At 72.3% G+C, this 104425-nt stretch carries 85 protein-coding genes, 1 pseudogene and 1 riboswitch (1 of these 87 running past the window's edge); of the genes and pseudogenes, 22 read left to right on the forward strand and 64 right to left on the reverse strand.

The window, feature by feature from the left end; all coding sequences use genetic code 11:
* Positions 1–474: the 3' portion of an aminoglycoside phosphotransferase family protein gene (locus ACGF3H_RS25110; RefSeq protein ID WP_362500142.1), read on the forward strand. Its footprint begins 426 nt before the window's first position; only the last 474 of its 900 coding nucleotides appear in the window; the start codon falls outside the window, past its left edge; the stop codon is at positions 472–474.
* 737 nt (positions 475–1211) lie between these two features.
* On the opposite strand, the gene ACGF3H_RS25115 is transcribed toward ACGF3H_RS25110, so the two are convergent.
* From ACGF3H_RS25115 to ACGF3H_RS25145, 7 genes are all read right to left on the reverse strand, one after another.
* Positions 1212–2915: a proline--tRNA ligase gene (locus ACGF3H_RS25115; RefSeq protein ID WP_362500576.1), complete on the reverse strand. Its 1704-nt coding sequence runs from the start codon at positions 2913–2915 to the stop codon at positions 1212–1214.
* A 72-nt stretch (positions 2916–2987) separates the two neighbouring features.
* A complete protein-coding gene (locus tag ACGF3H_RS25120) occupies positions 2988–3521 on the reverse strand; it encodes a GNAT family N-acetyltransferase (RefSeq protein ID WP_362500575.1) in 534 nt (177 codons plus the stop codon).
* 54 nt (positions 3522–3575) lie between these two features.
* Entirely contained in the window at positions 3576–4424 is an 849-nt protein-coding gene (locus tag ACGF3H_RS25125; protein ID WP_362500574.1) for a GNAT family N-acetyltransferase, read from the reverse strand.
* 203 nt (positions 4425–4627) lie between these two features.
* A complete protein-coding gene (gene ispG / locus ACGF3H_RS25130; protein ID WP_351016700.1) occupies positions 4628–5785 on the reverse strand; it encodes a flavodoxin-dependent (E)-4-hydroxy-3-methylbut-2-enyl-diphosphate synthase in 1158 nt (385 codons plus the stop codon).
* Between the two features lie 207 nt (positions 5786–5992).
* Positions 5993–7285 carry a site-2 protease family protein gene (locus ACGF3H_RS25135; RefSeq protein WP_362500577.1) on the reverse strand — a complete coding sequence of 431 codons (1293 nt, stop codon included), beginning with the start codon at positions 7283–7285 and terminating at the stop codon, positions 5993–5995.
* Between the two features lie 8 nt (positions 7286–7293).
* Positions 7294–8550, reverse strand: a complete 1257-nt coding sequence (gene dxr, locus ACGF3H_RS25140; RefSeq protein WP_362500573.1) for a 1-deoxy-D-xylulose-5-phosphate reductoisomerase — start codon at positions 8548–8550, stop codon at positions 7294–7296.
* Positions 8551–8699: 149 nt separating this feature from the next.
* Positions 8700–10646, reverse strand: coding sequence for an acyl-CoA dehydrogenase family protein (locus ACGF3H_RS25145; RefSeq protein WP_362500572.1), 1947 nt, complete (start codon positions 10644–10646; stop codon positions 8700–8702).
* Positions 10647–10980: 334 nt separating this feature from the next.
* Between ACGF3H_RS25145 and ACGF3H_RS25150 the strand changes: the two genes are divergently transcribed.
* Entirely contained in the window at positions 10981–11994 is a 1014-nt protein-coding gene (locus ACGF3H_RS25150) for a LacI family DNA-binding transcriptional regulator (protein WP_393816535.1), read from the forward strand.
* Between the two features lie 334 nt (positions 11995–12328).
* Here ACGF3H_RS25150 and ACGF3H_RS25155 read toward each other — a convergent pair whose 3' ends face one another.
* The 7 genes from ACGF3H_RS25155 to ACGF3H_RS25185 form a co-directional block, all read right to left on the reverse strand.
* Entirely contained in the window at positions 12329–13036 is a 708-nt protein-coding gene (locus tag ACGF3H_RS25155) for a hypothetical protein (RefSeq protein WP_362489292.1), read from the reverse strand.
* Positions 13037–13074: 38 nt separating this feature from the next.
* Positions 13075–15324: a glycoside hydrolase N-terminal domain-containing protein gene (locus ACGF3H_RS25160; RefSeq protein WP_362489290.1), complete on the reverse strand. Its 2250-nt coding sequence runs from the start codon at positions 15322–15324 to the stop codon at positions 13075–13077.
* The gene (locus ACGF3H_RS25165; RefSeq protein ID WP_362489288.1) at positions 15321–17300 is read right to left on the reverse strand and encodes a beta-galactosidase; all 1980 of its coding nucleotides are present in this window, start codon (positions 17298–17300) and stop codon (positions 15321–15323) included. The genes ACGF3H_RS25160 and ACGF3H_RS25165 overlap by 4 nt, the downstream gene beginning before the upstream one ends.
* Positions 17297–19492, reverse strand: coding sequence for a 1,4-beta-glucanase (locus ACGF3H_RS25170; RefSeq protein ID WP_362489286.1), 2196 nt, complete (start codon positions 19490–19492; stop codon positions 17297–17299). Before ACGF3H_RS25170 ends, ACGF3H_RS25165 begins: the two co-directional genes overlap by 4 nt.
* Positions 19493–19615: 123 nt before the next feature.
* Positions 19616–20551, reverse strand: a complete 936-nt coding sequence (locus tag ACGF3H_RS25175; protein WP_362489307.1) for a carbohydrate ABC transporter permease — start codon at positions 20549–20551, stop codon at positions 19616–19618.
* Between the two features lie 14 nt (positions 20552–20565).
* Positions 20566–21603 carry an ABC transporter permease subunit gene (locus ACGF3H_RS25180; protein WP_362489284.1) on the reverse strand — a complete coding sequence of 346 codons (1038 nt, stop codon included), beginning with the start codon at positions 21601–21603 and terminating at the stop codon, positions 20566–20568.
* Positions 21604–21629: 26 nt separating this feature from the next.
* Positions 21630–23315, reverse strand: coding sequence for an extracellular solute-binding protein (locus ACGF3H_RS25185; RefSeq protein ID WP_362489282.1), 1686 nt, complete (start codon positions 23313–23315; stop codon positions 21630–21632).
* Between the two features lie 391 nt (positions 23316–23706).
* Here ACGF3H_RS25185 and ACGF3H_RS25190 point away from each other — a divergent pair, with 391 nt between their 5' ends.
* Positions 23707–26550 carry a glycoside hydrolase family 3 C-terminal domain-containing protein gene (locus ACGF3H_RS25190; RefSeq protein WP_362489280.1) on the forward strand — a complete coding sequence of 948 codons (2844 nt, stop codon included), beginning with the start codon at positions 23707–23709 and terminating at the stop codon, positions 26548–26550.
* 78 nt (positions 26551–26628) lie between these two features.
* Here the strand turns inward: ACGF3H_RS25190 and ACGF3H_RS25195 are convergent, their stop codons facing one another.
* The 3 genes from ACGF3H_RS25195 to ACGF3H_RS25205 all read right to left on the reverse strand — a co-directional run bounded on the left by ACGF3H_RS25195 (position 26629) and on the right by ACGF3H_RS25205 (position 32364).
* Positions 26629–28074: an aldehyde dehydrogenase family protein gene (locus ACGF3H_RS25195; protein ID WP_362489278.1), complete on the reverse strand. Its 1446-nt coding sequence runs from the start codon at positions 28072–28074 to the stop codon at positions 26629–26631.
* A gap of 150 nt (positions 28075–28224) precedes the next feature.
* The gene (locus ACGF3H_RS25200) at positions 28225–29904 is read right to left on the reverse strand and encodes a PucR family transcriptional regulator (protein WP_362489276.1); all 1680 of its coding nucleotides are present in this window, start codon (positions 29902–29904) and stop codon (positions 28225–28227) included.
* Between the two features lie 318 nt (positions 29905–30222).
* Positions 30223–32364: an ATP-binding protein gene (locus tag ACGF3H_RS25205; protein ID WP_362489274.1), complete on the reverse strand. Its 2142-nt coding sequence runs from the start codon at positions 32362–32364 to the stop codon at positions 30223–30225.
* Between the two features lie 250 nt (positions 32365–32614).
* On the opposite strand from ACGF3H_RS25205, the gene gabT reads away from it, so the two are divergent.
* Positions 32615–33949 carry a 4-aminobutyrate--2-oxoglutarate transaminase gene (gene gabT / locus ACGF3H_RS25210; RefSeq protein ID WP_351016664.1) on the forward strand — a complete coding sequence of 445 codons (1335 nt, stop codon included), beginning with the start codon at positions 32615–32617 and terminating at the stop codon, positions 33947–33949.
* Positions 33950–34399: 450 nt separating this feature from the next.
* Positions 34400–35038, forward strand: coding sequence for a phosphatase PAP2 family protein (locus tag ACGF3H_RS25215; RefSeq protein WP_362489271.1), 639 nt, complete (start codon positions 34400–34402; stop codon positions 35036–35038).
* On the opposite strand, the gene ACGF3H_RS25220 is transcribed toward ACGF3H_RS25215, so the two are convergent.
* The 8 genes from ACGF3H_RS25220 to ACGF3H_RS25255 form a co-directional block, all read right to left on the reverse strand.
* A complete protein-coding gene (locus ACGF3H_RS25220) occupies positions 34977–36788 on the reverse strand; it encodes a glycoside hydrolase family 18 protein (RefSeq protein WP_362489269.1) in 1812 nt (603 codons plus the stop codon). The genes ACGF3H_RS25215 and ACGF3H_RS25220 overlap by 62 nt on opposite strands.
* Positions 36789–36875: 87 nt before the next feature.
* A complete protein-coding gene (locus ACGF3H_RS25225; RefSeq protein ID WP_362489267.1) occupies positions 36876–37334 on the reverse strand; it encodes a hypothetical protein in 459 nt (152 codons plus the stop codon).
* Positions 37335–37463: 129 nt separating this feature from the next.
* Positions 37464–38888, reverse strand: a complete 1425-nt coding sequence (locus ACGF3H_RS25230) for an FAD-dependent oxidoreductase (RefSeq protein WP_362489265.1) — start codon at positions 38886–38888, stop codon at positions 37464–37466.
* A 35-nt stretch (positions 38889–38923) separates the two neighbouring features.
* On the reverse strand, positions 38924–39724 hold the full coding sequence (locus tag ACGF3H_RS25235; RefSeq protein ID WP_362489263.1) for an ABC transporter permease: 801 nt from the start codon (positions 39722–39724) through the stop codon (positions 38924–38926).
* Entirely contained in the window at positions 39725–40657 is a 933-nt protein-coding gene (locus ACGF3H_RS25240) for an ABC transporter permease (RefSeq protein ID WP_362489261.1), read from the reverse strand. It lies immediately after the preceding gene.
* Complete coding sequence (locus tag ACGF3H_RS25245) at positions 40657–41817, reverse strand: ABC transporter ATP-binding protein (RefSeq protein WP_362489259.1); 1161 nt, start codon at positions 41815–41817, stop codon at positions 40657–40659. Before ACGF3H_RS25245 ends, ACGF3H_RS25240 begins: the two co-directional genes overlap by 1 nt.
* Positions 41818–41822: 5 nt before the next feature.
* On the reverse strand, positions 41823–43070 hold the full coding sequence (locus tag ACGF3H_RS25250) for a spermidine/putrescine ABC transporter substrate-binding protein (RefSeq protein ID WP_362489257.1): 1248 nt from the start codon (positions 43068–43070) through the stop codon (positions 41823–41825).
* A gap of 55 nt (positions 43071–43125) precedes the next feature.
* Positions 43126–44661, reverse strand: a complete 1536-nt coding sequence (locus tag ACGF3H_RS25255) for a gamma-aminobutyraldehyde dehydrogenase (protein WP_362489255.1) — start codon at positions 44659–44661, stop codon at positions 43126–43128.
* Positions 44662–44905: 244 nt separating this feature from the next.
* Between ACGF3H_RS25255 and ACGF3H_RS25260 the strand changes: the two genes are divergently transcribed.
* Positions 44906–45484: an NADAR family protein gene (locus ACGF3H_RS25260; protein ID WP_362489253.1), complete on the forward strand. Its 579-nt coding sequence runs from the start codon at positions 44906–44908 to the stop codon at positions 45482–45484.
* Positions 45485–46222: 738 nt separating this feature from the next.
* On the opposite strand, the gene ACGF3H_RS25265 is transcribed toward ACGF3H_RS25260, so the two are convergent.
* Positions 46223–47323, reverse strand: coding sequence for a hypothetical protein (locus tag ACGF3H_RS25265; RefSeq protein ID WP_362489251.1), 1101 nt, complete (start codon positions 47321–47323; stop codon positions 46223–46225).
* Positions 47324–47488: 165 nt separating this feature from the next.
* On the opposite strand from ACGF3H_RS25265, the gene ACGF3H_RS25270 reads away from it, so the two are divergent.
* Together ACGF3H_RS25270 and ACGF3H_RS25275 are read left to right on the forward strand one after the other, a co-directional pair.
* Positions 47489–48550, forward strand: a complete 1062-nt coding sequence (locus ACGF3H_RS25270) for an adenosine deaminase (protein WP_362489249.1) — start codon at positions 47489–47491, stop codon at positions 48548–48550.
* A 14-nt stretch (positions 48551–48564) separates the two neighbouring features.
* Positions 48565–49266 carry a glycerophosphodiester phosphodiesterase gene (locus ACGF3H_RS25275; protein ID WP_362489247.1) on the forward strand — a complete coding sequence of 234 codons (702 nt, stop codon included), beginning with the start codon at positions 48565–48567 and terminating at the stop codon, positions 49264–49266.
* Positions 49267–49409: 143 nt separating this feature from the next.
* On the opposite strand, the gene ACGF3H_RS25280 is transcribed toward ACGF3H_RS25275, so the two are convergent.
* The 3 genes from ACGF3H_RS25280 to ACGF3H_RS25290 form a co-directional block, all read right to left on the reverse strand.
* Entirely contained in the window at positions 49410–49949 is a 540-nt protein-coding gene (locus tag ACGF3H_RS25280) for an HXXEE domain-containing protein (protein WP_362489245.1), read from the reverse strand.
* 13 nt (positions 49950–49962) lie between these two features.
* A complete protein-coding gene (locus tag ACGF3H_RS25285; protein WP_362489243.1) occupies positions 49963–51153 on the reverse strand; it encodes a spermidine/putrescine ABC transporter substrate-binding protein in 1191 nt (396 codons plus the stop codon).
* 159 nt (positions 51154–51312) lie between these two features.
* Complete coding sequence (locus tag ACGF3H_RS25290) at positions 51313–52761, reverse strand: gamma-aminobutyraldehyde dehydrogenase (RefSeq protein ID WP_362489241.1); 1449 nt, start codon at positions 52759–52761, stop codon at positions 51313–51315.
* 200 nt (positions 52762–52961) lie between these two features.
* Between ACGF3H_RS25290 and ACGF3H_RS25295 the strand changes: the two genes are divergently transcribed.
* From ACGF3H_RS25295 to ACGF3H_RS25325, 7 genes are all read left to right on the forward strand, one after another.
* Complete coding sequence (locus ACGF3H_RS25295; protein ID WP_362489239.1) at positions 52962–53477, forward strand: Lrp/AsnC family transcriptional regulator; 516 nt, start codon at positions 52962–52964, stop codon at positions 53475–53477.
* Between the two features lie 2 nt (positions 53478–53479).
* On the forward strand, positions 53480–54853 hold the full coding sequence (locus tag ACGF3H_RS25300) for an aspartate aminotransferase family protein (RefSeq protein WP_362489237.1): 1374 nt from the start codon (positions 53480–53482) through the stop codon (positions 54851–54853).
* Between the two features lie 206 nt (positions 54854–55059).
* Positions 55060–55827: an ATP-binding cassette domain-containing protein gene (locus ACGF3H_RS25305; RefSeq protein ID WP_362489235.1), complete on the forward strand. Its 768-nt coding sequence runs from the start codon at positions 55060–55062 to the stop codon at positions 55825–55827.
* The gene (locus ACGF3H_RS25310; protein ID WP_362489233.1) at positions 55809–57296 is read left to right on the forward strand and encodes a hypothetical protein; all 1488 of its coding nucleotides are present in this window, start codon (positions 55809–55811) and stop codon (positions 57294–57296) included. The genes ACGF3H_RS25305 and ACGF3H_RS25310 overlap by 19 nt, the downstream gene beginning before the upstream one ends.
* Before the next feature lie 108 nt (positions 57297–57404).
* Entirely contained in the window at positions 57405–57812 is a 408-nt protein-coding gene (locus ACGF3H_RS25315) for a VOC family protein (protein WP_362489231.1), read from the forward strand.
* 80 nt (positions 57813–57892) lie between these two features.
* On the forward strand, positions 57893–59005 hold the full coding sequence (locus ACGF3H_RS25320; protein WP_362489305.1) for an LOG family protein: 1113 nt from the start codon (positions 57893–57895) through the stop codon (positions 59003–59005).
* 146 nt (positions 59006–59151) lie between these two features.
* Positions 59152–59862, forward strand: coding sequence for an LAETG motif-containing sortase-dependent surface protein (locus ACGF3H_RS25325; RefSeq protein WP_362489229.1), 711 nt, complete (start codon positions 59152–59154; stop codon positions 59860–59862).
* 59 nt (positions 59863–59921) lie between these two features.
* Here the strand turns inward: ACGF3H_RS25325 and ACGF3H_RS25330 are convergent, their stop codons facing one another.
* From ACGF3H_RS25330 to rlmN, 5 genes are all read right to left on the reverse strand, one after another.
* On the reverse strand, positions 59922–60719 hold the full coding sequence (locus tag ACGF3H_RS25330) for a maleylpyruvate isomerase family mycothiol-dependent enzyme (protein ID WP_362489227.1): 798 nt from the start codon (positions 60717–60719) through the stop codon (positions 59922–59924).
* 25 nt (positions 60720–60744) lie between these two features.
* Positions 60745–61764: an ABC transporter ATP-binding protein gene (locus ACGF3H_RS25335; protein WP_362489225.1), complete on the reverse strand. Its 1020-nt coding sequence runs from the start codon at positions 61762–61764 to the stop codon at positions 60745–60747.
* 2 nt (positions 61765–61766) lie between these two features.
* Positions 61767–63368, reverse strand: coding sequence for an iron ABC transporter permease (locus ACGF3H_RS25340; protein ID WP_362489304.1), 1602 nt, complete (start codon positions 63366–63368; stop codon positions 61767–61769).
* A gap of 68 nt (positions 63369–63436) precedes the next feature.
* Positions 63437–64525, reverse strand: a complete 1089-nt coding sequence (locus ACGF3H_RS25345; protein WP_362489223.1) for a thiamine ABC transporter substrate-binding protein — start codon at positions 64523–64525, stop codon at positions 63437–63439.
* A gap of 79 nt (positions 64526–64604) precedes the next feature.
* A riboswitch (TPP riboswitch) is annotated at positions 64605–64710 on the reverse strand.
* Positions 64711–64746: 36 nt separating this feature from the next.
* A complete protein-coding gene (gene rlmN / locus ACGF3H_RS25350; RefSeq protein WP_362489221.1) occupies positions 64747–65853 on the reverse strand; it encodes a 23S rRNA (adenine(2503)-C(2))-methyltransferase RlmN in 1107 nt (368 codons plus the stop codon).
* Positions 65854–65920: 67 nt separating this feature from the next.
* Between rlmN and ACGF3H_RS25355 the strand changes: the two genes are divergently transcribed.
* The 3 genes from ACGF3H_RS25355 to ACGF3H_RS25365 all read left to right on the forward strand — a co-directional run bounded on the left by ACGF3H_RS25355 (position 65921) and on the right by ACGF3H_RS25365 (position 67854).
* On the forward strand, positions 65921–66067 hold the full coding sequence (locus tag ACGF3H_RS25355) for a hypothetical protein (protein ID WP_362489219.1): 147 nt from the start codon (positions 65921–65923) through the stop codon (positions 66065–66067).
* Between the two features lie 46 nt (positions 66068–66113).
* A complete protein-coding gene (locus tag ACGF3H_RS25360) occupies positions 66114–66560 on the forward strand; it encodes an SRPBCC family protein (protein WP_362489217.1) in 447 nt (148 codons plus the stop codon).
* A 91-nt stretch (positions 66561–66651) separates the two neighbouring features.
* A complete protein-coding gene (locus ACGF3H_RS25365; protein WP_362489215.1) occupies positions 66652–67854 on the forward strand; it encodes a cytochrome P450 in 1203 nt (400 codons plus the stop codon).
* Between the two features lie 38 nt (positions 67855–67892).
* On the opposite strand, the gene ACGF3H_RS25370 is transcribed toward ACGF3H_RS25365, so the two are convergent.
* From ACGF3H_RS25370 to rpsB, 6 genes are all read right to left on the reverse strand, one after another.
* On the reverse strand, positions 67893–69119 hold the full coding sequence (locus tag ACGF3H_RS25370; protein ID WP_362489213.1) for an MFS transporter: 1227 nt from the start codon (positions 69117–69119) through the stop codon (positions 67893–67895).
* 298 nt (positions 69120–69417) lie between these two features.
* Positions 69418–70581 (reverse strand): phosphatidate cytidylyltransferase, encoded by a 1164-nt coding sequence (locus tag ACGF3H_RS25375; RefSeq protein WP_362489211.1) that lies wholly within the window; start codon positions 70579–70581, stop codon positions 69418–69420.
* Positions 70581–71138 carry a ribosome recycling factor gene (gene frr, locus ACGF3H_RS25380; RefSeq protein ID WP_362489209.1) on the reverse strand — a complete coding sequence of 186 codons (558 nt, stop codon included), beginning with the start codon at positions 71136–71138 and terminating at the stop codon, positions 70581–70583. Before frr ends, ACGF3H_RS25375 begins: the two co-directional genes overlap by 1 nt.
* 181 nt (positions 71139–71319) lie before the next feature.
* Complete coding sequence (pyrH, locus tag ACGF3H_RS25385) at positions 71320–72078, reverse strand: UMP kinase (protein ID WP_362489207.1); 759 nt, start codon at positions 72076–72078, stop codon at positions 71320–71322.
* Positions 72079–72284: 206 nt separating this feature from the next.
* Complete coding sequence (gene tsf / locus ACGF3H_RS25390) at positions 72285–73121, reverse strand: translation elongation factor Ts (RefSeq protein WP_362489205.1); 837 nt, start codon at positions 73119–73121, stop codon at positions 72285–72287.
* Positions 73122–73216: 95 nt separating this feature from the next.
* The gene (gene rpsB / locus ACGF3H_RS25395; RefSeq protein WP_362489201.1) at positions 73217–74158 is read right to left on the reverse strand and encodes a 30S ribosomal protein S2; all 942 of its coding nucleotides are present in this window, start codon (positions 74156–74158) and stop codon (positions 73217–73219) included.
* Between the two features lie 272 nt (positions 74159–74430).
* On the opposite strand from rpsB, the gene ACGF3H_RS25400 reads away from it, so the two are divergent.
* Positions 74431–75054, forward strand: coding sequence for a peptidoglycan DD-metalloendopeptidase family protein (locus ACGF3H_RS25400; protein WP_362489199.1), 624 nt, complete (start codon positions 74431–74433; stop codon positions 75052–75054).
* Between the two features lie 450 nt (positions 75055–75504).
* On the opposite strand, the gene ACGF3H_RS25405 is transcribed toward ACGF3H_RS25400, so the two are convergent.
* The 17 genes and pseudogenes from ACGF3H_RS25405 to ACGF3H_RS25485 form a co-directional block, all read right to left on the reverse strand.
* Entirely contained in the window at positions 75505–76062 is a 558-nt protein-coding gene (locus tag ACGF3H_RS25405) for a helix-turn-helix domain-containing protein (protein WP_362489301.1), read from the reverse strand.
* Positions 76063–76191: 129 nt separating this feature from the next.
* On the reverse strand, positions 76192–77034 hold the full coding sequence (gene whiG, locus ACGF3H_RS25410; protein WP_362489197.1) for an RNA polymerase sigma factor WhiG: 843 nt from the start codon (positions 77032–77034) through the stop codon (positions 76192–76194).
* A 285-nt stretch (positions 77035–77319) separates the two neighbouring features.
* On the reverse strand, positions 77320–78567 hold the full coding sequence (gene dprA, locus ACGF3H_RS25415; RefSeq protein ID WP_393816536.1) for a DNA-processing protein DprA: 1248 nt from the start codon (positions 78565–78567) through the stop codon (positions 77320–77322).
* A gap of 8 nt (positions 78568–78575) precedes the next feature.
* On the reverse strand, positions 78576–80201 hold the full coding sequence (locus ACGF3H_RS25420) for a YifB family Mg chelatase-like AAA ATPase (protein ID WP_362489165.1): 1626 nt from the start codon (positions 80199–80201) through the stop codon (positions 78576–78578).
* The gene (locus ACGF3H_RS25425) at positions 80201–80563 is read right to left on the reverse strand and encodes a YraN family protein (RefSeq protein WP_362489163.1); all 363 of its coding nucleotides are present in this window, start codon (positions 80561–80563) and stop codon (positions 80201–80203) included. The genes ACGF3H_RS25420 and ACGF3H_RS25425 overlap by 1 nt, the downstream gene beginning before the upstream one ends.
* A gap of 88 nt (positions 80564–80651) precedes the next feature.
* Positions 80652–80960, reverse strand: coding sequence for a DUF2469 domain-containing protein (locus tag ACGF3H_RS25430; RefSeq protein ID WP_003965949.1), 309 nt, complete (start codon positions 80958–80960; stop codon positions 80652–80654).
* Between the two features lie 56 nt (positions 80961–81016).
* Positions 81017–81538 carry an NUDIX hydrolase gene (locus ACGF3H_RS25435; RefSeq protein ID WP_362489161.1) on the reverse strand — a complete coding sequence of 174 codons (522 nt, stop codon included), beginning with the start codon at positions 81536–81538 and terminating at the stop codon, positions 81017–81019.
* Entirely contained in the window at positions 81528–82304 is a 777-nt protein-coding gene (lepB, locus tag ACGF3H_RS25440) for a signal peptidase I (protein ID WP_362489159.1), read from the reverse strand. Before lepB (ACGF3H_RS25440) ends, ACGF3H_RS25435 begins: the two co-directional genes overlap by 11 nt.
* A 91-nt stretch (positions 82305–82395) precedes the next feature.
* Positions 82396–83388, reverse strand: coding sequence for a signal peptidase I (lepB, locus tag ACGF3H_RS25445; RefSeq protein ID WP_362489157.1), 993 nt, complete (start codon positions 83386–83388; stop codon positions 82396–82398).
* Positions 83279–84361 (reverse strand): annotated as a pseudogene (gene lepB / locus ACGF3H_RS25450) (signal peptidase I); the annotation flags it as partial. The pseudogene lepB (ACGF3H_RS25450) and the gene lepB (ACGF3H_RS25445), both read right to left, overlap by 110 nt.
* Positions 84354–85076, reverse strand: coding sequence for a signal peptidase I (lepB, locus tag ACGF3H_RS25455; protein ID WP_362489155.1), 723 nt, complete (start codon positions 85074–85076; stop codon positions 84354–84356). The pseudogene lepB (ACGF3H_RS25450) and the gene lepB (ACGF3H_RS25455), both read right to left, overlap by 8 nt.
* A 45-nt stretch (positions 85077–85121) precedes the next feature.
* Positions 85122–85472: a 50S ribosomal protein L19 gene (rplS, locus tag ACGF3H_RS25460; protein ID WP_016432403.1), complete on the reverse strand. Its 351-nt coding sequence runs from the start codon at positions 85470–85472 to the stop codon at positions 85122–85124.
* Between the two features lie 136 nt (positions 85473–85608).
* Positions 85609–86442, reverse strand: a complete 834-nt coding sequence (trmD, locus tag ACGF3H_RS25465; RefSeq protein WP_362489153.1) for a tRNA (guanosine(37)-N1)-methyltransferase TrmD — start codon at positions 86440–86442, stop codon at positions 85609–85611.
* Entirely contained in the window at positions 86442–86996 is a 555-nt protein-coding gene (rimM, locus tag ACGF3H_RS25470) for a ribosome maturation factor RimM (RefSeq protein WP_362489152.1), read from the reverse strand. The genes trmD and rimM overlap by 1 nt, the downstream gene beginning before the upstream one ends.
* An 86-nt stretch (positions 86997–87082) precedes the next feature.
* On the reverse strand, positions 87083–87322 hold the full coding sequence (locus ACGF3H_RS25475; protein ID WP_115744409.1) for an RNA-binding protein: 240 nt from the start codon (positions 87320–87322) through the stop codon (positions 87083–87085).
* A 2-nt stretch (positions 87323–87324) separates the two neighbouring features.
* A complete protein-coding gene (gene rpsP / locus ACGF3H_RS25480; RefSeq protein WP_362489150.1) occupies positions 87325–87753 on the reverse strand; it encodes a 30S ribosomal protein S16 in 429 nt (142 codons plus the stop codon).
* 210 nt (positions 87754–87963) lie between these two features.
* On the reverse strand, positions 87964–88560 hold the full coding sequence (locus tag ACGF3H_RS25485) for a hypothetical protein (RefSeq protein WP_239763295.1): 597 nt from the start codon (positions 88558–88560) through the stop codon (positions 87964–87966).
* A gap of 671 nt (positions 88561–89231) precedes the next feature.
* On the opposite strand from ACGF3H_RS25485, the gene ACGF3H_RS25490 reads away from it, so the two are divergent.
* Positions 89232–90098 (forward strand): class I SAM-dependent methyltransferase, encoded by an 867-nt coding sequence (locus ACGF3H_RS25490; RefSeq protein WP_362489148.1) that lies wholly within the window; start codon positions 89232–89234, stop codon positions 90096–90098.
* Positions 90099–90154: 56 nt separating this feature from the next.
* On the opposite strand, the gene ftsH is transcribed toward ACGF3H_RS25490, so the two are convergent.
* From ftsH to ACGF3H_RS25520, 6 genes are all read right to left on the reverse strand, one after another.
* Positions 90155–92098 (reverse strand): ATP-dependent zinc metalloprotease FtsH, encoded by a 1944-nt coding sequence (gene ftsH, locus ACGF3H_RS25495; RefSeq protein ID WP_362489146.1) that lies wholly within the window; start codon positions 92096–92098, stop codon positions 90155–90157.
* Between the two features lie 124 nt (positions 92099–92222).
* A complete protein-coding gene (gene ffh, locus ACGF3H_RS25500; protein ID WP_362489144.1) occupies positions 92223–93773 on the reverse strand; it encodes a signal recognition particle protein in 1551 nt (516 codons plus the stop codon).
* A gap of 121 nt (positions 93774–93894) precedes the next feature.
* Positions 93895–96327: a [protein-PII] uridylyltransferase gene (locus ACGF3H_RS25505; protein WP_362489142.1), complete on the reverse strand. Its 2433-nt coding sequence runs from the start codon at positions 96325–96327 to the stop codon at positions 93895–93897.
* A 27-nt stretch (positions 96328–96354) separates the two neighbouring features.
* On the reverse strand, positions 96355–96693 hold the full coding sequence (locus ACGF3H_RS25510; protein ID WP_362489140.1) for a P-II family nitrogen regulator: 339 nt from the start codon (positions 96691–96693) through the stop codon (positions 96355–96357).
* Positions 96690–98033: an ammonium transporter gene (locus ACGF3H_RS25515; RefSeq protein ID WP_362489138.1), complete on the reverse strand. Its 1344-nt coding sequence runs from the start codon at positions 98031–98033 to the stop codon at positions 96690–96692. Before ACGF3H_RS25515 ends, ACGF3H_RS25510 begins: the two co-directional genes overlap by 4 nt.
* Before the next feature lie 389 nt (positions 98034–98422).
* Positions 98423–99916, reverse strand: coding sequence for a hypothetical protein (locus ACGF3H_RS25520; protein ID WP_362489136.1), 1494 nt, complete (start codon positions 99914–99916; stop codon positions 98423–98425).
* Positions 99917–100361: 445 nt separating this feature from the next.
* On the opposite strand from ACGF3H_RS25520, the gene ACGF3H_RS25525 reads away from it, so the two are divergent.
* Positions 100362–101033: a bifunctional DNA primase/polymerase gene (locus tag ACGF3H_RS25525; RefSeq protein ID WP_362489134.1), complete on the forward strand. Its 672-nt coding sequence runs from the start codon at positions 100362–100364 to the stop codon at positions 101031–101033.
* A 117-nt stretch (positions 101034–101150) separates the two neighbouring features.
* On the opposite strand, the gene ftsY is transcribed toward ACGF3H_RS25525, so the two are convergent.
* Entirely contained in the window at positions 101151–102365 is a 1215-nt protein-coding gene (gene ftsY / locus ACGF3H_RS25530) for a signal recognition particle-docking protein FtsY (protein WP_362489132.1), read from the reverse strand.
* Between the two features lie 174 nt (positions 102366–102539).
* On the opposite strand from ftsY, the gene ACGF3H_RS25535 reads away from it, so the two are divergent.
* The gene (locus ACGF3H_RS25535; RefSeq protein ID WP_362489130.1) at positions 102540–103991 is read left to right on the forward strand and encodes a cytosine permease; all 1452 of its coding nucleotides are present in this window, start codon (positions 102540–102542) and stop codon (positions 103989–103991) included.
* Positions 103992–104425 lie beyond the last annotated feature (434 nt).

Consider the following 104425-nt stretch of genomic DNA (forward strand, 5'->3'; position numbering starts at 1 on the left):
CACACCTTCGAGACGGTGGCCGAGCGGACGGGGCGGCAGGCGGAGGCGATGCGGGCCGCCGCCGTGGCCCGTCCGGTGGTGGCCGCGCTGGTGGACGCGGCGCTGGGGGCTCGCGAGGAGCTGCTGGCCGCGCCGCCCGAGCAGCGGCTGCTGCACGGCACGTTCCGGCAGAGCAAGGTGCTCGCCGGGGACCGGATGCCGTGGCTGGCCGTGGGGCCGGACCCGGTGGTCGGTGAGAGCGCCTTCGACCTGGCGCGGCTGGTGCGGGACCGGGTGGAAGACCTGATCGCACAGCCGTCGGGCGCCTCGACGACCCGGCGGCGGGTGAAGCGGCTGGCCGAGTCGCTGGAGGTCGACCAGGAGCGGCTGCGCGGCTGGACGCTGTTCCGTGCGGTCGAGTCGGGCGTACGGGCCCATCGGGTGGGCCGCGAGCGGGACGCGGAACTGCTGCTGGAGTTCGCCACCTGGTTGTGAACGGGTGCCTGCCCGGCGGGTGGTGCGGGGTGCCGGTGCCTCCGGCGGTGGTGCCGCGTGCGGGGTGCCGGGTGCCTCCGGCGGTGGTGCCGCGCGCGGGGTGCCTGCGGCGGTGGTGCCGCGCGCGGGGTGCCTGCGGCGGCCTGTGCGGGTTCGATGGGGGTGCGCGTAGCGCCTTCGGTGGTGTGTGGGTCGGGGCCGCGCCGGGGGGTGTCCGTCCTCGGAACGGCGCGGAATCGGGGACTGACCAACAGGCGGGGCGTCGACGCGCCAACCGCTGCGGGCGAACACCCCCCGACACGTCCCCTTCCCGCCGTACGCGGCTGACCGCCGTCACCCCCATCCGGCTGCGGTCCGGTCCGCCGTCCCGCCCCAGCTGCGGCCTGCCGCCCGTCCCGCCCTAGCTGCGGGCAGTCGTGCCGCTGGGGCGGCACGGGTGGGCGCAGCGGCACCCCGACAGCGCCGGGTACCGCGACCCACCCCCGGCCCGCACCCGCGCCGGGCACCCCGGCATCGCGGCCACGCGACCCACCCCCGGTCCGCATCCGCGCCGGGCACCCCGGCAGCGCCGGGCCACGCGACCCACCCCCGGCCCGCACCCGCGCCGGGCACCCGGCAGCACCGGGCGGCGCGAGTTGCCTCGCGCCGCTTCAGCGCAGTCGCACCCCGGCAGCGCCGGGCCGCGTCACCCACCCTCGGCCCGACAGCCGCGCCGGGGGCTCGGCCCGCGGTGGTGGTCAGCTGGTGAGGCGGGCGATGGCCTCGTCGACCGTCACTTCCTCGCGCTCACCGGTGCGGCGGTCCTTCAGCTCGACCACACCTTCGGCGGCGCGGCGGCCGGCGACCAGGATCTGCGGGACGCCGATCAGCTCGGCGTCCGTGAACTTGACGCCCGGGGAGACGCCGGCCCGTTCGTCCACCAGGACGCGGACGCCGGCGGCGGCCAGCTTGTCGGAGACCTCGAGGGCCAGCTCCGTCTGCAGGGCCTTGCCGGCGGCGACGACGTGGACGTCGGCCGGGGCGACCTCCTTGGACCAGATGAGGCCCTTGTCGTCGGCGTGCTGCTCGGCGAGCGCGGCGACGGCGCGGGAGACGCCGATGCCGTAGGAGCCCATGGTCACGCGGGCCGGCTTGCCGTTCTGGCCGAGGACGTCGAGCTTGAGGGCGTCGGCGTACTTCCGGCCCAGCTGGAAGATGTGGCCGATCTCGATGGCGCGGTCCAGCTTCAGGCCGGTGCCGCAGTTCGGGCAGGGGTCGCCCTCCCGGACGACCACGACGTCCACGTACGCGTCGACCTCGAAGTCACGGCCCGCCACGACGTTCTTGGCGTGCGTGTGCTCCTTGTTGGCGCCTGTGATCCAGGCGGTGCCGGGCGCCACGCGCGGGTCGGCGATGTACGTCACCTTCTCGCCCAGGCCCTGCGGGCCGACGTAGCCGCGGACCAGGTCGGGGCGGCCGACGAAGTCCTCGGCGGTGACCAGCTCGACGGCGGCCGGGGCGAAGTGCGCCTCGACCTTGTCCATGTCGACCTCGCGGTCACCGGGGACGCCCACGGCGACGATCTCGCCGTCCACCTTGACCAGCAGGTTCTTCAGCGTGGCGGAGGCCGGGACGCCGAGGGAGGCGGCGAGGGTCTCGATGGTGGGGGTGTCCGGGGTCGGGATGTCCTCGGCGGCGGGCACGCCGGCCGCGTCCACCGGCTGGAGCGTGTAGGTGATCGCCTCGGTGTTGGCGGCGAAGTCGCAGTTCGGGCAGTCCGCGAAGGTGTCCTCGCCGGCCTCGGCGGGCGCGAGGAACTCCTCGGACTTCGAGCCGCCCATCGCTCCGGCGGTGGCCGCGCAGATGCGGTAGTCGAGGCCGAGGCGCTCGAAGATGCGCTGGTAGGCGGCGCGGTGCAGGGCGTAGGACTCGGCGAGGCCCTCGTCGGCGACGTCGAAGGAGTAGGAGTCCTTCATGAGGAACTCGCGGCCGCGCAGGATGCCGGCCCGGGGGCGGGCCTCGTCGCGGTACTTGTTCTGGATCTGGTAGAGGATGACCGGCAGGTCCTTGTAGGACGACGCCTGGTCCTTGACCAGGAGGGTGAAGATCTCCTCGTGGGTCGGGCCGAGGAGGTAGTCGCCGCCCTTGCGGTCCTGGAGGCGGAAGAGTTCGGGGCCGTACTCGTCCCAGCGGCCCGTGGCCTCGTACGGCTCGCGGGGCAGCAGGGCGGGGAGCTGGACCTCCTGGGCGCCGATGGCGTCCATCTCCTCGCGGACGATGCGCTCGATGTTGCCGAGGACCTTCTTGCCGAGCGGCAGCCAGCTCCACAGGCCGGCGGCGGTGCGGCGCACGTAACCGGCGCGGACCAGCAGCTTGTGGCTGAGGACCTCGGCGTCCGCCGGGTCGTCGCGCAGCGTCTTCGCCATCAACTTCGACATGCGCTGGACCGGTGCGTTGGCCATGGTTCGAGACTCCTGCTGCGTAAGGGTGATGGCTAGGAGGTTAGCCGGGTGGTCCATCCCGGCGGAAATCGGTTAAGGCCTGCGCAGGGGAAGGTGGGCCCCCATCACGGCGTACGGCCGGGGTGCGCTGGGGAACAGGACCTGGCGGGCGAGGTCGACGTAACCCAGGGTGCGGTAGAGGCCGCGGGCGGGGCTCTCGATGTCGATCGCGGAGAGGATCGAGCGGGGTTCGACGGCGGTGTCGGTGATCGTGGTGATCAGCGAGCGGCCCGCGCCGCGGTTCTGGTGGGCCGGGTGGACGTGCAGTTCGGTGATGACGAAGGAGTCGTCGAGCCAGGCTTCGTTGTGCTGGGCGCGGAGGTAGGGCTCGACGACGGTGGACCACCAGTGGGTGCGGTCGTTGGGCATGCCGTAGACGAAGCCGGCGAGGTCGCCTTCGGGGGTGGTGGCGCCGAGGGCGCGGGCGCCGGGGTAGGTCATGTGGCGCAGGACGATCTGGCGGCGGACGGCCACCTCGTCGGGGCCGAGACCGAAGGCGGCGGCTTGGACGGCAAGGGCCTCGTCCACGTGGGCCGACAGATCCAAGGGGCCGATGACGAGGTCCATGGCGGGGAGCCTACAGGGGCGGGGCGGCTGTGTGCCGGGGGTGATCGGCCAGGGTCAGAACAGCACGCTCATGAAGGAACCGACTTCCTGGAAGCCCACCCGCCGGTACGTCCGCCGGGCCGCCGTGTTGAAGTCGTTCACGTACAGGCTCACCACCGGGGCCACGTCGGCCAGGGCGTAGCGCAGGACGGCCGCCATGCCCGGGGCGGCGAGTCCCCGTCCCCGGTACTCGGGGGCCACCCACACGCCCTGGATCTGGCAGGCGCGGTCGGTGGCCGCGCCGATCTCGGCCTTGAAGACGACCCGTCCGTCGCTGTCGAAGCGGGCGAAGGAGCGGCCGGAGCCGACGAGTTCGGCGACCCGGGCCTGGTAGAGCAGGCCGCCGTCGCCGGCCAGCGGGGAGATGCCCACCTCCTCGGTGAACATCGCCACGCAGGCCGGCATGATCCGCTCCATCTCGTCCTTGCGGACGCGGCGGACGCGGGGGTCCGGGGCGACGTCGGTGCTCATGCGGTCGGTGACCATGAGGGGTTGTCGGCCGCGGACCTCGCGGGCCGGGCCCCAGCCGGGTTCGAGGAGCCGCCAGAGCTGGGCGGTGGACTCGGCGGGGCCGACGATCGAGGAGCAGCGGCGGCCGGCCCGCCGGGCCCGGTCGGCGAAGGCGCGGACGGCGCGCGGAGTGGCGCAGATGGGGACGAGGTTGGCGCCCGCGTAGCACAGGGAGGTCAGCATGCCGTCCTCGTACCAGCCCCACATCTCGCCGCCGAGGCGCCACGGGTCGAGGCCGGCGATCTGCACCCGGGCGGTCACGAAGGCGTTGGTGACCGGCTCGCGGTCGAGGACGGCCAGCGCGGCGTCCAGGTCGCTCGGTTCGAGCACGCGGGAGGTGGTCTGCGTCAACACGTGCGGGGCCTCACCCTGAGATCTGCTGATCTGCGCACTGTACCCGCGGATGCTGAGCGGCGTCGCCCCGCCGGCTGTTGCCGTGTGCTCACCGGTCCTGGCCGGGTGGGCGGACGTCCGGGGGCTGCTGCCCCCGGGTCCCGCCCCGGCCCTGACGGGCCTCGTCCTCGAAACGCCGGACGGGCGGTGTCGGTCGCGAAGGCTCAGCCCGCGACGGACACCGACGGCTCGCCGGAGGTCACGCCGTCCTTCTCCATCTGCTCGGCGAGCTTCATGGCCTCTTCGATGAGGGTCTCCACGATCTTGGACTCGGGCACGGTCTTGATGACCTCGCCCTTGACGAAGATCTGGCCCTTGCCGTTGCCGGAGGCCACACCGAGGTCGGCCTCGCGGGCCTCGCCGGGGCCGTTGACGACGCAGCCCATGACGGCGACGCGCAGCGGGACGTCCATGCCGGTCAGGCCGGCGGTGACCTCCTCGGCCAGCTTGTAGACGTCGACCTGGGCACGGCCGCAGGACGGGCAGGAGACGATCTCCAGGCCCCGCTGGCGCAGGTTCAGCGACTCCAGGATCTGGATGCCGACCTTGATCTCCTCGACGGGCGGCGCCGACAGGGAGACACGGATGGTGTCGCCGATGCCCTGGGAGAGCAGGGCGCCGAAGGCGACGGCCGACTTGATGGTGCCCTGGAAGGCCGGGCCGGCCTCGGTGACGCCGAGGTGCAGCGGATAGTCGCACTGGGCGGCGAGCTGGCGATAGGCCTCGACCATGACGACCGGGTCGTTGTGCTTCACCGAGATCTTGATGTCCCGGAAGCCGTGCTCCTCGAAGAGCGACGCCTCCCACAGGGCGGACTCGGCGAGGGCCTCCGGGGTGGCCCTGCCGTACTTCTGGAGCAGGCGCCGGTCCAGGGAGCCCGCGTTCACGCCGATGCGGATCGGCGTGCCGTGGTCCTTCGCCGCCTGGGCGATCTCCTTGACCTTGTCGTCGAACTGCTTGATGTTGCCCGGGTTCACCCGGACCGCGGCGCAGCCGGCCTCGATGGCGGCGAAGACGTACTTCGGCTGGAAGTGGATGTCCGCGATCACCGGGATCTGCGACTTCTTCGCGATCACCGGAAGGGCGTCGGCATCGTCCTGCGTGGGACACGCCACCCGCACGATCTGGCAGCCGGACGCCGTCAGCTCGGCGATCTGCTGGAGCGTCGCGCCGATGTCCGACGTACGGGTCGTGGTCATGGACTGCACCGACACGGGGGCGTCACCGCCGACCGCCACGGGCCCGACCTGGATCTGCCGGCTCTTGCGGCGCACGGCGAGCGTGGTCGGAACGGACGGCATGCCGAGAGAAATCGCAGTCATCTGCTGTGCAACCCCAAGTCTTGGACAAGATCCGGCCCCGGTCAGCGGCGGGCTCCGGCCCCTCGAGATTACGGCACGGACCTGAGCCCCCGGCACACAGCGTACGGCGAATGCACCCGATGGCATCCATCTGCCCCACGACATGCGTGAAGCCCGGTCCGGAGGGACATGCTCCCCGGATCGGGCCTCACGCCCGGCGTCGGGACGTCAGCTGATCCGTACCGGATTGACGACGTCGGCCACCAGGACGAGCAGGGTGAAGCAGACGAACACGCCCGCCACCACGTAGGCCACCGGCATCAGCTTCGCCACGTCGAAGGGGCCCGGGTCGGGCCGGCGCAGCACCTTGGCGAAGCTGCGGCGCAGCGACTCCCACAGCGCGCCCGCGATGTGGCCGCCGTCGAGCGGCAGCAGCGGGAGCATGTTGAAGAGGAACAGGGAGAGGTTGAAGCCGGCGACCAGCATGACGAACATGGCCAGCTGCTGGGTGGGCGGTATGTCGAGCGTGGCGATCTCGCCGCCGACCCGGGCGGCGCCGACGACGCCCATCGGGGAGTCGGCCTCGCGGGGCCCGTCGCCGAAGGCGGCGTCCCACAGCGCGGGGATCTTGCCGGGCAGGGCGGCGAGGGAGTCGACGGCGTCGCCGATGCGGTCGCCCATCCAGGTGACGGACTGGCCGAAGTCCTGCTTCACCACGCCGGTGGCCGCGCTGAAGCCGAGGAAGCCGGCGGTGACGTACTCGCCCTGGACGATCTGTCCGTGGGAGTCCTTCTTGGCGACCTGGTTGGTGGCGATGTGGGCGTGGAGCGTGACCTCATGGCCGTCGCGCTCGACGACGATCGGCACCTGCTCGCCGGGGGTGGCGCGGATCAGGTCGGACAGCCGGTCCCAGTCGTCGGTGCGGACGCCGTCGAAGGAGACGATCTTGTCGCCCGCCTTCAGGCCGGCCGCGGCGGCCGGGGAGGCCGGGTCGGACGCGGCGCAGTCGTCGCGGTTCTCGCTCTGTGAGATGACGCACTGGGAGACGGAGCTGACGGTGGTGGTCTGCTGCGAGATGCCGAAGCCCATCAGGACCGTGAGGAAGAGCACCACCGCGAGGATCAGGTTCATGAACGGCCCGGCGAACATGACGATGACGCGCTTCCACGGCTTGCGCGTGTAGAAGAGGCGCTTGTCGTCGCCGGGCTGGAGCTCCTCGAAGGCCGCCGAGCGGGCGTCCTCGATCATGCCGCGCCAGGGCGAGGTGGAGCGGGCCTCCATCCGGCCGTCGGGGCCGGGCGGGAACATGCCGATCATGCGGATGTAGCCGCCGAACGGGATGGCCTTGACCCCGTACTCGGTGTCGCCCTTCTTCTTCGAGAAGATCGTCGGTCCGAAGCCGACCATGTACTGCGGCACGCGGATGCCGAACATCTTGGCCGTGGAGAGGTGGCCCAGCTCGTGCCAGGCGATGGAGAACAGCAGGCCGACCGCGAAGAGGACTATGCCGAGGATGAACATCAGGGTCGTCATGCACGGGCCTCCGCCGTCTCAGCCGCCAGTTCCCGGGCCCGGGCGCGGGCCCAGGTCTCCGCTTCGAGGACGTCCGCGACGGTCAGTGAAGTTCCCGTACGGGGTGTGCCGTGTTCCTCGACCACCCGGGTGACGGTCTCCATGATCCCGAGATACGGCAGCGCGCCGGAGCGGAACGCCTCGACGCACTCCTCGTTGGCGGCATTGAACACCGCCGGGGCCGTGCCCGCGAGTTCCCCGACGTGCCGGGCCAGGTTCACGGAGGGGAAGGCCTCGTTGTCGAGGGGGAAGAACTCCCAGGTGGAGGCCTTGCTCCAGTCGAAGGCGGGGGCCGCGTCGGGGACGCGTTCGGGCCAGCCGAGGCCGATGGCGATGGGTCCGCGCATGTCGGGGGGCGTCGCCTGGGCCAGGGTCGATCCGTCCGTGAACTCGACCATCGAGTGGACGTACGACTGGGGGTGCACGACGACCTCGATGCGGTCGAAGGGGATGTCGTAGAGCAGGTGGGCCTCGATCACCTCCAGACCCTTGTTGACGAGGGTCGCGGAGTTGATCGTGATGACCGGGCCCATGGCCCAGGTGGGGTGGGCGAGGGCGTCCTCGACGGTGACGCTCGCGAGCTGCTCCTTGGTCCGGCCGCGGAAGGGGCCGCCGGAGGCGGTGACGACCAGTCTGCGCACGTCGGCGCGGGTGCCGGCGGCGAGGGCCTGGAAGAGGGCGGCGTGCTCGGAGTCGACCGGGATGATCTGCCCGGGCTTGGCGAGGGCCTTGACCAGCGGGCCGCCGACGATGAGCGACTCCTTGTTGGCGAGCGCGAGGGTGCGGCCCGCCTCCAGGGCGGCCAGGGTCGGGGCGAGCCCGATGGAGCCGGTGATGCCGTTGAGGACGGTGTGGCATGCGGAGGCGGCGAGCTGCGTGGCCGCGTCCGGTCCGGTGAAGATCTCGGGGAGCGGCTCCCCGGCGCCGTACTGCGCGCCGAGCGCCTCGCGCAGGGCCGGTACGACGTCCTCGCGGGCCACGGCGACGGTCCGTGCCTTCAGCCGGTACGCCTGCTCGGCGAGGAGGGCGACCCGGCCGCCGTTGGCGGACAGGCCGGTGACCCGGAAGCGGTCCGGGTTGCGCAGCACGAGGTCGATGGCCTGGGTCCCGATCGACCCGGTGGACCCGAGGATCACCACGTCCTTCGGGCCGTCGCCCGGCACCGGGTCGTAGACGAGGTGCGGGTCGGCGAGTGGGGCTGGACTGTCGCTCATTCCCCCATTGTGGCCGCAACGGCCCCCCGGGAGGACAGCGCGTCCCTCGGGCGGGTGTCGCGCCGGGCGGCGCGGGGCGGCCGCGGCCGGGCCCTGTCGTTCCCGTGCGGGCGGCGGGTGACGACAGGGCCCGGGTTCAGGCGGGCGGGTCAGGGGATGGGGCGGTGCACGTTCTGCCTGGTGCTCGGCCCGGGTGTCGCGTCCGCGATCCAGGGGCCGTGTCCGGACGGGTCGACGACGCCCTGCTCCAGCCACTCGTAGGCGCCGCCCAGGACGCCCTTGACGACCTTGCGGTCGAGGTCGTCGGTGTTGGTCCACAGCCTGCCGAAGAGTTCCTCGACGCGGATGCGGGCCTGGCGGCAGAAGGCGTCGGCGAGCTGGTAGGCCTCGCGCCCGTGGTCGCCCCGCGTGCGCAGGTGCTCGGCGCGGACGCAGGCGGCGCTCATGGCGAACAGCTCGGCGCCGATGTCGACGACGCGGCCCAGGAAGCCCTGCTTGGTCTCCATCCGGCCCTGCCAGCGGGACATGGCGTAGAAGGTGGAGCGCGCGAGCTTGCGGGCGGTGCGTTCGACGTACCGCAGGTGTGCGGAGAGGTCGACGTGGCCCCTGGGGTGGAAGTCGGTGTAGGAGAGCGGGAGGTGACCCGGTCCCGCGACCAGTTTCGGCAGCCACTTGGCGTAGAAGACGCCCGCCTGGGCGCCCGCCCTCGCCTTGTCGGACAGGGACTTGTCCGGGTCGATCAGGTCGCCGGCGACCGAGAGGTGGGCGTCCACGGCCTCGCGGGCGATCAGCAGGTGCATGATCTCCGTGGAGCCCTCGAAGATGCGGTTGATCCGCAGGTCGCGCAGGAGCTGCTCGGCGGGTACCGCGCGCTCGCCGCGGGCTTCCAGGGAGGCCGCCGTCTCGAAGCCCCGGCCGCCGCGGATCTGGACCAGCTCGTCGGCGATCAGGCACGCCATCTCGGAGCCGTAGAGCTTGGCGAGGGCGGCCTCGATGCGGATGTCGTTGCGGTCCTCGTCGGCCATCTGGGAGGCGAGGTCCACGACGGCCTCGAGGGCGAAGGTGGTCGCCGCGATGAAGGAGATCTTGGAACCGACCGCCTCGTGCAGGGCGACCGGCTTGCCCCACTGTTCGCGCGCCGCCGACCACTCGCGGGCGATCTTCAGGCACCACTTGCCGGCGCCGACGCACATGGCGGGCAGCGACAGGCGCCCGGTGTTGAGGGTGGTCAGGGCGATCTTGAGGCCGGCGCCCTCGGGGCCGATGCGGTTGGCGGCGGGGACGCGGACCCGGTGGAAGCGGGTGACGCCGTTCTCCAGGCCGCGCAGGCCCATGAAGGCGTTGCGGTTCTCGACGGTGATGCCCTCGGAGGCGGCCTCCACGACGAAGGCGGTGATGCCGCCCTTGTGGCCGTCGGACTTCGGGACGCGTGCCATGACGACGAGCAAGTCGGCGACGACGCCGTTGGTCGTCCACAGCTTCACGCCGTCGAGGACGTACTCGTCGCCCTCCGGTACCGCCGTGGTCGCGAGGCGGGCCGGGTCGGAGCCCACGTCCGGTTCGGTGAGCAGGAACGCCGAGATGTCGGTGCGGGCGCAGCGCGGCAGGAACGTGTCCTTCTGCTCCTGGGTGCCGAACATCTTCAGCGGCTGCGGCACGCCGATCGACTGGTGGGCGGAGAGCAGCGCGCCGATCGCCGGATTCGCGGATCCGACCAGGGAGAGGGCCTTGTTGTAGTAGACCTGGGTGAGGCCGAGACCGCCGTACTTGGTGTCGATCTTCATGCCGAAGGCACCCAGCTCCTTCAGCCCCGTGATCACCTCGTCGGGGATCCGCGCGTCGCGCTCGACCACGGACCCGTCGATCTTGGTCTCGCAGAAGTCGCGGAGCTTGGCGAGGAACTCCTCGCCGCGCTGGACGTGCTCGTCGGCCGGGACCGGGTGGGGGTGGAGGAGGTCGAGGCGGAAGCGGCCGAGGAACAGCTCCTTGGCGAAGCTGGGCTTGCGCCAGTCCTGTTCCCGGGCAGCCTCCGCCACCTGACGGGCCTCACGTTCGGTGACGGTGGGTCGGGAGGAAGGGTTGGGTGGAGCGGACATGAGGCTCACCTCGCCGCGAATCGGCATCGAAGGGAGGTACGGCCACGAAGTCCCCGATGCACGAACCCGCGGGCGTACGTTACTAGTCGGTGCTACCCGATCGTGTGTACCCGTTCCGGGGCGGACCCACCACCCTTTGTGCGGCCGTTCGGCGGACGGCCGCGGGCGCGAGAGGATGGACGGGAGGCCGTGGAGCCGCCGGGAAAGAAAGCTGTCGAAGCGCTTCGACAACCTATGGACACCCACTCCGGCTGAAGCTACTGTCGAACCACCCTCACTCGCCTGTATCCGCCCTGTGCGCTGTCGAAGCGCTTCACAAAACTTGGAGAGCTGGATGGTCACCCTCGCCGAGGTCGCCCAGCACGCCGGAGTCTCGGCGAGCACGGTGAGCTATGTCCTCAGCGGCAAGCGGTCCATCTCCACCACCACCCGGCAGCGGGTCGAGGAGAGTATCCGGAGGCTCGGCTACCACCCGAACGCCGGCGCCCGTGCCCTGGCCAGCAGCAGGTCGAACATCATCGCCCTGATGATCCCGCTGCGCACGGACATGTACGTGCCGGTGATGATGGAGATCGCCATCGCGGTCGCGACCAGCGCACGCGCCCACGGATACGACATCCTGCTGCTCACCGGCGAGGAGGGTCCCGACGCGGTGCGCCGCGTCACCGGCAGCGGCCTCGCCGACGCGATGATCCTCATGGACGTGGAACTGGACGACGAGCGGCTGCCGTTGCTCCGCGGCACCGACCAGCCCTCCGTGCTGATCGGGCTCCCCGCCGACACCACCGGCCTGACCTGCGTCGACCTCGACTTCCGGGCGACCGGTGCGCTGTGCGTGGAGCATCTGGCGTCGCTGGGGCATCGCGACATCGCTGTCATCGGTGAGGCGCCCGCCGTCTACGAACGGCACACGGGCTTCGCCGAGCGCACCCTCGACGGGCTGCGCACCCGGGCGCGTGAGCTGGGGCTGCGGCTGCTGCACCGCCCCTGCGAGGGCGGCTACGACGCGATGTCCGCGACCCTCGCCCGCATCTTCGACGAACGCCCGGACACCACGGGATTCGTCGTCCAGAACGAGTCGGCCGTCGAGCCGCTGCTCGCGCTGCTGCGCCAGCAGGGCCGGGCCGTGCCCGAGGACGTGTCGGTGGTCGCGGTCTGCCCCGAGCAGGTCGCCGCCCAGGCCTCGGTGCGGCTGACCTCGGTCGCCGTGCCCGCGCAGGAGATGGGCCGGCACGCGGTGCAGCAGCTCGTCGCCAAGCTCGACGGGCGCGGCAGCGAGGAGGTCGTGCTGCTCGCGCCGGAGCTGACGGTGCGGGCGAGCTCGGGGCCGGCGCCGGCCCGGCCGTAACGGCGCCGGCCCCGAGCGGACCGTCGTCCCGGCCTGCCCGGGCGTGGGGCCCGGACGCGGCTCGGGTCCGGGCGCGGCTCGGCGGCCCCCTTGGGTACCACCGGCTGGAGCAGCGCTTCGCCGCCTACGAGGGCGAGCGGCTGTACGGCCTCGGACAGCACCAGCACGGCCGCCTCGGCCAGAAGGGCCTGGTCGTGGACCTGGTCCAGGTCGACGCTCCGCTGGGCCGCGTCCCGCTGTTCCTGCGGGACGGGGCGTGGCTGCCGGTCACGGAGTGGACGCGGGGAGGGGCCGGTCCCGGTCGGGGCCGGCCCCTCGGCCGTGGTGCGGTGGGTCAGCCGCCGCTGACGGTGAGGCTGTTGGTGCGGAAGTCCAGACCGCCGGCGGACGACGTGATCTCGTAGCCGAACTGCACGTCGCCGATGGTCTCGTTGCCCATCCAGCCCTTGGTGTCCTTGATCCACTTCAGCACCGGCAGGATGTCGACCGTGCCGGCACTGGAGTCCGAGGTGCGCAGGAACGAGAACACCTCGTTGGCGCCGTTGTTCCCCTTGTAGACGTTCCAGGAGTGGCCGCCGAGGGTCACCGAGCCCTGCGCGGTGCCGAGCGGGCCGACCGCGCCGTTGTAGTTGACCCAGAGCATGATCTCGTAGTCGTAGTCGGTGTCCCAGATGTCGTACGACGTGTTGTACGCGCCGGACGACGGGACCGTGACGTTGTAGTTGCTGGTGAGCGAGGAGAGGGAGGCGATCGGCTTGTTGATCACCTTCTTGGCGTTCGGGTAGGACTTGATGCCGCCGGTGTTCGGGTGGTCGGCCCAGACGCCCCAGTTGGTGCCGGAATTGGCCCAGACGCACTGGCTGCCGGCGCCGGAGCCCCAGATGTTGTTGTAGAGGGTGTAGCCGTTCAGGCTCGTGTTGCCCCACTGGTCGCAGGAGTTCCAGACGGCGGCCTGGGCGGGAGCGGAGGCGAGACCGACGGTGGCGCCGAGCGCGAGGGCCGGGGCCAGGAGAGCGGTCAGGGTGCGCGTGCGTGGTGCCATGGCATGTCCTTCCACGGGTGGGGGGAGGTGCGCTGGTGCTACCGCGCCTTGACGCTGATGACGCGGTTCTCCCCGGCGACGAGGTCGAGCGTTTCGGCGCCGGAGGGGGTCCTGAGGTCGATGCGGTGGGTGCGGTCCGGGCGCAGGACGGCCGTCGCGGTGCCGTCGGGCGACCAGCTGAGGTCGAGTGCGGCACCGAACCGGGTGCGTACGCCCCTGAGTTCGCCTTCGGGCCAGTCGGCGGGGAGCGCGGGGAGCAGCACCAGCCGGCCGGGTGTGGACTGCGCGAGCATCTCGACGAGCACGGCCGGGAGGGTGTGCGCGGCGTCGGCGTTGTAGACGTCGCGGTGGGGGTAGTGCGCGCTCATCAGGGAGGTGTGGAAGTAGTCGCCGTCGAGCACCCGGCCGAGCGCGTGGGCGACCCGGGCGCCGTCCCCGAGCCGGGCGGCGACCAGGGCGTGGTGGAGGTGGCCGTGGGCGGAGTCGTTCTCGGCGCCCCGGAGTTCGAGGGCGCGGTGGGCGGCCTCGGCGAGGCCGGGGGTGTCGTAGGGGGTGATCTCGTCGAGCGGCCAGACCCCGTAGAGGTGGCTGAGGTGGCGGTGGTCGTAGGTGTCCGCCAGGCCGGGCCGGGCCCATTCGGCGAGGGCGCCGTCGGCGTTGATCCGGTGCGGCGGGAGCCGGTCGGCGAGGGCCCGCCAGCGGTCGGCGTGTTCGGGGTGGCGGTCGGCGGCGGTGCGCAGGGCGTGGCGGGCGGCGGAGAGGTCCATGGCCGCGTCGAGCGTGCCCCAGCTCGCGTTCGCGGGCCGGTTCTCGGGCGAGTAGGAGGGGACGACGACGAGCCGGCCTTCGCCGTCGGTGCGGGTGAGGAAGTCCTCGTAGAAGAGGGCGGCTTCGGCGAGCGCGGCGGTGGTGCGCGGGTCGCGGGTGCCGTAGGTCTCGTCGTGGTCGACGAGGGGCTTGAGCAGCCAGTCGGCGCCGGCCGTCCACAGGTGCAGGGGGTACTCGCGGCTGAAGTGGCAGGTGTGGCCGGTCTCTCCGTCGGTGTGCGAGGGCGCGACGACACCTCGGGTGCCGAAGATCGCGCGGGCGTTGTCCCGCCAGTCGGGCAGCTGCCCGTGGACCAGGGCCGCGTGTGCCTCGGTGACCTCGGGCAGGGCGGCCGCGGCGGCGGAGGCCGTCTGGAGGTTGAGGTTGGCGTTGGTGGTGAACGCCCCGGACCAGGCGGTGTTCCAGTCGCCGGTCCACAGGCCGGTCAGGCGGGGCGGGAGCAGGCCGGAGGCCGACAGGAGGTGGTAGCGGCCGGCGGCGAAGAGGCGCTCCAGGAGGGCCGCGCCGCGAGGCCGCTCCAGCAGGGCCGAGCCCGGCAGGGCGCGTTCGGCGGGGTCGGCGGCGAGGTCGAGGGTGACGCGGTCGTAGGCGGTGCGGTGCAGGGCGAGGTGGCGGCCGAGGAGGGCGTCGTACGGCGTGTCCTCCGGCCCGTCGTCCGAGGTCCCGTCCGCTCCGTCGGGGAGGTTCCCGGCCGCCAGGTCGCGCAGGGCGCGTCCTTCGGCGGCCACGTCCCGTTCGCCGGTGTGCCGGTGCACCCGGGTGAGGAGCAGGACCTCCGTGGCGCCCTCGACGAGCACGCCGGGCGGGACCAGCCTCGTGGCGCCGCCGGTGACGACGACCAGGGTGACGCCGGTGTACGCCAGGTCGCTGCCGGGGTAGCGGGCGCGCAGGCTGAGCAGGGCGCCCTCGGGGGTGAGCACGGCGCCGTGGCCGATGCCCAGGCCGGCGGGCGCGCCCGGGAGGCGGGGGTCGAGGGAGATGTCGAGGGTGAGGTGCGGGGCGGTGACGTGCTGGACGATCACGTCGTCGGCGCGGGAGACGAAGACCCGGCTGGTCCAGGTGGAGCGGGTGGCGGTCGTCTCGCCGGTGGTGAAGTCGACGGAGCGTCGGTAGGAGCGGCCGGTGTCGCCGGGGGGCCGGTTCAGCCGGATCTGGAACGCCGGGTGGAAGGGCCGCACCCAGGTGAGCGGGCGGCCGTCCGTGAAGTCCTCGGCGGCGGTCGTGTCGCCGGCCAGCAGGCGGTCCTGGAGCGCGGGGAGTTCGGCGGCGAGCCGGGGTGGCCGGCGGTGCTCGTCGTCGCCGTCCGGGCGTACGAGGGTGTGGTGGGTGACGACGACCCGGTCGGCCTGTGGATCGCCGAACACCAGGGCGCCGTGGTGGCCGTTGCCGCTGAGGAAGGCGTCCTCCCAGCGGGCGGCGGGCTCGGGCTCCCAGGTGCCGTGCACGGGTCCGCCGGTCATGAGTCCGGCCCCGCGAGGACCGCCACGCCGTAGCGGCCGAGGGTGACGCGGTCGGTGACGGTCTCCTCGGTCAGCAGGTCGCGGTGGGTGCCGGGCACGTCGACGGTGACCGGCTCGCGGCCGTGGTGGAGGAGGAACAGCAGGTCGCCGCGGCGCACCGCCTCCACCTCGGCCGGCAGGCCGTCGAGGACCGGGCGGGCGCCCGCGTCGGCGGCGGCACGGGCGAGCAGGGCGCGCAGCGCGTCCGGTTCCGGCAGGGTCGACACGTACCACGCGCGGCCCTTGCGCAGGACGGCCGGGAGCCCGTCCAGCTCGCCGCCCTGGTACGCGACGGTCTCGGTGGCGGTGCCGTCGGGTTCGATCTCCTCCGACCACAGCGTGCCCCGGAAGCCGTCGCAGGCCGCGGTCTCGTCCGTCTCCAGGGGCCACCACTCGTGCAGGGTGCGGATGCCGAACAGGTCGCGCAGCCGAATGTCCATGCCGCCCTCCCTGATCCGGTCGTCCTGGTCGGCGACGCCGGTCAGGAAGCCGCAGACGAGGGTGCCGCCGCCGCGGACGTAGGCGACGAGGTTGTCGATCGCGGCGTCCGTGAGCACGTAGAGCTGCGGCACGACGACCGCCCGGTACGGGGTCAGGTCGTGCTCGGGGTGGGCGAAGTCGGTGACGAGGTGGGCCTCCCACAGTGCCCGGTGCCAGGCGTGCAGGACGTCCGGGTAGTCGAAGCGGGTGGAGGGGCGGCCGTCCTGGGAGCCGGCCCACCAGGAGTGCCAGTCGTGCAGGACGGCGACGTCGGCCGTGATCCGGGTGCCCGCCACGTGCGGGCCGAGCCTCGCGAGGTCGGCGCCGAGCCGTCCGACCTCCTGGTACGTACGGCCCTGCTCCCCCGCACGGCCGACCATGCCTGAGTGGAACTTCTCCGCGCCCTGCCGCGACTGGCGCCACTGGAAGTAGCAGACGGCGTCCGCGCCGCGCGCCACGGCCTGGAGGGACCACAGGCGGTTCAGGCCACGCGGCTTGGGGTGGTTCGCGCCGCGCCAGTTCACGGCTCCGGCCGCCTGCTCCATCAGCATCCAGGGGCCGCGGGCCTGCGAGCGGGTCATGTCCTGGACCAGGGCGCCGTGCTGGGCGCCCAGGGGGTCGCGCGGGTCGGGGTAGAGGTCGACGGAGACGACGTCCTCCTCCTCGGCCCAGCGCCAGGCGTCCTGACCGTGCCACAGCGGCATGAAGTTGGTGGTGACCGGGATGTGCGGGGTGTGGCGGCGGACGATGTCGCGTTCGGCGGTGAAGCACTCCAGGAGCATGTCGGAGGTGAAGCGGCGGAAGTCCAGCACCTGGGTGGGGTTCTTCAGGTAGTGGGTGCGGCGGGCCGGGAGGATCTCCTCCCAGTCGCCGTAGCCCTGGCTCCAGAAGGCCGTCCCCCAGGCGGTGTTGAGGGCCTCGAGGGTGCCGTACCTCCGCTGGAGCCAGCGGCGGAAGCGCGCGGCGGCCTCGTCGCCGTGGTCGAAGGTGCAGTACTCGTTGTTGATGTGCCACATGGTGAGAGCCGGGTGGCCGGCGTAGCGGGCGGCCAGGGCCTCGGTGACGGCGGCGGCGTGGCGGCGGTAGGTGGCGCTGGAGTGCGAGAAGTGCTGCCGGCCGCCCCACCACTCGGTGCGGCCGTCCTCGTCGCGGGGCAGGGTGTCCGGGTGGAGGCGCCCCAGCCAGGGCGGGGGCGCGGCGGTGGGGGTGGCGAGGACGACGCCGATGCCGTGGGCGTGCATCAGGTCCATGAGGCGGTCCAGCCAGGCGAAGTCGTGCACGCCGGGCCGGGGTTCGAGCTTCGACCAGGAGAAGACGCCGAGGGTGACGGAGTTGACGCCGGCGGCCTTCATGAGGCGGACGTCCTCGTGCCAGGTCTCCTCGGGCCACTGCTCGGGGTTGTAGTCGCCGCCGAAGAGGAGGCGGCCGCGGGTGGCGTCCGCGAGGCCGGGCGTCATGCGGGCTCCCCGTACTGGATGCCGCGGCCGTTGGTGGCGAGGTAGACACGGCCGTGGACGCGCGGGTCGCCGGTGATGGTCTCGCCGGTCCAGCCCCACTGGTGCCGGTCGTCGTTGATCCGCGTCCAGCTCTTCGCCTCGTCGTCGGAGCGGTGGACGGCGGTGCCGGTCCCGGTGGAGCCGACCTGGTAGATCGCCGGGTAGCCGGCGCCGTCGGCGGCCTTGCCGAAGCCGAGGGTGTGGGAGGACCGGCAGCTGCCGACCACGGCGAAGGTGACGCCGCCGTCGGTGGAGCGGTGCAGGCCGTTGTCCTTGGTGCTGAGCCACAGGTCGCCGGAGCGTCCCGGCGCCGCGGCGAGCTTGAACTGGCTGTCGCCGGAGGGCAGTCCGCCGGCGCGGGCGGTGAAGGAGAGGCCGCCGTCGGTGCTGGCGAACAGGGTTCCGGTGTCGGTGTCGTACGCGTAGAGGCGCGCCGGGTCCACCGGGTCGGCGACCGGTGTGGCGCCCTTCGGGAAGGAGGGCACCTCGGCCCAGGTCGTGCCGTTGTCGGCCGAGCGGTGGGCCGGATACCTGGTGCCGTCCCAGTGGACGAAGGACCACAGCAGCACGCTGCCGTCGGCATTGACGGCGATCGGTCCCGGTGCCTGCTCGGCGAGGGCGGGCTGGGCCGCGAAGGGCGCCCAGCTGATGCCGCCGTCCTCCGAGTACGCGCCGTTGCCGTGATCGCCCCAGCCCGCCCGGACGACGTACGCCGGTCTGCGCGCCGCCTGCGCGAGGCCCGTCGCCGATCCGGACACGGGGTTCGTCGCCATGCCGCGGGCCGGGGAGGCGGTGAGCCGCTCGTGGTACATCACGCCGATGTCCCGCGACCCGCTGAGCAGGTGCGCCGCGCCCGTCGGGGGCGAGACCAGCTGGGTCACGGACGTCTCCTCCAGGCCGCGGATCCGCGGGGACCAGCGCCTGAGGTCGCGGGTGCCGTAGAGGGTGGCGCCGGTGCCGTACAGCACGTGCCGCGCGTCGTACGGGTCGACGGCGACGGCCTGGATCCACCAGCCGAACTTGGGCTGCTCCCCGCCCCACGCGAGGTAGGGCGTCTCCGACACGTCGAGGACGGCGGAGTCCTTGAGGGACGTCCAGGTACGGCCGCCGTCGGTGGTCCGGAACAGGGTGTCGACCGCCGCCCAGCGGTTGTTGGTGGAGACGACGACGGTGCCGGGGCGGCGGGCGTCGACGGCGACGCCGCCGTAGCCGAAGGTGTCGGTGCCGCCCGGCACGGCCGGCGTGACGTCGCTCCAGCGGCCGTTCGTGGTGCGCAGCCTGTGCACGCTGCCGGTCGACTGCCCGTTGGGTCCGGGTGCGTCGGCGTACGTCACGTACAGCTCGCGGGCGTGCCCGTCGTACGCGGCGCGGACCGGGACCCTGGCGGCGGTGCCGGAGGGCTGCCCGGGGACCGCGTCCCAGGTGCGGCCGTCGGCCGTGCGGAACAGGTTGGGCGCGGTGCCGCCGGCGTCGCCCCAGCCGGCGTAGACGGTGCGGCCCGCGGCCACGAGGAGGGTGACGCCCTGGCCGCCCGGGGTCGGGGCGGCCGGGAAGCCGGGGGCGGGGGCCCAGGTGGCGCCGCGGTCGGTGGACCTCCACAGGCCGTCGTGCCGGGTGCCCAGCCAGAGGGTGCCGCTGTCGCGCGGGTCGACCAGGAGCCGCTCGCCGGTGCCCCGGCCGTCCTCGTTGGCGCCGAGCTTCACGGTGAGGTCGGTGCGCTGCCAGGTGGTGCCGCGGTCGTCGGAGCGCAGGACCGCGCCGTTGCCCGCCCAGGCCTGGGCGTAGGTGCCGCAGGCCAGGTAGAGCCGGTCCGGGTGGGCGGGGTCGACGGCCATCGCCTCGACGCCGAGGAGGTTCCAGTCGTCCCAGCCGAGGTGGTCGAGCAGCGGGGTCCAGCGGGCGGCGCGGTCGTCCCAGCGGTAGGCGCCGCCGATGTCGGTGCGGGCGTAGGCGAGCCCGCGGACGCGGGGGTGGAACATGACGCCGGTGACGAACCCGGTGCCTCCGATGACGACGTTCCGCCAGCGGTAGCGGGTGTTCCGGACGTCTTCGGCGGCCCGGGCTCGCGCGGGGGCGACAGGAACGGCGGCCAGTGCAGCACCGGCCCCCGCCGCGGCGAGTACGGCGCGCCTGTCCGGGCAGTACGTGGACATGACATACCTCGCTATGTGAGGGACGGAGAGTGAAGGGACAGGAGGGGCGCGGGGAACTGCGCGACCAGCCACGACGGCGCCGCTGCCGAAGAAGTCACGCGAGCCGCCCCGCCGCTCAGGGCGTCAGCCCTTCACCGCACCCGTCAGCATCCCCTTCTTGAAGTGACGCTGGACGAACGGCGACAGCACCGCGACCGGCAGCAGGGCCATGACCATGACGGCCATCTGCACGGCCAGACCGGAGAGCTCACCGGTCTTGATCGCCTGCCCCAGGCCGACCGGCGCCTCCTGCTTCTGCACGAGCTGGATCATGACGTTCTGCAGGGGCAGCATGTCCTGGTCGTTGAGGTACAGGGACGCGTTGAACCACGCGCTCCAGTAGCCGACGGCGTAGAACAGGGTGATCACCGCGACGACGGCCCGGGACAGCGGCAGGACGATCTGCCACAGGATGCGCAGGTCCCCGGCGCCGTCGATGCGGGCGCTGTCGGTCAGCTCCTGGGAGATGCCCATGAAGAAGCCGCGCAGCACCAGGATGTTGAAGACGCTGATCGCGCTGGGCAGGATCAGCGCGAGGTAGCTGTCCGTCAGGCCGAGGGACTGCACCAGCAGGTAGGTGGGGATGAGGCCCGCGCTGAAGAACATCGTGGCCAGCAGCACCATGAGGATCCAGCGGTGGCCCAGCGAGCCGGTGCGGGACAGACCGTAGGCGCACAGCACCGACACCGCCATCGAGAACAGGGTGCCGACGAGGGTGATGCCGATGCTCACGAGCGCGGCACGGGTGACCTGGCCGCCGCTCAGCAGCTCCTGGTACGCGACGAAGGTGATGTCCTTCGGGATCATCACCAGCCCGCCCGCCTCGTCGATGGCCTTGCGCGAGGAGAGGCTGGTGACGACGACGATCCACAGCGGGAAGAGGATCCCCACGCAGGCCAGGAGCAGCACCAGCCCCTTGCCGGCGAGTCCGGCCCGGCTGGGCTTCTCCTCCCACACCGGCCGGGGCGGGGCCGCCCAACGGCCGGGCCCGCGCGCGGGCTTGTCGACCACTGCGGTCACTTCCTGCACGGCGGTCACTTCTTGTACACCCCCTGCTCGCCCATGAGGTGGGCCACCTTGTTCGCGATCAGGACCAGGCCGAGACTGATGACGCCCTTGACGAGCCCGGCGGCGGCCGCGTATCCGAAGTCCTGGTTGCGGACGCCGTTCCACCACACAAAGGTGTCGAGGACCTCCGCGGCTCCGGGTCCGACGGCGTCGCGTTGCAGCAGGATCTGCTCGAAGCCCACCGTCAGGGCGTCGCCGACGCGCAGCACCAGCAGCAGGGCGATCACCGGGCGCAGCGCGGGCAGCGTGACGTGCCACATGCGGCGCCAGCGGCCCGCGCCGTCCATCGCCGCGGCCTCGTACAGGTCGGGGCTGACGGAGGCGAGCGCGGCGAGGAAGACGATGATCCCCCAGCCGGCGTCCTTCCACACGCTCTGCGCGGTGACCAGGAACTTGAAGGTGTCCGGGTCGGTCATGAGGCTGAGTCCGTCGTACCCGTGGTCGCGCAGCAGCTGGGAGAGGAGACCCGCACCGCCGAAGAGCTGCTGGAAGACGGCGATGACCAGCACCCAGGAGAAGAAGTGCGGCAGGTAGAGGATGGCCTGCGAGATCGCCCGCACCCGGGGCCGGACCACGCTGTTGATGAGCAGCGCGAGCAGGATGGGGATCGGGAAGTACAGCACGAGCTGGAGGAGGAACAGCACCAGCGTGTTCCGTACGGCGTTCCAGAAGGCGGAGTCCTCGAAGATCCGCTGGAAGTTCTCCAGGCCCACCCAGGGGCTGTGCAGGATGGAGACGATCCCGTTGTCGCTGATGTAGGGGTCGTACTCCTGGAAGGCGACGACGTTGCCGAGGATCGGTACGTAGTTGAAGAGCAGCACCAGCAGGACGGCCGGCAGTGTCATCAGCAGCAGGACGCGGTCGCGCCGGAACCTCAGCCGCAGGCTGAGGTTCCCCGTGCTCTTCTTGCCTTTCCGGGGCCCGGTGGCGTCGCCGGACGCCACCGGGGTCTTCTTCGTCGCATCGGCCTCGGCCCTGGTCCGAGGCACCGTGCTGTGGGACACGGCCGTTCTCCTTGCCTCGGTACCGGTCAGCCCGCCGCCGTGCCGTTGTCGTCGAGCAGCTTCTTGTACCAGTCGCGCAGTTCGTCGCCGCCCTTGCTCCGCCAGTCGGAGACGGCCCGCTGCATGTCGCTGACCTTCTTGCGGCCGCGGACGATGTCGTCCTCCAGCTGCTCGAAGTCGTTGGCGAGGTTGGTCCAGCGGGCGGGTTCGGTGATCTGCATGCCGTAGAAGGTGGGCTTCTTGGTGAAGGCGCCCATCCGCTGCTGCCACTCGACCTGTCCCTTGGCGACGTCGGGGAAGTCGGGGTGGGCGATGGTCGCGGCGGGGCTCGCCACCATCACGTAGGCGTTCATCACGTCGATGTTGCCCTGGTCGGTCTTGGTGGGCACGCCGTCCTTGACGGTGTAGTGGGTGCCCTCCACGCCGTAGTTGGTGGCCATGTACTCCTTGGTGCCGTACGGCGCGGCGGTGACGTTGGCGACGGCCAGCACGTCGCGGATCACGGACTTGGACGCCTTCTTGTTGACGAAGGCGAAGATGCTCGCGGGGTTCTGCGCCCACAGCGTGGGTTCACCGCCGTCGTGCCCGAAGAAGTCCATGCCCCAGACCTTGAACTCGGGGTTCTGGGTGGCCTGTTCGGCGGTGCGGCTCCACCACTGGGAGATGTCCTGGTTGTAGACGATGAACTCGCCGGCGGCGAACTTGGGCCCGGGGTCGGTGGCGTTGCTCTTGCCCAGCATGGCGTCGGGGTGCACGACGCCGGCGGCGAACAGCTTGCGCGTCCACTCCAGGGCCTCGAGGTACTCGTCGGTCTCGGCGCGGTAGACCAGCTTGCCGTCGACCTCGTTCCAGCCGAGGGACTTCTCGTTGCCGGAGAGCACGCCGAAGGCGTTGAAGGCGGTCCACTTCATGTCCAGGCAGGCCCAGCGCTTGGCCTTCGCGTTGGTGGCCTCCTTGGCCAGCGCCATGAACTCGTCGCAGGACCGGGGGACCTCGTAGCCCTCCTTCTCGAAGACGTCCTGGCGGTACAGCGGCAGGATGCCGGACACGTACGAGGACGGCATCGGCAGGCCGCGCAGCTTGCCGCCGAAGATGGACCGCTGCCAGGCGTCGGTGGGGATCGCCGCGAGGTTGGGGTACTCCTTGACGGCGTCGCCGGAGAGGTAGGGGCCGAGGTCGGCGAACTTGCCGATGATGGCGCTGGGGATCTTGCCGGTCATGTTCCAGCCGGGGACGACCACGACGTCGGGCACCTCGCTGGAGGCGAGGACCGCGCCGAGCTTCTGGTCGTAGGTGTTGCCGTCCTGGTTCTGCCAGACCACGTCGACGCCGATGAGGTCGTTCATCGCCTTGTAGTAGGCGTTGTCCTCCTTGGGCGGCGACCCCCAGAACGGCGACATGACGGTGACCCGGCCGCCCTTGCCGAGCTTCTTCGGCACCGAGGTCTTCAGGTCCGCGAGGTCGAGCTTGCCGGTGAAGCCGACCGCGGAGCCGTTCTTGCTGGGGAGGTCGGGGGTGACCACGTTGCTGGCCACGTACGCCGGCAGCAGCTTCTCGGCCTCCTTGCCCGACGTGGTGCCGTCGCGCGAGCCGCCGTCGGATCCGCCGCAGGCGGAGAGCAGCGGCATCCCTCCCGCCACCGCTGCGGTGGCGACCGCCGTGGAGGCGAGGAACTTTCTCCGGCTGGGGCCGGAGGCGGCGTTCGGCGTCATTGCGTCAACCCTTCATGGCGCACCAGGACACCCGGCGGTGGCCGTCGGCTGCGGTGTCTTCAGTGGAACTGGCTGAGCTGAAGCGGTCGTCGGAGGAATGCGCGGGTCCGGATGCACCCGCGGTGCGTCCCCGGGTCCATCGCCTCCATAGTCGAAGCGCTTCGATGTTGCTGCGAGGTTAAGTGAACCCCTGGGGGCGCACAAGGGTCCTTCCAAGATTCCTCCGAGGTGTGCCGGGTCGGCGGACGACTGACCGTGTTCATGCGGCACTTGGAGAGTGACGAGAAGTCGGAGTTGGTGCGTGGATACGGCTTGACACCCGACCCGGCGCCGAATGAGCATCGAAGCGCTTCGAAAGCGTCCCGCCGCTCCATCGCAAGGGGAACTCCACGTGACCGCACCCACGCCGCCCACGCCGCCTTTCCGTGATCCGCACCTGCCGTTCGGGAAGCGCGTCGACGACCTGCTGTCGCGGCTGACCCTCGACGAGAAGGCCGCGTTCCTGCACCAGTTCGCCCCGGCCGTCGAGCGGCTCGGCATCGCCGCGTTCCGCACCGGCCAGGAGGCGCTGCACGGGGTGGCCTGGATGGGCCCGGCGACCGTGTTCCCGCAGGCCGTGGGGCTGGGCGCCACCTGGAACGAGGACCTGGTGCGCCGGGTCGGCGAGGCCGTGTCCAAGGAGGCCCGGGCGATGCGCGCCCGCGACGAGCGCGTCGGCCTCAACGTGTGGTCCCCGACCGTCAATCTGCTGCGCCACCCCCTGTGGGGCCGCAACGAGGAGGGCTACTCGGAGGACCCGAAGCTCACCTCGGCCATCGCCACCGCCTACACCCGCGGACTGCGCGGCAGCCATCCGACCTACTGGCGCACGGCACCCGTGCTCAAGCACTGGCTCGCCCACAACAACGAGACCGACCGCGACACCTCCTCGTCGTCCGTCCGCCCGCGCGTCCTGCACGAGTACGACCTGCGCGCCTTCCGCGAGACGGTCGAGGCGGGCGCGGTGGCCGGAGTGATGCCGGCGTACAACCTGGTCAACGGCCGTCCGAACCACGTCTCCCCGTATCTGCGCGAGCACCTGCGCGCCTGGACGGACGAGGAGCTGCTGGTCTGCTCGGACGCCGGCGCCCCCTCCAACCTGGTCGACTCCGAGCACTACTTCGACACCCACGAGGAGGCGACCGCCGCCGCGCTGGTCGCCGGGGTGGACAGCTTCACCGACCACGGCACCGACTCCACGAAGATCGTCGCGCGCCTCCGGGGCGCCCTCGAGCAGGGGCTGCTCACCGAGGCCGACCTCGACGCGGCCGTGCGCCGCCAGCTCTCGGTCCGCTTCCGGCTCGGCGAGTTCGACCCGGAGCAGGACCCGTACGCCGCCACCGCCGAGTTCGACACCCCGGAGCACCGCGCGCTGGCCCAGGAGGCCGCCGAGCAGGCGGTCGTCCTGCTCAAGAACGACGGCGTGCTGCCGCTGGCCCCGGACACCCGTGTCGCCGTCGTCGGACTGCTCGCCGACGAGTGCAAGCTCGACTGGTACAGCGGCACGCTCCTGCACCGGTCCACCCCGCTGGAGGGCCTGTACGAGCGGTTCGGCGCCCGGAACACCGACTTCGCGGAGGGCGTGGACCGGGTCCGGCTGAAGACCGCCGCCGGTACGTTCCTGCACGTGCTCCCGGCGGAGGACTCCGCCGACCGGGCGCCCGGCGCCGAGGGCGCCCTCGACCCGGCGCTGATCGCCGGCCGCACCGACCTGCCGCCGCTCACCACCGACGCCACCGGCAGCGAACTCGCCCTCGTCGACTGGGGCGAGGGCGTGCTCACCCTGCGCGCCCGCGACGGCCGGTACCTGTCGGTCGCCGAGGACGGCTTCGTCCGCGCCTCCGCCGACCAGCCCGGCGGCTGGGTCGTGCAGGAGACGTTCCGCCTGGAACGCCATGGGAACGGGCACCTCCTCCGGCACCTGGGGACGGGTCGTCCGGTCTGTGTCGCCGCCGACGGCGTGAAGGTTGCCGCGGACGGCACGGACGGCGAGGTCTTCGAGCTGGTCGTCGACGAGCGCGGCGAGGACGCGGTGACGCGGGCCGCGGCCGGGGCCGACGTGGTCGTGGTGGTGGCGGGCAACGACCCGCACATCAACGGCCGGGAGACCGAGGACCGTACGACCCTGCGGCTGCCGGACCACCAGGAACGGCTGCTGCGCGCGGCCCGCGCCGCCAACCCGCGCACGGTGCTGGCGCTGGTCTCCGCCTACCCCTACGCGGTCGACGCGGGGACCCTCCCGGCGGTGCTGTGGACCGCGCACGGCGGGCAGGCGGCCGGCACCGCGCTGGCCCGGGTCCTGGCCGGTGACGTCTCCCCCGCCGGGCGGCTCCCGCAGACCTGGTACGCCGACGACGCCGACCTGCCCGGTCTGCTCGACTACGACGTGATCGGCGGCCGTCAGACCTACCTGTACTTCGAGGGGGCCCCGCTGTTCCCCTTCGGGCACGGCCTGTCGTACGCCTCCTTCACGTACGGGGACCTCTCGGCCCGGGCCGGGGACGGCTCGGTGTCCGTGTCCTTCACGGTGACCAACACGGGGGACGTCACCGCCGACGAGGTGGCGCAGCTCTACACCCGCGCCGACGCTCCCTCGGTCGCGCGTCCGCGCCGGGAGCTGGTGGCGCACCGGCGGCTCACCCTGGCCCCGGGCGAGCGGGCGGAGGTGTCCTTCGAGGTGCCGCTGTCCGCCTTCGCGTTCTGGGACGTCGCGCACGGCCGGTGGCGGCTGGAGCCGGGCCCTTACGCCCTGCTGGCCGGCGCCTCCAGCGAGGACGTGCGCCTGGAGACGACGGTCGTGCTCGACGGGGAGCCCGCCGCACCGCGCCCGGTGCTCGAACGGGGCCTGGAGGCGGCCGGCTTCGACGAGCAGAGCGGCACGGAGATCGTGGACCGCGCCAAGGCGGCGGGCGACGCGGTGACGCCGGTCGCGGGCGGTTCCGGTGAACTGCTCTACCGCGCCTGCGACTTCGGCCCTGGCGTCACCCGGGTGACCGTCGCGGTGTCGGGCGGGGGCACGGTGGAGCTCTCCCTCGACGGGGGCCCCTCGGCGGCGGTGCTGTCACCGCGGGCGCCGACGCCGGGCCCGTACGACTATGTGGAGCTCGACGCCCCGCTGACCGCCGAGGGCGTGCACGATCTGACCATCAGGCTGCGCGGCTCACTGCGGCTCGCGCACGTCGGCTTCTCCGGTTGAGGGTCCGGAGGGAGCCGGCACGCCGACGGCCCGAACCCCCGCACAGTGGGCTCGGGCCGTCGGCCTTCTCGGGGTGGGTCAGAGGGCGAGGCCCGTCAGCACCAGCACCCGCTCGTAGGTGTAGTCGTCCATCGCGAACTTGACGCCCTCGCGGCCCACGCCGGACTGCTTGGCGCCGCCGTACGGCATCTGGTCGGCGCGGTAGGAGGGCACGTCGCCGACGACGACGCCGCCGACCTCCAGGGCGCGGTGTGCGCGGAAGGCGGCCTGCAGGTCGTGGGTGAACACGCCTGCCTGGAGGCCGTACTTGGAGTCGTTGACGGCGGCGAACGCCTCGTCCTCACCGTTCACCTTCTGCACGCTCAGCACGGGACCGAAGACCTCCTCGCAGGCGAGGGTGACATCGGCCGGCAGGTCGGTCAGCACGGTGGGCGCGTACGAGGCGCCGTCCCGCTTGCCGCCGGTCAGGAGCTTCGCGCCCGCGGCGACGGCCTCGTCGACCCAGGACTCCACGCGCTCGGCTGCGGCCTCGCTGACCAGCGGGCCGACGTCCGTGGCGTCGTCGTTGGGGTCGCCGGTGACCTGGGCCTCCACGGCGGCGACGATGCGCGGCAGCAGACGGTCGTACACGGCGGCGTCGGCGATCACGCGCTGCACCGAGATGCAGGACTGGCCGCCCTGGTAGTTGGAGAAGGTCGCGATGCGGGTCGCGGCCCAGTCGAGGTCCTCGTCGCTCGCCCAGTCGCCGAGGACGACGGCCGCGCCGTTGCCGCCGAGCTCCAGGGTGCAGTGCTTGCGCGGCACCGAGTCCATGATCGCGTAGCCGACCGTCTCGGAGCCGGTGAAGGAGATGACCGGCAGCCGCTCGTCCTGGACGAGGGCGGGCATGCGGTCGTTGGAGACCGGCAGGATGCTCCAGGAGCCGGCGGGCAGCTCGGTCTCGGCGAGCAGGTCACCGAGGATCAGGCCGGACAGCGGGGTGGCGGGGGCCGGCTTGAGGATGATCGGGGCACCGGCCGCGATCGCCGGGGCGATCTTGTGGGCGCACAGGTTCAGCGGGAAGTTGAACGGCGCGATGCCGAGGACGACGCCCTTGGGGAAGCGGCGGGTGAGGGCGAGCCGGCCCTGGCCGCCGGCGTCGGTGTCCAGGCGCTGCGCCTCGCCGCCGTTGAAGCGGCGGGCCTCCTCGGCCGCGAAGCGGAAGACGGACACGGCGCGGCCGACCTCGCCGCGGGCCCACTTGATCGGCTTGCCGTTCTCGGCGGAGATCAGCCGGGCGAGCTCCTCGGTGCGCTCGACCAGGCGGCGGCTGACGTGGTCGAGGGCGGCGGCGCGGACGTGGGCGGGGGTGGCGGCGAACTCGTCCCGTACGGCGTACGCGGCGGCCACGGCCTCCTCGACCTGGTCGTCGGTCGGCAGGCTCACCGTGGCGACGGTGCGACCGTCCCACGGGGACGTGACGTCGAAGGTGTCCTCACCGGTGGCCTGGCGGCCGGCGAGCCAGAAGGCGTGGGTGGAAGTCATAGGGAGTCCCGGCCCTTCCGCGTTGGGGGTGTGTGTACGGGGTGCGGAGTCCACGGTAGGTCGGGGGACGGCGGGTGGCGTTTGTCCGGGGCGTAGTGGTGGGGGGCGGGGCTTCGACGGATTGGCGGGGTGCGGCCGCGCGCGCGGCACCTACTCGGGTGCCGTCGCCTTCAGGGCCAGCCACAGCTCCATCCGTACGTCCGGGTCGTCCAGGGAGCGGCCGAGGATCTCCTCCACGCGGCGCATCCGGTAGCGCAGGGTGTGGCGGTGGACGCCCAGGTCGGCGGCCGCCGCGTCCCACTGGCCGTGCCGGGAGAGCCAGGCCCGCAGGGAGGCCACCAGGTCGCCGCGGCCGGTGGCGTCGTGGTCGCGCAGCGCCCGCAGCAGTCCGTCGGCGAAGGCGCGCACCGCGTCGTCGGCGAGCAGCGGCAGTACCGAGCCCGCCGCCAGGTGCTCGTGCTCCACGCAGACGCGGCCTCGGCGCCTGGCCACCGACAGTGCCTGCTCGGCCTGCTTGTAGGCGGCGGACGCGGCGATGGGCCCGGACGGCGCCGACAGGCCGACGACCAGCCCTTCCTCGTCGCCGCCCGTCACCGGCTCGGGCGTCGGCCGGGACGTCTCCAGGGCCGCCGTGTACGCGGCACAGGCGGCGACGGCCGCGCCCTGGTCGGTGGCCAGGACGACGAGACGCTCCCCGTCGGGCACCACCAGCACCGCCTCTCCCGCCCGGGCGGCCGCCGACTCGACGACCTCGGCGAGGGCGCCGAGCGGGTCGCCGCCGGTGTCGGCCGCGGCCAGCGCGGCGGCCGAGGGCTTGGCGGCGGGCACCCGGGGCCGGGGTCCGGCGGCGGCCCGGGCGGCCGAGGCCGACGCGGGCTCGGCGACGATCATGCGGAAGGGCGCGTCGAGCAGGTCGCCGTACAGGTCCCCGGCGACCGCGCGGGCGTGGTCCGGTTCACCGGCGAGCAGCATGCGCAGCACGGCCGCGCCGATGCGCTGCTCGGCGGCGTGCAGGGAGCGGGAGCGTTCCGTGGTGAGCGTCAGCAGGGCGATGGCCGAGTGGACGGCGTACCGTTCGGCGGTGCCGAGGGGCGCGGCCGTACCGACCGCGAGCGCCGCGCGGGCCTTGCGGGAGGTGCCGAGGGAGTGCAGCTCGACCCGGTCCGCGTTCTCGGGCTGCTCGGAGTCGCCGTCGCCCCCGACCACGGAGGAGGCGGGTGCCGGCCGGTCCCGCAGCCGCTGCACGTCCGCCGTGAGCCGCGCCGCCCTGCGGCCCGCCCACTCGGGTGCCGCGGCGACGACGGCGCCCGCGGTGTCGTACAGGGCCGCCCAGCCGTCGACCTGCCCGGCCAGCGCGGCCAGCAGCCCTTCGGGCCCGTCGGTCAGCGCCTGCCTGGTCAGCTCCCGCTGGGCCGCGAAGCCTGCCGTGACCGCCCGGTACTGGTCGGCGGCGATGGCGGCGGACACGGCCTTGCTGATGGCGAGGAAGGGGGTGCGGCGCGGGACCTCCAGCAACGGCAGGCCCTCTCCCCGCGCGGCCTGGACCAGCGCGTCGGGGATGTCCTCGTAGTGGACCCCGACGGCGAATCCGAGCCCGACCACGCCGGCCCCGGCCAGCCGCTTCACGTACCGGCGCATCGCCCCCGGGTCCTCCGCGTCCAGCTTGAGCGCGGTGATCAACAGGAGCTCCCCGCCCTCCATGTAGGGCACGGGGTCGGCGAGCTCGCTGGAGTGGGCCCAGCGGACCGGCACGTCGAGGCGGTCCTCGCCCGCGCGCACGGTCAGCTTGAGCGCGGAGTGGTGGACGAGCGAGGCGAGCGTGGGGGGCATGGGGCCTTCAGATCTGCGTCAGGTGTGCGAGAGCGCTGCGGAATCTCGGTGATCTTTTGGCCGCCGCGTATGAACGGCCTGTGTCGATTCTGCCTCACCGTACGGTCCGCCGCGGGCGCGTCCCCGGCCGAAGAGCACTCCGCGGGCGCCGGCCCGACCCAGTCCTGAGCCGCGCGCGTCCCTGACCAAGACCTCAGCCGACCGAGACCTCGGCCGCGGGTGTCCCCCGGGCCGAGACCCCAGGCGTGATCGCTTCCCCGGGCGAAGCCGCCGCGACCAGGGGTCGAAGCCGCCGCGACCGAGGCCCCGGCCGGGGGGCTAACCGCGCAGATCCACCAGCAGCGGCGGTGCGTGCTCGCCGCCCACGGTGGTCAGGGACAGCACCGCGTGCCCCGCCGGCACCGCGTGCGCCAGCTCGGACGCCGACCACCGCTCCCGCTCGACCTGCCGCACGGTGACCGCCCGCGCGGTGGGCGCCTTGCCGGTGATCACCCGGCGCAGCATGTGCACGGCCTTGCCGGCCGGGGTCTCGGCGATGATCTGCCGGTCGGTGACGTCCCGGGCCTCGGTCCACTCCTTGCCCCACACCTCGGCGAAGTCCTGCCCGTCCCAGGGCGTGAGCCCGGACAGTGCCATCCGGCACCCGATGGACCCGAGCAGCGGCCCGCGCAGCGGACGCGGTACGTCGTCCAGGGTGCGCAGGGTCAGGACGACCCCGGCGCCCGCGGAGCGCAGCCGCTGGACGCCCCGCACGGCCTCGGGCGTGACGACGCCGCTCGCGTCGTCCAGCACCAGGCAGGCGAACAGTGACCGGTCCTCCCGCACCGACACGCTCGCCGTGAACTGGGCGAGCACCAGCCGGGCCAGGATGCGCGAGGCGTCGGCGTGGCCGCGTTCGGGCAGGTCGATGCGGACCCGCACCGGGTGGTCGAGGGCCTTGAGGGAGAACGGCCGCGTCTGCCCCGAGGTGTCGAAGAAGGAGGCGAAGGCGGGCCGGTCGAGGAGCGCCACCCGGTCGGCCAGGACGCCGGCCACGTCACCGGGGTGTCCCAGCTGGCGCTCGCGGGCGTCCAGTTCCCGCAGCAACGACTCCTGCCCGGTCTCCTGCAGCCCCTGGCGCAGCTCGGCCAGCGGTCCGGGCGTGCCGTCGAGGAGCTGCCGCAGCTCGGGGACGCCGGGGAAGCGTCCGTGCACCGCACGGAACGGGCCGAGCAGCTGGGCGAGGACGGTGGTGGAGCGGCGGCTGTCGCTGCCCGGGTGGGGGTCGGCGAGGTCGCCGACGAGTGCCTCGGCGAGCACGGCGGCGGCCTCGTCGGGGTCGGTCGTGCCGCCGTACAGGTCGAGGTCGTACACGGAGTCGGGGTTCCCGACGCGCACGACGACGTCGTAGGCGTCGGCCGGGCCCAGTCCGGCACCGGCCGCGCCGACCACGACGAGCGCGGCGCGTCCGGCGAGGGCGTGCAGGCACAGCGACTCGGCGACGGGGCGCACGACGGCGCCGGTCTTGCCGGACCCGGCCGGTCCGACGGCGAGCAGGGAGGTGCCGAGCAGGTCGGGGCCGAGGGCGAGGCCGGCGCCGCGGTAGGCGTAGGGGTTGCGGTCGTCGTCGGCGGTGGTGCCGAGCCGCACCTGGCCGGTGACCAGGTCGTGCCGGGCCTGCCGGGAGGGCAGGTCGCGGGCGCCGGAGGGGTGCGGGCAGGCGCCGGCGCCGTGGGTGAGCACCGCGCTCGTGAAGGTGGCGAGGCTGTGCCGGCCGCGCATCACGCCCTGCCAGGCGCGGGCGATGCGGGCGTGGTCGACGTCCCGCATCAGCCCGGAGCGGGCGTCGGCGGCGAGCCGCTCGGCGGCGTCGGCGGCACCGGCGGCACGCAGGGCGGGCCAGGCGGCGGGGTCCTCCTCGGGGGCCGGCGGGGGGCCAGCGCCCGGGGCGGTGCGGCGCCAGGCCGGCGGCCCGTAGCGGCGCCAGATCTCGTTCCAGCGGCCGAGCCGGCCGACACCGACCATGATGACCGCGGCGACCAGGACGTAGTAGGCGTAGACGGCCACGACCGCGCCGAAGCTGTGCGGTTCGGCCCAGGAGTCCGGGATCATCGCGTAAAGGGGCAGCAGCCACCAGCCGCCGAGGTAGCCGTTCCACAGCAGTGACCAGATCAGCCAGCCGACGAGGAAGGCGATCAGCGCCCCGCTCAGCAGCTGCCGGGCCGGGATCCGCTCGGGCTCCTCCTCCGGCCTCGGCCGGTGCCCGAAGCGCCACACGCCGGGCAGCGCCTCGGGGCGCGGGGTGCGCAGCCAGGTCAGGAACGCCGAGCCGTCCGGCAGCGGGGGCACGGCCGGTGCCGGGGGTGTCCCGGGCTGCCGGGCGGGCCGCGGCGGCACCGCGGGCACCTGGGGAGGCCCTGCCGGGCGCGGCACAGGATTGGCGTGCGTACCCCGCGTGTCCCGCATGCCGTCGCTGTCCATCGCCCTTGCCCCCTGACCAGCCGCTCCGTCCACCATCAGCGAGCCAATCTAACGCCCTGGCAGGGCGAGTTCACCGCTTACGCGGCCGGGTCCGCCTCGATGTGTCCACTTGCCGCCGTACGGGCCACCTGTCCACGGCGGACAACCGGTGGCGCGGACAACGCCCACATGGAGCATGCCCACCCCCCGCTCCCGGTCCTAGCCTGCGAGAAAAGAAGGCAAGCGTCCGAAAAGATCCACAGGAGCCCCCATGACCGCACTTCCGCAGGAGCGCCGCGTCGTCACCGCCATTCCCGGCCCGAAGTCGCAGGAGCTGCAGGCCCGCCGGACCGCCGCGGTCGCGCAGGGCGTGGGCTCCACGCTGCCCGTCTTCGTCACGCGCGCCGGTGGCGGCGTCATCGAGGACGTCGACGGCAACAGCCTGATCGACTTCGGCTCCGGCATCGCCGTGACCTCCGTCGGCGCCTCCGCCGAGGCCGTCGTACGCAAGGCGTCCGCCCAGCTCGCCGACTTCACCCACACCTGTTTCATGGTCACGCCGTACGAGGGTTACGTCGCCGTCGCCGAGGCGCTGGCCGAGCTGACCCCGGGCGACCACGCCAAGAAGTCGGCCCTGTTCAACAGCGGCGCCGAGGCCGTCGAGAACGCCGTCAAGATCGCCCGCGCGTACACCAAGCGCCAGGCGGTCGTCGTCTTCGACCACGGCTACCACGGCCGCACCAACCTGACCATGGCGCTGACGGCGAAGAACATGCCGTACAAGCACGGCTTCGGCCCGTTCGCGCCCGAGGTGTACCGCGTGCCGGTCGCCTACGGCTACCGCTGGCCGACCGGCCCGGAGAACGCCGGTCCGGAGGCCGCCGCCCAGGCCATCGACCAGATCGCCAAGCAGGTCGGCGCCGAGAACGTGGCCGCGATCATCATCGAGCCGGTGCTCGGCGAGGGCGGCTTCATCGAGCCGGCCAAGGGCTTCCTGCCGGCGATCCGGCAGTTCGCCGCCGACAACGGCATCGTCTTCGTCGCCGACGAGATCCAGTCCGGCTTCTGCCGCACCGGCCAGTGGTTCGCGTGCGAGGACGAGGGCATCGTCCCGGACCTGATCACCACGGCCAAGGGCATCGCGGGCGGCCTGCCGCTGGCCGCCGTCACCGGCCGCGCCGAGATCATGGACTCCGCCCACGCCGGCGGCCTCGGCGGCACCTACGGCGGCAACCCGGTCGCCTGCGCGGGTGCGCTCGGCGCCATCGAGACGATGAAGGAGCTCGACCTCAACGCGAAGGCGAAGCGGATCGAGGAGGTCATGAAGGGCCGCCTCACCGCCATGGCCGAGAAGTTCGACATCATCGGCGACGTCCGGGGCCGCGGCGCGATGATCGCCGTGGAGCTGGTCAAGGACCGCGCCACCAAGGAGCCGAACCCCGAGGCGACCGCCGCGCTGGCCAAGGCCTGCCACGCCGAGGGCCTGCTGGTCCTGACCTGTGGCACCTACGGCAACGTGCTGCGCTTCCTGCCGCCGCTGGTCATCGGCGAGGACCTGCTGAACGAGGGCCTCGACATCATCGAGCAGGGCTTCGCCCGCGTCTGACCCGGCACGCGCACGCCTGTGTTCGAGCACGTGCGCGACCGCCCGTACGCACATCCGAGCTGCGGTTCGCACGCCTGACGCGGCGAGCCGCAGAGCGTGTGAAGAAGGTGTGCGGGGTGGATGTCAGGACGCGGATGCCTCTGTCCTGAGCCCAGCCCCTGCCGTAGGTTCTAGGCAGATGAGAGATACACCCCGCCCACGGGGGACCGTGGGCGGAGCTCAGGCCGGGGCCTCCCCAGCTTCGACCTGGTCGTGCCTCGCGCACACAACCGGAACCCGAGGGTTTCGGGTCTCCTCACCGATCGGACGGTCGCCCGCCCCAAACCCCCCGGGGCGCGCGACGTTCCGTTCAGGACGCCTCCTGGGCACCCGGGACGGTGGTTCACCGAAGGGCCGGCACACTCCCCCCCTTGTGCCGGCCCTTCGGTGTCGTTTGCCAAGCTGTGTCCCATGCTGCTGCTCGGGGCCCCCGTCCTCCTCTTCGCGCTGATCACCTGGCAGGTCGTCGCCGACGGGCCGCTGGTGGGGCTGGACGAGCGGGTGAGCCGGGCGCTCGTCCATCCGGACCGGTTCTCCGAGGTGCTGTCCGACCTCGGCAACGTGCAGGTGGCGGTGCCCGTCCTCGCCGTCGCGCTGGCCGGCGTCGCGTGGTGCCAACGCGCCAGAGGTGTGGACCGCTGGTGGCTGCCGCCGCTCGCCGGGGCCGCGGCGATGGTCCTGGTGCCGGCGCTGGTCGCCCCGCTGAAGGAGTGGACCGACCGTCCCGGCACCCCGGCGGTGCCGCCGGCCGTCGGCTACTACCCCTCCGGCCACACCGCCACCGCGGTCGTCGCGTACGGCGCGGCGACGCTGCTGCTCCTTCCGCTGCTGCGCGCGCCGGCCGTCCGCCGCCTGCTCGTCGCGCTCTGCGCCGTCCTCGTCCTCGGCGTCTCCTACGGGCTGGTCCGCCGGGGCTACCACTGGCCGTTGGACGTGGTGGCCAGCTGGTGCCTGGGGGCGGTGCTGCTGACGGGTGTGTGGGTGCCGCTCAGCCGAAGTACGCGTCGAAGTTCTTCTGGAACTCCCAGTTCGCGTACCGGTCCCAGTTGACCGACCAGGTCATCAGGCCGCGCAGCCCCGGCCAGGTCCCGTGGGTCGCGTACGAGCCGCAGTCGGTCTTCCTGGTCAGGCAGTTCAGGGTCTTGGTGACCTCGGCCGGGGAGACGTGACCGTTGCCCGCGTTGGTGGAGGCGGGCATGCCGATGGCGACCTGGTCGGGGCGCAGCGGCGGGAAGACGTTGTTCGCGTCGCCCGCGACCGGGAAGCCGGTGAGCAGCATGTCCGTCATGGCGATGTGGAAGTCGGCGCCGCCCATGGAGTGGTACTGGTTGTCGAGGCCCATGACCGGGCCCGAGTTGTAGTCCTGGACGTGCAGCAGGGTCAGGTCGTCGCGCAGGGCGTGGATGACCGGGAGGTAGGCGCCGCAGCGCGGGTCCTGGCCGCCCCACTTGCCGGTGCCGTAGAACTGGTAGCCGTTCTGCACGAAGAAGGTCTCCGGTGCCATGGTCAGCACGAAGCCGTCGCCGTACTTGGCCTTCAGGGTCTTCAGGGCCGAGATCAGGTTGACGATCACCGGGGTCCTGGGGTTCCTGAAGTCCGTGTCGTCGGCGTTCAGCGAGAGGGAGTGGCCCTCGAAGTCGATGTCGAGGCCGTCGAGGCCGTACTCGTCGATGATCTTCGAGACGGAGGAGACGAACAGGTCGCGGGCCCCGGTCGTCGACAGCTGCACCTGGCCGTTCTGGCCGCCGATGGAGATCAGCACCTTCTTGCCGGCCGCCTGCTTGGCCTTGATCGCCGCCTTGAACTCGGCGTCGCTCTCCACGTTCGGGCATTCGGTGACCGGGCAGCGCGTGAAGCGGATGTCGCCGGAGGTGACCGAGGTGGGCTCGCCGAAGGCCAGGTCGATGACGTCCCAGCTGTCGGGCACGTCGGCCATGCGGGTGTAGCCGGAGCCGTTGGCGAAGCTCGCGTGGAGGTAGCCGACCAGGGCGTGGGCCGGGAGGCCGGAGCCGCCGCCGGCCGAGCCCTGGGCGGTGGTGGCGGTGACCGTCGCGGACCGTGCGGACTCACCGGCGTCGTTGACCGCCGCGACCTGGAAGGCGTACGCCGTCGACGGGGTCAGGCCGGTCACGGTGGCGGAGGTGCCGGTGACCGTGCGGACCCTGGCGCCGTCGCGGTAGACGGCGTAGCTCGTCGCGCCCGGGACGGGTGACCATGACAGGGCGACGCTGGAGGAGGTGACGGAGCCGGCCGTCAGACCGGCGGGGACCGCCGGGAGCTGACCCGTCTCGCCGCCGGGCCCGGTCAGGGAGATGTCGTCGGCGTGGTAGGCGCCGGTGCCGTACCAGCCGTGGGTGTAGACGGTGACCTTGGTCGTGGTCGGGCCGGTGTGGAAGGTGGTCGTCAGGCGCTGCCAGTCGGGGGCGGACTGGGCCCAGGTGGAGACGTCGGTGGTGCCGGTGCCGCTCGCGCCGAGGTAGACGTACGTGCCGCGGACGTACCCCGACAGCGTGTACGCGGAGTCGGGCTTCACGGTCACCGTCTGCGCGCAGCGGGCGTTGTCGGCGCCGGCCGGGGTGGCCTTCAGCGCGGCGGTGCCGCCGTGCACGGGTGAGGTCACGGTCGTGCCCGCCGTGCAGGTCCAGCCGTCGAGACCGGTTTCGAAGCCGCCGTTCCTCGCGAGGTCCGCGTCGGCCGCACGGGCGGCCGACGAGAGCGCGGTCATGCCGGACACGGCGAGAGCCGTGGCGGTGAGCAGCGTGACGAGGGGTCGTCGGGCGAGAGGTCTGGAGCGTTCCACAAGTGCCTCCGGACAGGGGGGAGATGGGGAGGGTGGAGCGCGCCCAACTTGGTCCAGACCAATTCGGTTGTCAACCCCTCGCGCGGCTCACCGCTCCTCCTCCCCCGCCGCGAGAGCCGCCGCCGCCTCGTGCATCGCCAGTTCGAGGAGCGCGGGGTCGGTGAGGGTGCCGGATCCGTCGGGCGGGATCAGCCAGCGGACGCCGGAGGCCGACGGCCGCCCCGGGTACGGCACGACGATCCAGGTGCCGTTTCCGGCCGTCCGGATCCCGGTGCCCAGCCAGCGGGCGGCGGTACCGGGCGGCACCAGGAAGCCCGTGCGGGCGTCGCCGAAGTCGACGAGCACGGGGCCGGGTCGGTCCAGGACGCGCGACAGCACGTCGAGGGTCGGATAGCCGAGCCGGCTCGGCAGGATGAGCACGTCCCAGGCCTTGCCGGCGGGCAGCAGCACGACCCCCCGGGGGTTGTGCTCCCACTCCCGCCGGCAGCTCTCGGGATCCGGTGCGACGGATGCCAGCCACGCGACCGCCGTCTTCGCACCAGGCATGGGAAGACCTCCCTCTCTCTCGTGGACGCGGGGTGCGTCACGGGAGAGAGGGAGGTCTCGGGGCAGGCATTACGCGGGTTGCCGCGACTCGTTGGGGTGAACCGCGTCACACCCCCGCGTCCGGCCGGGTCAGCTGTCGAAGCCCAGCCCGAACTTGTCCATGGTCCGCAGCCACAGGTTGCGCCGGCCGTCGTGCGCGTCCGCGCGGGCCAGCGACCACTTGGTGAGCGCGATGCCCGTCCAGGCGAAGGGCTCCGGCGGGAACGGCAGCGGCTTCCTGCGGACCATCTCCAGTTCGGTGCGCTCGGTGCGCTCCCCGGCCAGCAGGTCGAGCATCACCTCGGCGCCGAACCGGGTCGCGCCCACACCGAGGCCGGTGTACCCGGCCGCGTAGGCGACCTTGCCCCGGTGCGCGGTGCCGAAGAACGCCGAGAAGCGCGAACAGGTGTCGATGGCGCCGCCCCAGGCGTGCGTGAAGCGGACGCCCTCCAGCTGCGGGAAGCAGGTGAAGAAGTGCCCGGCGAGCTTGGCGTACGTCTCCGGGCGGTCGTCGTACTCGGCGCGCACCCGGCCGCCGTACGGATAGACCGCGTCGTAGCCGCCCCACAGGATCCGGTTGTCGGCGGACAGCCGGAAGTAGTGGAACTGGTTGGCGCTGTCCCCGAGGCCCTGCCGGTTCTTCCAGCCGATCGAGTCCAGCTGGGAGTCGGTGAGCGGTTCGGTCATCAGGGCGTAGTCGTAGACGGGGACGGTGTAGGAGCGCACCCGCCTGACCAGGTTCGGGAAGATGTTGGTGCCGAGCGCGACCGTGCGGGCGCGGACACCGCCGTACGGCGTGCGCACGGCCATGCCGGCACCGTAGGGCCGCAGGGTGAGCGCCGGGGTGTGCTCGTAGACGCGGACGCCGAGGTCGAGGCAGGCCCGCTTGAGGCCCCAGGCGAGCTTGGCGGGGTTGACCATGGCCACGCCCCGGCGGTCGTACAGGCCCGCCCGGAAGGTGGGCGAGTCGACCTGCTCCCGTACGGCCTCGGCGTCCAGGTACTCGACACCGTCGGCGAGGCCCTTCGACCGGATCTCCTCGTACCAGTCCGACAGTTCGCGGGCCTGGTACTCCTCGGTCGCGACGTCGATCTCGCCGGTGCGCTCGAAGTCGCAGTCGAGGGAGTGCCGGGCCACCGCGGCCTCGATCGCGTCGAGGTTGCGGGCGCCCAGCTCCTCCAGCTTGTGGATCTCGTCGGGCCAGCGGGTGAGGCCGTTGGACAGACCGTGCGTGAGGGAGGCCGCGCAGAAGCCGCCGTTGCGGCCCGAGGCGGCCCAGCCCACCTCGCGGCCCTCCAGCAGCACCACGTCCCGCTGCGGGTCGCGCTCCTTGGCGATCAGCGCGGTCCACAGTCCGCTGTACCCGCCGCCGACGACCAGCAGGTCGCAGGTCTCCGGGCCGGTGAGGGCGGGCTCGGGGCGGGGGCGGCCGGGGTCGTCAAGCCAGTACGGGACCGGCTGGGCGTCGGAGAGCGATGTCGTCCAGTTGGTGCGGCTCATGGCGCTCGGGGCCATGATTTCAACTCCCTACGAATGCATTGCGCGGTGCATTACGCCTTACGGCGGTTCCGGCGGTTGCCGATGGCCATGGAGGCCAGGACGAACAGTACGGCGACGACGAACATGGCCGTACCGACGACGTTGATCTGAACGGGCGTTCCGCGCTGGGCCGATCCCCACACGAACATGGGGAAGGTGACGGTGGAACCCGCGTTGAAATTGGTGATGATGAAATCGTCGAAGGAGAGCGCGAAAGCGAGCAGGGCGCCGGCGGCGATTCCGGGGGCCGCGATGGGCAGGGTGACCCGGACGAAGGTCTGGAAGGGACCGGCGTACAGGTCCTGCGCGGCCTGCTCCAGCCGCGGGTCCATCGACATCACGCGCGCCTTGACGGCCGTCACCACGAAGCTGAGGCAGAACATGATGTGGGCGATGAGGATCGTCCAGAAGCCCAGCCGGGCCCCCATGTTGAGGAACAGGGTGAGCAGGGACGCGGCCATCACGACCTCGGGCATCGCCATCGGCAGGAAGATCAGCGAGTTGATCGCGCCGCGCGCCCGGAAGCGGTAGCGGACCAGCGCGAAGGCGATCGCCGTGCCGAGGGCGGTGGCGCCGAGCGTCGCCCAGAAGGCGATCTGGAGGCTGAGCGACAGCGAGCCGCACAGCCCGGCGACCCCGCACGGGTCCTTCCAGGCGTCCGTGGAGAACTGCTGCCACTCGTAGTTGAAGCGCCCGTTCGGCTTGTTGAACGAGAACACCGTGACAATGACGTTGGGCAGCAGAAGATAAGCGAGCGTCAGCAGTCCGGCGAGCACGACCAGATTGCGCTTGAACCAGTTGACGAAGGCCATTTAAACCAGATCCTCCGTGCCGGACTTGCGGATGTAGACGGTGACCATGGCGAGAATGGCGGCCATGAGAATGAAGGACAGGGCCGCGGCCGTCGGATAGTCCAGCACCCGCAGGAACTGGGACTGGATCACGTTGCCGATCATTCCGGTGTCGGCCGAGCCCAGCAGGGAGGCGTTGACGTAGTCACCGGTCGCCGGGATGAAGGTCAGCAGCGTGCCGGAGACCACGCCCGGCATCGACAGCGGGAAGGTGACCTTGCGGAACACCGTGGAGGGCTTCGCGTACAGGTCGCCCGCCGCCTCGTGCAGCCGGCCGTCGATCCGCTCCAGCGACGTGTACAGCGGAAGGATCATGAACGGCAGGAAGTTGTACGTCAGACCGCAGACCACCGCGAGCGGGGTGGCCAGCACGCGGTCGCCGGCCGTCCAGCCGAGCCAGCTGGTGACGTCCAGGACGTGCAGGGTGTTCAGGGCGCCGACGACGGGTCCGCCGTCCGCGAGGATGGTCTTCCAGGCCAGGGTGCGGATCAGGAAGCTGGTGAAGAACGGCGCGATCACCAGGATCATGATCAGGTTTCGCCAGCGGCCCGCCCGGAACGCGATCAGGTAGGCGAGCGGATAGCCGAGCAGCAGGCACAGCACGGTCGCCGAGGCCGCGTAGGCGACCGAGCGCAGGAACTGCGGCCAGTACTCGGACAGCGCGTCCCAGTAGGTGGCGAAGTGCCAGGTGACCTTGTAGCCCTCCTCCAGCGAGCCCGTCTGCACGGACGTGGAGGCCTGGTAGATCATCGGCGCGGCGAAGAAGACGATCAGCCACAGGATGCCGGGGAGCAGCAGCCAGTACGGCGTCCAGCGGCCGCGTTTGCGCGGGGGCTTCTTCTCGGGCGCCGACGGGGTCAGCGGCGGCGGCGCCTCGGTGAGGGTGGTGGACATCAGGCGGCCTCCCCCTCGGCGACTCCCGCGTCGATGTCCTGGGAGGCGTCCAGGCCGAAGGTGTGCGCCGGGTTCCAGTGCAGGACGACGTCGGCACCGGGGGCGAGCCGGGCGTCGCGGTCGATGTTCTGGACGTACACCTCGAACTCGGGGCAGGCGGCGCAGTCGACCACGTACTGCGTGGAGACGCCGATGAAGCTGGCGTTGCTGATCTTTCCGGTGATGCGGTTGCGGCCCTCGGGGACGGAGCCGGCGTCGTCCGCGTGCGTGAGGCTGATCTTCTCCGGGCGCACGCCGACCAGTACCTTGCCGCCCGCCTGGGCCGGTGCGGAACACCGGGCGCCGGGCAGGGCCAGCTTGTCGCCGGCCGCCTTCACCACGAGGTCGTCGCCGCTCGTGGAGACGACCTCGGCCTCGATGAGGTTGGAGGTGCCGAGGAAGTTGGCGACGAAGGTGGTCCGCGGGTTCTCGTACAGCTCGGCGGGGGCGCCCAGTTGCTCGACACGGCCCCCGTTCATCACGGCGACCTGGTCGGCCATCGTCATGGCCTCCTCCTGGTCGTGCGTGACGTGCACGAACGTGATGCCGACCTCGGTCTGGATGCGCTTGAGCTCCAGCTGCATCTGGCGGCGCAGCTTGAGGTCGAGGGCGCCGAGCGGCTCGTCGAGCAGCAGCACCTTGGGGTGGTTGATCAGGGCGCGGGCGACCGCGACGCGCTGCTGCTGGCCGCCGGAGAGCTGGTGCGGCTTCTTGCGGGCCTGCTCGCCGAGCTGGACGAGGTCGAGCATCTCCTCGACCTGCTTCTTCACGCTCTTGATGCCGCGCCGGCGCAGGCCGAAGGCGACGTTCTCGAAGATGTCGAGGTGCGGGAAGAGGGCGTAGGACTGGAAGACCGTGTTGACCGGCCGTTTGTACGGCGGGAGCGCGGTCACGTCCTGGTCGCCGAGGTGGACGGTGCCGCTGCTGGGCTCCTCCAGTCCGGCGATCATGCGCAGGGTCGTGGTCTTGCCGCAGCCGGAGGCGCCGAGCAGGGCGAAGAAGGAGCCCTGCGGCACGGTCAAGTCGAGCGGGTGCACGGCGGTGAAGGAGCCGTAGGTCTTGCTGATGCCGGAGAGGCGGACGTCGCCGCCGCGGTCCGTCGCGTCTGTCGTCGTCTTCATCGTCGTCACGCCCCAGTGAGCTTCGCGAACTTTTCTTCGTAGGCCGTCTCTTCCTTCGCGCTCAGCGAGCGGAAGGCATGGGACTTGGCCTGCATGGCCTTGTCGGGAATGATCAGCGGGTTGTTCGCCGCGTCCTCGTCGATCTTCGCAAGCTCGTCCCGCACGCCTTCGACGGGACAGACGTAGTTGATGTAGGCGGCGAGCTGTGCGGCCGGGCCCGGCTCGTAGTAGTAGTCGATGAGCCGTTCCGCGTTGGTCTTGTGCCGGGCCTTGTTGGGGACCAGCATGACGTCGCTCGAGGTGATGTAGCCGCTGTCCGGGATGAGGAAGTCGACGTCCGGGCTGTCCGCCTTGAGCTGGACGACGTCACCGGCCCAGGCCAGGCAGGCCGCGAAGTCGCCCTTGGTGAGGTCGGACGTGTAGTCGTTGCCGGTGAAGCGGCGTATCTGGCCGCTGTCGACGCCCTTCTGGAGACGGGCGATCGCCGCGTCGTAGTCGTCGTCGGTGAAGCGGGCCGGGTCCTTGCCCATGTCGAGCAGCATCATGCCGACGGAGTCGCGCATCTCGGTGAGGAAACCGACGCGGCCCTTGAGCTTCGGATTGTCGAGCAGGTCGGAGACCGACCTGACCTCGATGCCGTCCAGTGCCTTCCTGTTGTAGGCGATGACGGTCGAGATGCCCTGCCACGGGTACGAGTAGGCGCGGCCCGGGTCCCAGTCCGGGTCACGGAACTGCGGGGACAGGTTGGCGAAGGCGTGCGGCAGGTGGGACGGGTCCAGCTTCTGGACCCACCCGAGGCGGATCATCCGCGCGGCCAGCCAGTCGGTGAGCACGATGATGTCCCGGCCGGTCTCCTGGCCCGCGGCGAGCTGCGGCTGGATCTTGCCGAAGAACTCGTTGTTGTCGTTGATGTCCTCGGTGTACTTGACCTTGATTCCGGTCCGCCGGGTGAACGCGTCCAGCGTCGGGTGCCGGTTGCCGCTGTCGTCGACGTCCATGTACTCGGTCCAGTTGGAGAAGGAGATCTCCTTCTCCTCCGTCGACCGGTCCTCGGAGGACACGCCGCCCTCGGTCTTGCCGGCCGCGGGGATGCCGCAGGCGCTCAGCGCCCCGAGGCCGCCGACCGCGAGCGCGCCGCTCGCGGAGGCGCGCAGCAGCGAGCGGCGGGTGAGGGCGGCCCTGCCGTTGGTGAAACTGCGCCGCATGGCGGCCGCTCGGGCCGGGGTCAGGCGGTCGGGCTCGTACTGCTCCATGCGCGTGATCGCCCTTTCGGGTGGGCCGGCCGTGGTCGGCGGCCTGGCGTGATGGCTATCGGTCCCCGAAGACAGTGCGGTGCCAGTCCTTGCGGACCACCGCGGTGTTGTCGAACATGACGTGCTTGACCTGTGTGTACTCCTCGAAGGAGTAGGCGGACATGTCCTTGCCGAAGCCGGACGCCTTGTACCCGCCGTGGGGCATCTCGCTGATGATCGGGATGTGGTCGTTGACCCACACGCAGCCCGCCTTGATCTCGCGGGTGGCGCGGTTCGCGCGGTACACGTCCCGGCTCCAGGCGGAGGCGGCGAGCCCGTACGGCGTGTCGTTGGCCAGCCGGATGCCCTCGTCGTCGGTGTCGAAGGGCAGGACGACCAGGACCGGCCCGAAGATCTCGGACTGGACGGCCTCGCTGTCCTGCGCGGCGTCGGCGATGAGCGTGGGCCGGTAGTACGCGCCTTCCTTGAGATCACCCTGCGGGGCCTCGCCGCCGCACACCACGCGCGCGTAGGAACGTGCCCGGTCGACGAAGCCGGCGACGCGGTCCCGCTGGACGTGGCTGACCAGCGGGCCGAGATCGGTGCCCGGCGCGAAGGGGTCGCCGACCCGGACGGTGTCCATGAGGGCGGCGGTCTTCTCCACGAAGGCGTCGTACAGCGGCCGTTGCACGTACGCGCGCGTGGCGGCCGTGCAGTCCTGGCCGGTGTTGATGAGCGCGCCCGCGACCGCGCCGTTGACGGCGGCGTCGAGGTCGGCGTCGTCGAAGACGAGGAAGGGTGCCTTGCCGCCGAGCTCCAGGTGGAGGCGCTTGACGGTGGCGGTGGCGACCTCGGCGACGCGCTTGCCGACGGCGGTGGACCCGGTGAAGGAGGTCATGGCGACGTCGGGGTGGCCGACGAGGTGCTCCCCGGCCTCCTGCCCGGTGCCGGTGACGATGTTGATCACGCCGTCGGGGAGGCCGGCCTCGGTCGCGGCCTGGGCGAACATCAGGGAGGTGAGCGGGGTGATCTCGGCGGGCTTCAGCACGACGGTGTTGCCCGCGGCGATCGCCGGGAGGATCTTCCAGGCGGCCATCTGGAGGGGGTAGTTCCAGGGCGCGATGGACCCGACGACGCCGATGGGCTCGCGGCGGACGTACGAGGTGTGGTCGCCGGAGTACTCCCCCGCCGACTGGCCCTGGAGGTGCCGGGCGGCACCGGCGAAGAAGGCCGCGTTGTCGACCGTGCCCGGCACGTCGAACTCGCGGGTCAGCTTCAGCGGCTTGCCGCACTGCAGGGACTCGGCGCGCGCGAAGTCCTCGGCGCGGTCGGCGAGGACGGCGGCGAACCGGTGCAGCGCGTCGGAGCGCTCGCCGGGGGTGGCGCCGGCCCAGCCGGGGAACGCCGCCCGCGCGGCCGCGACGGCCGCGTCGACGTCGTCCGCGCCGGCGAGCTCGTAGGTGAGGACGTCCTCGCCGGTCGCCGGGTCGACGACCGTGTGCGTGCGGCCGGAGGTGCCCTTCGTGAGGCGGCCCGCGATGTACTGCGCGCCGTCCGAAAAGCGCTGCTGGGCCGGGAATCGGTCCGGGGTGGTATTGCCCGGGTTGTGCATGTCGGCTCTCCTCGATGTCCCCGCGATCGGTCTCCGCGACGGGAAGGCCCGTGGCGGGAGTCCCCGTGACGGGGCCGGCGTGGCTCAGGCTCGATGTGAGTGCCGATCCTGGCAGAGCACCAGGCCACCAACAAGTGATTCCGTTGTTGCCATTTGGTTACGCGACGGAATCTGTCGACCAGGTGTCGAGTCGCCACGGAAAAGGACGGACGGAGTGTCAGTGGCGCGTGTCAGACTCGCGTGCATGGAGAGGACCACGGGGGCGGCGGAGATGATCGACAGCAGGGAAGCGCTGCTCAGGGAGGTCCGCGCGGGGGCGCGGATCAAGTACCTCTGTTTCTGGGGGCACCGGCCGCTGCCGGACGGCCGGATCGGGCCGAGCTGCCTGAGCCAGTGGTGGCCGTCGCCCTTCACGGTGGCGGGGGTGGAGTACGCGACCGCCGAGCACTGGATGATGGCGGAAAAGGCGCGGCTCTTCGAGGATGCGGAGGCGGAGCGGCGGGTACTGGCCGCGGGGCATCCGGCGGAGGCGAAGAAGGCGGGCCGGCTCGTGCGCGGTTTCGACGAGGCGGTGTGGGAGCGGGAGCGGTTCCGGATCGTCGTCGAGGGCAGCGTCCACAAGTTCGCCTCGGACCCCGCGCTGCGCGCTTTTCTGCTGAACACCGGCGACCGCGTGCTGGTGGAGGCGAGCCCGATGGACCGGGTGTGGGGCATCGGCCTGACGGCGGACGACGAGGCGGCGACGGACCCCGCGCGGTGGCGCGGCACGAATCTACTGGGCTTCGCCCTGATGACCGCGCGGGAACACCTACGGACAGCGTGACGACGGCCGCGATCCGCCCAGCCGCGGACAGGCTGGCCGCCGAGGCGGCAACACGGGCGTGACGACCGATGCGGCTGACGCTCGCGCTCACAGCACCCAACCGCGGGCAGTCGTGCAGCTGGGGCAGCTACGCGGGCCAGCCGACCGACGCGGCTGACGCTCGCACGCGCACCCCCAGCTGCGGACAGTCGTGCCGCCGCCCCGCTCAGCTGCCGACTGCCGGCCGCCGCCGCTGCGGGCAGTCGTGCCGCTGGGGCGGCAACCCGGGCCAGCCCGACCGACGCGGCCGACGCTCGCACGCGCAGCCCCCAGCTGCGGACAGTCGTGCCGCCGCCCCGCTCAGCTGCCGACTGCCGGCCGCCGCCGCTGCGGGCAGTCGTGCCGCCGAGGCGGCAACCCGGGCCAGCCCGACCGACGCGGCCGACGCTCGCACGCGCAGCCCCCAGCTGCGGACAGTCGTGCCGCCGCCCCGCTCAGCTGCCGACTGCCGGCCGCCGCCGCTGCGGGCAGTCGTGCCGCCGAGGCGGCAACCCGGGCCAGCCCGACCGACGCGGCCGACGCTCGCACGCGCACCCCCAGCTGCGGACAGTCGTGCCGCTGGGGCGGCACGGGTGGGCCGTGGGGGTCCCCCCCCCGCTCGAGCGAAGCCGAGAGTGGGGGGAGGCACCCCGGCGGCGCCGGGCCACACGACCCACCCCCCGGCCCGCATCCACACCGCCCGCCGACACGCGGCAACCGCTAGGTGACGATCACCAGGACGCCGAAGCCGATGCCGAGCACGATGCCCACGGTCCCGCAGATGATGCCCGCCAGGGCCTGCCCCGGGTTGGTGGCCTCGCCCGAGCGCGCCTTGCCACGCCCGAGCGCGCCGAAGACGACGCCCAGGACGCCCAGGACGATCGCGGCCGGCCACAGGCAGAAGACGACCGCCGCGACGATGCCCAGCACCAGACCGGCCGTGCCCATCCCGTTGCTCGGCATCGGCCCCATGCCGGGCCAGCCGTAGTAACCCTGCGACTGGGGACCGGCGTAACCGCCCTGGCCGGGGTGTCCATAGCCGCCGGGATAGCCGTAGGGGACCTGACCGGGGCCGTCGGGGGCGATGGGCGGCGGAGGAACGGCCTGGTCCTGACCGGGGTACGGCGGTGCCGGGAGCGGAGCCGCGAAAGGACCACTCGTCGGCGCCGCCACCCCGGGCGGCGCGAACGGATCGGCGCCACCGGCTGGAGGCGTCGCACCCGGCGCCCCGAAGGGGCCGGTGCCGCTCGCAGGAGCCACCACACCCGGCGCCGCGAACGGATTGCCGTCACCGGCAGAAGGCGTCGCACCCGGCGCGAAGGGGCCGGCGCCGCTCGGAGAGGCCGCCGTACCCGGCGCCGCGAACGGACCCGTCGCCCCGTCCGCCGGTGCCGCGCCCCCGGGATTCACCCACGGCGGGGGCTGCACGCCCGTGGCCGGCATGGACGTGACCGTCTGCTGGTCGTGAACGGACGGGGCGGACCACGGCCCCGGTCCGTTCGACGCGAGGGTGTCTCCGGGACCACCGGGCGCGGCCGCGGCGTCCTCCGCCGGCGGCGCCCACGGGTCGGTCCCGGGGCCCGCGTCGGCGCCCTGTCCCGCACGGTCGCTCCGGCCGTCGCTGCCCGCCGGGCGGTCCGGCTTGCCGAGGCCGACTCCGGGGGCCGCGTCCGCGGTGCCCTCGACTCCCCCGCCCGCCGGCGCGGCCCAGGTGGCGCCGGCGCCACCGGCACCCGGCGAGTCCGGCCGGGGGGCGGGGTCGTTCCCCCCGGCCCCCGACGCCTGCGCGTCGTCTCGCGGCGGCTGCGCGTCGTCGGACATGCGCGGGATCCCCTCTGTTCGAACGTCCCGTCATGCTACGGCCCGCCCCCGGCCCGCACGGCCCCGGCCTACGATGATCCGGAGTCACCGATCAGCCGATCACCGCGTCCCACGTGACACGCCCGCACACGGGCGGCACCGGGACGCCGTTCCGGGGAGGAACCCTTGACCGAGCACCTCGTCGACCCCGACGTCCCGCGCGACCTGCACGCCTTCATCGCCGGGCTGCCCAAGGCCGAACTGCACGTCCATCACGTCGGATCCGCCTCCCCGCGCATCGTCTCGGAGCTGGCCGCCCGCCACCCCGACTCCAAGGTGCCCACCGACCCCGAGGCCCTGGCCGACTACTTCACGTTCACGGACTTCGCGCACTTCATCCAGGTGTACCTGTCCGTCGTCGACCTGATCCGCACCCCCGAGGACGTGCGGCTGCTGACGTACGAGGTGGCCCGGGACATGGCCCGGCAGCAGGTGCGCTACGCCGAGCTGACCCTGACCCCCTTCTCCTCCACCCGGCGCGGTATCGACGAGCGCGCGTTCATGGACGCGATCGAGGACGCCCGCAAGGCGGCGGAGGCGGAGTTCGGGACCGTGCTGCGCTGGTGCTTCGACATCCCCGGCGAGGCCGGCCTGGAGTCGGCCGAGGAGACGGCGCGGCTCGCCACCGACGACCGGGTGCGCCCCGAGGGGCTGGTCTCCTTCGGGCTCGGCGGACCCGAGATCGGCGTGCCCCGGCCGCAGTTCAAGCCGTACTTCGACCGCGCGATCGCCGCGGGCCTGCACTCGGTGCCGCACGCGGGCGAGACGACCGGCCCGCAGACGGTGTGGGACGCGCTCACCGACCTGAGCGCCGAACGCATCGGGCACGGCACCAGCTCCGCCCAGGACCCGAAGCTGCTGGCGCACCTCGCCGAACACCGGATCCCGCTCGAGGTGTGCCCGACCTCGAACATCGCCACGCGCGCGGTGCGCACCCTGGACGAGCACCCGATCAAGGAGTTCACGCGCGCCGGTGTCCTGGTGACGATCAACTCCGACGACCCGCCGATGTTCGGCACGGACCTCAACAACGAGTACGCGGTCGCCGCCCGCCTCCTCGGCCTCGACGAGCGGGGCCTCGCCGACCTGGCCAAGAACGGCGTCGAGGCGTCCTTCCTGGACGCGCCGGGCAAGGCGAGGATCAGGGACGAGATCGACACGTACACCGCCACCTGGCTCGCCTCCTGAGAGTTGCCCCCACCATGAGCACCCCGCGCGACACGACCGCCGTGGCCCACCGCGGCGACCCGTACCGGTACCGCGAGAACACCATCGGCTCGCTGCGCTCCGCCCTCGACCGCGGCGCCGACGCGGTCGAGACCGACGTACGCCTCACACGGGACGGCGTGCCCGTGCTGCTGCACGACGAGACCCTGAAACGGCTGTGGGAGCACGACCGGCCGCTGCGCTCGCTGTCGGCGGAAGAGGTCCGCGGGCTGACGGCCGGCGGGGTGCCGACGCTCGCGGAGGCGCTGGCCGCGACGGAGGGCAGCCGGCTGATGCTCGACCTGCCCGGGGGGCCGGGCGAGCGGGCGGTACGGCGCATCGTGGACGTGGTCCGCGCCTGCGGGGCGGCGGACCGCGTGTACTACACGGCGGGTGCCGTCGCCATGCTCGCCGTGCGCGCCGTCGACCCCGCTGCCGAGATCGCCCTGACCTGGACGACGGCCGCGCCGCCCCGCCCCGCGCTGCTGGCGGCGGTGCGGCCGCGGTGGCTCAACTACCGCTTCGGACTGGTGGACCGGGCGCTGGCCGACCGCGTCCACGGCGACGGCCTCCTCCTGTCGGTCTGGACGCCCGACACCCGCCGCTCCATGCGCCGCCTGCTGGCCGTGGGAGTCGACTCGATCACGACCAACCGCGTCGACGTCCTGCACGGCCTGCGCGCGGCCCGGCGCCCGTAGAGGCAGACCCCGACATGCGGCACCCGCGACCTCACCCTCACCCTCGTCGCGTCGATCGCGTCCACGGACGCCAAGAGCGCGGAGGCCAACCCGGTCCTCGACGGGATCGCGGCGGCGGCGCTCGGCTGAACCCGTCAGCCGCTTCAGGCCCCCGTCACCCGCCGCGCCACCGTGTGCGACACCACGGTCGCCGCGCCCGCCAGGCCGAGCCCCAGGGCGAGGTCGCGCGGGCGCGTGGTGCGCAGCACGCCGGCGCGGCGCAGCCTCCGGCGGGCCCAGAGGGTGAACGGGACGACGAGCAGGGGCGAGGTCGCCGAGCCGGGCGTGTAGCCGCGGGCGAGTCCCGCCTGCGCGAGGTGGACCAGGCCGTGCAGGCCGAAGGCGTTGAGCGCGGTCTGGTAGGCGGCGGACCTGCCGCCGGTCGCGTGTCCCGCGGCGGACGCGGCGGTCACGATCACGGCCATCACCCCCACCGCGGCCGCGAACTCCCGCGGCTCCACCGACCCGACCCGCCGCCACACCGCCTCCGGCACGGCCGGGTACCGCTCGCGCAGCGCGGGCAGGTTGCGCCGCCACCAGCCGGGCATGGCCGCCAGTTCCTCGGCGTCGTGCAGCGCCCAGGCGGCGAGCAGCCCCAGCGTGACCGCGCCACCGACCATTTCCTCACGCGATGAATTACTCACGCGGGTCAGTCTGCTACACCCCCACGATCCCGTTCCACCGCTTCGCGAACTCCGCACGCCGGTCCGACGGGATGTCCTTGGCGATCGCCAGCCGCTGCCTCATCGCCGCGTCCGGGAAGATCAGCGGGTCCTCGGCCAGGGCGGCGGTCTCCTCGTCGTCGCTGGAGGCGAGCACGTCCCGCGCGGCGGGGACGGGACAGACGTAGTTGACCCAGGCGGCGAGTTCGGCGGCGACCTCGGGCTGGTAGTAGTGGTCGATCAGCCGCTCGGCGTTGGCCTTGTGTCCGGCCAGGTCGGGGATCATGAGGGACTCGGCCCAGAGTTCGGCGCCCTCCTCGGGGACGACGAACTCGATGTCCGGGTCGTCCGCCTGGAGCTGGATCACGTCGCCGGAGTAGGCCTGACAGGCCAGGACGTCGCCGCTGGACAGGTCCTTGATGTAGTCGTTGCCGGTGAAGCGGCGGATCTGGCCCCTGCCCACCTGCTTCTCGACCTGGTCGCAGACCGTGTGGAAGTCGTCCGCCGTCCAGCCGGTGATGTCCACGCCGTTGCCGAGCATCAGCAGCGCGAACGCCTCGTCGAGCCCGGAGAGCAGGGTGACCCGGCCCTTCAGGTCGTCGGCCCACAGGTCGGACACGTGGTGGATCTCCCTGCCGAGCCTGCGGCGGTTGTACGCGATGCCGGTGATGCCCGACTGCCACGGCACGGTGAACTTCCGGCCCGGGTCGAAGGCGGGCGAACGCAGCAGCGGGTCCAGGTACTTCGCGACGTTCGGCTGCCGGGAGCGGTCCATCTCCTGCACCCAGCCGAGCCGGACGAACCGGCCGCACATCCAGTCGCTGATGACGATCAGGTCGCGGTCGGTGGGCTGGTGGTTCATCAGGGACGGGCTGATCTTGCCGAAGAACTCGTCGTTGTCGTTGATCTCCTCGATGTAGTCGACGGAGATGCCGGTCCGCTTCTCGAACCCCTCCAGCGTGGGCCGCCGGCTCGGGTGCTCGTCGTCCGTGTCGATGTAGAGCGGCCAGTTCGCCCAGGTGAGCCGTCGTTCGGAGGCGGAGCGGTCGGCCGCTCCACGGTCGCCCGGCGCGACGTACGCGGCCGGGACGCCGCAGCCGGCCAGCGCGACGGAGAGCGCGGAGCCGCCCAGGCCGAGCAGCAGGTTCCGGCGGGAGAGCGAGGGCGTCTTCGGAAGGAGGGGCATGGCCGCAGCTTGCCGCGCCGGCCGCCGGACGGACAATCGACGCTGCGTCGAGCGGCGTGGTCCAGGCCCGACACCCTGTCGAGCGGCGGGAGTTCACGGTTCACGCACCGCGGCCCCGGACGGGAGATCCCGTCCGGGGCCGCGCGCGAGCGGGGTCCGTCACGCGTCCAGCGACGTCATCACGTGCTTGATCCGCGTGTAGTCCTCGAAGCCGTAGCCCGACAGGTCCTTGCCGTAGCCGGACTTCTTGAAGCCGCCGTGGGGCATCTCGGCGACCAGCGGGATGTGGGTGTTGATCCACACACAGCCGAAGTCGAGCTTCTTGGACATCCGCATGGCGCGGCCGTGGTCCTTGGTCCACACGGAGGAGGCCAGCGCGTACTCGACGCCGTTGGCCCACTCCACGGCCTGGTCCTCGTCGCGGAAGGACTGGACGGTGATGACCGGGCCGAAGACCTCCTTCTGGATGATCTCGTCGTCCTGCTTGAGGCCCGAGACGACGGTCGGGGCGTAGAAGTAGCCCTTGTCGCCGACCTGGTGGCCGCCGGCCTCGACCTTGGCGTGGGCCGGCAGGCGCTCGACGAACCCGGCGACCTGCTTGAGCTGGTTCGGGTTGTTGAGGGGGCCGTAGAGGACGTCCTCGTCGTCGGGCTGCCCGGTCTTGATCTCGGAGGCGGCCTTGGCGAGGGCGCTCACGAACTCGTCGTGGATCGACTCGTGGACCAGCACACGGGTGGCCGCGGTGCAGTCCTGGCCGGCGTTGAAGTAGCCGGCCTCCGAGATGCCCGCGACGGCCTTGGGGATGTCGGTGTCCTCGAAGACCACGACCGGCGCCTTGCCGCCCAGCTCCAGGTGGACCCGCTTGAGGTCCTTGGAGGCGGACTCGGCGACCGACATGCCGGCCCGCACGGAGCCGGTGATGGACGCCATCGCCGGGGTCTCGTGCTCGACCATCAGGCGGCCGGTGTCGCGGTCGCCGCAGACGACGTTGAAGACGCCCTTGGGCACGATCGAGCCGATGATGTCGGCCATCAGGACCGTGGAGGCGGGGGTGGTGTCCGAGGGCTTGAGGACGACCGTGTTGCCCGCGGCGAGCGCCGGGGCGAACTTCCACACGGCCATCATCATCGGGTAGTTCCACGGCGCGACCTGCGCGCAGACGCCGATCGGCTCGCGGCGGATCATGGAGGTCAGGCCCTCCATGTACTCGCCGGCCGAGCGGCCCTCCAGCATCCGGGCCGCGCCCGCGAAGAAGCGGATCTGGTCGACCATCGGCGGGATCTCCTCGGAGCGGGTCAGCCCGATGGGCTTGCCCGTGTTCTCCACCTCCGCGGCGATCAGTTCCTCGGCCCGCTCCTCGAACGCGTCCGCGATCTTGAGGAGGGCCTTCTGCCGCTCGGCCGGGGTGGTGTCGCGCCAGGCCGGGAAGGCCGCGGCGGCGGCCGCCATGGCGGCGTCCACGTCCGCCTGCCCGGACAGGGGGGCGGTCGCGTACGCCTCGCCCGTTGCGGGGTTGACCACCTCGGTGGTCCGTCCGTCGGCGGCGTCCCGGAACTCACCGTCGACGTAGTTGCGGAGCTTGCGCAGCCGTCCCAGCTCGGTGCTCACTGCCGGCCCTCCAAGTTCGGTGTCTACTTCGGGTCTCTCTGCTCGGACTGTGCCGATGTCCAAACACTGAGACACCCACCCTAGACGCAGAGCCGACGTTTTCAACACCCCCGGCGCCCTCCGCATTGCGAAATCCGCACACTCAGAGCACCTAGACAACGAATTTCATCGATCCCGCCTTGCAAAACTGTCGATACCTCGTGCACAGTGAAGGCGTGGCCAGTCGAAGCGCAGACCCGAAGGACTCCCGCGAGTCCAGGAACGGCGGACCCCAGTTGGACGCCGTCTCCCTCGCCATCATCGAACAGCTCCAGGAGGACGGCCGCAGGCCGTACGCCGCGATCGGCAAGGCCGTCGGCCTGTCCGAGGCGGCCGTGCGCCAGCGCGTCCAGAAGCTGCTCGACCAGGGCGTGATGCAGATCGTCGCCGTCACGGACCCGCTCACCGTGGGCTTCCGCCGGCAGGCGATGGTCGGTGTCAACGTCGAGGGCGACGTGGAGTCCGTCGCCGACGCGCTGGCGGCCATGCCGGAATGCGAGTACGTGGTGATGACCGCGGGCTCCTTCGACCTGATGGTGGAGGTCGTCTGCGAGGACGACGACCACCTCCTCGAGGTCATCAACCGACGCATCCGGGCCGTCCCCGGAGTGCGCTCCACCGAGAGCTTCGTCTACCTCAAGCTCAAGAAGCAGACCTATATGTGGGGAACCCGATAATCGTGAGCACCGACAGCCCCAAGGACCTCAGCAGGACCGCGTACGACCATCTGTGGATGCACTTCACCCGCATGTCGTCGTACGAGAACGCACCCGTCCCCACCATCGTCCGCGGTGAGGGCACCCACATCTACGACGACAAGGGCAAGCGCTACCTCGACGGCCTCGCCGGCCTGTTCGTGGTCCAGGCCGGACACGGCCGCCAGGAGCTGGCCGAGACCGCCATGAAGCAGGCGCAGGAGCTCGCCTTCTTCCCGGTCTGGTCCTACGCCCACCCGAAGGCCGTCGAGCTGGCCGAGCGCCTGGCGAACGAGGCCCCCGGCGACCTCAACAAGGTCTTCTTCACCACCGGCGGCGGCGAGGCGGTCGAGACCGCCTGGAAGCTCGCCAAGCAGTACTTCAAGCTGACCGGCAAGCCGACCAAGTACAAGGTCATCTCCCGCGCGGTCGCCTACCACGGCACCCCGCAGGGCGCCCTGTCCATCACCGGCCTGCCCGGCCTGAAGGCCCCCTTCGAGCCGCTCGTGCCCGGCGCGCACAAGGTGCCGAACACCAACATCTACCGCGCCCCGCTGTTCGGCGACGACCCCGAGGCCTTCGGCCGCTGGGCCGCCGACCAGATCGAGCAGCAGATCCTCTTCGAGGGCCCGGAGACGGTCGCGGCCGTCTTCCTGGAGCCCGTGCAGAACGCCGGCGGCTGCTTCCCGCCCCCGCCCGGCTACTTCCAGCGCGTGCGCGAGATCTGCGACCAGTACGACGTCCTGCTCGTCTCGGACGAGGTCATCTGCGCCTTCGGCCGCCTCGGCACGACCTTCGCCTGCGACAAGTTCGGCTACGTCCCGGACATGATCACCTGCGCCAAGGGCATGACCTCGGGCTACTCCCCGATCGGCGCCTGCATCGTCTCCGACCGCCTGGCCGAGCCGTTCTACAAGGGCGACAACACCTTCCTGCACGGCTACACCTTCGGCGGGCACCCGGTCTCCGCCGCGGTCGGCCTCGCCAACCTCGACCTGTTCGAGCGCGAGGGCCTCAACCAGCACGTCCTCGACAACGAGGGCAACTTCCGCGCCACCCTGGAGAAGCTCCTCGACCTGCCGATCGTCGGCGACGTCCGCGGCAACGGCTTCTTCTACGGCATCGAGCTGGTCAAGGACAAGAACACCAAGGAGTCGTTCAACGACGAGGAGACCGAGCGGATCCTGTACGGCTTCCTGTCGAAGGCGCTCTTCGACAACGGCCTGTACTGCCGTGCCGACGACCGCGGCGACCCGGTCATCCAGCTCGCCCCGCCGCTGATCTCCAACCAGGAGACCTTCGACGAGATCGAGCAGATCCTGCGCGCCACCCTGACGGAGGCGTGGACGAAGCTCTGATCCCGCGGCGCTCCGATCATCCTTCCGGATGATCATCACCGGCCCCGGTGCCGTCCGTTCGAGTGAGAAACGGCGGCCCGGGGCCGCGTGCTGTCCGGCCGCGCGCCGGTGACTGCCTACGGTGCCTCGTGACCGATCGGCCCCGCCTTCGTTCACCCGGACGGGGGAACGACGGGGAAAACGGATCAGAACCGAGGTGTACGCCCATGGAGGCTCCGCCGGACAACGACGTGCTCTGGGCCCGCGCCCTGCACTTCCAGCACCACGACGGCTCGCCCGCGTTGCAGGGCGTCTCGCTCGGCGTCCGGGAGGGCGAGATCCTCGCCGTCAGCGGCCCGCGCGGCAGCGGCAAGACGACGCTGCTGCGGTGTCTGTCCGGGCTGCTGCGGGCGCAGGACGGCGAGGTCTGGTTCAACAGCGTGCCGGTGCACACCATGGGCCCGATCGGCCGCGAACGGCTGCGCCGCGACCGCTTCGCCTGGATCGACCCCTCCCCCGTGCTCGTGCCGGAGCTCAGCGTCTGGGAGAACACCGCCCTGCCCCTGATGCTGCGCGGCACCGGCCGGCGCCGGGCGAAGACGACCGCCCTGGAGTGGCTGGAGCGCCTCGACGTCGGCGGCGCTTCCCGCCGGCGCCCGGCCGAACTCCAGCAGGCCGAGCGGCAGCGTGTCTGCATCGCCCGCGCGCTGGCCGTCGCCCCCTCGGTCCTGTTCGCCGACGAGCCCACGGCGCCCCTGCACCGTGCCGACCGCGCCCATGTGCTGCGGACACTGACCACGGCGGCCCGCTCCCACAGCATCACCGTCGTCCTCGCCACGCACGACGCGCAGACCGCCGCGCTCGCCGACCGCACGGTCTCGCTGCTGGACGGCCGACAGGTGAAGACCGTGCACCTGCCGCCGGTGTCCGGGACCACGGCGGCCTCGGGGGGCGCCGCGACGGAAGGCCGGGCAGCGTGCTCGCTCTCCGTCTGACCCGCCGCGCCCGGTTCGCCGTCCAGCTGCGCCGCCTGCTGGTCGCGGTGTTCTCGGCGGGCACGGGTTTCCTGCTGCTGTGCGCCCTCGGCCACGCGATCGGCCACCCGGGCACGCCCGGAGCCTCCGCCCTCCGCCTCGCCTGGTGCGCGGCCCCCCTCGCCGCCACCGTGTACTTCGCCGTCGCCGTGGCCCGTACCGACCCGGGCACCCGGCCCCGCCCCGGCCTGTCGGCGATCGGCCTCGGCCCCGGCCGGCTGATGGCGGTCTCCGCGACGACCACGGCCCTGGCGGGTGCGATCGGCTCGCTGGTGGCCCTGCTCGCCTTCCTCCACCTGCGCGGCGACCTGACCGCCATGCCCTTCGACGGTGCCGCGGCCGACTCCCTCGCCGTCGGCCTGCCCCTCCCCTTCCCGGCGGCCGTGACCCTGCTGACGCTGCTCCCGGCGACCGCGTCCGCCGCGGTGGCCCTGTCCCTCCGCCCCCGCGAGACGCGGCCGGCCCGGGCCACGGGTACGCGCGGCTACGGCCGCTTCGGCGCGTACGGCTGGGGCGCGGCCCGCGAGACCTTCGGCGCCTACGGCCGCTTCGGCGCCCGCCTCGCCCCGAGGCGGACGACGTCCGACACGGCGATCGCCGCCCCGGCAGCCGCGGCCACCGCCGCTGCCGACGTCCGCACCGCCGCGCCCGCGGGCGCGTACCTCACGCGACCCGCCGAGCCCGTGGGCAGCCGTGCCGCCGGGGCGGCACAGGCGGGCGCCGGGGCGGCACAGGCTGGCGCCGGGGGCGCCCCCTCGGGGGGAGGCACCCTGTACGCGCAGGCAGAGGCCCCCCACCCCGCGGACTCCTCGGCGGACGCCCGGCGGCCCACCCCGGGCCTCTCCCGCCCGAGCACCACGATGCTGCCCTGGGGCATCACCCTGCTCGCCGCGGGCCTCGCCGTCGAGACCTACACCCGCAACACCACCGACCCCCAGCCCACCCCCAACGCCGGCATCCTCCTCGGCTGGACCCTGACCGTCCTGGGCCTCGCCCTCGCCGGCCCCGGCCTCACGCACCTCTGCGGCCGCGTCCTCCAGGCCGCCCGCCCCGGTGCCCTGCGCCTGCTCGCCGGGCGCGTCCTCATGGAGGAGTCGAGCCGCATCGGCCGCCCCTTGGGCGTGGTCTGCGCCGTGGCGTCCGCGCTCTACGGCGCGGTGACGCTGTACGGCGACGACGGGCCGGCCTCCCACCTCCTGGGCATCCTCGGCGCCCTGGTCGTGGCGGGTGCCACGGTGGCCACCCTGTTCACCGCGGCCGTCGAGGCCAGACTCACCCGCGCCGACACCATCGCCGCCCTGCTGCGGCTGGGCGCGCCCCGGTCGATGCTGCGCGCCGCCGCGGCCGTACGGGCCACCGCACTGCTCGCCCTGTTCGGCCCGCTGACCGCCCTCGTCGCGGTCCTGGCCGCACTGCCCCTGACCCGCTGACGAAGTCCCGCGAGATTTCCTGCGGACCGCCGATGATTTCCGCGCGTCCCGCCCGTCTATCCCCGCGAACGGCACGACACCAGCACCGCACCGACGGGAGAGGCCCCCATGTACCAGCAGATGATCTTCGTGAACCTGGCGACGAACGACCTCGACGCCTCGAAGAAGTTCTTCACGGAGCTCGGCTACACGATCAACGCCCAGTTCAGCGACGAGACCGCCGCCTCGGTCGTGATCAGCGACACGATCGTCGCAATGCTGCTGACCAAGGAGAAGTACGCGCAGTTCACGATGAAGGAGATCGTGGACTCGACGAGGTCCAGCGAGGTGCTGATCGCGCTGAGCGCGGAGAGCCGCGAGAAGGTCGACGAGCTGGTGGAGAAGGCGGTCGCCGCGGGCGGTTCGGTCTCCGGCGAGACCCAGGACCACGGCTTCATGTACGGCCGGGCCTTCGACGACCTCGACGGCCACACCTGGGAGGTCATGTGGATGGACCCGGCGGTCGTCGAGGGCTGACCGGGACGCGGACCTAGCATGGGCGGGTGGATCAGACACCCGCCCAGCCCCAGTCGCCGTCCCCGTCCCCGTCCCCGTCCCTGGCACAGTCCCACCACGCCTCGCACGACCGGGAGATAGAGACCCTCGCGGAGTTCGACGAGGTCGTCTCCGCGCACGGCACCCTCGCCCACCACCGCGTCCAAGCGGTCGACCTGACGGGCCGTACGGACGCCCTCCTCGCCGCGGACCTCACGGGCGCCGTCTTCCTCGGCTGCCCGATGACCCCCGAGGCGGCCGCCCGGGTGCGCGCCACCGGGGCCCTGGTCTTCCCGCCCGTGCCCGGTCTGCCCTTCGACCCGTACCGCGGACACGTCTACTCCCCCGACGAGTTGTACGCCTCCCTCGACGCCGGTTACGAGGCGACGCCGGACGCGCTGGCCTACGACTGGTTCCAGCACACCAAGGCGGACGGGGACGTGTTCGCGTCCATGCTGCGCGCGATACACGACGACGCGGTCTCGGACGCGGTCGACGAACTCCTCGCCGGAGCACGGGTGGTGGGCGTGATGGGCGGCCACGCCATGGCCCGCGGCACCGACGCCTACGCGGGCGCCGCGCGTCTGGGGCGCGAACTGACCCGCGCCGGGTTCACGGTGGCCACGGGCGGCGGTCCGGGTGCGATGGAGGCCGCCAACCTCGGTGCGTACGCGGCCCCGTTCCGCGACGGCATGCTGGACGACGCGATGCTGATCCTCGCGAAGGTCACCTCGTTCACGCCGTCGGTCACCGACTGGGCGCGCTCCGCCTTCGAGGTGCGCGAGCGCTGGCCCGGGGGCGGCTCCTCGGTCGGCATCCCGACGTGGTTCTACGGCCACGAGCCGCCGAACGCCTTCGCGGCGCACATCGCCAAGTACTTCGCCAACGCCACCCGCGAGGACGGCCTGCTGGCGCGCTCGTCCGCGGGCGTGGTGTTCCTGCCGGGAGCCGCCGGCACCGTCCAGGAGATCTTCGACAACGCGACGCCGAACTACTACGAGTCGCGGGGCGAGCCCACCCCCATGGTGCTCGTGGACCGGGCGCACTGGACGCGGACGCTGCCGGCCTGGCCACTGCTGACGTCGCTGGCCGAGGGGCGCGCCATGGAGGCCCGGATCGCGCTGGTGGACAGGATCGAGGAGGCTCCCGAGGCGCTGAAACGTCTCGGCGGTTAATAAGACGGCAAAGCCAACGCCCCTGACAGGCATATGCGTTGACACTGCTTATGCACCGCTTATAAACCAGTGAGGCTCCTGGGTGTGCCGATGACGTCGGCCCCCCTCTCCACCCCCCGCATCCGCGCTTCCCGTAAAGGAAAAACGTGGCAGTCCTGTCCATACTCAGCCGCACGGCGTCCCGCCGTAGCGTCCGCGCCCTCGGCGTCGCCTCGGCCACCGCGGCCCTCGCGATCGGTGCCGCCGGCAACGCCTTCGCCTGCAACATCGGCGAGTTCTCCGCCGCCGCCACGTGCGCCGGCGACAAGGGAGTCATCACCGTCACCGACGTGGACCCCGCCGGCATCCCCGCCACCGTCACCGTGTACCTGGAGAACAACGGCGGGGACGCGCAGAAGATCGACGAGCAGGTCGTCAAGGGCTCCCGCGAGGGCAGCACCATCACCTTCGCCGCGGACTGGAAGCCGAACGCCGAGTACCGCATCCACGTCAAGGCCGGCGGCTACGTCGACGAGGACATCAAGCCGAACCTCGTGACCCCGGCGACCGCCTGCAAGACCGAGGACACACCGTCCCCGACCCCGTCGCAGAGCTCGTCCGCCCCGGCCGAGGAGACCGGGACGCCGACTCCGGTCCCGACGCCGTCGGCCCCCGCCGCCTCGCCGAGCGAGAGCACCGCACCGGCGGCCGTGCCGAGCAGCGCCCCGTCCCCGGCGGCCGGTAAGTCCAACCTCGCCGAGACCGGTGCGAACTCCAACACCGGCATGATCGTCGGCATCGCGGCGGCCCTCGTCGTCGTCGGTGGCGGCGCGGTCTTCTTCGGCCTGCGTCGTCGCGGGGCGAACGGCAGCCGCTGACGCCCGTAGGCACCGTGCGAACGTGGCCCGTCCCCGGCCGGGGGCGGGCCACCGCCGTGTCAGCCGAACGAGGCCCGTTCCAGCCAGAAGTCCAGCAACTCCCGCTCGCCGAGCACCTCGAGACCGGGGGCGTCCAGCGGGAGTCTGCGGTAGAAGGCGAGCAGGACGTCCGTGAGGGGCCCCCGAAGAGCGACGGCCGCCTTCTCGTGGCCACGACGCCAGGTGAAGCCGTCCTCACCGAGCTCGATCAGCCACTCCGCGTTCAGCTCCGGGGCCGCATCGGTGGCGTGCAGATGGAGGGCGCTGCCCGGCCCGCGCAGTTCGTTCGCCTCGGGGTCCGTGCCGGTCCGCTGCACGAACGACACGATCTCCAGCCATTCGTCGATCGCGTCGGCGGCCACCTCCGGCGCGACCCGGTAGGGCTGTCCGGCGGTGAGCACGGCGTCCGCGCGGTGGACGGTGACCTCGTGCGTCATCCGGCGCGCCCAGAAGCCCGCGTCGTGCCGCCCGCCCCACGTCCACACCTTCGCGTCCGGCCCGGCCTCGCGCAGCGCGCCGACGACCGCCTCGCCCGACTCCGCCAGCCAGGCGTCCAGCGCGGCGGCATCGCCCCGGCCGTCGGGACCGGCGGAGCCCGGCACCTCTTCGTCGGGGAGGTTCTCCTGGGCCCGGGTGCGCACCAGCAGACCCGCCCAGCGCAGCGCCCCGCCCGTGTGCCGGACCAGGTCCTCCAGCGACCAGTCCGGGCAGGTCGGGACGGTGGCGGTCAGGTCGGTGCCCGAGGTCACCAGGCCCCTCAACTGGCCGACCTGGTGGGCTATCTCGTCGCAGTAGCGCTCGTGTGCCAGTGGCGTCATGCCCCGCATCCTAGGAGCGGGACGATCAGCCGAGCACCACGATTTCCGCCCCGTCGAACTCCACCCCGACCGTGTCCCCGACCTCGGGAGCCGCCCGCAGCGCGCACGCCGCCTCCAGGCGCGGCGCGTCCCCGGGTTGCAGGTGGACGGCGACATGGGTGCCGCGGAAGGTGCGGGCGGCGACCGTGCAGCGCAGCCCGGCGTCGGCGGCCACGATCCTGACCCCGGCGGGCCGCACCAGCACGGTCCGCCTGCCCTGGGGCGCGTCCTCGGGCACCGGCACCTTGCCCCAGGGGGTGGCCGCGACCTGGCCGGTGACGGTCGCGTCGACCACGTTGTCGAAGCCGAGGAAGCGGGCCACGAAGGCGTCCGCAGGCCGCTGCCACACCTGGAGCGGTGTGCCCTCCTGGGCGATCCGGCCGTCCCGCATCACCACCACCCGGTCGGCCAGCGCGAAGGCCTCCGACTGGTCGTGCGTCACGGCGAGCACGGTGGTGCCCAACAGGCTGAACAACTCCCGCAGTTCCACCACCAGCCGCTCCCGCAGCGAGCGGTCGAGCTGGCCGAGCGGCTCGTCCAGCATCAGCAGCCGGGGCCGGGGCGCGAGGGCGCGGGCGAGCGCGACCCGCTGCTGCTCACCGCCGGAGAGCGCGGCGACGGACCGGCGGGCGGCACCCGGCAGCCCGACCAGCTCCAGCAGCTCCCGTACGTCCTGCTCCTGCCGGGACCGCGACGCCCCGCGCATCCGCGGCCCGAAGGCGATGTTCCCGGCCACGTCCCGCTGCGGGAACAGCTGGTGGTCCTGGAACATCAGCCCCACCTCGCGCTTGTGCGCGGGCACTCCGGACTGGTCGCGCCCGTCCAGCGCCACCCGCCCGGCGTCCAGCCGCTGCAAACCGGCGACCGCGCGCAGCAGCGTCGACTTGCCGCTGCCGCTGGGTCCCAGCACGCACACGACCTCGTGCTCGGCGACATCCAGGTCGACGGCGTCGAGCACGGCCCGTCCACCGAAGCGGACGGTCGCCTCCCGCAGACTCAGCAGCATCGCTAGAACTCCCCGCTCCGGTCGGTCCGCAGCCGCTCCAGCACAACCAGGGCCACGGCGCACACCACCATCAGAATCGTCGACAGGGCCATCGCCTGCCCGTAGTTCATGTCACCGGGCCGCCCCAGCAGCCGGGCCACGGCGACCGGCAGCGTCGGATTGTCGGGCCGCGCGATGAACACGGTCGCGCCGAACTCCCCCAGCGACACCGCGAAGGCGAACCCGGCCGCGATCAGCAGCGCCCGCCGCACCATCGGCAGGTCGACCTCCCGCCACACCCGCCACGGTGACGCCCCGAGCACCGCCGCCGCCTCGCGCAGCCGCACGTCCACCGCCCGCAGCACCGGCAGCATGGTCCGTACGACGAAGGGGACGCCTACCAGCGCCTGGGCGAGCGGCACCAGGATCCAGGAGGACCTGAGGTCCAGCGGCGGCTCGTCCAGCGCGATCAGGAACCCGAAGCCGACCGTCACGGCGGACACGCCGAGCGGCAGCATCAGCAGCGCGTCGAAGCCCCGCACCAGGCGGCCCGCGTCCCGTCGGGTCAGCGCGGCCGCCGCCAGCCCGCCGACGACCACGGCGACGGCGGTGGCGGCGAGGGCGTACTCGAGGGAGTTGCCGACCGCCTCGATCGGCGGGACGAGGAAGGTGCCGCCGTCCTCGTGGGTCAGCGCCCGGTAGTACCCGAGGCCGCCGGGCCCGAACGAGCGCTGGACCAGCACGGCGAGCGGCAGCACGACGAGGACGGCGACGGTGACGAGCACGCCCGCGAGCAGTGCCCACTGCCCGGCTCCGCGCGGGCGGCGTGCGGTGCGGGCGGCGTCCACGAGCCGCAGGGCCGTCTCGCGCCGCCGGACCGTCCAGGCGTGCACGGCGAGGATGGCGCAGACCGCCGCGAACTGGATCAGCGTGAGCACGGCGGCGGTGGACAGGTCGAAGACGTGCGAGGTCTGCCGGTAGATCTCCACCTCCAGGGTGGAGAAGGTGGGTCCGCCGAGGATCTGGACGACGCCGAAGGAGGTGAAGGTGAACAGGAACACCATCAGCGCGGCGGCGGCCACGGCGGGCGCGAGCGCCGGCAGGGTGACCCGCCGCCAGGCCCGCAGGGGGGACGCGCCGAGCATCCGCGCCGCTTCCTCCTGGCGCGGGTCGAGCTGGGCCCACAGCCCGCCGACGGTGCGCACGACGACGGCGTAGTTGAAGAAGACGTGCGCGAGCAGGATGGCCCACACGGTGGTGTCCAGCCGTACGCCCCACAGCTCGTCGAGCAGTCCGCCCCGCCCGACGAGCGCCAGGAACGCGGTGCCCACCACGACCGTCGGCAGCACGAACGGCACGGTCACCACCGCCCGCAGCACCTGCTTGCCGGGGAAGTCGAGGCGGGCGAAGACATACGCGCCGGGCAGGGCGACCAGCAGCGTGAGCGCCGTGGAGGCGAGCGCCTGCCAGGTGGTGAACCACAGCACGTGCCGGACGTCGGACTGGGCCAGGACGTCCCCGATCCGCCCGAACCGCCAGACTCCGTCGACCTCCAGTCCACGCGCGACGATCGCGGCGACGGGGTAGGCGAAGAAGACCGCGAAGAACGCGACGGGGCCGGCCATCAGGGCCAGCCGCGCCGCGCTCCCGCGCCGCCGGGCACCGGTGGCGCGGGCGGCCTTGGTCGCGTCGGTCACTTCAGGAGGAGCGAGGTCCACGACTTGACCCACTGGTCACGGTTGTCGGCGATCTTCTGCGGGTCCAGGGTCTGCGGGTTCTTCGCCTGCGGCCCGTACTTCACGAACTCCGGCGGCACCTGCGCGGCCTCCCGCACCGGGTAGACGAACATGTTCAGCGGCATGTCGTCCTGGAACTTCTTGCTGACCAGGAAGTCCAGCAGCGCCTTGCCGCCCTCGGTGTTCTTCGCGTTGCTCAGCAGGCCCGCGTACTCGACCTGGCGGAAGCAGGTGCCGGTGGCGACGCCCGTGGGCGCGGTGTCCGGCTTCGGGTCGGCGTAGATCACCTCGGCGGGCGGCGAGGAGGCGTAGGAGACGACGAGCGGGCGGTCGCCCTTGGCCTTCTTGCCGCCGGACGAGCCGGAGAACTCCTCGTTGTACGCCTGTTCCCAGCTGTCGACGACCTTGACGCCGTTGGCCTTCAGCTTCTTCCAGTACGCCTCCCAGCCGTCGTCGCCGTACTTGGCGGCGGTGCCCAGCAGGAAGCCGAGACCGGGCGAGGAGCTGCCGGCGTCCTCGGTGACGAGGAGGTTCTTGTACGCGGGCTCGGCGAGGTCGTCGAGGGAGTCGGGCGGGCTCAGCTTGTGCTCGCTGAAGTACGCCTTGTCGTAGTTGACGCAGATGTCACCGGTGTCGACGGGCGTGACGCGGTGCTTGTCCTGGTCGACCCGGTACTCGGGGAGGATCATGTCGGAGCCCTTGGGCTCGTACGACTGGAACAGGCCGTTGTCGAGGGCGCGGGACAGCAGCGTGTTGTCGACGCCGAAGAAGACGTCGCCCTGCGGATTGTCCTTGGTGAGGACGGCCTTGTTGACGGCCTGCCCGGCGTCGCCGTCCTCGAGGACCCGGACCTTGTAGCCGGAGCTCTTCTCGAAGTCCGCGATGACGCTCTTGGACGCGGCCCACGAGTCGTGGCTGACGAGGGTCACGGTTCTGGAGCCGCCGGACCCCTGGTCGTCGCCGTCGGACGACGATCCGCAGGCGGCCAGGCCGCCGACGAGGCCGAGCCCGACGGCCAGGACACTGGCCTTCTTGGTGATGCTCACGGAATTCCTCCTGGGTGACCAGGAGAAGACGCGGCCCCGCCCGGGACCCCTGGCGAGGTTCCCGGGCAGGGCGCAACAGCTCGAGTGATGACCGATCTCCCTACCCAGAATGACCTGGGCCAGGTTCGGAGGGTCTGCGGCCGGTGCCGCACTCTCAGCGCTGTGGCGCTCCCCTGTCGGAATATGAAGATGTCTGAAAATGCGGATGTACGCCGGTCAGATTACCGCTCGCTCGCGGCGAGCTGACCACACGCCCCGTCGATCTCCTGCCCACGAGTGTCCCGGATGGTCACCGGCACACCGTGCGCCTCGATCGCCGCGACGAACGCCTTCTCGTCCTCGGGCCGCGAGGCGGTCCACTTCGAGCCCGGCGTCGGGTTGAGCGGGATGAGGTTGACGTGCACCGGCTTGCCCTTGAGCATCCGCCCGAGCCGGTCGCCGCGCCACGCCTGGTCGTTGATGTCCCGGATCAGCGCGTACTCGATGGACAGCCGGCGTCCGGACTTCGCCGCGTACTCGAACCCCGCGTCGAGCACCTCGCGCACCTGCCAGCGGGTGTTCACGGGGACGAGGGTGTCGCGCAGCTCGTCGTCGGGGGCGTGCAGGGAGATCGCGAGGCGGCACTTGAAGCCCTCGTCGGCGAAGCGGTGGATCGCCGGGACCAGGCCGACCGTGGAGACGGTGATCCCGCGCTGCGACAGCCCCAGTCCGTCGGGCTCGGGGTCGGTGAGCCGGCGGATGGCCCCCACGACACGGTTGTAGTTGGCGAGGGGCTCGCCCATCCCCATGAACACAATGTTGCTCAGCCGCGCCGGCCCGCCGGGAACCTCGCCGTCCCGGAGCGCCCGCATGCCGTCCACGATCTGGTGCACGATCTCGGCGGTGGACAGGTTCCGGTCGAGGCCCGCCTGCCCGGTGGCGCAGAAGGGACAGTTCATGCCGCAGCCGGCCTGGGAGCTGATGCACATGGTGACCCGGTCCGGGTAGCGCATGAGCACGGACTCGACGAGCGTCCCGTCGAACAGCTTCCACAGCGTCTTGCGGGTGGTGCCCTGGTCGGTCGACAGATGCCGGACGACCGACATCAGCTCGGGCAGCAGCGCCTCCCGCAGCCCCTGGCGCGAACCGGCGGGGATGTCGGTCCACTGCTCGGGGTCGTGCGCGTACCGCGCGAAGTAGTGCTGCGAGAGCTGCTTCGCACGGAACGGCTTCTCACCGATCGCGGCGACGGCCTCCTTGCGCTCGGCAGGCGTGAGATCGGCGAGATGCCGCGGCGGCTTCTTGGCTCCGCGCGGGGCGACGAATGTGAGTTCTCCGGGCTTAGGCATGACCTCCCCAGTGTCGCAGATCCAATCGGGTGCCCCGCCGGGCGAGCTGAGCGGAGGTGCGTGGAACATGGCAGGGCTCCCGATCGGCGTGGCGTCGGCCGGCGTGGACGTGGCCGGCGGGTGTCGGCTCACCTGTCTGGGCTTGCCGGACTGCGCGGGCGGTGCGGTCGGCGTGAGGCTGGAGGCCGAACCGCGTCGAGCCGAGGAGTGGTGAGTCCCCACGCCCTGGGTTCAGCTGCCCGTCCTCCAGGAGCGTGCCCATGGCCCGGAACCGCTGTCTGATCCTGAGCTCGCCGTCCGAAGTCTGGGACCTGCTGTCCGACGGCCACCGCTACGGCGAGTGGGTGACGGGGACGCAGCGGATCCTCGCCGCGGACCCGCACTGGCCGGAGGTGGGCGCCCGGCTGAAGGTGCGGGTCGGCGCGGGCGCCGTGACGCTCGACGACACGTGCGTCGTCCGCATCTGCGAGCCGCGCCGCCGCCTGGAACTGGAGGCGAAGGCAGAGCCCTTCGGCGCGGCCCGCATCGCCATGAAGCTGACCCCCTGGGGCGAGCACACCCTCTTCACCCTGGACTGGCACGCGCTCCGGGGCCCCGGCACCCGCATGCACGGGCTGCCCGTGGACTACTTCGTCTCGGTCCGCAACGGCATGATGCTGACGAAGCTGGCCCGGATCGCGGTGCGCGAGCACGACGCGCGCGTCTGAGGCGACTCCCCGGCCGCGTTTGCCGCCAAGGCGCCCGGGGTGTGTCCTGAGGGAGGACGCACGGCCCAGCGACGGGGGACGGGTGGTGACGGTGACGGGACGGCCCGCTCTGTTCGACGAGGCGATGCTCGCCGACCCCTACACGCGCTACGCGCGCCTGCGCGAGACCGACCCCGTGTCCTACGACTCCCGTGTCGGTGCGTGGATCGTCACCCGGTACGCCGACGTGGAGCGGGTGCTCCGGGACCCGTCCTTCTCCTCGGTGATCACGCTCGACACCTCGGCCGGGTCCCGGGACACCCTGCGGCACCTGTACGCCTTCGTCCACTCCAGCCTGGTCTTCTCCGACCCGCCCGACCACACCCGGCTGCGCTCGCTGGTGAGCCGCGCCTTCACCCCGGCGAGCGTGGGCCGGCTGCGGCCGTGGATCGAGGAGACCGTCGACCGGCTCCTCAACACGGTGGAGCCCCGGGGCCGCATGGACTTCGTCGCCGATGTCGCCGCTCCCCTTCCGCTGAGCGTCCTGGCCGGGGTGCTCGGCATGTCGCTCGACCCCGGCGGCCGGCGCCGGCTCAAGGCGGCCTGCGACGACTTCCTGCTGCCGTTCGGGCGTGATCCGGCCACCCTGACCGACGAGGAGACGGCGCGGGCCGCGCGGGCCGGCGACCACCTGGCCGAGGCGGTGCGCGACGCCCTCGCGCAGGGCGCCGCCCGGCCCGAGAGCCTGCTGGCCACCCTCGCCGGCGCCTCCGAGGACGGGGACCGCCTCAGCCACGAGGAGCTGTTCGCCTCTGTGGTGCTCTTCCTCATCGCCGGCCACGAGAACCTCACGAGCCTGCTGTCCAACGGCCTGGTCGTGCTGCTGGACCACCCCGGCCAACTGGGGGTGCTGTGCGCCGACCCCTCGCTGTGGCCCGTCGCGGTGCGCGAGCTGCTGCGGATCGTGGCGCCCAACCAGTTCATCCGCCGGGTGGCCACCGAGGACGTCCGCGTCGGTGACGCCGAGCTGCGTGCGGGCGATGCGGTCCTGCTGGTGCTGGCCGCCGCCTGCCGGGACCCGGAGGTCTACCCGGACCCCGACCGCTTCGACATCGGCCGTCCACGGGAGTGGCCGATCGCCCTGGGACGCGGCATCCACTACTGCGTCGGTGGACCGCTCGCCCAGCTGGAGGCCGAGACGGTGTTCGCCCGTCTCTTCGCCAGGCTGCCCCGGCTGCGTCTGGCGGCGGACCGGGTGGAGTACGTACCCAACTTCAACGTCCGGCTCGTCGCCCGCCTGCCCGTGGTGTGGTGACGCACGGCCCGCCCCGGAGGTCCGGCGGGTGCCCTTCCTCACGCCCGGCGGGGCGACGGCACCAGCCCTCGGGCGGCAAGCCGGCGGCTGATCAGCGCCGCCAGGACGGACGCAGCGAGGATGATCGTGCCGCCGGTGCGCAGGATGGCGTCGTAGGCCCGCTCCGGTCCGGTCTCGGGGGTGAGCGCCGTGATCGCCGAGGCGACGGCGGCGAGCGCGATCGCGCCGAGGACGACCAGGGCGGTGAGCACCACTCCGGAGGCCTCCCCGGCCCGGGCGGGCGGGATGACCTGCTGGGTGGCGACGCTGGCGAAGGTCCAGCCGAGGCCCAGGCCGAGGGCACACCAGGTGAAGGCGGGGATGTAGAGCCACCATGCGCGGACCAGGCTGAGTCCGATCATCCCCGAGCCGGCGACGGCCCCGGCAAGTGCCATCACGGTGGTGGGCCGCAGCCGGGTCGAGAACCAGGCGCCGAGCGGCCCGGTGCAGGCCACCATGAGCGCGGGCGCCAGGAAGACCGTGCCTGCGAGGAGGGCGGACAGGCCGCGCAGCTGCTGGAGCTGCAGCGTGGCGAGGAAGACCGTGACGGCGTAGCCCATGTTGCTGACCGACCCCATGACCGTCACCAGGTCGAAGGGGACGTTGCGGAAGAGGGCGAAGTCGACGAGCGGATGGCGGCAGGTGCGCTCGCGTCGCACGAACAGGGCGCCGCAGAGGGCGGCCACGGCGTACAGGACGAGCGTGCGCGGATGGTCCCAGCCCCAGGCGCTGCCGCGTTCGACGGCCAGGGTCAGGGCGGCCAGGCCGGTCACGACGGTCAGGCAGCCGGGCAGGTCGATCTGCCGGGGCGCGCGGTCGTCGCGGGAGTCGGGGACGTACCACAGGGCGAGCGCCAGGGAGACGGCGCTCAGCGGGGCCAGCAGCCAGAAGATCCACCGCCAGCCGGGACCGTCCGTGAACCCGCCGCCGGCGAACGGCCCGACGGCGGTGCCCACGTTGGCGATGGCGAACGCCGCACCGAGCGCGCGGGCCCGGGTCGCCTCGGGGAAGGCGTTGGTGATCACGGACACCGACACCGGGAAGATCAGTGCCGCCCCCACGCCCTGGGCCACCCGTGCCGCCACCAGGAGCCCCAGGGACGGGGCGAGGGCGCACCCGACGGACGCCGCGGCGAACAGGGCGATGCCGGTGAGCAGGACCGGACGGCGGCCGAAGAGATCGCCCAGCCGGCCTCCCACGATGAACAGGCAGCCGATGGCGAGCAATGTAGGCCGACAGGGTCCACTGCGCGGCGGACACCGTCACGTGCAGCTCGGTGGAGATGCCGGGGATGGCCAGGTTCAGCGCGAAGAAGTCGAGCTGGATGCAGAACAGGGCGATCGAGACGGCACTGAGGACCCCGGCGTGTCCGGTGGTGCCCGGCGCCGGTCCTGCAGAGGTCGCTCCCATGGTCCCCAGCAGACCCCGCCCGGGGCGTCGGCGCCAGCGGTCGGCGTCCCCGTCCGCCGGGTGCTCACCGCCGTGGAGCCGGTGGGCGGGACGGGAGGGGACGCCGGGTGACGCTCAGCCGGAGCCGACGAAGACGACGAGCAGCAGCCACACCACCGGTGCCGTCGGCAGGAGCGAGTCCAGGCGGTCCATGATGCCGCCGTGGCCCGGCAGCAGCGTGCCCATGTCCTTGATGCCGAGGTCCCGCTTGATCATGGACTCGCCGAGGTCGCCGAGCGTGGCGCTGGCCGCGACCGCGAGGCCGAGCAGCAGGCCCTGCCACCAGGAGCCGTCGTCGATCAGGAACTGCATGCACAGCGCGCCCGCCACCATCGCGAAGCCGACCGCTCCCAGCAGGCCCTCGCGGGTCTTGCCGGGGCTGATGCGCGGGGCGAGCTTGGTCCTGCCGAAGCGCCAGCCGACCGCGTAGGCGCCGGTGTCGCTGACGACCGTCAGCAGCAGGAAGGTCAACACGCGCCACGGCCCGTCGTCGGCCGCCAGCATCATGGCGACGAACGTGGCCAGGAAGGGCACGTAGAAGGCGGCGAACAGGCCCGCCGTGACGTCCTTGAGGTAGCCCTCCGGCGACTCGGTCATCCGCCACACGAGGACCGCCAGCGCCGTGAGCGCCATGGCCACCCACGCGCCCTCGGCGCCGCGCACGTACCCGGCGACCACCATCGCGGCGCCGCCGATCGCGAGCGGCACGAGGGGTGCCTTGATGCCCTTGCGTTCCTGGAGCCGTGTGGTCAGCTCCCACAGGCCCACCACGACGGCTGCCGCGATCACACCGACGAAGACGGCCTTGACGAAGAACAGCGACGCGATGATCACCACGCCGAGTCCGACACCGACGCCTATCGCGGAACCCAGGTCGCGCCCCGCGCTCTTCTTCTGCGGCTGCGGCTGCGGCTGCGGCGGCTGCTGGGCCTCGGGCATGGGCTCCGGATTCTGCGGCACCGCCGCATACGGCTGTGCCGACGGGGTCTCGCCGCGGTACGTGTCGTCGCGGAACGGCTCGTCTCGGACCAGGGGGCCGCTCAGCCGAGCGGCCCCCTGGTCGTCATCCTGGTCTCCGCCGTGTTCGGGTACGTCGGGCACGATGGGCATGGGGCGGGTCTGCTGCGCGCTGTGCGCATCGTACGCGGGACCGGCCGGGGCAGCTCCCTGGAGCGGTCCCTGGTCGGACGGCCCCCAGTACCCGGCTCGTGGCGGCGCTCCCCAGGAAGAGTCGTTCATCAGACCTCGAGCAGTTCGGCTTCCTTGTGCTTCAGGAGCTCGTCCACCTGGGCGACGTACTTGGCGGTGGTGTCGTCGAGCTCCTTCTCCGCACGGCGGCCCTCGTCCTCGCCGACCTCGCCGTCCTTGACCATCTTGTCGATGGCGTCCTTGGCCTTGCGGCGGACGGAGCGGATGGACACCTTGGCGTCCTCGCCCTTGCCCTTCGCGACCTTGATGTAGTCGCGGCGGCGCTCCTCGGTGAGCTCGGGGAACACCACCCGGATGATGTTGCCGTCGTTGCTCGGGTTGACGCCGAGGTCGGAGTCGCGGATCGCCTGCTCGATGTTGCGCAGGGCGCTCTTGTCGAACGGCGTCACCACGGCCATGCGCGGCTCGGGCACGGAGAACGAGGCCAGCTGGTTGATCGGCGTCGGTGCGCCGTAGTAGTCGGCCACGATCTTGTTGAACATCGCCGGGTGCGCACGGCCGGTGCGGATCGCGGCGAAGTCCTCCTTGGCGACCACGACGGCCTTCTCCATCTTCTCCTCGGCCTCGAGGAGGGTCTCTTCGATCACCACTTGCTCCTGCGTGTCTTGAGTAGGCCCGGCTGCGGTCCTGTCGGTGCTGCGGCCGGCTGCGTCGCGTCTTCTTCCTGCACGGTTCCCGACCGGCGGGACATTGTCCATCCCCCGGCCCGGCTCCGTCCCGTCCGTCCCCCGGACAGGTGGCGTCCGCGGACGGGGGGTGGTTCTCGGGTCAGTCCCGGCTGCCTTGGTCACCCACAAGCGTGCCGATCTTCTCACCCTTGACGGCGCGGGCGATATTGCCCTCCTTCAAAAGCTCGAAGACCACGATCGGAAGGCTGTTGTCGCGGCAGAGCGTGACGGCCGTGGCGTCGGCGACCTTCAGGTCGCGGGTGATGACCTCGCCGTAGCCGAGCGCGTCGAACTTCACGGCGTCCGGGTTGGTCTTCGGGTCGGAGTCGTAGACCCCGTCCACGCCGTTCTTGCCCATGAGCAGCGCCTCGGCGTCGATCTCCAGGGCGCGCTGGGCGGCGGTGGTGTCGGTGGAGAAGTACGGCATGCCCATACCGGCGCCGAAGATGACCACGCGGCCCTTCTCCAGGTGGCGCACGGCGCGCAGCGGGATGTACGGCTCGGCGACCTGGCCCATGGTGATGGCGGTCTGCACGCGGCAGTCGACGCCCTCCTTCTCCAGGAAGTCCTGGAGGGCCAGGCAGTTCATCACGGTGCCGAGCATGCCCATGTAGTCGGAGCGGGCGCGGTCCATGCCGCGCATCTGCAGTTCGGCGCCGCGGAAGAAATTGCCGCCGCCGATGACGACGGCGATCTGCGCACCGTCGCGGACGACGGCCGCGATCTCGCGGGCGATGGCGTGCACCACGTCGGGGTCGACGCCCAGGCCCCCGCCACCGGAGAAGGCCTCTCCGGACAGCTTCAGCATGAAGCGGCCGCGTACTTTGCCGTCGTCGCTCTTCTCGGCCTTGGTGGTCATGGAGATCTCGCCTCTTTTACGTGGGTCACACACACGAAGAAGGCCATTGCCGGTGGGGGCGTGTTTCGCATCCCATACGCGGCAATGGCCTCCTCGTCAGATCTGCTGTCGTCCGCCGCCGCGCGCAGGTGCGCAGCGGCAGACGGCAACGGCGCGGACGACTCCTGTCGACCCTACCGGGGTCGCGCGTCCGTCGCGGTACGGACTCAGATGCCGACCTTGATGCGCGTGAAGCGCTTCAGGGTGACACCGGCCTCGTCCAGCACCTTCTGGACGGACTTCTTGTTGTCGAGCGCGTAGGGCTGGCCCAGCAGCGTGGCGTCCTTGAAGAAGCCGTTGAGGCGACCCTCGACGATCTTCGGCAGGGCGGCCTCGGGCTTGCCCTCGGCGCGGGTGGTCTCCTCGGCGACGCGGCGCTCGGACTCGACGACCTCGGCCGGGACGTCCTCCTTGGAGAGGTACTTCGGCGCGAAGGCGGCGATGTGCTGGGCGACGCCCTTGGCGATCTCGGCGTTCGGCTTGTCCAGCTCGACGAGGACACCGATCTGCGGGGGCAGGTCGGGCATCGTGCGGTGCATGTACGCGGTCACGAAGCCGCCGGAGAACTGCGCGAAGCGGTCCAGGACGATCTTCTCGCCGAGGTTGGCGTTGGCCTCGTCCACGAACGCCTGGACGGTCTTGCCGGGCTCGATCTCCGAGGCGAGCAGGGCCTCGAGGTCGGCGGGGGCGGCCTTGGCGACGTGCTCGGCGATGGCCGTGGCGACGCCCTGGAACTTCTCACCCTTGGCGACGAAGTCCGTCTCGCACTTCAGCTCGACGAGGACGCCCGAGGTGTTGTCGTCGGCGATGATCGAGACGACGGCACCGTTCTCGGCAGAGCGGCCCTCGCGCTTGGCGACGCCCTTCTGGCCCTTGATGCGGAGCGCCTCGACGGCCTTCTCGACGTTGCCCTCGGCCTCGTCCAGCGCCTTCTTGCAGTCCATCATGCCGGCGCCGGTGAGCTCGCGGAGCTTCTTGACGTCGGCGGCGGTGTAGTTCGCCATGATTCCGGAATCTCTCTCGAAGTCTGAAGATCTACGGGCCGGACGGCGGGGGCTTCGTGGGCCCCCGCCGTCCGGCACCCGAAGGTGGTGAGGGGTCAGGCCTGCTCGGCGTCCGCGGCCGGAGCCTCGGCGGGGGCCTCAGCAGGGGCCTCGGCAGGGGCCTCGGCGGCAGCCTCGGCCGGAGCCTCGGCAGGGGCCTCGGCGGCAGCCTCGGCCGGAGCCTCGGCAGCGGCCTCGGCGGGCTTCTCCGCCTCGTCGGCCTTCTTCTCGCCCTCGAGCAGGTCACGCTCCCACGCGGCCAGCGGCTCGCCCGCGGCCTTGTCGCCCTTGCCCTCGGTGGCGACACCGGAGCGGGCGATGAGGCCCTCGGCGACGGCGTCGGCGATCACGCGGGTGAGCAGGGTGACGGAGCGGATCGCGTCGTCGTTGCCCGGGATCTTGTAGTCGACCTCGTCGGGGTCGCAGTTGGTGTCGAGGATGGCGACGACCGGGATGTTGAGCTTCCGGGCCTCGCCGACCGCGATGTGCTCCTTCTTGGTGTCCACGATCCAGACGGCGCTGGGCACCTTGGACATCTCGCGGATACCGCCGAGGGTCTTCTCCAGCTTGGCCTTCTCGCGGGAGAGGACCAGCAGCTCCTTCTTGGTGAGGCCGGAGGCGGCCACGTCCTCGAAGTCGATCTGCTCGAGCTCCTTCAGGCGCTGCAGGCGCTTGTAGACGGTCGAGAAGTTGGTGAGCATGCCGCCCAGCCAGCGCTGGTTGACGTAGGGCATGCCGACGCGGGTGGCCTGCTCGGCGATGGCCTCCTGCGCCTGCTTCTTCGTGCCGACGAACATGACCGTGCCGCCGTGGGCGACGGTCTCCTTGACGAACTCGTAGGCGCGGTCGATGTACGACAGCGACTGGAGCAGGTCGATGATGTAGATGCCGTTGCGCTCGGTGAAGATGAAGCGCTTCATCTTCGGGTTCCAGCGACGGGTCTGGTGACCGAAGTGGACGCCGCTCTCCAGCAGCTCCCGCATCGTGACGACGGCCATGGCCGTATCTCCTTGAGTTTCTCGGTTGTGCCGCGGTAGCCGGACGGCTTCCGCGCCTGACGCCCGCGATGCGCCGTGCCACAAGGGACCGAGGGGCGCTGGCACGAGGTCTTGACGGCCTCGTGTCGGGGCGTGCGAAGTCGACCCGGTCACCCGGGTCGCCACCAGAAGTGTACGGGACCCGAGGGGTGCCGGGTGACGCGGCTGTCCACAACCGGAGGGTGGTCCACAGGGCCGGACGGCGGACGGCCGCGGTGCGGGACGGTTCCCGCATGCGAGCGAGGCGATGTGCGGGTGTGTGGACGTGGGTGGCGATGCTGGCGACCGTGGTGGCCCCGGCGCCACCGTCACCGGAACGGCCGGTGGCGCCGACGGCGCCGGTGGCGGTCGCCGTGGCGGGCCCCCGGGAGGAGCCGGGCCCGGCGGTGCCGGCCGTCGCCCGGTTCTGGCCGGTCGGCACCCGGCCCGCGGTCCTGCGGGGCTGGGAACCTCCGTCGACGCCGTACGGCCCGGGGCACCGCGGCGTGGACCTCGCCGCGCCGGCCGGGGCGGCCGTGCGGGCGGTGGCCGCGGGGCGGGTCTCCTTCGCGGGACGTGTCGCGGGCAGGGGCGTCGTCTCGCTGGAGCTGACGGGTACGGGCGACCCGCCGCTGCGGACGACCTACGAGCCGGTGCGGGCTTCGGTACGCAAGGGTGACGAGGTCGCCGCGGGCGCGGTGCTGGGCGCGGCGGAGCCGACGGGTTCCCACTGCTCGGCGTGCCTGCACTGGGGTGTGCTGAGAGGAGACGTCTACCTGAACCCGCTCGGGCTGCTGCCGCCGTGGCTGCTCGGCGCGGGCCCGTCGAGACTGCTGCCGGTGCTGGGCGTCCCGCTCCCTGCCGGACCGCGGCCCTAGACGGCCCACCGCACCCGGGACCGGCCCGGACTCACTCCGTCGGCGGCACGGGCTGCGGTCCATCCGGGGGGCGGCCCCGTGAACACCGGCCGTACGCCCGGACCATCAGCCCCGGCGGCACGGACTGCGGTCCATCCGGGGCCCCGTGGACACCGGTCGTGCACCCGGGCCATCGACGAGAACGCCGGGCCCCGTCGCGCGCCGAGGGCCCTGCCTGCGCCATCGTGCACAGCGCCGTGTGCGGCACCGTCGGGCACAGTGCCATCGGGCACGACACCGTCGGACCCGCCACCATCGGACCCGGGGCCATCGGGCCCGGCGCCATCGGACCCGGCGCCATCGGACCCAGGGGCCATCGGACCCGGCACCGTGGCTGTCGGCACACGGCGTGCCGTCGTCCTCTCGGCCGGGCGGCCTCCGGCGCCACAGCCGCCGGGCCGAGGCGGCCGGTCAGCCCCGGACGCCTCGCAGGGCCATGGAGACAGCCGCCTCCGTGATCACCGCGGGCTCCTCGGCCGCCCCGAGCTCGATCCGCCGCACGGCCGCGTCCACGACGCCCTGGAGCAGCATCGCCGCCAGCCGCGGCTGCTCGTGCCCCATCTCGCCCAGCGCCTCGACGATCATCGCGACCAGACCCCCGTGCGCCGCCCGGATCTTCTCCCGGGCGCCGGCGTCCAGTTCGCTCGCGGAGATGGCGACCACGGCGCGGTGCCGCCGGTCCCCGACCAGGTCGAGCTGCCGGCGCACATACGCCTCGACCCTGCCCTCGGGCGTCGCCTCGCGCTCCATGGCCGCCTCGACCTCCGCGGCCCAGACGGGGAAGTCGACGGCGCACAGCTCCTCCACGACCGCGGCCCGCGACCGGAAGTACTCGTAGACGGACGAACGGGCGAGGCCCGTCCGCTCGGCGAGGGCGGGGAAGGTCAGCGCCTCCGTCCCGCCGTCGGACAGCAGGCAGCGTGCCGCGTCCAGCAGGGCGGCACGCTGCATCGACCGGTGCTCGGCCACGGAGGCCGCTCGAATCCTTGGCACGTCACCACTTTACGGAGGCGTTCCCCCGTGCGGGAGCGGCGCACCCGGCCCAGGGGCCTGCGCACCGGCCGCTCCGGCGGCCGACCGGGGGCACGCAGGGCCAGGTCAGCGGCCGAATGCCGCCAGCTTCGCGCGCAGCTGCAGGACGGACTTGGTGTGGATCTGGCTGACTCTGCTTTCGGTCACACCCAGCACGTTGCCGATCTCGGCGAGGGTGAGTCCCTCGTAGTAGTACAGGGTGACGACAGTCTTCTCCCGCTCCGGCAGCGTGTTGATCGCCCTCGCCAGGAAGCGCCGCAGTTCCCTGTCCTCGGCGACCTCCACCGGATTGTCGGCGGCGGTGTCCTCCAGGGTGTCCATGAGACTGAGCCGGTCCCCGCCCTCGCCCCCGGCGTGCAGCAGCTCCTCCAGGGCCACGACGTTGGCCAGCGACAGCTGACTGAAGACCGCGTGCAGGTCCTCCACCGCGATGCCCATCTCGCGGGCCACCTCGCCCTCCGAGGGGGTCCGGCGCAGGCGCGCCTCCAAGGTCGCGTAGGCCCGCTCCACGCTCCGTGCCTTCTGCCGCACGGACCGTGGGATCCAGTCCAGCGCCCGCAGCTCGTCGATCATCGCGCCGCGGATCCGGGTGATCGCGTAGGTCTCGAACTTGATCTCCCGGTCGACGTCGAACTTCTCGATCGCGTCGATGAGTCCGAACACCCCGGAGGAGACGAAGTCCGCCTGCTCGACGTTGGACGGGAGCCCCACGCTCACCCGGCCCGCCACGTACTTCACCAGGGGCGAGTAGTGCAGGATCAGCTGTTCCCGCAGCCGCTCGTCCCCCGTCGCCTTGTACGACCGCCACAGCTCGTCGAGCGTCGAGGGGGCGGGCGGTCGCACGCTGCCACCGTCGCGGGCGGCTGGGGGGAGCGCCGCCCGGTCGGACCCGGAGGTGTGCTGGGGCATTCGTCGCCTTGTGCCGTTCTGCCGTGATGGCGTGTGCCTGAGTGAGGCCGCCGGTCTGCTGTCTTGTTGTCGCCTGTTGTGGTCCGTCTGTGTGGGGGTCCTCGTGAGCGTAGCGTGACTGGACTGTCGCGGTGTGCGAAGAGCGACCGGGGGGTTGTACGCAGATACGTTCCGCTCGACGCTCTCCAGGGGGGACACCGATCGCTCAGCGTGATCATCCGAATCGCCCAACTGCGGGAAACCCCAAGGGCGTCGGGCTTCGCCCGGACGGCCGAACACACTCGGTCAGCACGGGCTGCGGCCGCCGCGGACCGAGATCATCGCCTGGCGTGTCAACTTCCAGCCGTCGCCGTGTCGTTCGACGTAACCGAGTGCTCGAAGCTCGTACAGCCTCGCGACCGCGTCGTCCTGCGTGGTCTGCGCGCGGCGTGCGACGTCGGCCGCCGCCGCCGTTCCCCGCGCCGGCAGCCCGGCGAGCACCTGCCGGGCCCGGGGCTCGAGCAGGTCGGTGGGCAGCACCGGGCCTCGCCGGTCGGGGGCCAGGTCGCCCATGTCGCCGACCAGCTCGACGACCTCCGCGGCGTCGGTGACCAGGACGGCCTCACCGCGCAGCAGCTCATGCACTCCTGCGGACAGCCCGCTGGTGGCCGGCCCGGGCACTCCCATGACGTGCCGGCCCAGACGCCGTGCCGCCCGTGCCGTGACCAGCGAGCCGCTGCGCAGGGCGGCCTCGACGACGACGGTGCCCCGGGTGAGTGCGGCGATCACGCGGTTACGGAGGACGAATCTGCTCGGTGTCGGATGATCGCCCGGCGGCAGCTCCCCGACGACCAGCCCCTGCTCGGCGATCCTCGTGATCAGCCCGGTGTGCCCGGGCGGGTAGGGCCGGTCGACCCCGCAGGCGAGGACGGCCGCGGTGGCGCCGCCCGCGCCGAGGGCACCCCGGTGCGCGGCGCCGTCGACGCCGTAGGCCCCGCCGGACACCACGACCCAGCCGCGTTCGGCGAGGCCGGCGGCGAGGGTGGCCGCCATGTGGGCGCCGTACTCGGTGCAGGCGCGGGCACCCACGACCGCCACCGACCGCAGGGCCCACATCCGCAGGCTGGGCCGGCCGCGCACCCACAGCCCGATCGGCCGGGCGTCCCCCAGGTCGTCGAGCTGCCGGGGCCACTCGGTGTCGCCGGGCGTCACGAACCGCACCCCGGCCGCCCGCGCGACGGCGAGGTCCTGGTGCGGATCGGCCCGGGCCGCCCGCGCGCACAGCCCGGCCCACCGCTTTCCGCTCGCCCCCGGCAGGGCGCGCCCGCCCTCGCGCAGCCGTCGCACCACCTCCGCGACCCCGCGCTCCCGCACCCACCGTCCGCCGGTCTCGTCGCCGGGCTCGATGACCCGCGTGAGGAAGACCCGTCCCAGCAGCTCGTCCCCCGTCGGCCCGTCCCCCGCCCGTTCCCCCCGGCTCACGGCGTCCCCCGAGCTTCCGGCGCCGTCGTTGTCCCCATCGTCGCCCCGGGCCCGATGGACGTCCCCGCTCATGCCCCCGCTCATGCCGACGCCCCCAACGCCATGGGGACGCCGCGCGGCACCCCGGTGCGCAGCTGCAGTGCCAGGGCGACGTCCCCCGCGTCGGGCCGGTCGTGGCCGACGAGGTCCGCGACGGTCCAGGCGACGCGCAGGACCCGGTCGAGGCCCCGGGCGGTGAGCACACCCCGCTCCAGGCAGCGCTCCGCGTCGTCCAGGGCGCCGGGTGCGGCGTACCAGCGGCTGCGCAGTTCCCGTCCGGGCACCTCGCTGTTCGCCCGCCACGGGGTGCCGGCGAGGCGGGCGGCGGCCCGTTCGCGGGCTCCGCGCACCCGGTCGGCGACCGTCGCGGTGGAGTCGCCCCGGATGCCGTCACCCGCGAGCTCCCTGCGGGTGACCCGGTCCACCTCGACACGGAGGTCGACCCGGTCGAGCAGCGGGCCGGACAGCCTGGCCTGGTAGCGGCGGACCGACGCGGGCGAGCACTCGCACAGGTCGTCCTTCCGCGAGAAGCGCCCGCACGGGCAGGGGTTGGCGGCCAGCACCATCAGGAAGCGCGCCGGGAACCGCACCACGCCCGCGCTGCGCGCGATGACGACGTGCCCGGCTTCCAGCGGCTGGCGCAGCGCGTCGAGGGCATGGCTGCTGAATTCGGGCGTTTCATCCAAGAAGAGAACGCCTCGATGCGCGAGCGACACGGCTCCGGGCCGTGCCACACCCGGCCCGCCGCCGACGAGGGCCTGCATCGTGGCCGAGTGGTGCGGCGCGCAGTACGGGGCGACGTCGATGAGGGGTTTGCCCGGTGGCAGCAGGCCCGCCACCGAGTGCACCGCGGTGACCTCCAGCGACTCCGCCCGGCCCAGCCGGGGCAGGATCGCGGGCAGCCGTTCGGCGAGCATGGTCTTGCCGGCGCCGGGCGGCCCCTCCAGGAACAGATGGTGCCCGCCGGCCGCGGCGACCTCCACGGCCGTGCGCGCCGAGGTCTGGCCGACGACGTCGGCGAGGTCGTGGTCGTGGTCGTGCTGGGCCGCGCCCATGCTGTGCATGCCCGTGGCCGCGCCCGTGCCGGGCATGCGCAGGCCGGCCATCAGCGGGTCGGGCCCGCCCGGCCGGTCCTGCTCCTCCTCCGGCACCGGTTCGTCGGCGAGAACGGCGATCAGTTGGCGCAGGCTGCGCACTCCCAGGACGGACACGCCGGGCACCAGCGACGCCTCGGCGGCGGCGCACTCGGGGACGACCACCTGCTCGTACCCGGCCTCCGCCGCGGCCAGGACCGCCGGCAGGATGCCGCGCACCGGCCGCACCCGTCCGTCCAGGCCCAGTTCCCCGATCATCAGGATGTCGGCCAGCACCCGCGGGTCGATCCGCTCGGAGGCGCCGAGCACGGCCGCGGCGACCGCCAGGTCGAACCCGCTGCCGCTCTTGGGCACCGATGCCGGGCTGAGCCCCACCGTCAGCTTCTTCTGCGGCCACTCCGCGCCCGAGTTCACCACCGCCGCCCTGACCCGGTCCCGGCTCTCGGTCAGGCTTTTGTCCGGCAGCCCCACCAGCGTGAACGCGGCCACGCCCGGTTCGAGGTCGGCCTGGACCTCGACCACCACGCCTTCGACGCCGACCAGCGCCACGGAGCACGTACGCGCGAACCCCATCACGCCACCCCCCGGGCGTGCTCGACGACGGGCGCGCCGCGCCTCGGCAGGAGGACGCCCACCAGGTCGATGCGGACGCCTCCGGGCGGGGCTCCCCCGTGGGTCTGGATCCAGCGCTCGGCCAGCCGGCGCAGCCGCTGCGCCTTGTCGGGGGTCACGGCGGCCATCGGGTGTTCGAAGGCACCGCCCCTGCGGGTCTTGACCTCGCAGACGACCAGGACATCCCCGTCCCGGGCGACGATGTCGATCTCGCCCGCCCTGCCGCAGCGCCAGTTGCGTTCCAGAACCGTCAGTCCGGCCTCGCCCAGCCGGCGGGCGGCGAGTGTCTCGCCGTACTTGCCCAGCGCACCTCGTGCGTTCATGTCGGCACCACCTCCGGCGCCAACGATCACGCAGACGGGCGGATCCCGTCGCTCACGGTGAACTACTCACCGGTTGTGGAAAACTCCGTCACCCGCCGGGAAGCTCCAGGTCGCTCTTGTTGAGCTCCTCGATGTTCACGTCCTTGAACGTCAACACCCGCACCTGCTTCACGAAGCGGGCCGGCCGGTACATGTCCCACACCCAGGCGTCGGCCATGGAGACCTCGAAGAACACCTCGCCCTGGACCGAGTGCACCTGCATCTCGTAGTCGTTGGTGAGGTAGAAACGCCGCTCGGTCTCGATCACGTATTTGAACAGACCGACGACATCGCGGTACTCCCGGTAGAGCTTGAGCTCCATCTCGGTCTCGTACTTCTCGAGGTCCTCGGCGCTCATGGCATGTTCCCCTTCAGCCGTGCGATCCCCCCATTGTGCGCCAGCCCCGCGTGCCCCTAGACGATTTCGGTGTCCAGGGTCACCGGTCCGGCGGGGGGACCTTCGTCGAGCAGCGTGCGCAGCAGCTCGGCGAGTCTGGTCGGATACACCGTCTCATGTGCGCGGGTCAGTTCCCGACACGTCCACCAGCGCGCTCCGGCGACACTGCGCCGCTCCAGCTCGGTCAGGCCCACGGCCTCGGTCGCGGTCTGGGTGGTGCGGGCCAGGTAGTACCACTCGTCCTGGTCCCAGCGGCGGCCCGCGAACGGGAAGGAGCATCTGCGCCGCCACAGCACGGGGCCGAGGTCGACGTCGGTGATGCCGGTCTCCTCCTCGAGCTCCCGGCGGGCTGCCTCCTCCCGGGTCTCGTCGCCCTCCACCCCGCCGCCCGGCGTGAACCACCAGTCGTCGGCCGGGTCGTCCGGTTCGTGGCCGTGCAGCAGGAGGATGCGGTCGTCGGGGTCGAGCAGCACCACCCGGGCGACCTTGCGCAGCCCGCCCTCGTAGGTGTCCCGGCCCGCCGTCGCCTCAGCGGCCACCGGTGGGCTCCGTCCCGGCCCGGGCGCGGGAGGCGGCGGACCGTTTGGCGATCGGGCCGTAGGCGGCGCCGCCGAGGATCAGTACGGCGCCGGCGATCACCAGGGCGACGACCGTGCGCAGGGGCCCCGGGGAGGAGAGGCCGCCGAGCGTCTCGAAGCCGGTGGGCCGTTCGAGCATGCCGTCCATGGGCCACACGACGGCGTCCACGCGGGCGTCCACGGCGCCGCGCGACACGGTCCCGCCGGCCGCGTCGGTGAGGTGGGCGGTGGAGTCGACGGAGTTGTCGCGCTCGTCGCCGAGCAGGAACAGGCGGCCCTCGGGCACGGTGACGGTCGGGAAGTTGCTGATCTCGGCCGGCGTGCCGGCGGGCAGGTAGGGCTCGTCGATCACCTTGCCGTTGACCTTGAGCTTGCCCTCCTGGCAGCAGGAGACGGTGTCCCCGCCGACGGCGACCACGCGCTTGACCATGGGGGCGTTGGCCCAGGTCGTGTCCTTGAAGACGACGACGTCGCCGCGGTGGACGTCCGTGCCGTCGATCCGCTGCGCGAGCACCCGGTCACCGGCGTGGATCGTCGGCGTCATGGAACTGGTCGGCACGGTGTAGGGCCGGTAGATCACCGCTCCCCAGGCGAAACCGCCGAGGAACAGCACCAGGCCGAGCGCCACGGCGATGCCGGACAGTCGCTGCCCGGTCCTGCCAGCCGCCCGTGCCTTGCTCGCGCCGCCGCCGTGCGGGGCCGTACGTGTCGTGCTCTCGCCACCCATGGATCCGCACCCTACCGGGCAGTACCCGAACGGGGCAGCCCCTCCCGGCACGGGAGACCGGCCGGTCCGGAGGGACGGGCTCCGCGGGGCGTCAGCGGGTCTCGGCGGGGGCGGTCCTCCTGCGGCGCCACCAGACGACCGGCACGACACCGGCGAGGGCGAGGCCCTGGGGCGCGACCGTGAGCGCGGCGGCGGCCGACGACTGGTTCGTCAGACCGTCCTGGTCGAAGGTGTCCGGCACCGGCAGGGTGTCCCAGTGGCTGACGGGCCAGGCGACCACGATGGCGCGGCCGACGACCTCCTTCACGGGGACCATGCCGCCGTGCTTGTCCGACTGGTTGTAGCGGGAGTCCGCCGAGTTCTGCCGGTGATCGCCCATGACCCAGAGGGAGCCCTCGGGGACCTTGACCTTGAACCGGCCGCCCTGGTCGTCGTCGCTGCACGGCGTGTTGCCGGGGTAGACGTACGGCTCGTTCAGCGCCATGCCGTTGACCTTGAGCGGGCCCGTGCCGTTGCACTCGACCGTGTCGCCGCCGACGCCGATGACGCGCTTGATCAGGTCCTTCTCGTCCGCGGACGGCATCAGGCCGATCCAGCTGAGGACCGTCTGCAGCGCGTTCGGCTCGGGCGTGGGCTCGCCTGCCAGCCACTGGTCGGGGTCGTGGAAGACGACGACCTCGCCGCGCTCGGGCTCCGAGCCGAACCACGGGGTGAGCTTGTCGACCAGGACGCGGTCACCCTCCGTGAGGGTGTTCTGCATCGAGGCGGACGGGATCGAGAACGCCTGCACCAGGAAGGTCTTGATCAGCAGCGCGAGCACCAGCGCGATGCCGATGAGGATCGGCAGTTCCTTCCAGAAGGAACGCTGCTTCTTGGCCTCGGGACGCTTCGTGGGCGGGGTCCCGCCCACTCCTTCGTCCTCGGTCCCGTTCTGTTCGTCCGTCACCCTGCCGTCCTCGGCCGTCCCGGAGTCGCTCGCGAAGGCCTGGGCTCCGTCCGCGGACGGACCGGCCGCTTCCGTGGGGCGTCCCGGATGTTCCTCGCCGTCGTGACCGGACCGTGCGCCAACCGCCACATCCCCCACGCCAACTCCTTACTCTCTGCCGCCGCCCGCCCCGTACACGGCGCAGGCCCACCACTCCCATAACGAGCGGGAGTTCCGCAGGGATCGGGAGCTGAATCATTGCGTTCGGATCGTCCGGGGCAACCCTATGCGACAGGACGGGAGCCGCGGCCGAACCGGAGGCCGAGTCGGACACGGACGCGTACGTTTTCGGCTCGTCCAGCGTGGTCCAGTGACCGAACGGCCAGGCGATCACCATGGCCCGCCCCACCACCTCGTCCTCGGAGACCGTGCCGTGGTCGGTGTCCTGGTGGACGCGGGAGTCGGCCGAGTTGGACCGGTGGTCGCCCATCACCCACAGCCGCCCCTCGGGGACGGTGACGTCGAACGGCGTCGTGGACGGAACGTCGCCCGGGTACAGGTAGTCCTCGTCCAGCGGCACGCCGTTGACGGTGATCCGCCCCTGGGCGTCGCAGCACTTGACGTGGTCGCCGCCGACCCCGACGACCCGCTTGATGAGGTCCTGCTCGTCGTCGGACGGCAGCAGGCCGATGAAGGCGAGGCCCTCCTTGACCTGCTTGACGACGACGGGGTCGTCCTTCCTGGTGGTCTGCTCGCCCTGGAGCCAGCCGCCGGGGTCGCGGAAGACGACGACGTCCCCGCGCTGCGGCTCGGAGCCGAACCAGGGGGTGAGCTTGTCGACCAGGACCCGGTCGCCGATCCGGATCGTCTGCTCCATCGAGCCCGACGGGATGACGAAGGCCTGGACGAGGAAGGTCTTCAGGACCAGAGCGATGAGGACGGCGACGCCGATCAGGAGCGGTATCTCCTTGACGGCACCGCGCCTGCGGCGCCGCTTGACCTTGCGCTGGAGCTTGCGCCGCTCGGCACGGGACCGGCCGCCGGACGGGGCGGCGGCGCGCCGGGACCCGGTGGGCAGGAGGTCCTCCGCGGGACTGCTGGGCGCGCCGCGCGGCTTGCCCCGGCTACCCATCGGCACCTTCGGCGGCCGGCGCCGGCACGCGTGCGTAGGCGTCCGGACGGTCGAGGCGGGTGGCGCGGCCGAAGGGCCAGACGATCCAGTCGGCGCGGCCGATCACCTTGCCCACCGGGACCATGCCGCCGCCCGGCGAGCCCAGGTGGTCCCGGGAATCGCTGGAGTCGCCACGGTGGTCACCGAGGACGAACAGGGTGCCGTCGGGCACGACGCCGTCGAAGGGCACGGTGGACGGACGGTCACCGGGGTACAGGAACGCCGACTCGTCCACCGAACGGTCGTTCACCTGGACCCTCCCGTCCTTGTCGCAGCAGACCACGTGGTCCCCGCCCACCCCTACAACGCGTTTGACGTAGTCGCCGTGCCCGAAGAACCCGGTGCCGTCGAACACGACGATGTCGCCCCGCTGCGGCCGGCCTCCGAAACGGTACGCCAACTTGTTCACGAGAACCCGGTCCCCGATGCTCAATCCGCGCTCCATGGATCCGCTGGGAATCTGGAAGGGGCGCAGCACGAAGGTGCTGACCAGCAACAGGAACGCCAGGAGGACGAGCAGGGTCACGGTGATCCGCCCGCCCGGCACCCAGTCGGCGACCCATGCCGAGAACGCGGAACGCGACCGTCCCTCCGGGCCCTCCGGGTCCGAGGTCTGCTCGGTGCCGGAAGGGCGGGAGGAGCGGTCGCGCTCCGTGGGCTGTGCTTCGGTGTCCATCGGAGCCAGATGTTATCCGGCTCCGCCATGGACCTCGGAGAGCGCTCAGCTCTCGCGCTTCTCCTTGATCTTCGCGGCCTTGCCGCGCAGCTCGCGCAGGTAGTACAGCTTGGCGCGGCGGACGTCACCGCGGGTGACGAGCTCGATCTTCTCCACGATCGGGGTGTGCACCGGGAAGGTGCGCTCGACGCCGACGGAGAAGGAGACCTTGCGGACCGTGAAGGTCTCGCGCACGCCGGCGCCCTGGCGGCGGATGACCACGCCCTTGAACTGCTGCACACGGGAGCGGTTGCCCTCGATGACGCGGACGTGGACGTTGACGGTGTCGCCCGGACGGAAGGCGGGGACGTCGCTGCGCAGCGACGCGGCGTCGACGGAGTCGAGCAGGTGAGACATTTCGTCTGCTTTCCTCGCTGATGCCACAGGTCATCAGCGGAAACTAGGTGTTTCGGAATCAGGGCTGCGCGGGTCGGGACGGGCGTCGTGTCCCCCTGTGGCAGGGGCGCGCTCCGGACGGACGCACAGCAGCGGCCTATTGTTCCACGCCCGGCGTCCTGCGCCAAAATCGGCCGTACGGTTCCCCGTCCGGGTCGGGTTCCCAGCCCAGGATGGAGAGCATCTCGCGGTCCTTCTTGTCGAAGGCCTTGGGCTCGCACCGCTCGATCAGGTCGGGCCGGTTGGCCGTGGTGCGCCGCAGGGCCTCGTCGCGGCGCCAGCGGGCGATCCGGCCGTGGTGGCCGCTCAGCAGCACGTCCGGGATGCCGCGCCCGCGCCACAGGGGCGGCTTGGTGTGGACGGGGCCCTCCAGGAGGTTGGCCATGGCGCCGGGGGCGAAGGAGTCGTCCCGGTGGGACTCGGCGTTGCCGAGGACGCCGGGCAGCAACCGCGCCACGGCCTCGGTGACGACCAGGACGGCCGCCTCGCCGCCGGCGAGGACGTAGTCGCCGATGGACACCTCGTACACGGGCATCCGGGTCGCGTACTCGTCGATCACGCGGCGGTCGATGCCCTCGTAGCGGGCCGGCGTGAAGATCAGCCAGGGCCGCTCGGAGAGGTGGACGGCGAGTTCCTGGGTGAAGGGCCGGCCGCTGGGCGTCGGCACGATGAGGGCGGGCTCGCCGGAGCCCGTCTCGTAGCCGTCGGCCAGGACGGAGTCCAGCGCGTCGCCCCACGGCTCGGTCTTCATGACCATGCCGGGGCCGCCGCCGTAGGGGGTGTCGTCGACCGTGTTGTGGCGGTCGTACGTCCAGTCGCGCAGGTCGTGCACGTGGACGCCGAGCTGTCCGCGCGCGCGGGCCTTTCCGACGAGGGAGACGTTCAGCGGTTCCAGGTACTCGGGGAAGATCGTGACGACGTCGAGCCGCATCACGCCTCATCCCCCGACGCGTCGCGCGAGGAGGCGATCTCGGCCCGGTCGTCGATCAGTCCCGGCGGCGGGTCGATGACGGCGCGCTGCTCCTCCAGGTCGACCTCGGTGACGATCTCGGACACGAACGGCACGTAGACCTCGCTGCCGTCGGGGCGCTCCACGACGAACAGGTCCTGGGTGGGCAGGTGGGAGATCTCGGTGATGCGGCCGACCTCCGTGCCGTCCTCGGTCACCACGTCGAGGTCGATGAGCTGGTGGTCGTAGTACTCGTCCTCCTCCTCGGGCAGTTCGTCGGGGTCGACGTCCGCGATGAGGAGGGTGTTGCGCAGCGCCTCGGCGGCGGTGCGGTCGCTCACACCGGCGAAGCGCAGCAGGAGGCGGCCGCTGTGGACCCGGCCGGTCTCGATGGTGAGCGGTCCGGCGGAGGCGGGGTCGGTGGTCAGTACGGCACCGGGCCCGAGCCGCAGCTCCGGCTCGTCGGTGCGGACCTCGACGGTGACCTCGCCCTTGATCCCGTGGGCGCGGCCGATGCGCGCGACTACCAGCTGCACTGTGCTTGATCTCCTGTCATACGACTGCGGGCCGGGGACGGCCCAGTGGCCTTCCCCGGCCCGAGCCGGTGCTGCGTTGCGAAGCTTCAGCGGACGTGGTCCACGTCGACGAGGTCGACGCGGACACCGCGACCGCCGATGGCGCCCACGACGGTACGCAGGGCGCGTGCGGTGCGGCCGTTGCGGCCGATCACCTTGCCGAGGTCGTCCGGGTGGACCCGGACCTCGAGCACTTGCCCGCGGCGCAGGTTGCGCGAGGCGACCTGCACATCGTCAGGGTTGTCGACGATGCCCTTCACGAGGTGCTCGAGAGCCTCCTCGAGCATGCTCAGGCCTCGGTCGGCTCAGACGAGGAAGACTCAGCGGCGGCCTCGTCCTTCTTGTCGGCCTTCTTCTTCTGGGTGATGGCCTCACCCTTGCCCTCGTCGTCGCCACCGAGCGCCTCGAAGGACGGACGGGCCGACTTCTCGGCCGGCTGCAGCAGCGGCGCCGGGGCGGGCTCGCCCTTGAACTTCTGCCAGTCGCCGGTCTTCTTGAGAATGGCGAGCACGGGCTCGGTCGGCTGGGCGCCGACACCGAGCCAGTACGCCACGCGCTCGGCGTCGACCTCCATCACCGACGGGTTGTACGTCGGGTGGTACTTGCCGATCTCCTCGATGGCCCGGCCGTCACGGCGGGTACGGGAGTCGGCGACGACGATGCGGTAGTGAGGCGAACGGATCTTGCCCAGACGCTTCAGCTTGATCTTGACTGCCACGGGAGTGGATTCTCCTGGATTGACGTGGTTGGGCACGGCGAGAGAGCCGCGTGGGGTTGCGGTACCCGAGTGCCCGACGGACGCGTCAGCCGGAGGAGAGAGGGGTCCTGTACGGCTGTCGAGTACAGCTAGCCATTCTGCCACACGCCGCCGGCCCTCCCGACCGAGGGCACCTGCGTCACGGTCCGGCCGCCACGAGCAGCCGGACCGTCAGCTCGCCGCCGCGCCGACCACCTCCGGGATGCGGAACGGCTTGCCGCAGCCGCCGCACATGATCGGGGCCTGCGCCAGGACCGACGGGACGACGCGCACGTTGCGGCCGCAGTCGCAGACCGCCTTCACGCGCACCCCGCCGCCGGAGGAGCCGTGGCGGGCGGCCGGACCGCGGAAGCTGCGGGCCGAGTCGGTCGCGGTCGCGGCGGTGTGGGCCTTCAGCGCGCGCTGGAGGCGTTCGATCGTCGGACGGTAGCGGCGCTTCGCCTCGGGGGTGAGCGTGACCAGCGAGAAGCCGCTGCTGGGATGCGGCTCCTCGGGGTGGTCCAGGCCCAGCTCCTCGGCGATCGCGAGGAATCGTCGGTTGTGGTAGCGGCCGGCGCGGGAGGTGTCACGCACTCCGCGTGCGGCGGCGATGCCGTGGACTGCCTCGTGAAGCAGTCGTTCGAAGGAGAGCGCGTGCCCGCAGGCGGACGACGACTCTCCGATCAGGGACTCGGGCGCGGCAAGATCGGGCAGCTCGGGGTGGTGCCGCTGAATGTCGGCCCACGCCTGCGCCAGCTCTGCGGCGAGAACAGGTGGTGTCGTGCTCACGTAATGACAACGAGCCGGGGTGCCGCTGTGTTCCTATTCCGGGGCATCCCAAATAATTTGCACGTACCCGTCAGTTGCCGCTGATGCGTCCCGACGAGGGCGGGTGCGCTGATCTGCGGAGAAGCCTCACAGCTCGTACCAAGCTGGTGCGTAGTCCGACGTACGCGCCGGCGCGTACCCCCCGTCCACGCGCCGGGGTGCGTGGGACCCGCGGACGCGCAAGGGGCGTTTCGGCCGCCGTCGGAACGGAGGGACGCCACCTGTGCGGGCGCGTCGACGGGCGTGACGTTACCGGGTCGGCGTGCGGCGTGCGGCACCGCCCCGCCCCGGGGCCGGTCCCGGCACCGCGGGACGTCCGCACGCTCCGCCGACCTTGGCCGAAACGGCCCGTCCGGCGCCGCGGCCACCCGCTGTCATCGCCGAGCGACACGATCAGGCCATCCGCCGCCGGGCGCGGGCCGGGGCTACCCGGCGTACCGCGCGGCCAGGGGCATGTTGCCGGGAAGTGAAATCTCGCCACTCGGGCGGGGACCGGGCAAACCGGCCCTCGCTACCACTGGACGCCACGGCGAGCCCGGAGTTACCTGGCATACGGGGGGAGTGCGAGCGCACTGCACGGGGGCCATGGAATCGGGCACATCGGCAACGGTCGGCGATTGGGGCACTTTCCTATGACACCTACGCTCGTGCGGCAGCACTCACCCCACGCGAGGGCGACCCCCGGCGTGGACCTGGATGCACGCGCGCGTGACTGGTCCGAGATACAGGAGCGGATGCTCGTGCCGCTCTACGAGGCCGTCTACGAGCGACTGGACGTCGGCGGCGGCACGCGGATGCTGGGCCTGGGCTGCGGTTCCGGGCTGGCCCTGCTGATGGCCGCCTCACGGGGCGCGGCGGTGACCGGCGTCGACGCCGGCTCCCCGGAGCGTCTGGCCCTCGCCCGGCAGCGGCTGCTGCCCGAGGCGCCCGAGGCCCGTGAGCCACGCGCGCGTGCGAACGCCCGGATCGTCCAGGGTGCCCCCCGTGACGCGCGGGACCTGACGGCGCCCGCGTTCACCCTGGTGACCTCCTTCGAGCCCATCGGGTGCCTCGCGGGCGACTCGGAGGGTCTGGGCGGGCTGCTGGCGGAGGCGACGCCGCTCGCCGCGCGCGGGGCGGCCGTGGTGCTGGTCGGCTGGGGCCCGCCGGAGCGGTGTGCCACCACGTCCGTGCTGCGGGTGGCCACCAAGCTGGCGGATCCGCTGCGCAGCGCGGGCAGCTGGCGCCCGGCCCTGCGCGACGACCTGGAGGAGGTCGCCCACCGGGCCGGACTCGCACCGGACGGTTCCGGCCGAGTGGCCTGCCCGTTCGGGTACGCCGACGTCGACAGCGCGGTGCGCGGGCTGCTGTCGACGGGACTGTTCGACGCGGCGATCGCCGCCACCGACCAGGAGCAGGTGGACAAGGAACTGGCCGAGGCCCTGCATCCCCACCGGCGGCCGGACGGGACGGTGTGGATGCCGAACGTGTTCCGGTACCTGGTCGCCCGGACGCGCTGACGGCGCGCGGCGCCCCGCCCCGGTGATCCGTGTGCCGGGGCGGGGCGCCGCGGCGCTCACGCCTCCGGGCCGTCCTTCGTCAGCCTGGTGATGCCGGCGATCCGGTAGGCGTCCGCCTCGTCCAGCGTCTCGTTGGCCAGCAGCGCCGCCGCCAGGGCGTCGAGCTGTGCGCGGTGGTCGCGCAGCTTGCGGACGGCCTCCGCGTAGCACTCGTCGACGACGCGCCGCATCTCGTCGTCGATGGCGTCCAGGGTGCCGGGGGCGGCGGCCAGCCCGTAGGCCTGCTGGGCATCACCGGGCAGGGCGGACAGCCGGCCGACCTGTTCGCTCATCCCCCAGCGGCCGACCATGCCGCGCGCGATCCGGGTGACCTGTTCGAGGTCGCTCTCCGAGCCGGTGGTGATCACGTCGTACACGACGTGCTCGGCCGCCATCCCGCCGAGGGCGCCGATGATCCGGCCGCGCAGGTACTCCTCCGTGTACGCGTACTTGTCGGCGTCCGGGGTGGACAGCGTCACGCCGAGCGCCCGCCCGCGCGGCACGATGGTGACCTTGCGGACGGGGTCGGCGCCCGGTTGCAGCATGCCGAGCAGGGCGTGCCCGCTCTCGTGGTAGGCGGTGCGCCGGCGTTCCTCCTCGGGCATCACCAGCGGGCGTTCGGCACCGAGCTGGACCTTCTCCAGGGCCTCGGAGAGGTTCGCCCGCGTCACCCGGTCCTGCTTGCGCTTGACCGCGAGGAGGGCGGCCTCGTTGGCGAGGTTGGCCAGTTCGGCGCCGGTCATCCCCGGCGTCGTCCGGGCGACCTGGGCCAGGTCGACGTCCGGGGCGAGCGGGATCTCACGGGTGTGGATCTCCAGGATGGCCTCCCGGCCTCCCCGGTCGGGGGGCGAGACGCTCACCACCCGGTCGAAGCGGCCGGGGCGGGTCAGGGCGGCGTCCAGGATGTCGGCGCGGTTGGTGGCGGCGATGACGATCACGCCCTCCGAGCCGGAGAAGCCGTCCATCTCCGTGAGGATCTGGTTCAGGGTCTGCTCGCGCTCGTCGTGGCCGCCCATGCCGGAGCCGCCGCTCCGGGCCCGGCCGATGGTGTCGATCTCGTCGATGAAGATGATCGAGGGCGCCACCTTCCGGGCCTCGGCGAACAGCTCCCGCACCCGGGAGGCGCCCACACCCACGATCATCTCGATGAACTCGGACGCGGACGCGGAGAAGAACGGCACCCCCGCCTCGCCGGCCACCGCCCGCGCGAGGAGCGTCTTGCCGGTGCCGGGCGGGCCGGTCAGCAGGACGCCCCGGGGCATCTTGGCGCCCATCCGCCGGTAGGCGCCGGGGTTCTTCAGGAAGTCGACGACGTCGTTGAGCTCGCCCGCCACCTCGTCGATGCCGGCCACGTCCGCGAAGGTGGTGCGCGGCTTGCCCGCCTCCAGCTCGACCGGCTTGGGCGGCGCCTTGCGGCCGAGCATGCCGCCGGCGCCGCCCATCGCGCCCCGCATCCGTCGGGCGATGAAGATCCACAGCACCACGAGGATGAGCATCGGAGCCAGCGCGATCAGCAGGTTGGCCAGGAAGCTGCGGTGCTGCACGACGGGCTCGGCGGTGACCGTCACCTTGTTCTTCGTCAGATCGGCCCAGAGCTGGTCGTCCGCGAACGTCGGCCGCTCGGTCGTGAACTTGGTGTACGTCCCGTCGCCCTCGGGATTGTCCCGGGCCTTCTTCAGCTGGCCCTGGATCGCGTCGCCCTTGGCGTAGATCTTGCTGACGTTGCCCTCGTCGACCTGCTTGCTGAACTCGGTGTACGAGATCGTCGGCTCGTCGCCCTCGTTGAAGAAGGACAGGACGAGGTTGGCGATCAGGTAGACGACCAGTGCGGCGAGGACCAGGTTCCACCAGCCGCCACGCATCCTGCGTCCACCCGGCGGCGGCTTCGGCGGCTCGTCGGGCGTGCCCTCGGTGCGCCAGGGCGGCTCAGGGGCCTTGCGCGGCGGGGACGGATTGGTCATACCGGGACGTTACGACAGGAAAGCCGCGCGGGCATGTGCGTGTACGGCGCCGGGGGCGCCCCCTGCGAGAGAGGGCGCCCCCGGTGACACGGGACGGCGGAGCGGGCGTCGGACGGAGCCGGCGTCAGCCCATGAACTTCTTGAACTCGTCCGGCAGCTCGAAGTCCTTGCCGCCCTGCTGCGGCAGCCCGAAGGCGTTGCCGCCCTCGGCCGCGGCGGCACGCCGGGCGGCCTCCTCCTGCTCCTGCTGCTTGCGCTTCATCGGGTTGCCGGAGCGCTGCTTGCCCTTGGCCTTCTTCTGCTGCTTCTTCTGCCGGCCGGGACCGCCGCCCATGCCTGGCATCCCCGGCATACCGGGCATGCCGCCGCCCTGGGCCATGCGGGACATCATCTTGCGGGCCTCGAAGAACCGCTCGACCAGGCCCTTCACCGCGCTGACCTCGACACCGGAGCCCTTGGCGATACGGGCGCGGCGCGAGCCGTTGATGATCGTGGGCTCCTGACGCTCGGCCGGGGTCATCGACTTGATGATCGCGCCGATGCGGTCGACCTCCCGCTCGTCCAGGTTGTTGATCTGGTCCTTGATCTGGCCCATGCCCGGCAGCATGCCGAGCAGCTTGGAGAGGGAGCCCATCTTGCGGACCTGCTCCATCTGGGCCAGGAAGTCGTCCAGGGTGAAGTCCTGGCCCTTCTTGGACGCCAGCTTGGAGGCCATCTTCTCGGCCTCTTCCTGGCTGAACGTCTTCTCCGCCTGCTCGATCAGGGTGAGCAGGTCACCCATGTCGAGGATGCGGGAGGCCATCCGGTCAGGGTGGAAGGCGTCGAAGTCCTCGAGCTTCTCACCGTTCGAGGCGAACATGATCGGCTTGCCGGTCACCGAGGCGATCGACAGGGCCGCACCACCGCGGGCGTCACCGTCGAGCTTGGAGAGCACCACGCCGTCGAAGCCGACGCCGTCGCGGAAGGCCTCGGCGGTGTTGACGGCGTCCTGGCCGATCATCGCGTCGACGACGAAGAGGATCTCGTCGGGCGAGACGGCGTCGCGGATGTCCGCGGCCTGCTGCATCAGCTCCTGGTCGATGCCGAGGCGGCCGGCGGTGTCCACGATCACGATGTCGTGGACCTTGGCCTTGGCGAACTCGACGGAGTCCTGGGCGACCTTGACCGGGTCACCCACGCCGTTGCCCGGCTCGGGCGCGTACACCGCGACGCCGGCGCGCTCGGCGACGACGCTCAGCTGGTTGACGGCGTTGGGGCGCTGGAGGTCACAGGCGACGAGCAGGGGGGAGTGACCCTGCTCCTTGAGCCACTTGCCGAGCTTGCCCGCGAGGGTGGTCTTACCGGCACCCTGCAGACCCGCGAGCATGATCACGGTCGGCGGCTGCTTGGCGAAGCGCAGACGGCGGGTCTCGCCGCCGAGGATGGTGACCAGTTCCTCGTTGACGATCTTGAGGACCTGCTGGGCGGGGTTGAGCGCCCTGGAGACCTCGGAGCCCAGCGAGCGCTCCTTGACCTGCTTGATGAAGGCACGCACGACCGGCAGGGCCACATCCGCCTCGAGGAGGGCGATGCGGATCTCGCGTGCCGTGGCGTCGATGTCCGCCTCGCTCAAGCGCCCCTTGCCGCGCAGGTTCTTGAAGGTCGCTGAGAGGCGATCGGAGAGAGTGTCGAACACGGCGGCGTCGGTCCTCGGAGTCGGGGGCAGTCTGAGCGTCTTCCAGGGTATCCGGCCGTGCAAGGCATTCGTCCCCGCCCGACGCATTCGGCATGCGGGGATGCGCGCGGCGGGGGCCGCGTCACCCCCGCAGCGCCTCCTCCAGCGCCCGCGCCACCTCCCCCGCGTCCTCCCCCGGCAGCCGCGCCCCCTCCGGGTCCGTGACGTAGAACGCGTCGACGGCGTTGGAGCCCAGGGTCGACACATGGGCGCTGCGCACCCGCACGCCCGCGCCCTCCAGTGCCCGTCCGATGCGGAACAGCAGGCCGGGCGCGTCCTGGGCGCGGACCTCGATCACCGTGGCGTGGCGGGAGGCGGCCGGCTCCACGCTCACCCGGGGCGGGGGCGCCACCACGCCCCGGCGGCGCGGGTAGGCGGCGTCCCGCTCGGCGAGGCGGCCCGCGACGTCCAGGGTGCCGTCGAGGGCGCGGACCAGGTCGGCGCGGAGGCGGGCGGCCTGGGGCAGGGAGCCGTACTCGGCGGCGACCCGCCAGGCCAGCACCAGGACGGAGCCCTCGACGCCGTCCGGCAGCGGCACGGAGCGCAGCTCGGCCGTGCGGACGGTCAGGCGGTGCATGGCGAGGACACCGGCGGCGGCGGGGAGCACGCCCGCCTGGTCGGGTACGGCGATGAGCAGCTCGACCCCGAGGGGTTCCTGCTCCGCGGCCGGCGGCTCGGCCTGGGCCCGCAGCGACAGCACCGGCCCGCCCGTGCGGAACGCCTCGACGGCGAGCCGTTCCTGCCGGGCGGTGGGCGCGGGGGCCTCGGGTTCCTCCAGCGGGTTCCCGGCGAGGACCGCCGAGACGCGTTTGACCAGGTCGGCGACGAGCGACGCGCGCCAGGCCGACCAGGCGGCCGGCCCCGTGGCCAGGGCGTCCGCCTCGGTCAGGGCGTGCAGCAGCTCCAGGGCGCCCTGGCTGCCGACCGCCCCGGCGACCGCGCGGACGGTGGCCGGGTCGTCCAGATCCCGCCGGGTGGCCGTCTCGACGAGCAGCAGGTGGTGGCGCACGAGGGTGGCGAGGACGGCGGCGTCCGCGCGGTCGAAGCCGATGCGGGCGGCCACGTCCCGGGCGATGGTCTCCCCGGCCACCGAGTGGTCGCCGGGCCAGCCCTTGCCGATGTCGTGCAGCAGCGCGGCGACCAGGAGCAGGTCGGGGCGGTGCACGCGGCGGGTGAACGCGGAGGCGCGGACGGCGGTCTCGATGAGGTGCCGGTCGACGGTCCACAGGTGGACGGCGTTGCGCTGCGGGCGGCAGCGGACGCGCTCCCAGTCGGGCAGCAGCCGGGTGATCAGGCCCTCGGCCTCCAGGGCCTCCCACACCTCCACGGTGGGGCGGCCCGAGCCGAGCAGGGTCACCAGCTGTTCGCGTGCTTCCGCGGGCCAGGGCGCGGGCAGCGGGCGCGCGGTGGCCGCCAGGCGCCGCACGGCGTGCAGGGAGAGCGGGAGTCCGGCCTGTGCGGCGGCGGCCGCGGCGCGCAGCGGGAGCACGGGGTCGCGTTCGGGGCGTGCGGTGCGGGCGAGCACCACCTCGCCGTCCTGCTCGACGACGCCCTCGGCGAGCGGCGAGCGCTCGGCGGTCTGCCTGCCACCGCCCAGGAGGGTGCGCAGGCGGGGCCGCGCGGAGCGTGCACGCAGGACGCGCCCCACCTCCCGCCAGGTGACGTCGCCGGCGTACGAGACGACGCGCGCCGCCTCGTACACCTGCCGCAGCAGCGCGTCCGCGTCCAGCAGGCCCAGCTCGGCCGCCACTTGGTCCTGTTCCTGGAGGGCCAGCCGGTCGGTCGCCCGGCCCGTCACCAGGTGGAGCGCGTCGCGCACGTCGAGCAGGCGGCGACGGGCGTCGGCGAGGCCCTCGCGCGGGGCGTCGGCGAGCCAGGAGGCGGCGACGGCGCGCAGGGCGGTGGCGTCGCGCAGCCCGCCGCGGGCCTCCTTGAGGTCGGGTTCCAGCAGGTACTGCAGTTCGCCCTGGCGTTCGGCGCGCTCGGCACAGAGCTCCCGCAGTTCCGGGAGGCGTCCGGGTGCCTGGTTGCGCCAGTCGGCGAGGACGGCGGTGCGCAGGGAGGCGGTCAGTCCCGGGTCGCCCGCGAGGTGGCGGGCGTCCAGCAGGCCGAGGTGGACCTTCAGGTCCTCGCCGGCCGTCCTGCGGGCCTCCTGGGGCGTGCGCACGGAGTGGTCGAGGGCGAGGCCCAGGTCCCACACGGGGTACCAGAGGCGGTCGGCGAGGGCGGCGACCGCCTTGTCGTCGCCGCCGTCGTGCAGCAGGAGCAGGTCCAGGTCGCTGCGCGGGGACAGCTCGCCCCGTCCGTAGCCGCCGACCGCGACGAGCGACACCCCCGTGAGGCCCTCGGCGCCCGCGTCGAAGAGGCCCGTCAGCCAGTCGTCGGTCAGTCCGGCCAGGGCCGCACGGCGCGGCGGCCCGGACCGCGCCCCCTCGGTGAGGAGGCGCAGCCGGGCCGCCGCATAGCCGCCGGGTCCCGGGTCCTCTGCTTCGTTCGTCAGCTCCGTGTGCGTCACCGGCGGCTCCTGTTCCGTCGTCCTGGTTCAGAGCGCGTCGGGGCCGCGCTCGCCGGTGCGGACCCGTACGGCCGTGTCGACCGGGACCGACCAGACCTTCCCGTCGCCGATCTTGCCGGTGCGGGCCGCCTTGACGACGACCTCGATCAGCTGCTCGGCGTCGCCGTCCTCGACCAGTACCTCGACACGGATCTTGGGTACGAGGTCCACGGTGTACTCGGCGCCGCGGTAGACCTCGGTGTGGCCGCGCTGGCGGCCGTAGCCGCTGGCCTCGGTGACGGTGAGGCCGTGGACTCCGAAGGCCTGGAGGGCCTCCTTGATCTCGTCGAGCCGGTGCGGCTTGACGACGGCGGTGATGAGCTTCATGCGTCCACCTTCTTGCTCTGGGCCGGCGCGGCCGCGGTGGCGGCCGGTGCGGCGTTCCGGGCGGCACCGCCGCCGGCGCCGCTGAAGTCGTATGCGGTCTCGGCGTGCTGGGCCTGGTCGATGCCGGTCACCTCGTCGTCCTCGGGGACCCGCATGCCGATCGTCCTGTCCAGGGCGAACGCCAGGACCGCGGAGACGACCAGAGAGTAGGCGAGGACGGCGAAGACTCCGGCGCACTGCTTCCAGAACTGGTCCAGCCCGCCCCCGTAGAACAGGCCCTGGACGTCGGACTGGCCCTTGCCGCTGGCGAAGAGGCCGACGAGGAGGGAGCCGGCGATCCCGCCGACGAGGTGGACGCCGACGACGTCGAGGGAGTCGTCGTAGCCGAACCGGTACTTCAGGCCGACGGCCATGGCGCACAGCACACCGGCGATGGCACCGACGGCGATCGCGCCGAGCGGGGAGACGGCGCCGCCCGCCGGGGTGATGGCGACCAGGCCCGCGACGGCACCGGAGGCGGCGCCCAGCGTGGTGAAGGCGCCGTGGCGGATCTTCTCGTAGGCGAGCCAGGCCAGCATGGCCGCGCCGGTGGCGACCTGGGTGTTGACGAACATCAGCGCGCCGACGCCGTCGTCGTTGCCGAGCCACGAGCCGGCGTTGAAGCCGAACCAGCCGAACCACAGCAGGCCCGCGCCGAGCATGACCAGCGGCAGGCTGTGCGGGCGCATCGGGTCCTTCTTGAAGCCGATCCGCTTGCCGATGACGAGGATCACGCCGAGCGCCGCGGCACCGGCGTTGATGTGCACGGCCGTGCCGCCGGCGAAGTCGATCACGCCCAGTTCGAAGGCCCAGCCGCCCGCACCCCAGACCCAGTGGGCGACCGGGAAGTAGACGACGGTGGCCCACAGGGCGACGAACAGGGCCCAGGCCGTGAACTTGACGCGGTCCGCGAGGGCGCCGCTGATGAGCGCGGGCGTGAGGACGGCGAACATCATCTGGAAGACCAGGAAGACGAAGACGGGGATGGTGTAGCCGTCCCACAGCTCGGTCAGGCCGATGTCGCTGAGGCCGACCCAGTCGGAGTTCCAGCCGATGACGCTGCCGGAGTCCGTGCCGAACGCCATGGAGAAGCCGTACAGCACCCACAGCACGGTGACGATGCCGAGGCTGATGAAGCTCATCATCAGCATGTTGAGGGTGCTCTTGACGCGGACCATGCCTCCGTAGAAGAAGGCGAGGGCCGGGGTCATGAGCATCACCAGGGCGGAGCAGATGAGCATGAAGCCCGTGTTGGCGGCGGAGAGCTGTGTCTCCGCGGCGAGCGTGATGGCTGGAGCCATCGGCGTCTCCTCGTCGTTGTACGGCCCCGTGCGGGCGAAGCCTGGGCGGGCAATGAGGGGTGGGCCGGTTATGCGCCACGAGATTGACGCAGCGCCGTTTCGGTGGGTGCCCCCCACTGTTTCGCCGCCGTGACGAAGGCGCCGTGCGTGTTACGCGCGGATGAACCGCCGGTTCGCGGACCGGGTCGCCGATATCGTGACGCGCCCTCCCGAGGACCACCGCAACCATCAATTGAGCAACCCCCACGGCGAGCAACCACGTCCGCGAGAGCGGCGCCGGTTCAGGCGCAAAAAAGGTGCCGGCCGCGGCGGCCTTCCGAGTGACCTGGCATGGGGGAGCCGAGTCGGGCAGTTCGGGAGGGCCGGCCGCGGCCGGGGTCTGTGGGCGGTCAGACCGCTTCGGCGGTCTCGGGCAGTTCGGCGGCGAGCCGTGCGGTGAGGTCCGTGACCTCCGCCAGGTCACCGAAATCGCGTACGGCCGTGTCGACGGTCTTGCGGATGCGGGTGTTGACGCGTTCGGAGCGCACCTTCTTGGCGACGGCCATGGCCTCGGCGGCGAGGACGGTGCTCTCCTCGGGCTCGCGCCGCAGCAGGTGCACGGTGGCCATGCCGATCAGGTTCAGCGCGTAGGAACGCTGGTGTTCGTCGTCCTTGGAGAAGAGTTCCACGGCTCGGCGCATCAGCGGCTCGGCCAGGGAGGCGTAGGCGGGGCTGCGGCCGGCGACGTAGGCGAGGTCGCGGAAGGAGTGGCTGTTCTCGCCGTAGAGCTCGGCCTCGGAGAAGAAGCGGATCCAGTCGGGGTCCGGCTCGTCCCACTCGTCGGCCTCGGTGAAGGTCTCCTCGGCCATGCGCACCGCCCGCTTGCAGCGTCCGGGCTGGCCCATGTTGGCGTAGGCGCGGGCCTCCATCGCGTAGAGCATCGACTGGGTGCGCGGGCTCGCGCAGTCCCGGCTGCCGTACTGCGCGAGGTGGATGAGCTCCAGGGCGTCGTCGGGCCGTCCGAGGTGGATCATCTGGCGGCTCATGCTGGAGAGGATGTACGAGCCGAGCGGCCGGTCACCGGCCTCCTTGGCGGCGTGCAGGGCGAGGACGAAGTACTTCTGCGCGGTCGGCTGGAGCCCGACGTCGTACGACATCCAGCCGGCCAGTTCGGCGAGCTCCGCGGCGACCTTGAACAGCTTGGCGCGGGTGGTCTCCGTCTGGGGCTCCTGGAGGAGGTCGGTCACCTCGTGCAGCTGGCCGACGACCGCCTTGCGGCGCAGGCCGCCGCCGCACTGGGCGTCCCAGCGGCGGAACATCACGGCGGTGGACTCCAGCAGCTCCAGCTCTGGCCGGGACAGCCGGCCGCGCGCACGCGTGGCGGGTGCGGACTCGCTCCCGGACGGGGCGGCCGGCGGCGAGGGGACGAGCCAGCGCTGCATGGGCTCGATGAGGGACGGGCCCGCGGAGAGGGCCAGCGAGCTCCCGAGGAAGCCGCGCCGCGCCAGCATCAGGTCGCTGCGCGAAAACTCGCTGAGCAGGGCGACGGTCTGGGGGCCCGTCCAGGGCAGGTCGACGCCGGTCGCGGAGGGGGTGGGGCGGGTGGAGCGCAGGCCCAGGTCCTCCACGGACACGACGACGCCGAAACGCTCGGAGAACAGCTCGGACAGGATCCGCGGGATCGGCTCGCGCGGGTTCTCGCCGTCGAGCCAGCGGCGCACGCGGGAGGTGTCCGTGGAGATGTGGTTGGCGCCGAGCTGGCGGGCCCTGCGGTTGACCTGGCGCGCCAGCTCGCCCTTGGACCAGCCGCTGCGCGCGAACCACGAGGTGAGCAGCTCGTTGGGGCGCTTGTCAGCGTGCGCCGCGCTTCCCGCGCCCGTGCCGCCTTCGCCGTTGCCGCTCACTGGAACGCCCCCATCCCTGAGACCACCTGTCGCCGAGTGCGCCAAGCCTTATCAGCATGCCGGTGACACGGGCCCTCCGTCCGGCGTACGCCACCCTTCGAACGGAAAACCGAGTTGCCTCCGGCATACCCACAAGTGCATGTGCCCCAAGGCTCCATGCACACAAAGTAATCCCACGATCACTGGACCTGCCATGGCGATTCGGGAATCGCCACCATTCGCCACCCCTTCGGATGAACTCCCGGTGGCCTGCGCACGATTCACTTGACATAGGCCGAACGGGAGACGGTGCAACGGTGCTCGCCGGGGCGTGCGCCGCCGGACGCACCACCGGGAGTGCCTCGGGGCGCTGTCTGAACCGCGCCGGACCGGGGAGTGGGAAACAGAGAGTCACGAGATACGTCCGCTGCGTAACCGCCGCTGCGTCGGACCCGTTGGAGGGGGCATGGGCTTCACGATCGGCATCGGGACCAGTCGGGGCGTGCGCGACGTCCGGTCCGCCACACGCCGCCGCGGGCGCGCGTCGGAGGCCACCGCCGTGGCCGAGTTCACGGGACTGTGGGGATGGGACGTGGTGCCGGGGGCCCGGGCCGCCGCGGGCGCCTGCTCGTGCGGCCGGCGCGGGTGTCCGGCGCCGGGCGCGCATCCGCTGGACTTCGCACCCGAGCTGCCGGCCGGTTCGACGCTGGACGAGGCGAACGCGGTCTGGGCCGAGTTCCCGGGCGCCGCGGTGCTGCTGCCGGTGGGGCGGACGTTCGACGTGATCGAGGTGGCCGAGGCCGCCGGACGCCGGGCACTGGCGCGGCTGGAGCGCATGGGCCTGCCCCTCGGCCCGGTCGCGGCGACCCCCGAGGGCCGCACCCACTTCTTCGTCGCCCCCGGCGCCGCCGCCGAGCTGCCCCGGCTGCTCTACCGCATGGGCTGGGACGACCCGGCCGCACTCGACCTGCGCGGCCTCGGCCCCGGTACGCACGTCACGGCGCCGCCCTCGGACCGGGGAGGTCTGGGGCCGGTGCGCTGGCTGCGCCCGCCGGCCCTCGACTCGGCGACCAAGCCGCCGGCGGCGCGACTGCTGCTGGGCACGCTGGCGTACGTGGCCCACCGGTCCCGGGCGTAGGCCGGCGGGCCGTCCGGCCCCGGCACCCGCCCGGCACGACGAAGCGCCCGTCCCCCGACTGCACCTCGGGGGGCGGGCGCTTCTTCGTGCGCGTACCGGCATCGGGCCGGCGGGAGGTCACTCGCCGATGAGCGCGTCCACGAACGCCGCCGGCTCGAACGGCGCCAGGTCGTCGGCGCCCTCGCCGAGCCCGATCAGCTTGACCGGCACACCCAGCTCGCGCTGCACGGCGACGACGATGCCGCCCTTGGCCGTGCCGTCCAGCTTGGTGAGGACGATGCCGGTGATGTTGACCACCTCGGCGAAGACACGGGCCTGGATCAGGCCGTTCTGGCCCGTGGTGGCGTCGAGCACCAGCAGCACCTCGTCGAGCGGCGCCTGCTTCTCCACCACGCGCTTGACCTTGCCGAGCTCGTCCATGAGGCCGGTCTTGGTGTGCAGACGGCCCGCGGTGTCGATGAGCACCACGTCGGCACCGACGTCCTTGCCCTCCTTGACCGCGTCGAAGGCGACGGAGGCGGGGTCGCCGGCCTCCGGGCCGCGCACGGTGTGGGCGCCGACCCGCTCACCCCAGGTCTGCAGCTGGTCGGCGGCGGCGGCACGGAAGGTGTCGGCGGCACCGAGGACGACGCTGCGGCCGTCGGCGATCAGGACCCGGGCGAGCTTGCCGGTGGTGGTGGTCTTGCCGGTGCCGTTGACGCCGACGACCATCACGACGCCGGGCTTGCCGGTGGCGGGCTCGGTCTTGACCTCGCGGTCCATGTCGGGGCCGACCAGCGTGATCAGCTCCTCGCGCAGCAGGCCGCGCAGCTCCTCGGGCGTGCGGGTGCCGAGCACCTTCACACGCTCGCGCAGCCGCTCGACCAGCTCCTGGGTGGGCTGCACGCCGACGTCGGCCGTGAGCAGCGTGTCCTCGATCTCCTCCCAGGTGTCCTCGTCGAGGTGCTCGCGGGAGAGCAGGGTGAGCAGACCCTTCCCGAGCGCGTTCTGCGAGCGGGAGAGGCGGGCACGGAGCCGGACCAGACGGCCGGCGGTGGGCTCGGGAACCTCGATCTGCGGGATCTCGAGCTCTTCGACGACGGGCGGTTCCTCGACACCGACGGGAGCGGTGCCGCCGTCGGGGAGGTCGACCTCCTCTATCGTCCGGCGCGTTTCGTCGCGCGGCGTCTCGGCCTCGTCGCCGACGTGCGGCTCGGCCGGAGGGGCGGTGATGTCGGGCGTCGACGGAGGCGGCGGAGGCAGCTGCTTCTTGCGGCGACTGCCCACGATCAGCCCGCCGAGCGCGCCGATCACGACCACGGCGATGACTACAGCAAGGATGAGGATTTCCATAACCCGTCCAGTATCGGCCATGGGCTCCCGGGACACCCGCTTGTGTCTTCCTCCGAAGGACAAAGGCCCCTGGAAGGAAGGAGTCGGACCAAAGTACGATGGAAGAGGCTGCGTCAACGCGCGTAGAGTCCCGAACGCATCCTCTTCCCCACGATCGAGGCACGGACCCCCCATATGAGCAAGACCGCCGAGACAGAAGGCGCCCTGGAGACCCGTGGCATCGAGCAGGTGCCCGACCACGAGCGCACCGCCCGGACCCGCGAGCTCTTCCCGACCTGGGTCGGCGCCAACATCAGCGTGCTGCTGCTCACGATGGGCGCGAGCCTCGTCGTGGCGTACCACCTCAACTTCTGGCAGGCGCTGGTCGTCGCGGCCGCCGCGCCCGTGGTGTCGTACGGCCTGGTGGGTCTGATCGGCATCGCCGGCAAGCGCGGCGGCGCCCCCGGCATGGCGCTGTCCCGGGCGGTCTTCGGCCAGCGGGGCAATCTGCTGCCCGGGGCGCTGATCTGGGTCGCCCGCTGGGGCTGGGAGACGATCAACGCGGTGACCGGCGCCTACGCCGTGCTGACCGTGCTGGACATCGTGTTCGGCATCCGTGCCAACAGCGTGCTGGACATCGCGACGCTGCTCGTCTTCGTCGTCGCGACGTTCGCGATCTCCGGGCTGGGCATCAACGCCGTGCAGAAGTGCAACAAGTACGCGGCGTACCTCTTCGGTGTCTTCTCCGTGCTGGTGCTGGGCTACCTGGTCGTCGACACCGACTGGTCCGCGGTCTTCGACCGGTCCGCCGGTTCGGTGGCCGCGATGATCACCGGCGTGGGGCTGATCGCGGCGGGCGGCGTGAGCTGGATCCCGTCCGCGCCGGACTTCACCCGGTACCTGCCGCGCACCGCCTCCTCCAAGGGCATCGTGGGCGTGACGATCGGCGGCGCCGGCATCGTCGTGCTGCCCATGGTGCTGATGGGGATGGTCATGGCGGTCTCCACGCCGGACCTGGCCTCCGCCAGCGACCCGGTCTCCTTCCTCGGCGAGATCCTGCCGACCTGGATAGCGGTGCCGTACCTGCTGATCGCGCTGATCGGCATGCTGCTGATCAACTCCATGTCGATGTACTCGGCCGGCTTCACGGCGCAGACCCTCGGGTTCAAGATCCCGCGGCACTGGGCGGTCTCGGTGAACGCCGCGATCTCGCTTGTCTTCGGCGGCGTGCTGATGCTGGTGGCGACCAGCTTCATGGGCTCCTTCATCGCCTTCCTGTCGCTGCTCGCGGTCGCCTTCTCCGCCTGGGTCGGCGTCTTCGGCGCGGACATGCTGCGCCGCAAGGAGTACGACGGCGAGGCCCTGGCCGACACGAGCCGCACCAGCGCCTACTGGTACCGGGGCGGCTTCTCCCCCGCCGCCGTCGCCGCCTGGGCGGTGGGTCTGGCCGGGGGCCTGATGTTCACGACGTCCGACTGGTTCACGGGCCCGCTCGCGGCGAACAACGTCATCGGCGAGTACGGGCTCGGCTGGGTCGCCACGGTGGTGATCTCCGGTGTCCTCTACGCGGTGCTGCCGAAGCCGGCCGTGGTCGTCCCGGCGCAGCCCGCGGAGCGTGCCGAGCAGCCCGAGACGCTGAGCGTCTGATCCCACCGCCCCCCTCCCACCCACGTCCCCCTCCGCCCGGCCCGGCGGAGGGGGACGTCTCACGTCGTGACCCCCCTGTCCGGTCCGGCGGAGAGGGCGGCTCGGGTGGTGAGCCCACCAGCCGACCGGGCGGAGGAGGACGTGTCGCGTCGTGGGCCCGCCGGGCCGGCCCACGACCGACGGACGCGTAGGGGCCGGCCGGGGGCCGGTGGGTGGTCGCGCCCCCCGGAGCGCGGCCGGCACCGCGCCTGTCGCGCCCCCGCAGCCGCCCACGGATCCCCGACCGGCCGTGCCCGGCGGCCCGCCGACTCCCTCCCGCCGTCGTCTCCGCCGACGGCCCCACCGACCGGGCCCGGTGGGTCCTGCCCCCTACCGGCTGACCGGATGTGCCCACCCGCCGGCGCTCCAGCGTCCGCCCGCGCCCGGGAGTCCCT

The organism is Streptomyces sp. NPDC048185, from assembly GCF_043202495.1.
In the GTDB taxonomy this organism is placed as follows: Bacteria; Actinomycetota; Actinomycetes; order Streptomycetales; family Streptomycetaceae; genus Streptomyces.

Bases quoted from the DNA above. Each gene is read 5' to 3' on its own strand.
- ACGF3H_RS25115 (WP_362500576.1), bottom strand. From the start codon at position 2,915: ATGGCCAACGCACCGGTCCAGCGCATGTCGAAGTTGATGGCGAAGACG.
- ACGF3H_RS25330 (WP_362489227.1), bottom strand. From the start codon at position 60,719: ATGACGCCACTGGCACACGAGCGCTACTGCGACGAGATAGCCCACCAG.
- ACGF3H_RS25360 (WP_362489217.1), top strand. From the start codon at position 66,114: ATGGCCCGGAACCGCTGTCTGATCCTGAGCTCGCCGTCCGAAGTCTGG.
- ACGF3H_RS25535 (WP_362489130.1), top strand. From the start codon at position 102,540: ATGAGCAAGACCGCCGAGACAGAAGGCGCCCTGGAGACCCGTGGCATC.
- ACGF3H_RS25285 (WP_362489243.1), bottom strand. From the start codon at position 51,153: ATGCCCCTCCTTCCGAAGACGCCCTCGCTCTCCCGCCGGAACCTGCTG.
- ACGF3H_RS25355 (WP_362489219.1), top strand. From the start codon at position 65,921: ATGGCAGGGCTCCCGATCGGCGTGGCGTCGGCCGGCGTGGACGTGGCC.
- ispG (WP_351016700.1), bottom strand. From the start codon at position 5,785: ATGACTGCGATTTCTCTCGGCATGCCGTCCGTTCCGACCACGCTCGCC.
- rplS (WP_016432403.1), bottom strand. From the start codon at position 85,472: ATGTCTCACCTGCTCGACTCCGTCGACGCCGCGTCGCTGCGCAGCGAC.
- ACGF3H_RS25170 (WP_362489286.1), bottom strand. From the start codon at position 19,492: ATGTCCACGTACTGCCCGGACAGGCGCGCCGTACTCGCCGCGGCGGGG.
- ACGF3H_RS25150 (WP_393816535.1), top strand. From the start codon at position 10,981: ATGGTCACCCTCGCCGAGGTCGCCCAGCACGCCGGAGTCTCGGCGAGC.
- ACGF3H_RS25375 (WP_362489211.1), bottom strand. From the start codon at position 70,581: ATGAACGACTCTTCCTGGGGAGCGCCGCCACGAGCCGGGTACTGGGGG.
- ACGF3H_RS25340 (WP_362489304.1), bottom strand. From the start codon at position 63,368: ATGGCCGGCCCCGTCGCGTTCTTCGCGGTCTTCTTCGCCTACCCCGTC.
- ACGF3H_RS25420 (WP_362489165.1), bottom strand. From the start codon at position 80,201: ATGGGGTTCGCGCGTACGTGCTCCGTGGCGCTGGTCGGCGTCGAAGGC.
- dxr (WP_362500573.1), bottom strand. From the start codon at position 8,550: ATGAGCGACAGTCCAGCCCCACTCGCCGACCCGCACCTCGTCTACGAC.
- ACGF3H_RS25250 (WP_362489257.1), bottom strand. From the start codon at position 43,070: ATGGAGCAGTACGAGCCCGACCGCCTGACCCCGGCCCGAGCGGCCGCC.
- ftsY (WP_362489132.1), bottom strand. From the start codon at position 102,365: ATGGAAATCCTCATCCTTGCTGTAGTCATCGCCGTGGTCGTGATCGGC.
- ACGF3H_RS25135 (WP_362500577.1), bottom strand. From the start codon at position 7,285: ATGTTCATCCTCGGCATAGTCCTCTTCGCGGTCGGCCTGCTGTTCTCC.
- ACGF3H_RS25305 (WP_362489235.1), top strand. From the start codon at position 55,060: ATGGAGGCTCCGCCGGACAACGACGTGCTCTGGGCCCGCGCCCTGCAC.
- ACGF3H_RS25225 (WP_362489267.1), bottom strand. From the start codon at position 37,334: ATGCCTGGTGCGAAGACGGCGGTCGCGTGGCTGGCATCCGTCGCACCG.
- gabT (WP_351016664.1), top strand. From the start codon at position 32,615: ATGACCGCACTTCCGCAGGAGCGCCGCGTCGTCACCGCCATTCCCGGC.
- ACGF3H_RS25235 (WP_362489263.1), bottom strand. From the start codon at position 39,724: ATGGCCTTCGTCAACTGGTTCAAGCGCAATCTGGTCGTGCTCGCCGGA.
- pyrH (WP_362489207.1), bottom strand. From the start codon at position 72,078: ATGACCACCAAGGCCGAGAAGAGCGACGACGGCAAAGTACGCGGCCGC.
- ACGF3H_RS25145 (WP_362500572.1), bottom strand. From the start codon at position 10,646: ATGTCCGCTCCACCCAACCCTTCCTCCCGACCCACCGTCACCGAACGT.
- ACGF3H_RS25510 (WP_362489140.1), bottom strand. From the start codon at position 96,693: ATGAAGCTCATCACCGCCGTCGTCAAGCCGCACCGGCTCGACGAGATC.
- ACGF3H_RS25400 (WP_362489199.1), top strand. From the start codon at position 74,431: ATGCGAGCGAGGCGATGTGCGGGTGTGTGGACGTGGGTGGCGATGCTG.
- lepB (WP_362489155.1), bottom strand. From the start codon at position 85,076: ATGGACACCGAAGCACAGCCCACGGAGCGCGACCGCTCCTCCCGCCCT.
- ACGF3H_RS25490 (WP_362489148.1), top strand. From the start codon at position 89,232: ATGACACCTACGCTCGTGCGGCAGCACTCACCCCACGCGAGGGCGACC.
- ACGF3H_RS25260 (WP_362489253.1), top strand. From the start codon at position 44,906: ATGGAGAGGACCACGGGGGCGGCGGAGATGATCGACAGCAGGGAAGCG.
- ACGF3H_RS25475 (WP_115744409.1), bottom strand. From the start codon at position 87,322: ATGCTCGAGGAGGCTCTCGAGCACCTCGTGAAGGGCATCGTCGACAAC.
- ACGF3H_RS25195 (WP_362489278.1), bottom strand. From the start codon at position 28,074: ATGACTTCCACCCACGCCTTCTGGCTCGCCGGCCGCCAGGCCACCGGT.
- ACGF3H_RS25335 (WP_362489225.1), bottom strand. From the start codon at position 61,764: ATGCTGCTGAGTCTGCGGGAGGCGACCGTCCGCTTCGGTGGACGGGCC.
- rpsB (WP_362489201.1), bottom strand. From the start codon at position 74,158: ATGGCCGTCGTCACGATGCGGGAGCTGCTGGAGAGCGGCGTCCACTTC.
- ACGF3H_RS25230 (WP_362489265.1), bottom strand. From the start codon at position 38,888: ATGGCCCCGAGCGCCATGAGCCGCACCAACTGGACGACATCGCTCTCC.
- ACGF3H_RS25120 (WP_362500575.1), bottom strand. From the start codon at position 3,521: ATGGACCTCGTCATCGGCCCCTTGGATCTGTCGGCCCACGTGGACGAG.
- lepB (WP_362489159.1), bottom strand. From the start codon at position 82,304: ATGGGTGGCGAGAGCACGACACGTACGGCCCCGCACGGCGGCGGCGCG.
- ACGF3H_RS25275 (WP_362489247.1), top strand. From the start codon at position 48,565: ATGAGCACCCCGCGCGACACGACCGCCGTGGCCCACCGCGGCGACCCG.
- ACGF3H_RS25515 (WP_362489138.1), bottom strand. From the start codon at position 98,033: ATGGCTCCAGCCATCACGCTCGCCGCGGAGACACAGCTCTCCGCCGCC.
- ACGF3H_RS25155 (WP_362489292.1), bottom strand. From the start codon at position 13,036: ATGGCACCACGCACGCGCACCCTGACCGCTCTCCTGGCCCCGGCCCTC.
- whiG (WP_362489197.1), bottom strand. From the start codon at position 77,034: ATGCCCCAGCACACCTCCGGGTCCGACCGGGCGGCGCTCCCCCCAGCC.
- dprA (WP_393816536.1), bottom strand. From the start codon at position 78,567: ATGAGCGGGGACGTCCATCGGGCCCGGGGCGACGATGGGGACAACGAC.
- ACGF3H_RS25255 (WP_362489255.1), bottom strand. From the start codon at position 44,661: ATGCACAACCCGGGCAATACCACCCCGGACCGATTCCCGGCCCAGCAG.
- ACGF3H_RS25200 (WP_362489276.1), bottom strand. From the start codon at position 29,904: ATGCCCCCCACGCTCGCCTCGCTCGTCCACCACTCCGCGCTCAAGCTG.
- trmD (WP_362489153.1), bottom strand. From the start codon at position 86,442: ATGCGGCTCGACGTCGTCACGATCTTCCCCGAGTACCTGGAACCGCTG.
- ACGF3H_RS25245 (WP_362489259.1), bottom strand. From the start codon at position 41,817: ATGAAGACGACGACAGACGCGACGGACCGCGGCGGCGACGTCCGCCTC.
- ftsH (WP_362489146.1), bottom strand. From the start codon at position 92,098: ATGACCAATCCGTCCCCGCCGCGCAAGGCCCCTGAGCCGCCCTGGCGC.
- ACGF3H_RS25430 (WP_003965949.1), bottom strand. From the start codon at position 80,960: ATGAGCGCCGAGGACCTCGAGAAGTACGAGACCGAGATGGAGCTCAAG.
- ACGF3H_RS25240 (WP_362489261.1), bottom strand. From the start codon at position 40,657: ATGTCCACCACCCTCACCGAGGCGCCGCCGCCGCTGACCCCGTCGGCG.
- ACGF3H_RS25265 (WP_362489251.1), bottom strand. From the start codon at position 47,323: ATGTCCGACGACGCGCAGCCGCCGCGAGACGACGCGCAGGCGTCGGGG.
- ACGF3H_RS25205 (WP_362489274.1), bottom strand. From the start codon at position 32,364: ATGGACAGCGACGGCATGCGGGACACGCGGGGTACGCACGCCAATCCT.
- ACGF3H_RS25215 (WP_362489271.1), top strand. From the start codon at position 34,400: ATGCTGCTGCTCGGGGCCCCCGTCCTCCTCTTCGCGCTGATCACCTGG.
- ACGF3H_RS25525 (WP_362489134.1), top strand. From the start codon at position 100,362: ATGGGCTTCACGATCGGCATCGGGACCAGTCGGGGCGTGCGCGACGTC.
- tsf (WP_362489205.1), bottom strand. From the start codon at position 73,121: ATGGCGAACTACACCGCCGCCGACGTCAAGAAGCTCCGCGAGCTCACC.
- ACGF3H_RS25315 (WP_362489231.1), top strand. From the start codon at position 57,405: ATGTACCAGCAGATGATCTTCGTGAACCTGGCGACGAACGACCTCGAC.
- ACGF3H_RS25425 (WP_362489163.1), bottom strand. From the start codon at position 80,563: ATGAACGCACGAGGTGCGCTGGGCAAGTACGGCGAGACACTCGCCGCC.
- rlmN (WP_362489221.1), bottom strand. From the start codon at position 65,853: ATGCCTAAGCCCGGAGAACTCACATTCGTCGCCCCGCGCGGAGCCAAG.
- ACGF3H_RS25165 (WP_362489288.1), bottom strand. From the start codon at position 17,300: ATGACGCCCGGCCTCGCGGACGCCACCCGCGGCCGCCTCCTCTTCGGC.
- ACGF3H_RS25185 (WP_362489282.1), bottom strand. From the start codon at position 23,315: ATGACGCCGAACGCCGCCTCCGGCCCCAGCCGGAGAAAGTTCCTCGCC.
- ACGF3H_RS25160 (WP_362489290.1), bottom strand. From the start codon at position 15,324: ATGACCGGCGGACCCGTGCACGGCACCTGGGAGCCCGAGCCCGCCGCC.